The following is a 113,175-nucleotide window of genomic DNA, read 5'->3' as shown; positions in this document are numbered from 1 at the left end:
GATGGCCAGCGACAACCCGAAATCGCCGGCGGCGTCGGTCCACCACCGGGTGCGCCGCAGTCCCGCCGCAGCCAGCTCGCCGGCCACCGCGTCGGCCCGGAACTTGCAGGACACTTCGGTGAGCATCTCTTCGTCGGCGGCGAATTCGACGGTCAACTCCAGCGCGGCGATGCGCACCCGCTGCGCACTCTCGGCCCGCAGCCACATCTCCATCCGCTCTTCTTCGCTGTTCCAGCGAGCCACGTGCCGGTAGGCGTCGACGTCGAAGTCGGCGTCGAGTTCCCGGTTGACGACGGCGAGGACATTGCGGTTGAACTGCGCTGTCACTCCGGCGGCGTCGTCATAGGCCCGGACGAGCCGGCCAGCGTCCTTGACCAGGTCGGTGCCCAGCAGCAGGCTGTCACCCGGCCGCATGACCGCGGCCAACGCCGCCAGGAACTTTGCGCGCGGCCCAGCGGTGAGGTTGCCGATCGTCGAGCCCAAGAACACGAACAGCCGTCGCCCGCCGCCGGGGATTTCCGACAGATGCTCTTCGAAATCACCGCAGACAGCGGCAATTTCGATGTCGGGATACTCGTGCTCGATGGCTCGCGCGGCTGCTGACAACATGCTCGCGTCGACGTCGAACGGCACGAACCTGCGCAGCGCAGCGCCGTCGTGCAGCGCTCGCAACAGCGTCCGGGTCTTCTCGGACGTGCCGCTGCCCAGCTCGACCAGGGTGTCCGCGCCGGTGACCGAGGCGATCTCGGCGGACCGGGCCCGCAGGATCTCCGCCTCGGCGCGGGTCGGGTAATACTCGGGCAGCCGAGTGATCTGGCCAAACAGGTCGCTGCCTACCGCGTCATAAAACCATTTGGGCGGCAATGATTTCGGAGCACTCCGAAGACCGTCGAGCACGTCACGGCGCAGCGCCTGATATGCGGAGTCCGCCGCCAGGTGGTTGCACAGCGATAGCGTCATCGAAGTCCCCTCATGTGTTCCAGTGCGGTCAATGTGACGCCGTCGGCGCCGACCTCGACGAGGTGGCGGTCCGGTACGTCTTCCCAGCCGGGCTGGTCGTCGTACGGCTCGCTGGCCAGCACCACCCCGTCGTCGCGACGCAAAATCGACAGGGTGTCGCCCCAGGTGGTGGCGAGAAGTCGAGAACCGTTGGCAGCTAGGATGTTCAGCCGCGCGTTCGGGTCAGCGGCGCCCACCCCTACGATCGTCTCAGCCAACGCATCGAGGCCGCGGTCGAAGATCAGCGCCGCGAGAATCGCGCTGTCACAGACCGATTCGGCGCCAAGATCGGATGACAGCACAGTGCGATCGACAATACCGTTGTGCGACAACAGCCACTGTCCATCAGTGAACGGCGCGGTCGCGCTGGCTTCGATCGGCATGCCGACCGTGGCTGACCGCACCGCCGCCACCACGCAGTGGCTGCGCAGCGCCGGCGCGATGGAACGAAACGAGACGTCGCCCCACAGCGGTGCCACGCTACGCCAGCGCCGCGGCGTCGCGCCGTCGAAAAAGCCGACGCCCCAACCATCGGCGTTCAACAGGCAGTACTTTTGCCGGCGCGGAGCGTAGGACTGCACCCGCAGGCCGTGCGGCGGGTCGAGCACCAACGAGGAGACCGAGACTTCTCGTCCCAGCCAGCCGAGGTGTCGACACATCAGGCATCCCAGGCCAGCCGGACGCCGGAAAAGATCTGCCGCCGATACGGGTGATCCCAGTTACGGAAGCTGGGCCGCAGGGTGGCCGACGCCACCGCCCATGACCCGCCGCGCAACACCCGGTAGTCGCCGCCGAAGAACGGCTGGGAGTAACGCTGATAAATCATCGGGGTAAAGCCCGGCCACGGTTGCAACGTCGAGCTGGTCCACTCCCAGACGTCGCCGAGCATCTGCTCGACTCCATAGGCCGACGCGCCCGCCGGGTAGGCGCCGACCGGCGCCGGGCGCAGCGCCTCGCCGCCGAGGTTGGCGTAGGTTGCCGACGGCTCCGCGGCGCCCCATGGATAGCGGCGCCGGACAGTGGTTTCCGGATCCCACGCGCACGCCTTCTCCCATTCGGTTTCGGTGGGCAGCCGGGCGCCGGCCCACGCGGCATAGGCCTGGGCCTCGAAATAGCTGACGTGTTGGACCGGCTCGTCGGCGGGAATGTCCTCGACACGGCCGAACCGGGTACGTGTCTGCCCGTCGGGGGCCCAGAACTGTGGAGCGGTCAGGCCGGCACTTTGGCGGTGCCGCCAACCGCGTGCCGACCACCACCGCGGTTGGCCGTAGCCGCCGTCGTCGACGAACTGCCGCCATTCGGCGTTGGTGACCGGAACCCGCCCGATGCGAAATGCCGGGACATCGACGACGTGCGCCGGGCGTTCGTTGTCCAGCGAGAACGGTTCAGCTATTCCGTCGACACCCCGGACGAACGGACCGCCCGGCACCGCCACCGACGTCCCGGCGAGCCTCGGCCGGCCCCGCGGCAGCCGGGAGGTGTCCGGCAGCAGCGGCGGACCGCTGCGCAGATTCAGCGCCTGCAGCATCGTTTCGTCGTGCTGGTTCTCGTGGCTGACCACCATCGCGAACGGGAAGCTGCGGCCCGGCTCGTCGGGCAGCGCATCGAGAGCATCCAGCGCGCCCGATCGCACGGTCCGGCAGTACGTCCGGGCCTGGTCTGGAGACAGCAGCGGCAGGTCGACGCGACTTGCGCGCGAATGCACGAATGCGTCGTAGAGGTTTTCAACGGCGCGGGGCAATATTCCGGGCCGATCCGGGTCACCACCGCGCAACAGCCAAAGCTCTTCCTGCTGACCGATGTGCGCCAGGTCCCACACCAACGGACTCATCAGTGGGTCGTACCGGCGGCAAAGTTCGGCGTCGTCGAAATCGACCAGCCGCAGCGTCCTGTCCCGCGCTCGGCTCAGATCTCGCGCCAGGGCTTCGCTTGACGTCACGACTCCCCCAGCGCCAGCCGGGCGACCGCGACATCGATACCGTTGTCGATCACCTGGTCGGAAAATTCGTCGGCGGGACAGCGGCCCCGTTCGACCGCCGCGACCAGATGCTGCATTGCCTGGGTGAGCCCGGGCGGGACGCGTTCGGCAGCGACGGCCATGAGCCGGTTGGCCGCGTCGTACAGCCGCCGGTCGCCGAGCCCGGTCCGGGCAGCGACATCCCAAGCGGTGGCGACGGGTTCGACGGCGTCAGCAGCGATACGGGCGGCCAGCGGGTCGTCGAGCAGCGTCACCAGCGTGAAGACCACCGCCGGCCAAATGGCGTTGGGGACGCTGTCCAGGTAGCGGATTTCCAGCCACTGGCGTGGACGCACCGGCGGGAACAGCGTGGTGAGGTGGTACTCCAGGTCGTAGGCGGTAGGCCGGCGACCGCCGAGCAGCTCATGGCCGTCAGCCCAATCCGCGAAGGGCAGGTAGTGCAACACCGGCACCGCAGCGTCTCTGGTTGGGCTGTGCACCAGCATCACCGGCGCCTTCAACGCGTAGCGCGCCCAGTCGGTGCCGGGATCGTCGCCGCTGGCGGTCAAAATCGGGCCGCATCGCGCCGCGTCGAGCTGGCTCCACACCCGCTGGCGGGTGGATCGCCAGCCGGAGAAGTTGCCGCTGAGCAGCGGCGAATTGGCGGTGATCGCGACCAGGGTGGGCCCAAGCGCGTGGGCCAGCCGGACCCGGTCGGCCCAGCCGCTCGCGGGCCCGGCATCCAGGTTCACCTGAACCGAGGCCGTCGAAGTCATCATCGCCGAGCCGGCCGCCAAGGTGTGGCTGGCCTTGAAGAACTGTTCCATCGCGTGGTAGCGCGCACCCGGATTGATGCGCTGAGCCGGCCGCAGCGGATCCGCGCCCAGCAACACCAGTGCCAGACCCGCGCCGGCGAACGCTGTTCGCAGCACGGCCTGGTCGGTGATCATCGCCTCGATCGCCGCGCACGCGCCCTGCAGCGGCGGGCCCGACAACTCGACAGCGCCACCGGGTTCGACGGTGACGACGCTGCCGCCCGGCATCGCCGGAAGAGATGCCAGGACGTCGCTGATTTCACTCCAGCTCGGTCTGCGGTGCGGGTTGGCCGGGTCGAAGCAATGCGCCTCAATCTCCAGGCCGACCCGCCCTACCGCACCGTCGGACAGGCAGCAGTCGGTGATGTGCTGCGCGGCGGCCGAAGAATCGGCCAGCCCGCCTGCGGGGCTTGCGGGATCCTGCTCCGACGCGACGGCAAACGCCATATTCCCGATCCCTTCGGCCCAGGGCAACGGTCCGGAGCGATCGAGCCCGTTGGTTGCGCGCGGCTAGCAACGACAGTCACAAGCTTCGATCTTCCAGACGCCGCCGACATACTCCCGTCGTCGCCGGATTCGTCCCGATTTTCGATGCCGCAGGTGCGGCCGAAACGGCCACAGTTATTGACCCAGCGCGTTCTGCATGGCGCCGGCCAGCACATTTACCGCGGGACCGCCGTTGCCGGACTGACAGACCTTCGCTTGCAGGAGCACGTTTTCCCGCAGCCGGGTCTGGGTGAAACATCGACGGTCGGTGCCGACTTCCTGCTTGGTCCAGGCCGCATCCGCGGGGCCGGGCGGTCCGCCGTCAAATGACCACACTTGCGTGTTTCCGTTGTCCAAATGCATCGCTGTGGTCTGTCCGGAGCAGCCGACCGTGCGGTCTACGACGCGGTGGAACGCCCCGGCGGCGGCGTCGCCGGTCGCGAAGACGCCGACCGCTTGTTTGACGAAATGAGTCTGGTCGGTCGGTGACGTTTGCGTGCTGGCGCCGTTGAACGACGCCAGGTTGGGGTCGTTGTAGACCTCCGGCAACCCGATGTCGGCCCAGTTGTTGCAGACCGGGTTGTCGACGTAATACGACTGGACCGGCTGGGTGAACACCGATTCGTCCCGCATCGGCCCGCCGACGATGTTGCCCACCGAACCCTTGCCGAGGACCGCGTAGTTGACGACACCCGGCGCCGAAGGCGCGGCCACCGTGGACGGGGCCAGCAATACCGCCGCAGCACCGCCAACCGTCATCGCCTTCGCGACTTCGAAGGTCATGGACCTCGATCCTGCCAACTGGGCCGCCCAAACAAAAGCCGGAGGTGCTCGCCGCAGCGGTTCTGCTCACGTTTGCGATGACCGCGGCCCTCGAATGTCGATGCGCCGCAAGTGTTTTGGCTGGACTACGGCGTGGGAGCCCCGGGCGGACCGCCGTGACCGCCGCCATGGCCGCCATGGCCGCCGGGGCCACCCGGTCCCATGCCCGGTCCCATGCCCGGTCCCATGCCCGGTCCCATGCCCGGTCCGGGCATCATCGGTCCGCCGGGCGAACCGGGACCCATGCCCGGTAAAAACGGTCCGGGGAAGAACATCCCGCCGGGAGGCGGACCTTCGGGACCGTCGGGACCAAACATGCCGTGGTGATAGCGGAACGGGTGCTCGTGCCAGGCGACTGCGGCACCAGCGAAGAAGATCACCGCCACGACGAAAACAATGCCCGCGACGATCACCACCCACGCCGCAGCCTGGTAGAGCCGCGGCGGTTTCGCTAAGTGCGGCGGAGGTGGTGGTGGTGGCGGGCCCGGGGGCGGCGGCGGGGTCTGGTGCTCGGGTGCTTGGGTCATCCCTCAATAATGCCGACGTGCACGCCGACGATCAAACACCGCGTTCTTGAACGTGGCGTGTCTTCCGGCTGAGTGGTGTCGAGTAGCCCGGGGGAATCTCACCCCCGGGCTCTCACGGAACCGTGCTTAACAGTCTCCCGTTACACGGCTCGTATCGTCTTGATCACCAGCGGATAAGTCACCTGTGCCCAGTGAGCGAAATAGCGGGGCGGAAAAGCTAGCGCTCAACGCAGGCTCGACGCCACCAGCGCAGACTCGGCACCTCAGCGGCGTCTGGTAACAAGCCCCGACGAACCTACGGGCGAGACCACGGCGATAAGCAGGACTCCCGCAATGATCCCCACCCACGCCGCTACCTGATAGAGCCGCTCAGATTGCTCCTGCCGCGGCCCGACGGGCGGCGGCGCGACGGGAGACGGCGGAATCGACGGCTGAGGTGTCTCGCTCACGCTTCGCCTTAATGCCTCAGCTCAGCAATGGCCGCGACTGGACGAAGCCCGGCGCCCCGTGACGGGACGCCGGGCTCGCGGCCAGAGTTGCGGGACTACGGGTGGGCCGGAGCCAGCGACGGAGCGAGGGACTGCGGCGGCACGGACGGCCCCGGGCTGGCAGCACCCCCCGGACTGAGCGCCCCGTTGTGGAAGCCGGTCCCCGGACCGATGCCGTGGTGTTGCCCCATGTGGTGGCGGCAGCCGTGGTGATAGTGGTGGTGTCCGGCGATCTTGAAGCCGGCGAAGAAAATGGTCGTGACGATAAACAGGATGCCGGCGACGATCACAACCCACGACGCGAACCGGTAGAGCCAATACGGTCTGACTGGCTCGGTCGTTGGTGTGGTGGCGACGGTAGTCGGCCTGGTTGGCGTTTCAGGTGTTTCGCTCATGTAAGAAAGGATGCGTTGGCAACGGATAGGGCGAGCTAGGTACCACCTATGAAGAACATATGAGTTGCGACGCCGAAAAACCCGTCAATTGTCGTCTGACCAGGGTTTGAACGGGTTGACCGCGAATTGGATGACCCGGTACGGGGCTCGTGCCCGCGGATCGCTGTTATGCCACTGGCTGACGAACACCCGCAATTCGTCCAGTGTCGAACCCGGTGAGATGTACCCGCCGTATGGCTGGGCCAGCCGGTTGTCTTCCGGCGGCGGCAGGCTTTCCGCGGGATCGGGCCAGTCGTCGTGTTGCACTACGGTGGTCACCGGCGCGGTGCCCAGCAAGGTCGGGCCGTCGGCCACCCGGACCTCCATGTTGCCGGTGCTGGCGTTGAAATACGACAGCACCGCCTTGCCCTCGATCTGCTTAAAACTCATCTCGCCAATCAAGTCCGCCCACAACGGAGTTGGCGCCTTGTTCCAACCGCCGTCGGCGCCGGACGCCCAGCCTTGCCATCGGGATCGGTCGCCGAAGTTCTCTGGTGCGACTCGGTACAGCACCGCTGGTTGACTGCGATCGAAGTTGTCGGCGACGATGTACACCCACCCGGCCGCTGACCCCGCTGTGGGTATCGGGTCGTAGTAGCCGCTGATCTGGGTCTGCTGGCCGCCCTGGTAGGACGCCTCCCGCACCGAACCCGGAAGTGTCCGCCAAAACCCTTGTACGGGTTCGGCTTTCACCAGCCGGGAGTTCTGCGGCACTAGTTCTATGGCGGTGGTGACAAGCAGATAGTTCTGCCGGTTGATCTGCACGACACCGGCCGGCAACTGCGATGCGCCCACCGGCGTCGGGTCGGCCAGCAGCGGCGGCGTGATGCCGGTGACTCCGGTATAGCGGACTCCGGCCGGGTCGTCGACCGACGACGTGTCCACCCTCAAGGCGATCGGCGAGTAGTAGCCGCCGAAGCCGACTCCCTGACCGGCGAAACTGTCGCCGCAGACCTGTAGGACTTCGGTGGGGAATTCCATGAACGCGCACAAGTCGGTGGCGCCGATGCCGTAGTCGCGGGTGGGCGTGCCGGTCCCGGCAGTCGGACCGATCCGCATCACCTGGCCCGCAGCCAGCGGCTGCAGTACCGGCTCAGGCATCGGAGCCGGCGGATCGGCATGTGCAGGCGAAACACTATGGTGGACAAGCAGACACGCAACAGATACGAGCATCAGCGAGCTGCGCGGCACCGGACGGTAGTCGGCAGGGCTCACCTGCGGATCACAGCTCAGGGGCCAGCAGCTCGGCGATCTGAATAGTGTTCAATGCCGCACCCTTGCGCAGATTGTCGCCGCAGACGAACAACGCCAGGCCGCGTCCGTCCGGCACGCCGGGGTCCTGACGGATCCGGCCGACGAGCGATTCGTCGACACCGGCGGCGGCCAGCGGAGTCGGTACGTCAACCACTTTCACCCCCGGCGCGCCGTCAAGGAGTTCACGGGCGCGCTGCGGCGACAGTGGTTGAGCGAACTCGGCATTGATCGACAGCGAGTGGCCGGTGAACACCGGGACGCGCACACAGGTTCCGCTGACCAGCAAGCCCGGAATGCCCAGGATCTTGCGGCTTTCGTGGCGCAGCTTCTGGTCCTCGTCGGTCTCGCCGGAGCCGTCGTCGACCAGTTTCCCGGCCAGCGGGACGACGTTGAATGCGATGGGCGCCACGTAAGCCTTCGGCTCGGGGAACGCCACCGCGCTGCCGGCGTGCACCAGCTGCTCGGCGTCGTCGATGATCGCACGTGCCTGGGTGGCGAGCTCCTCGACGCCGGCCAGCCCGGTTCCTGAGACGGCTTGGTAGCTCGACACCACCAAGCGCACCAACTGCGCCTCGTCGTGCAACACCTTGAGCACCGGCATGGCGACCATCGTCGTGCAGTTCGGGTTGGCGATGATGCCTTTCTTGAGGGACCGGGCGCCGCCGACGACATCCCGCGCGAAGTTGACCTCGGAGACCACCAGCGGCACCTCCGGGTCCTTGCGCCACGCCGACGAGTTGTCGATCACCGTCACGCCGGCCGCCGCGAACCGCGGCGCCTGTACCCGCGACATCGCCCCGCCGGCCGAGAACAGCGCGATGTCAAGGCCCGTCGGATCCGCCGTCTGCGCATCCTCGACTTCGATTTCCTGGCCGCGGAAGGTCAGCCTGCGGCCTGGGGAGCGGCCCGAGGCGAAAAACCGCACGCTGGTTGCCGGGAAGCCACGCTCGTCGAGCAGCGTGCGCATCATCTGGCCCACTTGTCCGGTGGCGCCGACTACCCCGATCGCCAAACCGCTCATCAGCGACCCGTCCCCGCATACACCGTCGCATTTTCCTCGCCGCCCAGGCCGAAGGCTTCGTGGATGGCGAGGACGGCCTTGTCGAGCTCGCTGTCCCGACACAGCACCGAGATCCTGATCTCCGACGTCGAGATCAAGTCGATGTTGACCCCGACACCGGCCAGCGCCTCACAGAACGCGGCGGTGACACCGGGATGGCTGCGCATGCCGGCGCCGATCAGCGACACCTTGCCGATGTGGTCGTCGTACAGCACTTGGCTGAAACCGATTTGGTCTTTGAGCGAGTCCAGTTTCTCCACCGCGAGCGGGCCGTTGTCCCGCGGGCAGGTGAACGTGATGTCGGTCTTGCCGTCCTCGATCTTGGAGACGTTCTGCAACACCATGTCGATGTTGATGTCGGCGTCGGCGACGGCGCGGAACACCTTGGCCGCGTAGCCCGGGATGTTGGGGATCCCGACGACGGTCACCTTGGCCTCGCTACGGTCGTGCGCGACTCCGGTGAGGATGGGATCTTCCATGTGCTTGTCCTTGATCGATCCAGTGACGACGGTGCCCGGCTTGTTCGTATACGACGACCGGACGTGCACCGGAATGTTGTAGCGACGGGCATATTCCACGCAACGCAGCATCAGCACCTTCGCGCCGCACGCGGCCATCTCTAGCATCTCTTCGAAGGTGACCGTGTCAAGCCGGCGGGCATTCGACACGATGCGCGGATCGGCGCTGAAGATGCCGTCGACGTCGGTGTAGATCTCGCAGACGTCGGCGCCCAGCGCCGCGGCCAAGGCGACCGCGGTGGTATCGGAGCCGCCGCGGCCGAGCGTGGTGACGTCGCGGGTGTCCTGGCTGACGCCCTGGAATCCGGCGACCAACACGACCAGTCCCTCGTCGAGCGCCGACCGCAGCCGGGCAGGGGTGACGTCGATGATTTTGGCTTTGCCGTGCGCCCCGGTCGTGATCACACCGGCCTGCGATCCGGTGAACGAGCGGGCGTTGGAGCCCAGCGATTCGATCGCCATGGCCACCAGCGCGTTGGAGATTCGCTCGCCGGCGGTCAGCAGCATGTCCAGTTCCCGCGCAGGCGGCGCCGGGCATACCTGCTGGGCCAGCTCCAGCAGATCATCAGTCGTGTCGCCCATCGCCGAGACGACCACAACGACGTCGTCGCCCCGCTTCTTGGTTTCGACGATGCGCTCGGCGACCCGGCGGATCCGCTCGGCGTCGGCCACCGAAGATCCGCCGTACTTTTGCACGACGAGTGCCACTTAGATCCCTTCTAAGCCCTGTCCGCCTGCTTGCGGCCGGGGAGTTCCTGCGCATCGCGAGGGTTGGGTCGAAAACAGAATACGTGGATCGGACGGGCGACGATGCGGCCCATGCACCGTAGCCGGCCGCCGGAACACACAATGCTCGACCACGCTTCACCAGCATTTGATATCCAACAGCAGCGAGGCTCAGGCTGAGGACGGGGTCGTCGGGGTGGCCAGCGTCTTATGGGATGGCGAACCAGATGAGCGTGACTATCCGGCAAGGATCTGTCACACCGACGAGAACACCCACATCCCGGTCAAGGTCGTCGCGGCCGGGGACCAGCGGCCGCGGGCTTTGGGTAACCGGGCGGGCGCGGTACAGTAGCCAACGTGCAGCGGGCGCTCCTTCTCGGACGCCGCGACGGGGCCTGACCGAGACCGGCTTCCCGTCGCGGGTGTTCGCGATGCGCCGGTCGCCGCCACTCAGGCGCCCCTCCTCATTCTCCGGAGCAACAACCGTGACTAGCTCTTCTCAACCGTCGGGCGACTCCCCTGACGTATTCAAGTCCGTTCGAACGATCATCAAACCCGCCGGCCAACCCAACGCGGGCCAGCCGGCCTGGAACACCCAGCGTGGGTCATCGATGCCGATCAGCCGGTACCGGTCAGTCGCCGAGGAAGTCGAGCCGGTCCAGCTGGTCGACCGTACCTGGCCCGACAACGTACTCACCCGCGCGCCGCTGTGGTGCGCGGTGGACCTGCGCGACGGCAACCAGGCGCTGATCGACCCGATGAGCCCGGCCCGCAAGCGGCGCATGTTCGAGCTGCTGGTCCGCATGGGCTACAAGGAAATCGAAGTCGGCTTCCCGGCCGCCAGCCAGACCGATTTCGACTTCGTCCGCCAGATCATCGCCGAGGGCGCCATCCCCGACGACGTCACCATCCAGGTGCTGACCCAGTGCCGTCCGGAGCTGATCGAACGAACCTTTGCGGCGTGCGAGGGAGCGCGCCGCGTGATCGTGCACTTCTACAACTCGACGTCGATCTTGCAGCGCCGGGTGGTTTTCCGCGCCGGCCGGGCCGCGGTCCGGGCCATCGCGACCGACGGCGCGCACAAGTGCGTCGAGGAGGCCGCGAAGTATCCGGGCACGCAGTGGCGGTTCGAGTACTCGCCGGAGTCCTACACCGGCACTGAGCTGGAATACGCCAAGCAGGTCTGCGACGCCGTCGGCGAGATCATCGCCCCGACGCCGGACAACCCGATCATCTTCAACCTGCCCGCCACAGTGGAGATGGCCACGCCGAACGTCTACGCCGACTCGATCGAGTGGATGAGCCGCAACTTGGCGAACCGGGAATCGGTCATCCTGAGCCTGCACCCGCACAACGACCGCGGAACCGCCGTCGCCGCAGCCGAATTGGGCTACCAAGCCGGTGCGGACCGCATCGAGGGCTGCCTGTTCGGCAACGGCGAGCGGACCGGGAACGTCTGCTTGGTGACGCTGGGCCTGAACTTGTTCTCCCGCGGTGTCGACCCGCAGATCGACTTCTCCAACATCGACGAGATCCGTCGCACAGTCGAGTACTGCAACCAGCTGCCGGTCCCTGAACGTCACCCGTACGGCGGCGACCTGGTTTACACGGCGTTCTCCGGCAGCCACCAAGACGCCATCAACAAGGGCCTGGATGCGATGAAGGTGGCAGCCGATGAGGCGGATTCCGATGTCGACGACATGCTCTGGCAGGTGCCGTATCTGCCGATCGATCCGCGCGACGTCGGGCGCACCTACGAGGCGGTGATCCGAGTCAATTCGCAGTCGGGCAAGGGCGGGGTGGCCTACATCATGAAGGCCGATCACGGCCTGGCGTTGCCGCGACGGCTACAGATCGAATTCTCCGGCGTGATTCAGAAAATCAGCGAAGGGGAAGGCGGCGAGGTCAGCCCCAAGGCGATGTGGGATGCGTTTGCCGAGGAGTACTTGGCGCCGGTGCGACCGCTGGAGCGGATCAAGCAGCGGGTCGAGGCATCCGACGTGGACTACGGCGCGACCCTGATCGCGGCGACGGTCAAGATCGATGGGGTGGAGACGGAGATCAGCGGTTCGGGCAACGGCCCGCTCGCCGCGTTCGTCGATGCGCTGGGCACCGTCGGTTTCGACGTGGCCGTGCTGGATTACTCCGAGCACGCGATGAGCGCCGGCGACGACGCGCAGGCCGCCGCGTACGTGGAGGCGTCGGTGGCCGGCAAGGTCGTGTGGGGCGTGGGCATCGCGCCGTCGATCACCACCGCGTCGCTGCGCGCCGTGGTCTCGGCGGTGAATCGGGCCGCGCGACACTGAATTCTTTAAAAGAGCGCGCACTGCTCGCCCGCGTGGGCGGTGTCGATGAACTCCGCGACACCGGTGCCGCTGGCCACCGTCGCAACGCAATCCATGAAGTTCGCGTCGGAAACGACGGGCACGCCCAACTCGCGAGCCAGATAGCCCTTGCCGTGTGCCGGACGGGAGTCGTTGCAGATCACCAGCGAGGTTTCTCGGTCAACAGCATCGGCGTAGGCCAACCCGGCGTGCAGGATGCGCTCGACCAGCTCCTCGTGCGTCCGTTCCACCTCGGCTGCCAGCGCGACCCGCATGCCCTGCACCAGCGGCCTGCCGCGGACATACGGGCCGGGGTTCAGATAAGGGCACGGCATCCGGGACGCCAGCATCTTCAGGGGTCGCAGCTCCTCGTGGGTGACTCTGCCGCTGGGCCAACGCCGGCGCGTGACCGGGCGTACGGGTAGCCAGACGTCGCGTTCGCGGGCGTGCTCCAGCGCGGCCGCGAGCACGCCGGTCAACACCACGGCGTCATCGAACGCATCATGCGGGCGTCGTCGAGTCACCCCCCAGTGCGCGGCCAAGGTCTCCAATCGCAGGTTGTCGATACCCAGTTCCAACCGCCGCGCCAGCTCAACCGTGCACATCACGGTGTCGATCGGCAGTTCGACGTCGGCCATCTCAGCCTCCGCGGTGAGGAAGGAATAGTCGAACGCAACGTTGTGCGCGACCAGCGTGCGGCCGCGCAATAACTTGACGACATCGCCGACGATGTCGGCGAACTGCGGCTGGTCCTCGAGCATCGCAGTGGTCAGGCCGTGAACGTGGGTGGGCCCTGGATCGACACCCGGATTGAGCAGGCTGACCGCGGATTGCTCCACTTGGCCGTCGGCGTCCAGAGCCAGCAGCGCGAGGCTGATGACCCGCGCGCTGCCCGGTCTGAAGCCCGAGGTTTCGACGTCGATGACGGCCCATCCCGCGTCGGGGTCTGAAGCCGGACGGCCCCAGCCCGTCGTCGTCGGGGTTGCCACCGGGTTGTCGGGCATAAATGGAGGATGGCACGTCGAGCCGACATCGCCGGGTCGGTGCGCGTCGTGTCGTGAACTTCATTCGACGAGGCCGACCCGCTGCGCTCGGGAAAGCACCGAGCTTGCGATCGCCCTAAACTCACCCGGGTGATCACCACCCGAGGGCGCCTGGCTCTCGCCGCCGGAGCCGGCGCGCGATGGGTCTCACGGGTGACCGGCCGAGGGGCAGGCGCGATGATCGGCGGCCTGGTGGCCATGACGCTGGATCGTTCGATTCTGCGCCAGCTCGGCACCGGCCGGCGCAGCGTCGTCGTCACCGGAACCAACGGCAAATCGACGACCACCCGAATGACCGCGGCAGCGCTGGGAACGCTGGGATCGGTGGCCACCAACGGCGAAGGCGCCAATATGGACGCCGGGCTGGTGGCCGCGCTGGCCGCTGACCGCGACGCCGCGTTGGCCGTCCTCGAGGTCGACGAAATGCACGTGCCGCACGTCGCCGACGCGATCGAGCCCGCCGTGATCGTCCTGCTCAACCTGTCTCGTGACCAGCTGGACCGGGTCGGGGAAACCAACGTGATCGAGCGCAGGCTGCGGGCCGGACTGGCCCGACACCCGCAGGCCGTCGTCGTCGCCAACTGCGATGACGTGTTGATGACCTCGGCCGCCTACGACAGCGCCAACGTGGTGTGGGTGGCCGCCGGCGGTGGCTGGGCCGCCGACTCGGTCAGCTGCCCACGCAGCGGCGAGGTGATCGTTCGCGATCAGGGCCACTGGTATTCCACCGGGGCCGACTTCAAACGGCCCAGCCCGCACTGGTGGTTCGACAAAGAGTCTGGGGACATGCTCCACGGGCCCGACGGGCTGGCACTGCCGATGCGGCTGGCGCTGCCCGGCTCGGTGAACCGCGGCAATGCCGCCCAGGCGGTGGCCGCCGCGGTCGCGATGGGCGCCGACCCGGCAGCCGCGGTGACCGCGGTGTCCTCGGTCGACGAGGTCGCCGGGCGCTACCGCACGATGCGCGTCGGCGCGCACACGGTGCGGATGCTGCTGGCCAAGAATCCCGCCGGATGGCAGGAAGCGCTGTCGATGGTGGACAAGGACGCGGCCGGCGTGGTGATCTCGGTCAACGGGCAGGTGCCCGACGGCGAAGATCTGTCGTGGCTTTGGGACGTGCGCTTCGAGCAGTTCGACGGTGTTCCGGTGGTAGCCGCCGGCGAACGCGGAACCGACCTGGCGGTGCGGTTGGGGTACGCCGACGTCAAACACACCCTGGTGCATGACACGCTGGCGGCCATCGCGTCGCGTCCGCCCGGATCCGTCGAGGTCGTCGCCAACTACACCGCGTTCCTGCAGTTGCAGCGCAGACTGGCTCGTGATGGATGACTCGGCGGTGCGAATCGGGCTAGTGCTGCCCGACGTGATGGGCACGTACGGCGACGGCGGAAATGCGGCGGTGCTGCGGCAACGCCTGCGGCTGCGCGGCATCGCCGCCGAGATCGTCGAGGTCACGCTGGCCGACGCGGTGCCCGACAGCCTCGACCTCTACACGCTGGGCGGGGCCGAGGACTATGCGCAGCGGCTGGCGACCAGGCATCTGATCAGCCACCCGGGATTGCAGCGCGCGGTGGCCCGCGGCGCACCGGTGCTGGCGATCTGCGCGGCCATCCAGGTGCTCGGCCAGTGGTATGAGACGTCGGCGGGTGAACGGGTCGACGGCGTGGGTCTGCTCGACGTGACCACCTCGCCGCAGCCGATGCGAACGATCGGGGAGGTGGTCAGCACGCCGTTGCTGGCCGGGTTGACGCAACCGCTGACAGGTTTCGAGAACCATCGCGGCGGCACGGTGCTCGGTGATTCGGCGTCGCCGCTGGGCGCCGTGAAGAAGGGGGCCGGCAACCGCGCCGGCGACGGCTTCGACGGCGCGGTGCAGGGCAGCGTCATCACCACCTATATGCACGGGCCCTGCTTGGCCCGTAATCCGGAGCTAGCCGATCTGCTGCTGAGCAAGGTGGTGGGTGAGCTGGCGCCGCTGGAGCTGCCCGAGGTAGACCTGTTGCGCCGCGAGCGGCTGCGGGCCTAGCGAAGCCCGGCTAGGACTTACGCCGCGAGATTGCACACAGGGTTGTAGTCAGTGCCGCATCAACAGCCCTGGACGCAATCTCGCGGCCTGTCAGACCATCGCGCGGCGGCCGGTCAGCGCGCGGCCCAGCGTCAGCTCGTCGGCGAATTCCAGGTCACCGCCCATCGGCAGCCCGGAAGCGATCCGCGTAACGACCAGGCCGGGAATGTCGCGCAGCATGCGGACTAAGTAGGTGGCGGTCGCCTCGCCTTCGGTGTTGGGGTCGGTCGCGATGATCACCTCGGTGATGTCGACCCCGTCGACCTGCTGACCGATCCGGTTCAACAGCTCGCGGATGCGCAATTGCTCGGGACCGACTCCGGACAGCGGATCGAGTGCCCCACCAAGAACGTGGTAGCGGCCGCGAAATTCGCGGGTGCGCTCGACGGCTTGGATGTCCTTGGGCTCCTCGACGACGCAGACCTGCGTGCCGTCCCGGCGCGGGTCGGCGCAGATCCGGCAACGCTCGTCGTCGGAGACATTTCCGCATACCGCGCAAAACCGCACGCCGTCACGGACTTTGGCCAGCACCGCGGTGAGCCTGTCGATATCAGGCGGTTCGACGGACAGCAAATGAAAGGCGATGCGCTGCGCGCTCTTCGGCCCGATCCCCGGCAGCTTGCCGAGCTCGTCGATCAGATCTTGAACGGGCCCCTCGAACAAGTCAGGACTCCGGCATGCCCAGCGCGCCGCCCATGCCGCCGGCCAGCGGACCCAGCTGCTCCTGCGCCATCGCGGTGACCTGCGCCGACGCGTCGGTGAGCGCGCCGACGATCAAGTCCTGCAGCGTCTCGACATCGTCTGGGTCGACGACTTTGGGATCGATCTTCACCGCCACGACCTCCCCGCTGCCCTTGACGGTCACCTCGACCAGGCCGTTGCCGGCTTTTCCGCGCACCTCGGCGTTGGCGAGGCGCTGCTGGGCAGCCATCAGCTGTTGCTGCATCTGCTGCGCCTGGGCGAGTAAGCCCGACATGTCGGGCGGGCCTCCGGGTTGCATGACGGTCCCCTTGCATCTTGGTCTCGGCTCGGTTTCGCCCAAGGCTCACGGGCGGGTCGGAGCTTCCAGCCTAGACGGCGGCAGGCTACGGTGACGGCGTGCGTGTACGAGATCGCCTGCGTGTCGGCGCCGCGATAGCCGTCGGCACTGTGACCGCCGTGACTGCCACCGCCACTTCGCCGGCAGCCGTCGCGGCCCCCGGCAACGTCGCCGGCATGATCGTGTTCCTCGACCCCGGACACAACGGCGCCAACGACGCATCAATCAGCCGTCAGGTGCCCACCGGTCGCGGCGGCACCAAGGACTGCCAGGCCAGTGGGACCTCAACCAACGACGGCTATCCGGAGCACACCTTCGCCTGGGACACTGCGCTGCGGATCCGCGCCGAACTCAACGCGCTCGGAGCACGCACGGCGATGTCCCGGGGCAACGACGACGCGCTGGGCCCGTGCGTCGACCAGCGCGCCGAGATGGCCAACGCTTTACACCCGAACGCGGTCGTGTCCATCCACGCCGACGGCGGTCCGCCGAACGGTCGCGGATTTCACGTGAACTACTCGGCGCCGCCGCTCAACCAAACGCAGGCAGGCCCGTCGGTGCAGTTCGCCCGGGTCATGCGGGACCAAATGCAGGCGTCAGGCATTCCGCCGGCTAACTACATCGGCCAGGACGGTTTGTACGGGCGTTCGGACCTGGCCGGGCTGAACCTGGCGCAGTATCCGTCGGTCCTGGTCGAGTGCGGCAACATGAAGAACCCGGCCGACTCTGCGCTGATGGAAACGCCGGAGGGCCGGCAGAAATATGCCGACGCCGTGGTCAGGGGCATCGCCGGCTATTTGGGCAGCCAAGGTCAAGCCCGCTAGGCCGATTGCCCGGCTAGCTTTCCAGCTCTTTTTTCAGGTTTGCCAGCACCTCGCCCTGGATCTTTTTCAGCCCCAGCGGCGCGAACGTCTTCTCGAAGAAGCCCTTCACGCCACCGGCTCCCGCCCACGTGGTCGTGACCGTGACGCTGCAACCCGGCCCGGCGGGAGCCACCGTCCAGTTGGTGATCATCGTCGAGTTGGCGTCCTTTTCGATGACGGCGTGGCCGGCGACGTCGACGTTGGCCCGGACATCGCGAACCCGGGACTTAGTCGCCTGCAGCCTCCAGCTGGCGACAGTTCCCTGCCCCTGCCCACCTTCCAGCACCTGGTAGTCGCGGTAGTGCGACGACAAGATTTTGGGGCGGACTCCTCGGTAGTCACTGACGGCAGACAGCACCGTTGCGGGGTCGGCGTTGATCAAGATGGTGCTGGCTGCACTGACGTGTCCCATCAGGCGAAAACTCCTCTGTGCAGGTGTTGTGGCCGGCGCCATGCCTGGCTTCGCTGTTCCTGCGCCGGCCGGTATCGGGGACTAGCGTATATCCGGTGGGAGTCCCTGCAGCCGCGCCGGCGGCTCATGCGGCGGGCGTCGAGCGGTTGCTGGCGAGCTATCGTTCGATTCCCGCGACGGTGGCCGTGCGACTCGCCAAGCCCACCTCCAATTTGTTTCGCGCCCGCGCGAAACGCGACGGGCCCGGACTGGACACCTCGGGCCTGACGAACGTCATCTCGGTCGACCCGGACGCTTGCACCGCCGATGTCGCCGGCATGTGCACCTACGAGCATCTGGTGGCCGCGACCCTGCCTTACGGTCTGGCGCCGCTGGTGGTCCCCCAGTTGAAGACGATCACGCTGGGCGGCGCGGTCACCGGGCTGGGCATCGAATCTTCCTCGTTCCGCAACGGCCTACCCCACGAGTCAGTGGTGAAGATGGATATTCTGACCGGCGCCGGCGAATTGCTCACCGTCTCACCCCGGCAGCATACCGACCTCTACCGGGCATTCCCGAATTCCTATGGCACACTGGGCTACTCGACACGGCTTCGGATCGAACTAGAACCAATCAAGCCGTTCGTGGCGCTGCGGCACGTGCGGTTCAACTCGCTGACCGATCTGGTTGCAGCGATGGACCGCATCATCGACACCGGTGGCTTCGACGGTGTGCCGGTCGACTATCTCGACGGCGTGGTGTTCGGCGCCGAGGAGAGCTACTTGTGCGTCGGCGTGCGCACCGCCACCCCCGGCCCAGTCAGCGACTACACCGGACAAGACATCTACTACCGCTCCATCCAGCACGACGCCGGCGTCAAAGAAGACCGGTTGACGACGTGCGACTATCTCTGGCGATGGGACACCGATTGGTTCTGGTGCTCGCGGTCTTTCGGTGTACAGAACCCCAGAGTGCGGCGGTGGTGGCCTCGGCGCTACCGGCGCAGCAGCGTCTACTCGAAGTTGGCGGCTTTCGACCAGCGCTTCGGCATTGCCGACCGCATCGAGAAGCGCAGTGTTTTTTTGCCAGGCCGACCCCTACGAGAACGGGTGGTGCAGGATATCGAGGTGCCGATCGAGCGCACATCCCAGTTTTTGGAGTGGTTCCTTGACGCCGTGCCGATCACGCCGATTTGGCTGTGCCCGTTACGGTTACGCGACAAGGTCGGCTGGCCGCTGTATCCGATTCCGCCCGGCTCCACCTACGTCAACGTCGGGTTCTGGTCGTCGGTTCCGATGGGCGCTTTTCCGGGCGCGACGAACCGGTTGATCGAAGCGAAGGTCAGTTCGCTGGACGGCCACAAGTCGCTGTATTCCGACTCCTTTTATAGCCGGGACGAGTTTGACGAGCTTTACGGCGGTGAAACCTACGAGACGGTCAAGAAGATCTACGACCCGGATTCACGTCTGCTTGACCTCTACGCAAAGGCGGTGCAACGGCGGTGACGACGATCAAGGAAGCCGCGAGGGCCACGGCAGGCAAGTTGAGCCTCGCCGAGATCTTGGCGCTCGTCACCGGCGGCGCTACAGGGTCACTGCGGTTCACCGCTTACGACGGCAGCTGCGCCGGACCGGAAGACGCCGTGCTGGGAATGGACCTGCTCACGCCCCGCGGCACCACCTACCTGGCCACCGCTCCCGGCGAACTCGGCCTGGCCCGGGCCTATGTTTCCGGTGACCTCGAAGCGCGCGGGGTGCCTGCCGGCGATCCGTACGAGTTGCTCAAATTGCTGGCCGACAAGGTCAAGTTCAGCAGGCCGTCGGCAAGGCTGCTAGCCGGCATCATCCGCTCGGTCGGCATTGAGCATCTGGTACCCGCGCCGCCACCGCCACTCGAAGCGCTGCCTCGCTGGCGGCGGATCGCCGAAGGCCTGCGGCACAGCAAGGCTCGTGATGCCGAGGCCATCCATCACCACTACGACGTCTCCAACAAGTTTTACGAGTGGGTGCTGGGTCCGTCGATGACCTACACCTGCGCGATCTATCCGCGTCCGGAAGCGGCGCTGGAAGAGGCGCAGGACAACAAATACCGGCTGATCTTCGAGAAGCTGCGGCTGCAGCCGGGCGATCGGCTGCTCGACGTCGGCTGCGGTTGGGGCGGGATGGTTCGCTATGCCGCGCGCCGCGGTGTGCGGGCGATCGGGGCGACCCTGTCGGCAGAGCAGGCCTGCTGGGCCCAGCAGGCCATCGAAGCCGAGGGGCTGACCGAGTTAGCCGAGGTGCGCCACTGCGACTATCGCGACGTCCGCGAAACCGGGTTCGACGCGGTGTCGTCGATCGGATTGACCGAACACATCGGGGTCAAGAACTATCCGGCATACTTCGGATTCCTCAAGTCCAAGTTGCGCACCGGCGGCTTGCTGCTCAATCACTGCATCACCCGCAATAACAACACGGCGCACTTCCGGGCGAGCAGCTTCACCGATCGTTACGTTTTCCCCGACGGGGAACTGACCGGATCGGGACGAATCACGTCGGACATCCAAGATGCGGGTTTCGAGGTGCTGCATACGGAGAACTTCCGCACGCACTACGCGATGACGTTGCGGGACTGGTGCCGCAATCTGGATGCGCATTGGGACGAGGCGGTCAACGAGGTCGGCGTGGCCAGGGCAAAGGTATGGGGCTTGTACATGGCGGCATCGCGAGTAGCCTTCGAGCACAACAACATTCAGCTGCATCATGTACTGGCGGCCAACCTCGACGCGCGCGGCGCCGACGGGTTGCCGCTACGCCCGTGGTGGCAGCCCTAGGCCCAAGCTGAATCTCAGTTGTTGTCGATGCGACGCGCGCCAAGTTCGTTCTGCAACAACTCCAGTGCCGCCTCTTCAGGATCGCGGCGCGGCGCCGACGCATCATCCCCACTCGCTTCGGCCAGCATGCTTTCCTCTTCGGCCCGCTGAGCGGAATCCTCGCCGGCGACAAGTTTGCTTGGATTGCCACGTTCGGCGCGGCGCGCCGGCGCCGGCGGCTCCTCTGTTGTCGTCAGGTCCGACGCGCCGGCGTCACATCGCACCCGCCAATTCACCCCCAGTGCATCTTTGAGCGCCTCGGCGATGACGTCGGCATTACGCTGTTCGCACAGCCGCCTGGCCAGCTGCGCCGATTCATGGCTCAACACCAAGGTGTTGTCCTCGACGGCTCGCACGGTGGCGCCGGCCAACATCGCCTCGGTGCTTCGGCTGCGTCGACGTACCTTCTCGCGCACCGTCGGCCACAACGTGCGGACCGCGGCCGCGCCAGGCTCACCCGGGCCCGCAGCGGGCGCACTCTGCCCGGGCGCGGGCTGCGTCGGGGCCGGCGCGGGTTCCGGGTCAGCTGCGACGGCTGGCGGGGACTGCGGCCGTTGACCGCCGAGCGGAACGGACATGTCCAGTCGAGTCTCGATCCGCTCGACTCGTTGCAGCAGTGCCGATTCCGTGTCGCTGGCCGACGGCAACAACAGCCGTGCGCAGACCACCTCGAGGAGTAGACGGGGGGCCGTCGCCCCCCGCATTTCGGCCAGGCCGGCATGCACGACCTCGGCGTAGCGGGTGAGGGTCGCCGCACCGATCCTGGCCGCTTGATCACGCATCCGGTCCAGCACGTCTTCTGGCGCGTCGACCACCCCCCGAGCGATGGCGTCTGGAACAGCTTGCAGCACGAGCAAATCCCGGAATCGCCCCAACAGGTCGGTGGCGAATCGCCGCGGGTCATGGCCGGCGTCGATCACCGATTCGACCGCCCCGAACAACGTCGCCGCGTCGCCGGCGGCAAGCGCGTCGAGGGCCTCGTCGATCAGCGCGACGTCGGTGGCGCCCAGCAGCCCCAGTGCCCGCTGGTAGCTGATCCGGTTGCCGTCCGGACCGGTTTCCGAACCGGCCAGCAACTGGTCGAGTACCGAAAGAGTGTCGCGTGGGGAGCCGCCGCCGGCCCGGATCACCAGCGGGTAGACCGCTTCGTCGACGACGACGCCCTCCTGGGTGCAGATCCGTTCGATCAGCGTCCGCATGGTGCGTGGCGGCAGCAGCCGGAACGGGTAGTGGTGGGTGCGCGACCGAATCGTCGGCAGCACCTTTTCCGGTTCGGTGGTGGCGAACACGAAGATCAGATGCTTGGGGGGTTCCTCGACGATCTTGAGCAGCGCGTTGAACCCCGCCGTCGTCACCATGTGCGCCTCGTCGACGATGAAGACCCGGTAGCGCGACTGGGCCGGCGCGTAGAAAGCGCGGTCGCGCAACTCACGGGTGTCGTCCACGCCGCCGTGGCTGGCGGCGTCGAGTTCGACGACGTCGATGCTGCCGGGCGCGTTGGGCGCCAACGCGACGCAGGACTCGCAGACACCGCACGGCGTAGCCGTGGGCCCCTGGGCACAGTTCAGGGACCGGGCCAGGATGCGCGCCGACGACGTCTTGCCGCAGCCACGGGGGCCGGAGAACAGGTATGCGTGGTTGATTCGGCCCGCCGACAAGGCGGTGCACAGCGGATCGGTGACGTGTTCTTGTCCCACCACCTCGGCGAACGTCGCCGGTCGGTATTTGCGGTAGAGGGCCACGGTCTCCCACGCTACCGATGCCGTCCGACGCCGAAGTGGCTGGGCGCCGAGTGTGAATTCACGGCGTCGAGTGTGTATGCAAGGCGGGATTTTCGGCCGGACACCCGCCCTCAACGCGCACTGGCCGCTCTCACTTCACACTCGTTTGCGCAGCGACTCGGTGGCGGCCAGCAAGGCGCAGGTGGCCAGTCCGTCGATGGCATTCCGCAGATCGGATATCGGCGGAAACGTCGGCGCGATCCGGATGTTCTTGTCGTCGGGGTCTTTCCGGTAGGGGAACGACGCGCCAGCTTCGGTGACGGCGATACCGGCGTCTTTGGCCAACGCAACGGTGCGTCGCGCCGTGCCCGGCAACACGTCGAGGCTGATGAAGTAACCGCCGTGCGGCGCACTCCAGGAAGCGATCTTGGGTACACCGAGGCGCCTGTCCAAGATCTCCAGCGCCAGCGCGAATTTCGGCGCCAGTAGTTGCTGGTGGCGCATCATCTGCAGGCGCACCCCGTCGGCGTCGCCGAAGAACCGCAGATGCCGCAATTGATTGACCTTGTCCGGCCCGATCGACTTCTTTCCGGCGTACTGCAAGTACCAGGCGATATTGCCCAGTGATCCGCCGAAGAAGCTGACGCCGGCACCGGCGAAGGTGATCTTGGACGTCGACGCGAAGACGTAGGGCCGGTTCGGGTTGCCGGCGGCGGCGGCCAGGCCGAGCACGTCGACCTGGCGGACGAAGTCCAGCGTCAAGGTGTGCACCGCGTAGGCGTTGTCCCAGAACAGCCGGAAATCCTCGGCTGCCGTGCGCATCTGGACGAGCCGCCGAACCGTCTCCCACGAGTAGGTGATCCCGGTGGGGTTGGCGAACACCGGAACCGCCCACATGCCCTTGATCGCCGGGTCGACGTCGACCAGTTCTTCGATCAGGTCGACGTCCGGGCCGTCCTCGCGCATCGGGATCGAGATCATCTCGATGCCCATGGTTTCGGTGACGGCGAAATGCCGGTCATACCCGGGTACCGGACACAGGAACTTGACGACGGGCTCGTCCTTCCACGGCCGCGGCGAGTCCACACCGCCGTGCAATATCGAGAAGACCACGACGTCGTGCATCATTTCCAGGCTGGCATTGTTGCCGGCGATCAGGTTGGGCACCGGGATACCGAGCAGCTCGCCGAAGATGGCCCGTAGTTCCGGCAGGCCGTGCTGGCCGCCGTAGTTGCGCGTGTCGGTGCCCTCGCCGTCGCGGTAGTCATCCCCGGGCAGACTCAGCAGGGCGTTGGACAGGTCGAGCTGCTCACTGCATGGTTTGCCGCGGGTGAGGTCCAGGGCCAGCTTCATCGACCGGAGTTCGGCGTAGTCCTGCTGGTGGCGGGCATGTAATGTCTCAAGCTCGGTACGGCCTAGGGAGCGCAGCGAGTCGTACGACACCATCCGCCTTTCACCGACGACACTGGTTAGCCACAGGGGACGATCGCAGCGGGTCGCCACCGGAACCGGCTAGGGGACCCCGCGCACCCGCCAGAGCCCATTGACCCTTGCTGCCTTCCGGCCCTGGGGGAGTTCACAGGATAGACGCCGCGCGGGGTCCACCGAGAGTCTAGTACTCGTGCTGGAATGAACAGCGCCACGCTCAGCTACCATGGCCGACGGAGGATTCGCCTAGTGGCCTATGGCGCTCGCCTGGAACGCGGGTTGGGTTAATAGCCCTCGCGGGTTCAAATCCCGCATCCTCCGCGCTCAGTTCGGGTGCGACCAGGCCTGATCGACATCGACTAGGGTCTGGTCGGAGCGGATACCCGCTCAAGGAGGGGCATGCGACGCAAAGTCGCCACGCTGTGGCACGCGACGTTCTCGATCGCCGCAGGCGTCCTCTATTTCTTCTTCGTGCTGCCGCGCTGGCCCGAGTTGATGGGCGACACCTCACACGCCCTCGGCACGGCGGCACGGATCGTCGCCGGGGTGGTGATCGCCCTGGCCGCATTGCCCGTGGTTTTCACCTTGTTGCGTGCTCGCAAGCCGGAATACGGCACACCGCAACTGGCCTTGTCCCTGCAGACCTCGTCGATCGTGGCCCATGTGCTAGCGGGCGTGCTGATTGTGGGCACCGCGATCAGCGAGATCTGGTTGAACCTCGACAATGTCGGGCAGTGGCTGTTCGCCGTTTACGGAGCGGCCGCCGCGACCGCGCTGCTCGGCATTGTCGGGTTTTACCTGTCGTTTGTCGCCGAGCTTTCGCCGCCTCCGCCGAAACCGATCAAGCCCAAGAAAGAAAAGAAGCAGCGCCGCAGGTCAGCGCGCGGCCGCAAGAAGAACGACCAGGCCGAAGAAACCGAGGCTGCGGACGAGACGCCCGTAGTGGAAGACACCAAAGCGGACGACGAACTGGACGACGCCGAGGTCGTCGAGGCGGCCGCGCGTGGATTGCGCAACCGACGCCCGACCGGCAAACCCTCAGGACCGCACCGGCGCCGTCGCACGCTCCGCGGCGTCGCCGTCGAAGACTGAAGCCCTCTGCGGCGGTGACGCCGTCAAGTCCAGCCACGTGGTTATCAAGCGCGCGGCCGCGCCGATATTGCCCAGCTGACAGTGGTTGCTTGCCTGCTCGGCGGCGGTGAAGATGCGCGTGGTCACCGATCGCGCGTTGGACAGGTTGCCCGCCTGGCGCGACAACTGCTTGAGCGGAACGTAGTGATCGTCGGCACCCGCAAGAAGCAGTACGTCGGCACGAACCCGATTCGAGATCCTGCGGGTGTTAGTCGCGATGGCCGAGCGGAAGAAGTCGTAGGGCTATGCGCCAGCCGCGCCGGTAATGTGCATTCCCTGCTGCAGTGCCCATTGCGTGACCGGCTTGAGCGAAGCAACGTGGTATGCAATGGAATTGATGAGCCGGCGGGCATGCGCAGCGACCAGCATGCGCAGGACCACTCCCGCGCCGCGCCGGATCTGACGAGCGCCGGCCTCGAACTCGTCATCAAGGATGTCGAAAGCCGCCACATGGGTGATCCGCGGCTCGAACGCGGCCGCGCGAATCACCAGACCCCGCCTAGCGAGATGCCGACGGCGGCAACGTCATCGAGGCCGTAGCGGTCGAGGACTGCGGCCACCGGGCGCTCCCACTCGGGAATCATGGTGAGCCCGAAGTCCTCGAGTGCTCTGGCGGTCCGGCCGCAGGTCGTAGGCCGGCATGGAGCCGGAGCCGAATGGGATGAAGTCCGGCTCTGCGTCGTAGATGGTTCGCATCGTGTGCAGGAACCTGGCCCGCGCGGCTGAGCGGCGGGGATCGGACGCCGCCATGAAGAACTCGGCGGCCCGGTCGTAATACGCGGTGTCGATCACCCCGACCTGCAGGTCATGGTCGCCAAGGGCACCGCGGTCTTCGGCGAGGCCCTCCGACTGGTCGGCTACGCGCTCGGAATCGAACTCGACAACGTGCGGTGCGAAGCTGAATTCGCCCAAACCACAGCGGATCTCGAAATGGCGTCGTGAACCACCCCCGCGGGATGCGTGGCCGGGGTCTACGTTAGCTGGCAGGGAATCGTCGCCGGCGAGACCGTCATCGACCTCCACGTTCAGTGGCGCAAAGGACAGGCGCTGCAACCGGACTGGAAGATCGACGGGGACGGCTGGGTCATTCAGATCGACGGACAGCCCACGGTCACCACCAAGGTCGGCTTCCTGGCACCGCCGTATTTCGAGGCCACCACGATCGAAGAATTCATGGACCTCGGGCAGATCATGACGGCGATGCCCGCCATAAACGCGATCCCGGCCGTCGTCGCGGCGGCACCGGGCATTGCGACCTACAACGATTTGCCGCTGACGCCACCGCGCGGCATCGTTGCGTCGTCTTAGCGCGCCGGAATGTTTTGCAGCTTGGGTGCCATGTCGGGGCAGTAAATGCTGATCGCGCTGCCGAGGAACTGATACGCCTGCACCTGAGTGGTACCTCTGGGGAGGTTGTTGGAGAGGAAATGAGCGGACGCCGCAGCGTCGGGATCGACGCCCTGGGCCAGCCGTCGGCAGACGATCTTGCCCAGATACGGGTTGTAGTCATGCGGCCCGTAGATGCCGTACCCAGCGAGCTGGTTGTCGAAGTCGGTGTCGGGGTCTGCGTATGCCGGCGCGGACAAGCCGATCGCCCACACAATTATCGAGGCAATGGCGACGACCGCAAATCCGGTGATCTTCATGAGCTGGATCGTACCGTTCTCAGCTCTTCGCGCAGATCGCCCTCGTGCCCTTGCACCCATCGTCAAACCCTTCCGTGCCCGACTTCTATATTGCCGCCTATTCCGATTAGAGTAGCTAAGGTTGCACACAGGCTAATTAGTTGAGCGCCCTTCGCCCTTGGTTGAGGATGAAAAGAAGCCATGACGACCACCGCGCCGAGGACTGAGTGAGGACTGAGCCGCTGGCAACCCAGGTTGCTGGCGAAGCGACGGTCGCCAGCCGGCGCCCGACCAGGCGGTCGGGGCTCTTCGGCTTTCTTACCCGTTTCTGGGTCGTGCTGGTCATCGCAGCCGTGGTCGCGGTCTCGGGGTTCTGCGTGTACCGACTGCGCGGCATCTTCGGTGTTCACGGCAACGCCTTCGGCGGCGGTGCGGTCGCCGAAGAGATAAAGCCGTTCAACCCGAAAGTCTTAACACTCCAGGTCTGGGGCCCGCCGGGCAGCGTGGCGACCATCGACTATCTGGATAAAGATTCCAAGCCGCAACAGGCCCTCAACGTACCCCTGCCCTGGTCGACAGAGTTGACAACAACGCAGCCTTCCCTCCCCGCCAATCTCGTGGCGCAGGGAAGCGGTGATTGGATCGCCTGCAAGATCACCCTGGACGATAACGACGGGCGCGGGCCGGTCGTCAAGGCCACAAATCAATCCCCCGCCAACGAAACAGTGCATGCCTTCACCTTCTGCCTGAACAAGTCCGCATGAGTGAGACCACCGAGGTTGCACAGCCCGTCTCGCAACCGTTGATCCCGCCCTTCCTGCCCCGGATGATCCATCGGCTTGCGCTGCCGATTGTGCTGCTGTGGCTGGGACTTACCGTATTTGTGAACGTCACCGTGCCGCAGTTGGAGGTCGTCACCAAAGACCACGCGGTGTCGCAGAGCCCGAAAGACGCGCCGGGGATGATCGCGATGAAGAAGGTCGGATCGACCTTCCGCGAATTCAACTCCGACACCTCGGCGATGATCGTCCTGGAGGGCGATAAACCGCTCGGCGCTGCCGCCCATCGGTACTACGGCGAGATCGTCAAGCGACTCGAGCAGGACACCAAGCACGTTCAGCACGTCCAGGATTTCTGGAATGATCCGCTGACTGCTGCGGGCTCACAAAGCCCGGATGGAAAAGCGGCCTATGTCCAGGCCTACCTCGCCGGCAACATGGGTGAGACTTTGTCCACCGAGTCCGTCGAAGCGGTCCGCAAGATCGTCAACTCAGTGCCCGCGCCGCCGGGGGTCAATGCCTACGTCACCGGCGCCGGCCCGCTGATCGCCGATCAGTCTTATGCGGGCGAGAAAGGCGTCAAGACGGTCACAATCATCACCTTTCTGGTGATCATTGTGATGCTGCTTTTCGTCTACCGCTCGGTGAGCACTGTTTTCATCGTGCTGTTCATCGTGATGGTCGAAGTGGCCGCGGCCCGGGGTGTCGTCGCGTTCCTGGGGAATTACGGGATCATCGGGCTGTCCACCTTCGCCAACAACTTGCTGGTGCTATTGGCGATCGCCGCAGGCACGGACTACGCGATTTTCGTGATGGGCCGATACCACGAGGCCCGCGGCGTCGGCGAAGACCGAGAACAGGCCTTCTACACCATGTTTCACGGCACCGCGCATGTCGTGCTGGGCTCGGGCCTGACCGTCGCCGGCGCGATGTATTGCCTGAGCTTCACCCGGTTGCCGTGGTTCCAGACCATGGGTGTGCCTTGCGCGGTCGGCCTGCTGGTCGCGGTGTTCGCGGCGTTGACCCTGGGCCCGGCGGTGGTCGCGGCGGCCAGCTCCTTCAAGCTCCTCGATCCGAAGCGGATATTGCAAACCCGGAATTGGCGGCGCATCGGTACCGCGATTGTCCGTTGGCCCGCACCGATTCTCGCGGTGACCATCGCTATCGCCCTTGTCGGCCTGCTCGCCCTGCCCGGCTACACCACCGACTACGACAACCGCCACTATCTGCCGGCCGACGCCCCGGCCAACGTCGGATATGCGGCCGCCGACCGCCATTTCGCCCAGGCCCGGCTGAACCCCGAGCTGTTGATGATCGACACGGGTCACGACATCCGCAATCCGGCCGACTTCCTGGTGCTGGACAAGGTGGCAAAAGCGATCTTCCGGATCCCCGGCATCGGCCGTGTGCAGACCATCACCCGGCCCCTGGGCACTCCGCTGGACCACAGCACCCTGGGTTTTTTGCTGAGCGCGCAGAGCGCTGGCCGGATCCAGATCCAGCATTATCAGGAGGAACAGGCGCAGAACCTCCTGAAGCAAGCGGACGAGCTCCGGAAAACAATGGCAACGCTGCACCAGCAGATGCAGGTCACCCAGGATCTCAGCAATACGACGCATCAAACTGTGATTCTCACCAAAGAGACTGTGCAGATCACCGCGGCGTTGCGCGACGACATCGCGAATTTCGATGATTTCTTCAGGCCGATTCGTAGCTACTTTTACTGGGAGAAGCACTGTTTCGACATCCCGGCCTGCTGGACGCTGCGGTCGATCTTCAACGCACTCGACGGCATCGACCAGGTGAGTGAGAACATCGAGAAGCTCAGCGCGAACCTGGACAGGTTAGACCAGATTCAGCCGCAGCTGGTGGCGCTGATACCACCACAGATTGCCAGCCAGGAGCGAAATCTCGAGACGATCATGTCGAACTACGCGACGACGAAAGGTCTCAACGACCAACAGGAAGCGTTGTCCGACAATGCCACGGCCATGGGAGAGGCCTTCGACAAAGCGAAGAACGACGACACGTTCTATCTACCGCCGGAGGCCTTCAAAAGCCCTGACTTTCAGCGGGGTCTGAAACAGTTCATCTCACCCGACGGCCACGCTGTTCGTTTGATCATCTCGCACGAAGGCGATCCGGCAACCCCTGAAGGCATCGCTCACATCGACCCGATCAAGCAGGCGGTGCACGAGGCCATCAAGGGCACCCCGTGGGAGGGCGCAAAGGTCTACCTCGGCGGAACCGCGGCGCTGTACAAGGACATGCGTGACGCCTCCAACATCGACCTGATGATCGCCGGAATAGCTGCGGCGACTTTGATTTTCATCATCATGTTGGTCATCACCCGGAGCGTTGTCGCGGCCCTGGTCATCGTGGGCACCGTGCTGCTTTCGCTGGGCGCCTCCTTCGGCCTGTCGGTGCTCGTGTGGCAGTACCTTCTCGGCGTCAGACTGCACTGGATGGTGCTGGCGATGGCGATCATCCTGCTGTTGGCGGTCGGGTCGGACTACAACCTGTTGCTGATATCCCGGTTCAAGGAAGAGATTCACGCCGGGCTGAAGACGGGCACCATCCGCGCCATGGCCGGCTCGGGCTCGGTGGTGACCGCTGCCGGTCTGGTGTTCGCCGCCACCATGGCCTCGTTCGTGTTCGGCCCGCTGCTGGTCATGGCCCAGGTGGGCACCAGCATCGCTCTGGGTCTGTTGTTCGACACCCTCATCGTGCGGTCGTTCATGACACCGTCGCTGGCCACCCTGCTGGGACGTTGGTTCTGGTGGCCACAGCACGTCCGTCCGCGACCGGCCAGCAGGATGCTGCGACCATACGGATCCCGCACGGCTGTTCGTGAGCTGCTGCATTCGGATGCTGAAGAAAGTCCGCCAGGCGGGCTGGTGCAGCAACGGTAATGGCAACTTTGGATGGCCGGGTCGCATTGATCACCGGCGCGGGGCGCGGGCAGGGACGCGCGCACGCGTTGGCACTGGCTGCGCAGGGAGCCGACATCGTCGCGGCGGATGCTCCCGGCCCGATGAAGGACCTCACCTACCCGGCCGGATTGTCGTGACTTCGTCAATGGGAGGGCGAATGGGCATCCCAGAGCTGGCCGCCTACAACGCCACCAACTCCGATGGTTCAACCTGCCGGCGGGGACGACATTCCCGATGACTTGGTGCGCCGCGTGATGAAAGCCAACCCCATACCGCAGCCATGGCTTCAGCCCGAGGACGTCAGCCGTGGAATCGTCTACCTGGTCACCGATCCCGGCGTGATCACCGGCAGTGTGTTGGAGACCGGCCTGGGCGGTAGCGCCCGCATTCACTGAGCTGGGTTAGCCAGACGGGGATTCGGCAACGACGCAGTATTGGCGTCCTGCTCGACGCCCTCACCCAGCAAGAGAGACCGGACCAGCGGACGCGGCCCGGCGGGCCGGAGCATCGTGCTGGCGGGGCGCGGCCGGACCTTGATCGGCCACCAGAACCAGCGTCCCAGCAGCGCCGCGATGGACGGCGTCATGAAGGAACGGACCACCAAGGTGTCAAACAGCAGCCCCAGACCGATCGTCGTGCCCACTTGACCGATGATCCGCAGGTCGCTGACCACCATGGAGCCCATCGTGAACGCGAACACCAGACCGGCCGACGTCACTACCTTGCCGGTGCCGCCCATGGCGCGGATGATGCCCGTCTTCAGCCCCGCGGCGATCTCCTCTTTGAACCGAGACACCAGTAGCAGGTTGTAGTCCGACCCGACCGCCAACAGGACGATGACCGACATCGCCAGCACCATCCAGTGCAGTTTGACCCCAAGAATGTACTGCCAGACCAGCACGGATAGCCCGAAGGACGCACCCAATGAAACCGCAACGGTGCCAACGATAACCAGGGCAGCAACAAGACTTCGGGTGATGATCAGCATGATGATGAAAATCAGGCACATCGAACCGATCCCGGCGATCCACAGATCGTATTTCGAGCCGTCCTTCCAGTCTTTAAAAGTGGCCGCGGTACCGGCCAGATAGATCTTGGCGTCTTCGAGCGGCGTCGCCTTCAGCGACTCTTCGGCCGCCTGTTTGATCGAGTCGGTCCGCGCAAGGCCTTCCGGCGTCGCGGGATCGCCCCGGTGCGAGATGATCAAGCGCACGGCTTTGCCGTCCGGCGAGAAGAAATTATTCAGAGCACGTTTGAAGTCCGGGTTCTTGAAGACTTCCGGTGGCAGGTAGAACGAGTCGTCGTTCTTGGCGCGGTCGAACGCTTTGCCCATCGCCGTCGCGTTGTCGCTCAGTTCGTCCATCTGCCCGAAGATCCCGGACATGGTGCTGTGCATCGTCAGCATCATCGTCCGCATGGACTCCATGCTCGCGATCATCGGTGGGAACTCCGCGATCATCTGGGGCATGAGCGCATCGAGTTGATCGAAGTCCTTGGTGAGGACTTGGAACTTTTCGTCGATTTCGTCGACACCGTCAACGGCATCGAATACCGATCGAAGAGAGAAGCATATCGGGATGTCGTAGCAGTGTTTTTCCCAGTAGAAGTAGCTGCGGATAGGTCGCCAGGTGTCCTCGAAGTTTGCGATGTCGTCTCGTAGTTCTTCGGTGACGGCCTGCATTTCCTTCGTCTCACCGACCATCTTGTGGGTCGTGTTGGTGAGTTGCCGCATGAGGTCGTACATGCGCTGCATTCTCAAGATCGTGTCCTCGAGTTCGTCGGCCTGCTTGAGCATGTCGTCCATACGGGCTTTTTGGAATTTCATCGTCTGTACCTGCCCGGCATTTTGCATGCTGAGCTGAAACGGAATCGACGTATGTTCCATCGCCGTGCCCTCAGGACGCGTGATCGCTTGCACCCGCGATACCCCCGGGACACGCAAGATGCCCTTGGCCAGTTTGTCGAGGACCAAGAAGTCCGCCGGATTGCGCAAATCATGGTCCGCCTCGATCATCATGACTTCGGGCATCATTCGAGCCTGGGAAAAATGCCGCTCGGCGGCGTCATATCCCGTGTTCGCGGCGATGTGGTGAGGTATATACAGCCGATCGTTGTAGCTGGTTTGATATCCCGGCAGCGTCAACAGGCCGACAAGCGCGATCCCGCATGCCCCGGCGAGGATGGGCAGCGGCCAGCGCACGATCGCGGTGCCCACCCGGCGCCAGCCCCGGACCCTCATCTTGCGTCTGGGGTCGAACAAACCGAAGCGTCCACCGACGACGATCACGGCCGGCACCAGCGTGAGCGCCACCGCTACCGCGACGAGCATACCGACTGCGCAAGGTACGCCGAGGGTTTGGAAATACGGCATCCGGCAGAAGCTCAGACAAAACGTCGCGCCGGCGATCGTCAAACCAGAGGCCAAGACGACGTGGGCGACGCTGCGGTAGGTCGTGTAGAACGCGGTCTCGCGATCCTCGCCAACCTGGCGGGCCTCTTGATAGCGGCCGAAAAAGAAGATGCCGTAATCGGTTCCAGCGGCAATCCCGAGGGATACCAGGAGATTTACAGCGAACGTGGAAAGGCGGATGAGTTCGTGATAGCCGAGAAACGCGACAATTCCTCGCGCCGCCGTCAATTCGATCCCGACCATGATCAACAGCATGAACACCGTGATGACTGAGCGGTAGACCAGCAGCAACATGGTTAAAATCACCAAAAAAGTGACGACAGTGATCTTGAAAAGAGTTTTGTCGCCACTGTGGTGCATGTCCTTTACCAGCGCCGCCGGGCCGGTGACGTAGGTCGTCACTCCCGGTGGCGCCGGCGTGCGGTTCACGATCTTTCGAATTTCGTCCACCGATTCGTCGCCCATGGTCGTGCCTTGGTTACCGGCGAGATTGAGCTGAACGTAAACGCATTTACCGTCGGGGCTTTGCGCACCGGGCGCGGTCAGAGGATCGCTCCAAAAATCCTGGACGTGCTGCACGTGCGGATCGTCTTTCAGCTGACGAATCAAGCTGTTGTAGTACCGGCGCGCATCGTCACCGAATTTCTGCTGACTTTCCAAGACGATCATCGCCGAACTGTCGGAACTAGATTCCTTGAATTTCTGGCCCATCACCGTCATCGCCCGCACCGACGGCGCATCCTTGGGGCTCAGCGACACCGAACGTTGCGTCGCGACCTGCTCGAGCGACGGAACGGCCGTGCTCACCAGGAAAACAATCGCCAACCATGCCAGGATGATCGGGACCGCCAGCCGGTGGATCATCCGCGGCGCGAACGGCGGTTTGGGGTGTTCGCTGCTCCTTTGCTGGCTAATCATGCGCCCTTTAGCACGCAGTAAGTGAAGGCATTCACTTCGTGCGAGATCTTTTCGGCTTTGACTACGCCGTCCACCAAGATTCGACAGCCAATGCTGCTGCTATCGCCTTGGGCCACAATGTTTCCCATGACCGCCGGCGAAGTCGTCGTCATGTTCAACGTCCAGGGCAGGTGCGCCGCGTCGACCCGCTTCGGGTCAGCGTCGACATCGAAGTAGCTGATGTCCGCCACGGTGCCCGGGGGACCGAAAACCTCGTAAGTCAAGTGCTTGGGGTTGAATGGCTTGGTATCGCTGTTCGCGCTGTCCGAATACGATGGCCGCTTCTCAGAACCGAATATGCCGTGAATCCGCCACACCGTGAATCCCCCGAGGCAAACGACCATCGCGATCACGAGCGGAATCCACGACCTCTGCAGAACCCTGAAAATCAAAATCCCCTTCACCGTTTGCCGTCTTTCTGCTCGGCGACATCCCACCTGCTAAAGGATCTCCACCTACTGATCGGCCAGCCCACCCGTCGGCACATCGAAACGCGGCGGGGCGTCTCAGGGCGCCTGCATAACAGTCACCTCGACCGAGTCTTGACGAGTAAACCACGCTACCGGCACGGAATGTTGGGCTCCTTTCGACGGCACTCCAGTGCGCAGGAGCAGCGTGCGAATTTAACGCATGTTACGTGCGTAAACGGACGCTACCGGGTTCCACGCCCACCCGCAATCGCCCGACCTGCGTTATTCTCGCGCGGTGCCGCAGCTCACGTTCCAGCGAGCCCGTACCGAGGACAAGAAGCGCCAGCGCGCGACAGCGCTGGTCGAGGCCGCACGCGCGCTGGCGCTGGAGTCGGGTGTCGCGTCGGTGACCTTGACCGATGTCGCCAGGCGGGCTGGCGTGCACTATTCCGCGGTGCGCCGCTACTTCACCTCCCACAAGGAAGTGCTGCTGCATCTTGCCGCCGAAGGCTGGGTGCGGTGGTCGGACACCGTCTGTGACAAATTGCGCGAGCCCGGTCCCATGTCGCCGGCGCTGGTCGCTGGGGCATTAGCCGACAGCCTGGCGGCCGACCCGCTTTTCTGCGACCTACTGGCGAACCTGCATCTTCACCTCGAACACGAGGTGGAAATCGACCGGGTCCTCGAGGTCAAGCAGATCAGCAGTGGGGCGATCAACTCGCTCGCCGATGGGATCGAGCATGCGTTGCCGGGCCTCGGCCGCGCTGGCGCATTCGACGTCATTCTCGCCGCTTACTCCCTGGCAGCGCCGTTGTGGCAGGTGGCGAATCCGCCGCAAAAGCTCGCCGAGGCCTACGCCGAGGCAAAGGCAACGGACCTGCCGCCGGACTGGAACATCGATTTCATATCCGCGCTGACGCGGCTGATCACGGCGACGTGCGTCGGCCTGATGGCCGAGCCGCAAGGGCCAAAACAGGGCTGATCGCCGGGCGACGGGACCTACCAGTTCCACACCGACATGTCGTTGGCTGGGTAGTTCTGGCAGTTCTCGGTTTCCTTGGCGACGACGCCCTTGTTGTTGAAGAAGATCTTCATATGGTTGGGCCACGCCAAGTTCAGCGGATCGATCTGGGGCGCATAGAAGTTTGCCGAATAGGCCCTGCGATCAGCCGGCGACAACGAGTAGAACCAGTGCACCTTGTCTTGGGTGGCCTGCTGAACATTCGGGTGGTTATCGTAGTCAGTCATGTACCGCTGGTAGTACACCGGCGCGAAATCCCTTGCGGCCGCTAATAACTGCTCGGCGGTGCAAGTCGTTGCGATCATTCTCCGCGGGATCGGGAAGTCCTCGGTGGAATCGTTGGATGAGCAGCCGTTGCACGGTTGGAACCCCGGATCAGCCACGGCGACCCGGGGCAAGGCGGTCGCGGCGGCGGTGAGCGCCAGCGCTGCAACGCCGGCGCGGACGGCAAGGCTCAGACGAGGAAGACGCATGCGGCTACCATAACGCTTCGGTAAAGGCTATGCTTAGCCTCCCTAGACACCTGGCTCGTCGTTAGCCGGGCGGGCTTGGTTTCCAGCCCGACATGCACCTTGTCGAGCCCAAAAGACAGCGATCCGTCGGCTAAAACACAGCCAGTCGGCAGCCAAAACACAGACAGCCGTGAGTTTGCAGGACCATCCTTTAAATTTTCCGGCCATCCTTTTAAATCGGGCTGAGCGAAAAGGGCGCATTGGAGGGATCAGTGAAACGGCGACCTCAAAGTTCGGTGGTGCTCACGCCGGGGTTTGACCAAGGCGCCCAGGTCGGTAGCCGCTCCGACGCGGTGGATGACGAACCGTGAGCGAGGAATTCCGCAAGCCGGTGACCCCGTTCGGCGGCTGGGTCCGCGACGAGCGTAGCGGCCGTCTCTGTTCGCTGGAGACTGGCCCTCACATCGGTGGTTTCGCCCCGCCCGACACCGGCATAACACGCAAGTGGTTGTCTCAGAGTGCGGTGCTGTGGCCGGGCCCGGCGCTGGTGTCCTCCAGCAAAGACGACGTGATGCAGATGGTCGCTTCGCGCCGCTACGGCCAGGCGGCTCTGCTGGATCTGCGCCCGATTGACGCGCCGTACTATCCGGCCGAGTTCACCCGCTACCGGTTTGACCCCACGCAGCTGATCAGCACGCTCGAGGACGCCCAAGCGGTGGCCGAAACGCTGCTGAGCATGTCGGCGGTCGCGCCAGCGGGTGGCTCGTTTCGCACCGCCGCTGATCCGGGGCCGTGGGATCAGCTGGCGTTCGCCCCGTTGACCTGCCTGTTGTTCGGCGCCAGCCCCGCCTGCACTGGCTTGGGGATGGAGTGGACCTTGGAGGCCGCCGAGGACGTGACGCACCCCCGCGGCCGGCTGGGCGACCACGTCAATACGATACCGTCGTGGGCGTCGGCGGCGGCGTTGTGCGGCAGCCGCCTATTTGAGGCGAGGGTACGCGGGGTTTTGGATATGGAACCGCGCCAGCGTGATTCGGTGAAGGTCACGGTCACCAAGGTGCTCACCGCGTGGCTGCGCACGTCGTTGCGGGACCGCGAGCTGCCGAGTTTGGATTTGTCGCTTCTTGATGAGCGTCACGCGACCGTGTACTTGCTAACACCCGATGACGGCACGATAGCCCCGCAGGCGATCACGTTGATGGACCAACTGATCAACCGCCAGCGCGTCAAAACTGCTCAGTGCGAGGAATTTCCGCGGGTAGGCATGTTTCTTGACGAGATCGCCAACACGCCGCTGCCGCGGCTGCCGCGGTACCTGGCAGAAGGCCGCAGCCCGGGTGTGTCGATATGTTTTGCGGCTCAGTCGAGTTCGCAGCTCGACGCGGTCTATGGGCCGCTGCAGGGCCGCGCGATCCGCGAAGCTGTGCCGGCGTCGTTGATCATGTACGGCACCCATGATAACGACCTGCTGCAGGCAGCGTCGTTTTGGGCGGGCAAAACCACCCCCAGCCATCAGTCCAATAACCACAACGGCAACGGCAAGGCCGCGCATCGGGCGTTGAGCAACGCACCTGAGTCCGAGGGACTGATTCCGCGCGACGAGAAGCGGGCGCGGCTGATCGTGCGCGGGACAGCCGGCCGGATGGTGCACCTGTTGGAATGGACCGAGTTTGTCGCCTACCTCGATGAGCTGCGCCGGGTGCCGCCAGCGTCACGCGCTCGAATTGGCAGCAGCGCGGTTGTACAGCGAATTCGCTGACACCTTCGATGCGAGGACCATTGAACGGTTTCTGCGCTCTTCTTACGAGCAGCTTGCCGTCCGCGCAACCGTTCACGATTTCTTGGCGCTGTTGGCGGAGCGCTTCGCGCGGCAGCGAATCCGCGCCCTGGCGAAACTGACAGGCAAGTCAACCGAAGGCAAGCCGGTGGTGTTGTTCCTGCGTCAGCACAATGCGGGCCGATCCCAAATGGCCATGGGATTTTTCAGCGACCTCACCCGCGGCGCGGCCGTGGCGTGGTCTGGCGGGTCGGAGCCCATCAAGGCATCGCCTCGGCCCACGCGATGTGCCCTTCGAAGCCAAGCGATGTCGCCATGTTGCGGTAGCGATTCACGAAGTCCAGGTATCGCACACCTTCGCCGCGCGCCCGCGCCAGCAGGGCGCGCAACCGCAGCAGCCAGATGTCGCGCAGAGCGGAATGGTCGTCGGTCGGCGCGGCCGCTAAGCGCTCGATGGCGGCCTCGGCTTCCGCGACGTCACTCTCGGTTCCGCCGTCGAGCAGCGTCTCCACCAACACACCTGTCGCCGGAATGCCCCATTCCCGCGATCGTCTGGCGCGCAGCAGATCGTCGACGCCGGCGCGCATCAGGAGAATCGCGCCATCGCGGTCACCCCGCCGAGCCCGCTCCCGCGCCGAGTAGACGTCGTCGAACACCACCGTCACCTGCTGGTCCAAGGCCTCAGCGTCGGCCGCGGCAACCGGCCAGCCGCATCCATGACAGAACCGCGCGTTCTCACGGCGTTGCGTCCCGCACGCGCGGCACGCCGTTATGGCCGCCATCCGACCTCCGCCGCTTAGCCCCGAATTCCCCGACCTCTCAGGATAGGGCCCGCGACGGCTGACCATGGGCGGTTCGCAGAGTTAGGCTGTGGTCATTGCGGAGTAAGGACCGAGGGCAACCGAGGGCAGATGAACGTTGATGACCAGTCCGTCACAACTCTGGAAGACCTCCGAGGCGATTTGGCGCTTCGCTACAAGCGGGCACCGACCGGCGGGGCCACAGTCGATCCTGCGATCGTAGAGGCCGACATGGCGGCCCTCGACCGCGACGGCTACGTCATTTGGGAGAACCTGCTCAGTGCCGAGGACTGCCGGCGGACCCGTGACGTTGTCCGTCCCTGGTTGGGCCACACCGGCCGCAACTCGTTCGAGGGCCATCGCACCCAACGCATCTACAGCGTGTTGAGCAGAACGCGGGCGTGCGACCGGCTTGTCGACCATCCGCGGGTGTTGGCCGCGCTCGATCAGTTGCTGATGCCCAACTACCTGCTTTCGGCATTGCAGGCCATCAACATTCAGCCCGGTGAGACCGCTCAGCTGGCTCACCACGACGACGGGTTCTACCCGGTTCCGCGTCCGCGGGCGCCGTTGGCGGCCGCGACGATATGGGCGATCGACGATTTCACCGCCGACAACGGCTCGACCGTGCTGTTCCCCGGCAGCCACCGCTGGGGCAAGCGTCGGCCGGGTCCGGGCGATCGGTCGCTTCCGGTCGTGATGCCCGTGGGTTCGTGCGTGTTCTTCGTCGGCACCCTGTGGCATGGCGGAGGCGCCAACACCACCACCCGCGACCGGCTTGCGGTGACGGCCCAATACTGCCAACCGTGGCTGCGGCCGATGGAGGCGTTCACGTTGTCGATCTCCCGTGAGATCGCTCGGGAGGTCTCTGCCGACATTCGCCGCATGCTCGGTTACAGCATCCACCCGCCGTTCGTCGGCGCGGTCGACGGTTTGCATCCGCTGCGGCTGCTGGACGAGCCCTAGCGCCGCGATGCGATCATGCCGGGATGCTATTACCCGCAGTCCGGATTACCCGCAGTCCGGCGAGATGGCAGCATTGCAGAGATGAGTCGCCGCAGCTTTGCTCGCATCGTTAGTTCCGCGCTGGTGACGGTGTGGGCCGTCCCAACCGCGACGGAGGTCATGCCGGTTGCCTTTGCCGAACCATGTCCGGACGTCGAGGTGGTGTTCGCCCGCGGCACCGGCGAGCCCTCGGGCGTCGGCGGGGCCGGCCAAGCCTTCATCGACTCTCTCACCGCGCAGGTGTCGGGGAAGTCCGTGGGCGTCTACCCGGTCAACTATCCGGCGACCCCGAACTACGTCGATAGCGCGCGGGCCGGCGCCGCCGATGCGGATGCCCACATCCAGAACATGGCCGGAAGCTGCCCGAGCACGAAGCTGGTTCTTGGGGGATATTCCCAGGGTGCTGCCGTCATGGACCTGACCAGCAATGAGTTGCCTGCTCGCGTTGGTGATCACGTCGCTGCGGTGGCGCTCTTCGGCAATCCGTCGAGTTCGTACTCGAAGCAGTTGTCGGACAACCAGTTCCCTCCGGTCAGCTCGGCCTATCGGCCCAAGACGATCGACTTATGCGTTCCCGACGACATGATCTGCGGTGAAGGCGGAAACATCCTCGCTCATCTTTCCTATGTTCCCGATGTGACCAACCAGGCCGCGGCATCCGTCGCGGGTCGGCTTTAGCGCTGCATCTTCCGATCCGTATCCCGGCTCGGCTGAACGCGTTTGGGCTCGCCGGGCATCTTCGGATAGTTGGGTGGATACGGCATGTCACCGAGTCCCCGCTCTTCGTCGGCCTCGGCCATTTCAAGAAGCGGCGCGATCGATTGAGCAACCGCATCTATGTCGGCCCAAGGATCTTCGCGTCGGCCTACCAGGCCGGGCACGGTCGCCATCGTGTAGTCGTCGGGGTCCGCGCTTGCCAGCTCGTCCCACGTCAGCGGCGTCGACACCGTGCCGATCGCCGTGCGCCGCACCGAGTAAGCCGATGCGAACGTACGGTCGCGAGCGTTCTGGTTGAAGTCCACAAAGACCCGTGCCCCCCTGTTTTCCTTCCACCACTCGGTCGTCACCGCATCGGGGGCACGGCGTTCCACCTCGCGCGCCAGCGCGATGCCGGCGCGGCGCACAGCGGTGAAATCCCAGTGCGTTTTGATGCGGAGGAACACGTGGATGCCACGGCCCCCTGACGTCTTCGGGTAGCCAACCAGGCCGAGTTCGTCGAGCAGCGGCCGCAGTACGTCGACTGCAACAGTCCGGGCCTCGGCAAAAGCGGTGCCCGGCTGGGGATCCAGGTCGACACGCAACTCGTCGGGGTGGTCGGTATCCGGGCAACGCACCTGCCACGGATGCAGGGTGACGGTGCCCATCTGCGCCGCCCATACGATGGACGCGGGATGGGTCACCTTCAGCGCGTCGGCCGTCCGACCGGACGGAAACGTCACCCGGCACGTCTGCAGATAGTCGGGATGGTGCGCCGGAATACGCTTCTGGTAAATCTCCTCACCCTCGATCCCATCGGGGAAGCGCTGCAGATGGGTAGGGCGGTCGCGCAGCGCAGTGAGCATCGGCCCGCGAGCGACGGCAAGGTAGTACTCGACGAGCCTGCGTTTGGTTCCGTTGGCTCCCAGCTTGGGGAAATAGATCTTGTCCGGATTGGTCAGGCGGATCGGAATGCCGTCGACGTCGACCTCTTCTGCAGCAGCCATACCCGAGATTCCAGCACAATCGGACTATGGACCTCCCTGTGATGCCGCCGATCTCACCGATGCTGGCCAAGTCGGTTCGATCGATCCCATCCGATTCGTCCTACGAGCCCAAGTGGGACGGTTTCAGGTCCATCGTCTTTCGCGACGCCGACCAGGTCGAGCTGGGCAGCCGCAACGAGCGGCCGATGACCCGCTATTTTCCCGAACTGGTCGCGGCGGCCAAGGCCGAGTTGCCGCAACGCTGCGTGATCGACGGGGAGATCGTCATCGCCACCGACCACGGCCTGGACTTCGAGGCGCTGCAACAGCGCATCCATCCGGCCGATTCGCGGGTACGAATGCTCGCCGAGAAGACGCCGGCATCCTTTATCGCGTTTTGTGTACGGGCGGTCATTGACCGGCCGCTGAAACGGTCCGTTGGGTTAGTGAGCGAGCGGGCCGGTGGGCGACGCTGGGGTATGACGAAGCCTCCGCAGAATTTAACTGGGGCTGTATCGGGTTCCGCGACAAACGACGGCAGACACCCGTTCGCCGGCCGGAGACAACAATGAGGTTTTCTCACTTGGGGCTTGTGAGTTTGTTGTGACTGGAGTTTTCGGCGTGTCGTAGTGGCTGGGCGTGGGGTCCTTGCTCAAGGATTCGGTTTCGACGAGGAAACCCGCTCCGCTGCAAAGGACCCCACGTGTTCACCTACTCTGCCATCTGCGACGTGCCGGAGGAAACCCTGCTGCATGTGACCGCGCTGCTGCACGTTCACCGGCGCGAGATCAGAACGCGGGCCGGGCGGCGGTCGGGTACGGTGCGCACGCAGGCCAAGCTGGTGCTGCGGTGGTTCCGCGACGACGCCCCGATCCGGTTGTTGGCGATGGAGGCCGGGCTGCCGATCTCCACCAGCTACCGCTATCTGCACGAGGCGATCGACGTGATCGCCGAACAAGCTCCTGACCTGCACGAAGTGCTCGACCGGGCCAAGGCCGAACAGTGGTCGCACGTGACGCTGGACGGGACGCTGATCGCCATCGACCGGGTGGACGAGCGCAACGAGGCCGGCCATCACCGGTGGTATTCGGGCAAGCACAAAACCCAGGGCGGCAATGTGCAGATACTGGCCGACCCGGGCGGGTTCCCGGTGTGGTCGAGCGAGGTCGAGCCGGGCAGCGTGCACGACATCACCGCCGCCCGCGCGCACTGCCTGGGCGCGCTGTACAAGTCCGCGGCCGACGGGGTGCCGACGCTGGCCGACAAGGGCTACGAAGGAGCGGGGATCGGGGTGCACACTCCGGTCAAGGGCCGCGGCCTGGCCGTGGAGAATCAGAGCTACAACATGCTGCTCACCGCGGCGCGTGCCATCGGTGAACGCGCCAACGCCGAACTCAAACAGCGTTGGCGCTGCCTCCGTCGAATCCGCCTGTGCCCAACCAGGATTGGCGCAGTTGTTGCCGCCGCGATCGTACTATCGACTCTCCAACGCGGAAATTACTGAGAAAACGTCAATGAGGCGATGAAGCTCCCCGTCATGCCGCCGGTCCCGCCGATGCTGGCTAAATCGGTCCCGACAATCCCTCCTGACGCCTCCTATGAACCGAAGTGGGATGGCTTTAGACGGTATGGGGTGGGCTGGGGCCTCGCTCACGGGACTGTCCGATATTCGGTGTAAGTGGCATTTCTCGGATTTTCTCGGTCAGCGTTCTTCTGCAGCTGGCATGCGATCGGCGAACGTGATCGCCAGGGCGTTGAGCGCTGGTTTCCAGCGTACGGCCCACTTCGTCTGCCCGGTACCCTTGGGATCCAGTGACCGGGTCACCAGGTAGAGCGCCTTGAGTGCCGCCTGCTCGTTTGGGAAGTGTCCACGTGCTCGCACCGCCCGTCGGTAGCGCGCGTTGAGGCTCTCAATTGCGTTGGTAGAGCACAACACTCGACGGATCTCGACGTCGTAGTCCAGGAAAGGGATGAACTCGTCCCACGCGTTGTCCCACAGCCGCTTGATCGCCGGGTAGGGCTTGCCCCACTTCTCGGCGAACTCCTCGTAACGCATCCGGGCCTCGGTCGCGTTGGCCGCGGTGTAGATCGGCTTGAGGTCGACGCTGATCTTGTCCCAGTACTTGCGCGAGGCGTACCGGAAGGTGTTGCGGATCAGGTGAATGATGCAGGTCTGCACCGTGGCCAGCGGGAACGCCGCAGACACGCTGTCGGGCAACCCTTTTAGCCCGTCGCAGACCAAAAAGAAGATGTCCTTGACACCGCGATTCTTCAGGTCGGTCAGCACCGCCAGCCAAAACTTGGCTGACTCCCCGTCGCCGTCGCCGGCCCACATCCCCAGGATGTCCTTGTTGCCGTCGAGGTCCACACCGATCGCGGCGTAGACCGGCCGGTTGCGGACCTGGCCGTCGCGGATCTTGACCATGATCGCATCGATGAACACCGCGGCGTACACCTTCTCCAGCGGCCGTGACCACCACGTCTGCATCTCCTCGATCACCCGGTCGGTGATCCGTGAGACGGTGTCCTTGGACACCGAGGCCCCGTAAACGTCGGCGAAGTGAGCCGAAATCTCGCCTGTGGTAAGGCCTTTGGCGTACAGCGACAGCACCACCCGATCCACGTCGGAGACCCGACGTTTACCCTTGCCGACCACTACCGGCTCGAAGGTCCCGTTGCGGTCGCGGGGCACCTCGATCTCGACTTGCCCGCACGCATCGGTGATCACCTTCTTGGTGCGAGAGCCGTTGCGCGAGTTGCCACTTCCGCGGCCGGCCGCGGCGTGCTTGTCGTAACCGAGATGCTCGGTCATCTCCTCTTCGAGTGCCGCTTCCAGCACCGTCTTGGTCAGCGCTTTGAGCAGCCCCGCCGGACCGGTCAGCGCGACCCCCTCGGCGCGCGCCTGGCGTACCAGATCGCCCACCAGCACCCGCTCGGCCCCGGACAGCTCACGGGCCGCAACGGCCGCCTCATCCACGTTCTCGCCAGCCTGGGCCGGCAACTCCTTCACCTGGGCATCCACGCCCTTGAGTGTGTTCGTCATCACAGCGATTCCTTCTGCCCCACGCCGGGGCGGTCAGAACCACTTACACCAAATCAGCGATAGACTCGGCACGCGACGAATATGTCAGTGACAGCATTTAAGGATCTGCCGTTGGCCGACCGCGACCGCAAGTGGGACGGCGACGCCGCCGAGAAGCGTGTACGCAAGTGGGCGGGCGCAGAAGATGGACCCAATCAGAAGTACCGGGATGCCCACATCTGGTACGACAGCGACAAGAAGGACAACTTCACCGCCTACAAACTGTTGTTTGCCGACGTGATCGGCGGCAAGCTCGAAGCGGTGCCGCGCGGGGTGATGATCGCCGGCGCGATCATGGACGGCGCGCGGGGCGGTATCGATTTACCCGAGGCCGACGTCGACCGGGTCAAGAGCCACCTGGCGAAGTACTACAAGAAGATGGACGAAGCGCCGCCTTGGGACCGCGGCTGATTTTTGTCGCGTCGAGCGGGCAGCTATGACACGCGAACTCGCGAAAAGCGTGCAATAACTGCCCATTCGGCGAGGATTTACACGGTCACGGCCAGTGCCGACAATCCGCGCAGCGTGACATTCGGCCGGTAGGCCGGTTGACCGTCCAGGCGTGCTTGCGGGAAGCGTGCCGTGACTGCCGACAACGCGACCGCAGCCTCCAACCGAGCCAGCGGAGCGCCCAGGCAGTAATGCAGACCCCGCCCGAATGCCAAGTGCCGACACGTCGGCGCCAAGCGCGGCCCATTGCGCGGGGCGGCGCAACATCGCCAACATCGCGTTGGCGATCAGGTTCACGGTGGTCTCGTGTCCGGCGACCAGCAGCAAACTGCAGATCGAGACGATCTCGTCTTCGGCCAGTTGATCGCCGGATTCCTCCACCGCGATCAACCGCGACATCAAATCGTCACCCGGGCGCGAGCGGCGCTGTCCGATCAGGTCGTGCAGGTAGTCTCGCAACCACTGGCTGGCCCGCAGACGCTCTTGCATGCCCTGCGACGGCTCGCCGGTAATCGCCAAGAACGGGTCCAGCGCCTGCGCCATCAGCTCCGATGCGCGGCCAAATTCCGGCTCGTCGCGCAGCGGAACCCCCAGCAGCCAGCAGATGACCGCCACCGGCAGCGGGTAGGCGAGATCGCTGACGGCATCGAACCGACCCCGTTGGGCAATAGCGTCGAGCAATCCGTCGACCAGGCCGGCGATCTCCGGTTGCAACTCGCTGACCACCTTGGGCACAAACGCCTTGCTGACAAGTTTGCGCAGCCGGGTGTGATCGGGCGGATCGAGAAACAAGAACATGGGAGGCCACGGCGGGCGCGCATTTGCGGCGTCCGCGAACAGGCGTTGGACCACCGTCGACTTGCTCCGGTCGACGGACGACGACGGATGCCGCAGCGCCTCGTCGCAGTCGCGATAGCCCGAAAACACGGTGAGGTTGGACTCCGGCAACCGCACCGGGCCGTCGGCCCGAAACCTGCTGTACACCGCGTACGGGTCGGCCCGGTTTGCCGGGTCCATTAGTTGCAGCAGAAGTGCTTGGGGTTCGGCGACACTCGACGCACTCGTCATGCAGACATTGTGCAGGCCGATTAGCCACGCAGGAATTCGACGATATGGCCGGCGAGGTCTTCGCCGGCGTCCTCTTGCGGGAAGTGCCCGGCGTTGTGCACCACCGGGTGCTCTATGCCCTGTGCACCGGACATTTCGCGCTGAAAGATCGGCGCCATTCCGCCGGTGATCGGATCCCCGTCGCTGAAAGCGACCAACATCGGCATCGGACTGCCGCACAGCGTCGCCCATGCCGAGCGGTTGGCCGCAGCGGCCGGGTCATCGGGTGACGTCGGCACCAGGCCGGGCATGGCCCGCGGTGCAGCGCAATACGTGTCGTCGGGGAATGGCGCGTCGTAGGCCGCTCGCACCTCGTCGCTCATCGGCCGGCGACAGCCGCCCTGCACGAACCGGCCGACATCGATCGACGGTGCCCCCTGGATCGCCTCGCGGAACCGCCACCAGATCTCCGGCATCGGGATGTCGCCGCTCGGCAGCCCGGTGTTGGCGACGACGAGCCTGCTGAAGCGTTCGGGATGTTCTGCGGCCAACGTAACCCGATCAAACCGCCCCAGTCCTGGCCGGCCAGGGTGACCCGGTGCAGGTCCAAGACGTCGAATGCCAAGGCCCGCACCCATTCGACGTGGCGGGCGTAGCTGTGGTCCTCGATGCGGGCCGGCTTGTCGGAACGACCGAACCCGACCAAGTCCGGGCAGACAACGCGATGGGCGGCCGCGGTCAGCACCGGAATCATCTTGCGGTACAGGAATGACCACGACGGCTCGCCGTGCAGCATCAGCACCGGGTCGGCGTCGTCTGGGCCGTCTTGCACCCAGGCCATCCGCAATGACCCGCCGTCGTCGTCTGATACGTCGCAATAGTTTGGGGCATAAGGGAATTCGGGTAGATCGTCGAACCGGTCGTCCGGCGTCCGCAGTGTCTGCACGGGTGTGAACATACGCTAGGTTCATTCGCCTTCTCGCAAGCCGGCCACGCTCGGGTGGGCCAGCAACTGATCGAGAATGGGCAGTTGGCCTTTCAACAGCTTGGCCCTGGCCCGCGCCGCCGGGAACCAGCCGGCCCGGTCGACCTCGGGGAAGCTCTGAATGCGCCCGGAGCCTCTGGGCCATTCGAGTTCGAAGGTGTTGCTGTGCGCATCGGCGAGGTCAAGATCGCCTTGCACCGCGAACGCGGTGACGACCTTGCCGCTGGGCTGCTTGAGCGGTGGAAATGCGATCCGCGGGCCGGCCGGCGCCGGCAGACCGATCTCCTCTTCGAATTCGCGTTGCGCAGTAGCCCAAGGGTCTTGGCCGTCGGTGTACTCGCCCTTGGGAATCGACCAGGCCCCGTCGTCCTTGCGAGCCCAAAACGGCCCGCCAGGATGGGCGATGAGGACTTCTACGACCTCGGCGGCGATCGCAAGCGCGGCGGAGCCGGGCGCAGCGGGTCGCCGCGCAAGCCCGTCCTCGCGCACCCGATACAGCAGCAGCCCCGCGCTCAGCTTTGGCGTCGTCGTCGGTCAGACCCCAACCGCGCGTTCTAAATCCTTCAGGGAGTTTTCCAGGTGGCCGAGCAAACGCTGCAGGTGCGGCACGCTTCGCCGGCATCCGACCAAGCCGAAGTCGAGGTTGTCGGCGTTGTTGACCACGGTGACGCTCAACGCCTGACCATCCAGCGCGATCGACAGCGGATAGTTGCCGTCGAGACGCGCGCCTCCCCAATACAGCGGGTCGGTCGGCCCCGGGACATTAGAGATCACGATATTGAACGGCGGCGGCGCCGACGAGCCCAATCCGGGGAGCACGGCGAGGGCCATCGGTGCCATCAGGAACGCCGACAGCGCCATGGCCTGCAGCCGGGGCAGTTGAGAGAACACCTGCTTGTTGCCGCGCATCGACTCGCTGATGGTTTCGAGCCGAATGGCCGGATCGTCGACGTCGGTGGCGAGGCTGCACAAGATGGTGCCGACCATGTTGCCGCCGCTGTCGGCTTCCTCTTTAGTGCGCAGACTTATCGGGACCATCGCGACCAACGGCGTGTCCGGCAGCGCATGCTGATCCGCCAGGTAATAGCGCAGCGCACCGGCGCACATCGCCAGGACGACGTCATTGACGGAGACCCCGGCGGCCCGCCTGATGTTTTTAACTCGGTCCAACGAATAGGACTGAGCCGCGCATCGGCGCGCGCCGCCGATCGGTACGTTGAGCATGGTGCGCGGTGCGGCGAACGGCAGGGTCAGTTGTTGTTCGACCAGCGCGGCCCGGACCAATGATAGCGTCGAAGGCCCAAGTGCGGCAACCGATCCCGCTATCTGAGTTAGCGTCTGCCACCGGGACCGGCTGGTCGAATGTCGCCGCCGAGGCAGGCTCCAGATCGCCTGCAGCTCTCGATCGCCGGGGTCGGTCGACATTGTGCGCCGCATCAGCTTGAGCGCCGAGACCCCGTCGATCAGAGAGTGGTGGAACTTGGTGTACAGGGCGAATCGGCCGTCGTGCAGCCCCTCCACGAAATGGCCTTCCCATAGCGGGCGGTGGCGGTCGAGCAGGGTGCTGTGCAGCCGCGAGGTCAGCTCCAACAGTTCACGGACCCGACCGGGCGACGGCAGCGCCGAACGCCGCAGGTGATAGTCGACGTCGATGTCGTCCTGGTCGTCATAGGCCCACGAGATGTTGCCGATTGCGCCGAGAAGCCGTGCCGGACGCTTCCGAAAAGTCGGCTGGAAGTCTGTGTTTTCGGCCAGAGCCTGGTAGGCCTTGCGGGGGAAATCCGGTCCGGCGTCCTCCGGTGGTACGAACAGCTGCAAGCCACCGACGTGCATGGGGTGCTCGCGGGATTCGCCCAGCAGGAATATCGAGTCCGTCGGCCTGATCAGCTCCATGCCCCATTAAAGCGCGACAAGTGACGGCTTCGGCCGAATCGGCGCATACCGAATGTTGACCGAGGACGCCAATCACTCGGTAGGCCAAGGCATCAGAAGTGCGGAATACCTGGGATACCACCACCGATGCCTGGCAGGCCCGGGCCGCCGCCGTGGAAACCCGGACCGCCTCCGATGCCCGGGAGGCCCGGAATTCCCGGCCCGGGCAGTGGCGGTCCCGGAGCAAATGGGCCAGGGATCCCCGGGATGGGCATCGGCGGCGGTAACACAGGCGGAGCAGCGGGTGCGGGTAACGCGGGCAGTGCCGGCGGCGGCGGAGCCGCGGGGGCAGGTGCCGGAGCCGCAGGCGCGGGCGCAGGAGCCGCGGGCGGTGGGGCTTTTGGCGGTGGTGGCGCCGGCTCGGCCGGCGCGACGACGCGTTGGCCGAGGCTGGGCCGGTCATTCACGTGCGGGCGGATGTCCAGCGCCAGCGCTATCGCCAGCGTCGCCACACCGACCACGAAGATCGTCAACACGCCCAAAGCGACCAGGAACGGTTTGCGGTCATGCCCGGTCTGCTCTGCGGCAGCCACGCCGAACATCGTCGCGTCATCGGCAGCCGGCTCATCGGTTGCGACGGCGGTGTATGCGGCGGCTTCTACGTCCGGGTCGGCACTGTAGGCGAGCCCTTGGTTTTCCGTGGCGTCGTGGTCGACCGCCTCACCGGCGACGGCGACACCGTTAACCAGCTCGATGATCGGGTCGACAGCGCCGGTGCCGGGATCCTGCGCGTAGGCCAAGGCGGCGGTGGACGAGTCGAACAACGGCGCATGCGCCGACGCCAGCGCCGCCCCGCGGGCCAGCGCGGTTTCCGGCTCGCCCGGCACGCTGATCGCAAGTGAGGTAGCCGCCTCCAGCTGCGGCTTGATCACCCCGACGTCAACACCAGGGCCGCCCACCACGAATAGGCCCTGCGGGCGTGTCTGGAGCGCATCGGCGCCGGAGGCCATCGCGGTTAGCCCAGCCACGGCGTCAGCGTCATCGTCGGGCAGGAGTTCTCGGCTCACATCGACGATAGAGCCGTCAGCGGTATCGACGACAGCCAACGTCGCGCTATCCGGCTCGACATACAGTAACCCGATGTGGTCGTACCCAAGTGCAGCGCCGACCGATTGCGCCAGCGCCGCCGCAGCGAGGAAGGACGAGACCAGCATGACGTTCTCGACCTTGCGCGCGGCCAACCGGTCTCGCAACGCCCCGGCTTCGACCGGATCGGTCCAGGTCACGCCCGTCGATGCGACGCGGTGACCACCCTGGCTGGCGCTTTCTCGGGTGCCCAGGATCGCCGCGATCACCTGATCGGCTCCAGCCGGGCTCGTCGGGTTCTCGTCATTGGCACGGGTACCGTCGAAGCCGTCCTCGTCGACGATTGCACCATCGGCGTTTTCGCCTTCGACCAGCACCATGCGGACTGTCGATGGTGCCACCGACATTCCGAGTACGAGCTCCACAACTCCTCCCACGCAGTTGTGCGGTCGTCCGCACCCGGCGACCCTGATGGTTCGACCTTACCCGCTGGGTAACCGGTGGATAAGGTTGCGCGGCGGCAAGCTTTGGCGGTGGCGAAACGTTGGCTCCATCCGCCCTCGTTCCAATTTCGCTTGGTTGTCGACGTCGAGGGGGCTGCCCGGGCCGTAGTCTTGCGGCATGGCGGCCAGCCAAGCAGCAACGGCGCACCTTGCGGTAGAGGAATGTGCAGCGCGGTGAGCGTTGGCGGCGAACTGAATATTTTCAGTCAGGAAATTGTGGCGGATTGCTGAATGAGGCGCGCGCCGAAGCGTGGCCGAGCCTGGCCGAGATAAGGTACAACGTCGAGATCGTTCGGTCAGGCCGACGTGGGTGAAATATCTTCTGCGACTGGCTGGTATGGGCTGGCTCGAAAGTGCGCATCCCATCGCGACCTAGGACGACGGTGAGGACGACGGTGAGGACGACGGTGAGGACGATGTCACAACGCAATTCAACGGTTGAGATGGTTGGCCAGGGGTCGCCGCACCATCACGTCGCGTACGTCTACTCCGACCACGATCATCTGGTCGCCGAGCTGGCGGACTTTGTCGAACAAGGGTTGTCGCGTCACGAAAGCGTCGTGATTGTGGCCACCGCCGAGCACCGCGCGGCGCTTATGGCTGCGCTCGGCGGTGGCGGGCAGCTGGACACGCAGGCATTGGTCATCCTCGACTCGGCTGACACTTTGCAGAAGTTCATGGTAGGCGGCGCTCCGGATTCCGCGCTGTTCGCCGCCACCATCGGCGGGCTCGTCGACGCAGCTGTGCGCGGTGGCCGGCCGGTGCGGGTATATGGCGAAATGGTTGCTGTGCTCTGGGACAACGGCAATGTGACCGGAGCGTTGGCCCTCGAATCGTTGTGGAACGACTTGGCGGCGGCCCGCCAATTCTTCTTAATGTGTGCCTATCCGAGCGCGTCATTCGACCGTGGGTCGCTGCCCGCGGTGAATTCGGTGTGCGAACTGCATTCCGAGGTTGCGTTGCTCGGACTCGCTCACCTGCCAGATCAGCTGATCCGCTCGGATGCTGTCGCGTCGAGCGTATTCGTCCCGGTGGCCGCGTCCGTTCCGGCGGCACGTCACTTCACGTTGGACACGTTGACGAGCTGGCGGTTATCGCGCATCGGCGATGATGCGGCGCTGATTGTGACCGAGCTGGCCGCCAACGCCGTCGTGCATGCCAAGAGCGCCTTTCGCGTGGCTATGTCGCGGTCACCGTCTGGCCTGCGGCTGGCGGTCGAGGACGCCGACCTCTCCCGCCCGCAGCCGCGTCGCGCTGATCCGAAGGATCTCTCGGGGCGGGGTATGGCTTTGGTCGCGGGCCTCGCCGAGGAGTGGGGTTGCGACGTGTACGCAGGCGGCAAAACGGTCTGGGTCGACATCCCGGCGTGATCCTGTGCCGCGCCAACCGGCCCTGTCGATGCGGCAACACGAGCGCCGTCAGCGCGTCGGGAAAAACAGCGCGACAAATTTGGCGGTGGCGGAGGGATTTGAACCCTCGGACGGGGGTTACCCGTCACACGCTTTCGAGGCGTGCTCCTTAGGCCGCTCGGACACGCCACCGCCGCACAGCCTACCCAACACCGGCGTGCTCACCCCAATCGCTGGCGGGCGAAGAAACTCTCCAGCAGCGCGGCGCATTCGTCGGCCAGCACCCCGCCGCGCACGGCCGGACGGTGGTTGAGCCGCCGGTCGCGGACCACGTCCCACAGCGAGCCGACCGCCCCGGTCTTGGGCTCCCAGGCGCCGAACACCACACGGTCGACCCGCGCCATCACCAGCGCGCCCGCGCACATCGTGCACGGCTCGACGGTGACCGCCAGTGTCGCTCCGGTCAGCCGCCACCCGTCGCCGAGTACCCCGGCGGCAGCCCGGATGGCCAGGATCTCGGCGTGTGCGGTCGGATCGCCGAGTGCCTCGCGCGCATTGACCGCGCGGGCGAGCTCGGTTCCGTCGGGGCCGACGACCACCGCGCCCACCGGGACGTCACGTGGGCCCGCGGTAGCGGCAACCGCCAGGGCGGCACGGATCAGGTCTTGATCCGAACGCGCCGACCCAGGCTCACGGCGGCGACCCGCTGCGCCCGGCTCCGCCGCGCTTGCGATCACCGACCCAGACGTTCGAGCACCGCCGCCAGTTCCTCAGCGAAGCCCATCTCCCGCGCGATGCGGCCCAACTGCTCGTCCGCATACAGGTCGCTCTCGTCGAGAATGACGCCCAGCACCGCCTCCGGCAGCCCGACATCGGAGAGCAATCCCAGATCGCCCTCCTCAAACGGATCGGCGTCCTCGAGATCCTCCGGACCGATGTCGGCGTCCAGGTTGTCCAGCACCTCGGCGGCGATGTCGTAATCCAGTGCGGCGGTCGCGTCCGAGAGCAACAGCCGGGTGCCCGAGGGCGCCGGCCGCACAATCACGAAAAACTCGTCGTCGATGTCGAGCAGCCCGAACACCGCGCCGGCGCTGCGCAACTCCCGCAGTTCGGTTTCCGCGGCAGACAGGCTGGTCAGCACGTTTGACTGCATGGCAGAACAGTGCCATTTACCGTCTTCGCGCACCACGGCCACGCCGAACCCGTCCGGCCTATCAGCCTGTGCGGAAGCCCGCTGTGCTCCCATGGGCGCCTACGCTAGTCCCGCTGGAGCGCGTTGACCAGCAGATCGACATCGCGTCGGCTCCTATCGGGCGTCAGGTCTCCTCGGCGAATGTGCCAACCTAATGGGGTGGCGAAAACACCGGTGTGCGTGCTGGGTCTGGGGCTGATCGGGGGTTCGCTACTGCGTGCGGCGACGGCCACCGGCCGCGAGGCGTTCGGATACAACCGCTCGGTCGAAGGGGTCCAGGCGGCCCGGTTCGACGGCTTCGACGCCACGACCGACATCACCGAGGCGCTGACCCGCGCCGCCGACGTCGGCGCTCTGATCGTTGTCGCGGTGCCGATGCCGGCGTTGCCTTTCATGCTGACCCATATCAGCGAGTCGGCCCCCGACTGTCCGCTAACCGACGTGACCAGCGTCAAAAGCGCGGTGCTCGACGAGGTGACCGGCGCGGGTCTGCGGGAGCGCTTCGTCGGCGGGCATCCGATGACCGGCACCGCCCACTCGGGCTGGGCCGCCGGCCACGCTCGGCTGTTCACCGGCGCCCCGTGGGTGCTCAGCGTGGACGACCACGTCGACCCCGCGATCTGGTCAATGGTGTTGGAGCTGGCGCTGGACTGCGGATCGGTGGTGGTGCCCGCCAGATCCGACGAACACGACGCTGCCGCGGCCGCTATCTCGCATCTGCCGCATCTGCTCGCCGAAGTGCTGGCGGTCACTGCTTCGGAAATTTCGCTGGCCTTTGCACTAGCAGCGGGGTCGTTCCGGGACGGTACGCGGGTGGCGGCCAGCCCGCCGGATCTGGTACGGGCGATGTGCGAAGCCAACGCGGGACAACTGCTGCCGATGGTGGACCGGGCCATCGAAGTGCTTTGCGGTGCGCGAGAGTCGCTGGCGCACGACAATTCCGTTGCCGAGCTTGTCGACGCCGGGCACGCCGCCCGCACCCGCTACGACAGTTTTTCGCGGCCGGAGATCGTCACCGTGTTCGTCGGCGCCAGCCAGTGGCGTGAAGAGCTGGCAGCTGCGGGTCGCGCCGGCGGTGTGATCAGATCCGTTCTGCCAAGCCTGGATAATCCACGATGAATCCGTCCTGGTCGACGGTCAGCGTCACCTCGGACACCGGCGAGTGCACCTTGATCCCGTCGGCGGTTTCCGGCCCGGAACTGCTGTAGCTGACCATCGCCGAGGTGATCGACATTTCGGGCAGCCTCACGTAAATCGTCGGCACCGTGATCGAGTCGGCTCGGCCCATCAAACCGCAGCGCCGAATCGGCAGCGAGTTGAAGAACGGGCTGAAGACCACATCGACGTCAACAGCGCCGTCAAAAGCCGCTCGAGACTCGCCCTGATGGTCGGTGACCAGCCACATGTTTTCCTCATCGCGGGCGACCGCGAGCTGCCGTTCCCGCTCGGTCAGCGTGACCGTCATCCCGAGCCGCTTGGTCGCGCCCGTCCCGTCGGTCTGCAAATCGTAGTAGGCGGCGAACGCGGGATTGGTCTCTGCGGCGGCGGCCACGATGCGCCCATTGGCCTTTAATCGCTTGCCGGACAACTGCACCCGTACCGACTCCATCCGCCTGGCGTCGTGCGCGCGCCAGGTCAAAATCGTCGACCATGAGTTCGACGTCGCTTCCGTTGGGTCTGGGCTCACGGGTCTACGTTAAGCGACCGCCCCGGTGATTTCGAGGCGGGCCCCGTCACGCCTGCGCCGTCCGGTGGCTTCCGTCGCAGGCGACCGGCGCCGGGCACCGAGACCCAGATCGCAAACGCCAGCGCGGCGTCAAGGAGCAGCGCCAGCGCGGCCACCATCAGCGCACCGACCAGCGCGATGTGGAACTGGCGCGCATTGATCCCGTCGATCAAATATCGACCCAGACCGCCCAAGCTGGCGTAGGCGGCCACCGTCGCGGTGGCGACCACCTGCAGCGTCGCGGTGCGCAGCCCGCCCAACATCAGCGGCAGCGCGTTGGGCACCTCGACCCGCAATAACACTCGCAGTTCCCCCATACCCATCGACCGGGCGGCGTCGACGACAGTGCGGTCCACGGCGGCAATACCGGCATACGTGCCGGCCAGCAGCGGCGGGATGCCTAGCAGCATCAAGGCCACAACCGGTGGCACCAGGCCCAGCCCCCATAGGAGTACGGCCAACAGCAGCACACCTAAGGTCGGCAGCGCGCGCAACGCGTTGACCAGACTCACCACCACCAGGGCGCCGCGGCCGGTATGGCCGACGATCATGCCGACCGGGACGGCGATCAGTGCTGAAACCGCTACCGCGGCTACGGTGTACTGCAGGTGCTCGAAGGTGCGCGCCGCCAGACCCACCGGACCCGACCAGTTGCTCGCGGTAAGCAGGTAGGAAACTGCCTGTTCGATGAAGCTCATCGCGACCCCCCCACCACCGGAGCAGTAAGTAGTCGGCGGCCCGGCCGCGAGGCGCGGTTCCACGGCGTCGCCGCCCATCCGGCCAGCATGATCAGCACGTCGACGACAAACGCGAGCACCAGGATCGCGATGATCCCCGCGACGATCTGGTCGCTCTTGTTCGCCTGGTAGCCCTCGGTGAACCAGGTGCCCAGGCCGCCGATGCCGATCACCGCGCCCACCGAAACCATCGAGATGTTGGTCACCACCACCACTCGCAGTCCGGCGACTAGCAACGGAATCGACAGTGGCAGTTCGACTTTGAGCAGTCGCATGATCGGCCTGTACCCGACCGCGCTGGCAGCGTCAAGCACCTGCGCCGGAACCGCGTCCAGCGCCTCGAAAACCGCCCGCACCATCAGCGCCGTGGTGTATAGCGTCAGCGCGACAATGACATTGGCCTCGTCGACGACCCGGGTCGGAATGATCAGCGGCAACATCACGAACAGGGCCAGCGACGGGATGGTGAACACCACACTGGCGGTCACCGTGGTCAGTCGTCGCAGTACGGCTGCCCGCCGCACCAGCACGCCCCACGGCAGCGCGATCGCCAGCCCGGCCAGCACCGGCAGCAGCGACAGCCGTAGGTGGGTCACGGTCAACGTCCACGCCGCCGGGAGGTGAGTGACCAGGTAGTGCACGCCTAGCCCTGCCGTTGGGATTCCACCATCGCCAGCACGTCGCCGGCGTGCACTCCCCCGATGACCTTGCCCGCCGTGTCGACGGCCACGCCGATCGTTGCCGGCGACGACAACGCGGCGTCCAGTGCCTGGCTGAGGTTGGCGCCCGGGCGGAACAGCGAACCGACCGACGTGACGCTGTCGCGCAACGACGCCCCGCTGCGGTGCTTGGCCACGCCGCTGGCGTCGATCCAACCCAGTGGCGCGCCATCGGCTTTAACCACCAATGTCCAGGTGTCGCGAAGTTGGGCGTCTGCAATGGCCGACTCGGCAACCTGGTCGATGCCGCGCACCGGCAGTTGTGTCGCGTCCAAGAACTGCAAGCATCGATAGCCGCGACCGGCGCCGATCATCCTCGACACGAAATCGTTGGCCGGCCGCGACAGCAGCCGCCCCGGCTCCTCATACTGCTGCAGCGAACCGCCCGGACCGAATACCGCGACCCGGTCGGCGAGCCGGACGGCCTCGTCGATGTCATGCGTGACGAACACGATGGTTTTATGCAATTCGGCCTGCAGGCGCAATATTTCGCCCTGCAGCTCATGGCGCACTATCGAGTCCACAGCCGAAAATGGTTCGTCCATCAGCAGAATCGGCGGATCGGCGGCCAGCGCCCTGGCCACCCCAACCCGCTGCTGCTCGCCGCCGGAGAGCTGCGCGGGATAGCGGCCGGCCAGCTTGGCATCCAGCCCGACCCGCTCCAATACCCCGTAGGCGGCCGTGCGGGCGGCCCGGCGCGATTGGCCTTTGAGTACCGGGACCGTCGCCACGTTGTCGATCACCCGTTGGTGGGGCATCAGACCGGCGCCTTGGATCACGTAGCCGATGCCGAGGCGCAATTGCACCGGATCGACGCCCGCGACGTCGGCGCCGGCGACTTTCACGGTGCCCGATGTCGGCTCGACCATCCGGTTGATCATCCGCATCGACGTGGTTTTGCCGCAGCCGGAGGGCCCGACGAAAACGGTCAGCGTGCCTTCGGGGACTTCCAGGTTCAGGTTATCGACCGCGACGGTGCCGTCCGCGTAGACCTGGTAGACGTCCTCGAAGCTGATCAAGTGTCAGCTTGTGATCGGATGGTCGAAGCCATTATCCCGCGACCAGTTCCGAGCCACCTGGTCGGGGTCCATGCCGGAGTTGCCCGACACCGAGGCGTTGAGCTCGGCCAAGCCGCGGCTCGTCATTTTGGCTGACACCGCGTCCAGCACGTTTTTGAGCCGATCGGATTTCTTCTGCGAATTCACCAGCGGGACAATGTTACCGGCCAGGAAATTGCATTTCGGATCGTCGAGCACGACCAGATGGTTCTGCATGATCGCCGGCGAGGTGCTGAAGATGTCGGCGGCGTTGACCGTAGCGTCAACGAGTGCGCGAACGGTGACCGCGCCGCCGCCGTCGCTGATCGCGACGAAGTTACCGGGCGCGATGTCGAGTCCGTATCTCTGCCGCAGCCCGACCAGACCCGACGAGCGAGCTTGAAAGTCCGACGGCGCCGCGAACTTCACCTCTGGTGAATGCGCCGCCAGATCAGCGATTGTCTTGAGGTTCCACTTGGCCGCGGTGTCGGCGGTGACGGTGACCGTGTCGGTGTCCGCCGCTGGCGAGGGCGTCAAAATCGACAAGTCGCCGGGCAGCCGTTTGTAAAGTTCCAACTCGACGGCGTCCAGCGCGGTCACTGTCGCATTCCGCTCGAAGTACAGCAGCAGGTTGCCGATGTACTCGGGCACCAAGTCGATCGAACGGTCTTTCAGCGCAGGGACATAGGTTTCACGGCTGCCGATCCCCAACCGCCGCCCGACGTTGAAACCGTTGGTCTGCAACGCTTGTGCATAGATCTCGGCGACTATCTCGGATTCCGGAAAGCCAGCGGATCCGACCACGATCGAGTTCAAATTTCCTGACGCCCCGCCGAGCGGATTCGAGCTGCCGCACCCTGCGAGAACAACACCTAAGACCGCAAGCCACGCAACCGCGCAGTACCCACGCCGTCGCAGCATGCCCATAGCAATCGACATTATCTTTCCCCCGCGGCATCGGTTGGCCCCGCGGCGAGTTTCCGGCGCGGTTTCGTTTCATTGCGTGCGACAAAGGGCAAGATAGAAAACCATGAGCAGCGATTCGCCTGTATCGCCCGATCAACCCGTACCCGCACCGGCCCAAGACAGGGCGTCGCCGCCGGAATCGGCGGTGAAGTTCACCCGGACGGCCAGCGTATGGACGTCGCTGACCGCCGGCTTTTTGATCCTGATCGTGCTGTTGATCTTCATCGCCCAGAACACCGCGTCGGCGCAGTTCGCCTTCCTCGGCTGGCGTTGGAGCCTGCCGCTTGGGGTGGCGATTCTGCTGGCAGCCGTGTGCGGCGGGCTGATCACCGTGCTGGCCGGGACGGCACGGATTTACCAGTTGCGGCGGGCAGCCAAGAAGAATCTCGCGGTCGGCCGCTGAGCACGGGCGCCTTTCTCGGCGAGCGTGCACAGAATGCCGTTCGCATCGGCGTGTCGGTGGACAAACACGCACGCTCGCGAGCGGGAGCTGCCCCCAGCTCGCGCAGGTGCGGCAGATATCTTCAGTTCTGCAGCTCCGTCAGGCCACGAGCGATCAGCGGCGCGACGGTTTCCCCGACCCGATAGGATGCGTCGACGTCGTCGGCGCCGCCCGACATGCGCCTGCGGAAATCGATGCCCGCGGCGATGATGGCCAACTTGAAGTAGGCCAACGCCATATAGAAGTTCCAGTGCACCAACGGCTGTCCGGAAATCACCGAGTACCGGTGTGCGAGCTCGTCGGCGACCGGCAATTGCGGCGACGTCCAGGCGGCGTGCGCGCCCAAGATCAGGTCCAGCGACGGATCGCGGTAGACGCACATCAGCGCCGCGTCGCTGAGCGGGTCGCCGAGTGTGGAGAGCTCCCAGTCCACGACGGCCCGCACCTGCCGGGGATCCTCGGCGTCCAGGATGGTGTTGTCGATGCGGTAGTCGCCGTGCACGATCGATGTGCGGCTCTGCGGTGGAACCGCCTCTTGCAGCGCGGAGTACAGCCGCTGCACGTCGGGGTCGCGGTCGTCATCGGAGCGGCGCACGAGTTGCCATTGCGAACCCCAGCGGCGGACCTGGCGTTCCAGATACCCGCTCGGTTTGCCGAAGTCGGCGAGCCCGACGGCAGCCGGCTCGACGGCATGCAGGTCGGCCAGCACTCGGATCAGCGCGTCGACGCAGCCTTCGATGACCTGTTCATCGCCCATGGCCTCGAGTTCGGCGCGGCTGCGGACCACCTGCCCGGCAACGTATTCGACCATCTGGAACGGCGCCCCGAGCACCGAGTCGTCGTCGCACAGTGCCACCGCCCGAGCCACCGGTACCGCGGTCTCGGCCAGCGCCGCGACGACTTTGTACTCGCGCGCCATGTCGTGCGCCGACGGCGTCAACCCGTGTAGCGGCGGGCGTCGCAGCACCCACTTCGACGAGTCGTCGGTGACCAGGAACGTCAGGTTTGAGCGACCGCCGGAGATCAGCTGCGCGCGCAGCTTCCCCTCACGGCCGATGCCGGCCGAGCGCAGGTAGCCATCCAGCGCTCCCAGGTCAAGCCCGTCAGGCGAGGACGTCACCGGACCTGTTTATCACCCCGGGCACGCTGGTTGCGCGGTAGCAGGTCCCACACGTGCTCGGTGCCGTTGACGCTCGCCACGCTCGCTCGACCGGACCGGGAGAACAGCAGCCGGGTCACCGAGGCGTAGTCGATCGGAAACGCCCCGCCGCCATCCGGGCCCACTCTTGCGGGTTCTCGTCGCGGATGTGCCCGATCGGGATGTAGCGCGCCAGGTCGCGGTCGTATTCGGCGAAGCGATCGTCGGTCTCGACTGCCAGACCGCGCGCGGCGGCCACCGGTTCTGCGGTCTGCACCGCCCTTGTCATCTGAGCGGAGAATACTATTCTGCGTGCAGAGATTGGAGCGTGCAGATTGTGGGTGCAGGCGCGCTGGGCCGCTGGCTGGATGCGAACGGGGCCCGCTTGATTCGACGAGGTTGCCGTCATGGTCGTGCTACTCCCGAAAACCACAGCCCTGGACGCGATCTCACGGCGAAGTCCGTCGTCACGGCGTGAGGATGTGAACGCTGAAGCAAATTTTTAGCGGACCCGATGCCCGTCGTTCGGCCAGGCTGCGCACTGCCAAAACGGCCTATGAAGTTCCTGTGGACCGCCACGACGGCGAAAGGGCCCGAGTGAAGCGTTCAGTTACGGTCGCTGCAGCAGCGACGGCGATTGTGGCCGTAGGTTTATCCGGATGTTCGAGTTCGAGCAACAAATCATCGACCAGCGGTAGCGGCTCGTCGCCGAGTCAAACCAGCGCCGCGGCGGCCGGTTCGAGCGGCTCATCCGCGGCGAAAGTCAGCATCGACGGCAAAGACCAGAACGTCCAGGGCAGCGTCGCCTGCACCGCGGCGGCCGGCAATGTCAACATCACCATCGGTCGGGTGTCCACCGGCATTGGCGCCGTACTTACTGATGCCAGCCCGCCCGCGGTTGAGTCGGTCGGAGTCGGCACCGTCAATGGGGTCACGCTGGGCTACACGCCGGGCACTGGTCAAGGTAACGCCAGCGCGACCAAGGACGGCAGTAAGTACAAGATCTCCGGGACAGCGACCGGGGTGGATATGTCTGACTCGATGCAGCCGGTGAACAAGTCCTTCGAGATGGATGTCACCTGTCCCGAGGGCCATTCGATAACACACAGATGACGGCGACGCCCCCCTGGCGTCGCAGTCGTTGCGTTAATCCGCAGCCAGCGGCAATCGCACCGTGAAGTCGGTGTGGCCCGGCGCGCTGTCCAACGTGAGCGCGCCGTGATGGGCTTTGACCACCGCCGTGACGATCGCCAACCCCAGGCCGGCGCCGCCGCCCTTACGGGATCGGGACGTGTCACCGCGGGCGAACCGCTCGAAGACCTCCGACTGCAACTGCTCCGGGATTCCCGGCCCGTCGTCGATCACGCTCAGCACGGCATGTGTCGCGTCGGAGGCCAATCGGGTGGTCACCACGGTCCCCGCGCCGGTGTGGACGCGGGCGTTGGCCAGCAGGTTGGCCACTACCTGATGCAGCCGGGCGGCATCACCGCAGACCATCACCGGCTCCTTGGGTAAGTCCAGCTCCCACTGGTGATCCGGCCCGGCGACGTGCGCGTCACTGACCGCGTCGACGGCCACCCGGGACAGATCCACCGATTCGCGTTCCAGCGGTCGCCCGGAGTCCAAGCGGGCAAGCAGCAGCAGGTCCTCGACGAGGTGGGTCATCCGCTCGGTTTCGGATTCCACGCGTTTCATCGCATGCGCCACCGCGTCGCTGTCCTCGCGCATCCGCTGCGCCAACTCGGTGTAACCGCGGATCGCCGCCAGCGGCGTGCGTAGTTCGTGGCTGGCGTCGGCGACGAATTGGCGCACCCGCGTCTCGCTGGCCTGCCGCGTCGACAATGCGGCCGCGATGTGGTCGAGCATCCGGTTCACCGCCGAACCCAGCTGCCCTACCTCGGTGCGCGGGTTGGCGTCGTCGGCGAGCACCCGCACCGGCAGCGCAACTTCGCCGCGGTCCAACGGCAAATCGACGACCTCCCCGGCGGTCTGCGCGACGCGGCGCAGCGGCGCCAGCGCTCGCCGGATGATCACGATGCCCGCCGCCGTGGCGGCCGCCACGGCGATCACGATGACCACCGCGAAGACCAGCAGGACCCGGATCATCGTGGCGTCGACGGTGGACAGCGACAGGCCGGTGATGACGATGTCGCCGCTGCGGCGGACCGGCGCGGCAATGACGCGATACCGCCCCAGCCCTTTGATATCTCGGGTGACCGGCGTGCGGTTGACTGGGACCGCGGCCAGCTGGGCCTTGGCGTCGTCGGTCAACGCGGCCCGGGCGCCTGCGGTGGTCAGGTATCCGGCCTCGATCGACCCGCCGTTGCCGATCGCGGCCGCGAGCATGCCCACCGGCTGGCCCGGAGCATCCAGGAAGACCGGCCCCGGGCCCGGTCGCGGGAATGGCCGTAGGTGATGCCGCCACGGCGCAGAGGGCGGCTCACCGAATATCCGCACCGAGCGCTGCGAGGCGTCAAGCAGCTGAGTGTCGAGCTGGCCCACCAGATATCGGTACAACGCCAACTCGGTCACCCCACCGATCCCAACGCACACGATGGCGAGCACCACGACTTGCCCGATCAACAACCGTAGCCGCAGCGACCACGTCCGTCCCATGGCTAGCGGGCGGGCTTGAGCACGTAACCTGCGCCACGAAGCGTGTGGATCATGGGCTCGCGCCCGTTGTCGATTTTCTTGCGCAGATACGAGATGTACAGCTCGACGATGTTCGACCGGCCGCCGAAGTCGTAACTCCATACCCGGTCCAAGATCTGCGCCTTGCTCAGTACCCGCCTGGAATTGCGCATCATGAAGCGCAGCAACTCGAACTCGGTGGACGTCAATGAGATTGGGTCACCGGCACGGGTCACTTCGTGGCTGTCCTCGTTGAGCACCAGGTCACCGACGACGAGCTGGGCACCGCTATCCTCGGTTGTCACCCCGGTGCGCCGCAGCAACGCGCGCAACCGTAACACCACCTCTTCGAGGCTGAACGGTTTGGTGACGTAGTCGTCGCCGCCGGCGGTGAGGCCGGCGATGCGGTCTTCCACCGCATCCTTTGCCGTCAACAGCAGCACGGGCAGCTGTGGATTTCCTGCCCGCAGCTTCCTCAAGACGTCGAGCCCGCTCATGTCGGGCAACATTACGTCCAGGACGACCACGTCGGGCCGCTGTGTCCGGGCCGATTCCAACGCCGAGGCTCCGTCGCCGGCGGTAGCAATGTTCCAGCCTTCGTAGCGCAGCGCCATCGACACCATCTCGGCGAGCACGGCTTCGTCGTCGACCACCAGCACGTTGATCGGATTCCCGTCCGCGCGGCGCATAACGACGCGTTCGACCGGCGCGTGCGGTTGGCTCACAGCTTCAAAGTATGCCCGGCGCGATGAGGCGCTGCTGTGCCGATCCTATGTGCCGGCCGTGAGCAGCCCAGGCTGGTGCGTTGGACGTCAGAACCAGTATCGTCGGCCGGCCACCGGCCGGCCACGGCGCCAAGGATCCACAGGACCGCACCGACGACCACCAGAATCCACCCGACGGTGATCAGGACCGGCAGTGGCAGCACATAACCGACGACGAGCAAGACGATTCCGAGGATGACCATGACGACTCCCTTTTAGTTGTTTCGGTAGGGGTTTTCCGCTGACCGCGTCAGTACCAATAGCGACGGCCGGCGACCGGCCGGCCCACTCTGCCCAGTAGCCAGAACACTGCACCGATAACCAGCAAAATGACACCGAGCGTGAATAACCAATGAACAGTTTTTAATACCAACGCCAAGATGATCAAAATGACGCCGAGCGCAATCATTACGCCTCCATTCCGAGCAGGCGTTCGAGGTCGACCGCGGGCATCGAACTGGGCTGGGGCAAATCGCAGTGCACTCGCGGGTTGACGCCGGCGTAATTCAGCGGCCCGGCAATCACCGTCAGCGCAATGGTTCCCGCTGTCGCGCAACTGGTGTCGCCCGATTGGAAGTAGTCGCGCTGCCAGGCCGCCAAGACCCCGATCAGCAGCCAGACCAGCACAATCGCGCTTACCGCGCCACCATATCGCACCGTGACCTCCGTCGGTTCACACGATTCTGTGCGAGTTACATACCCCAGCCGGTCGAATTCCAAACGTGACCAATAACCGCCGCTAAACCTGCGCGACAGCTATCTCACGTTCGCGAATGGGCCAAGATAGTTGCATGGCGCTGTTGCACCTGATCGCAACCGTTTGCAGCCGCATCCAATCGGGATGCCCACTCGCCTGCCCGTCCCTGGGGCGGGACGGATCAGGTTGGCCGACGTTGCGCCCTAATCCGGCGGCTCCTGCGGCCTAATCCGGCGGCTCCTGCGGCGCCGGCATGACCCGTTCCGGTTCCTCGGCGGGTGTCAACCGTTCCGGCGGCTCGGCCGGCGTCGCCGGTTCGGGAGTCTGCGGCGCGGGCGGTTCATGCTCTAACCCAGAGTGCGCGTGGTATCTCCTCCGCTGGTCCTGAAAAGGCTGCCTACCCGTCGCTTGGCGGATCGAGACCAGTACTTACTCTGCAGAGCATCCAAATCCGTTGCGCGCCAGGGGCCTCGTTATCGCCGTTGCGCAGATACGAACACGGTTGGCGGCAGGATGTCGTCGGCGGGAACATTGCGGCCATATCGGGCCAGCATCTCGCCCATCGTGATCGCCGACGCGTCCCAACCGCGATCGCGCAGCCATTCCGTCACGTCGGTACGTTCCTCGGGGTACCACAGGTCTTCAAGCTCGGGCACCTCGGTGTCGAGCGCCTGGGCTGCGGCGGCGCGCAAGCGCTGCGATTGTTCACGCTGGCGGGCCAACCGTTCGGGTTCCAGTGCGCTCTCCGCCGGTGCGTTGGTGGCCAGCCAACTACCGGACGGACTCAACGTCAGGATGCGCTCGAACAGCAGGTCCTGGGCCTGGGCAGGCAGATACCGCAGCAGACCCTCCGCCGACCATGCGGTCGGCTGAGATCGGTCAAATCCCGCCTGCCGCAAGGCCGTTGGCCAGTCCTGCCGCAGGTCGACCGCGACGCTCACCAGCCTCGCCGTCGGCTGTGCGCCGCGGCGCCCCAAGGTGGTCGATTTGAAATCCAGGACTCTGGCCTGATCGAGCTCGTAGACAGTGGTTCCGTCGGGCCAAGGCAGCCGCCACGCGCGCGCATCCAAGCCGGCTGCCAGGATCACCACCTGTCGAACACCGGATGCGGCCGCATTGAGGAAGTACTCGTCGAAAAACGCTGTGCGCACGGCCATGAAGTCGATCATCACCTGCAGCTGGGCCAGCAGATCGGCGTCATCCGTCAGCTTGGCCGACTTGTCGGGATCGGCCATCAGAGTCCACATGCCCTCGCCGGCCGCCTCCAGAAATGCCCGCGCGAAAGGATCACGGATGAGCGGGTTCTCGCTGTCGGTTTCGGCGGCGCGTGCCGCGGCAACTCCAAGCGCCGTCGACCCCACACTTTCGGTGATGTCCCAGTAATCGTTATCGGTCCGCGGCATCGTCATTCCTCCCATCGCCAGCGGTTGCGCGGCATTTCACCCTAGGCTACCGACGGTTCGCCGCGATCCACTGTGCCGCACGACGCTTCGATGCGCGTGAGCGCCAGCCATCTTGAATCAGCTCGGCCAGTTCCGTTCTGCTGACCTCGGCTAACCTGCTGGCCCGTATCAGCACCGACGGATAGTCCTCGAATCGAGCGGTGGTGAAAAACGGCGAATCCGGGTCCTGCACCAGCGCCAATTTCTCGCTCTCGGATTCGACCCAGATCATGATCACGTCGTCGAGGCGTTCCCCGGTATCGGGGTCGACGGCATCGGGTTGCGGGGTGCGAAAGAACACGAACGACTTGCCACCCACCTGGTAGATCGCATTGCCCTTCGGTCCTTCGATTCGCCGCGCATACGGCATGGCGGCGGCGATCTCGTGGACGTCGCCCAGCTGGGCGGGCTGGTCTGTCATCAGCGTCGCGACGGGCCGTAAAAATCGGTATCGCCGAACACTTTTGCGGCTGCCCTCGGGTATCTCGCAGTTTGAGTCATGATCGGGGGCCAACCCGCAATCACCCGTGGCGCCATTGCGCGATCTTTGCAGACGGTAGCTTCTGCATCGTGGAGGACCTAGCAGCCCTGAACGCCGTGGCCGAGTGGATGTCGCGGCAAGGCTTGGGCGACGGCCCGCTGGAAGATGTTTGCAAAATCAGCGGCGGGACGCAGAGCATCATGTTGGGGTTCACTCGATCGGGTCGGCCGGATGTAGTGCGACGCGGGCGAGGAGTTGCCTGCGCTGCATGCCGGCGACCCGGCGGTGTGGTTCCAGATGGGGCTGTCGATGGCTGATGCCCTGGCCAAGCTGGGGGCCGTCGACTACCGCGCGGTCGGGCCCGGCGATTTCGGCAAGCCGGAGGGTTTCCTGCAACGCCAGGTGCCACGCTGGCTTTCGGAATTGGAATCGTATCGAGCATTGGAAAACTACCCGGGCCCGACATTCCCGGGGTTGACGATGTTGCCAATTGGCTCGAACAACGCCGGCCGTCGGTGTGGGCGCCGGGCGTCATACACGGCGATTACCACGCCGCCAATGCGACGTTCTCCCGGACCGGTCCGCAGGTCGTCGCAATCGTCGACTGGGAGATGTGCATGATCGGCGACCTACTGCATGCGGCCACGGTGAGTCTGTTCGAGCAGACGTGTGAGCTGATGGAAACCGCTTGATCGAGGCGCGAGTTTCATGCCCGCGGACGAAATCGCTCTCCGGCAATGTCGACGCGCGATGCGGTCGGCATGTTGGAACGTGGGCAAGGCTGACGCCCGCCGGGCGCTGCGCTCGGTCTAGTCCGTAGGCCCGGCACCCATCGCGGTCAACGCGTCGTCCAGCGTCGGATACACGCAGAGGACTTTGTCGAGGCCGGTCAACTCCATCGGTCTGCTCGTCGCCGGATTGTTGGCCACTATCGCGACCTGAACAGATTTGCTGGCCTTTTCCTGAGTGGCCACCAGGATGCGCAGGCCGATCGATGCCATGAAGCTCACTTCGGACAGCTCGATAACCAGAACCGGCGGATCGTCGTCAAGCGCTCCGGCAATCGCCGCTTCAAACGCCGGCGCGGTGCTCAAATCGATTTCACCGCCGATGCTGACCACGGCCACCCCTTCGCGGTGAACGAGGGAACTGGTGATCGGATCCGCAGCTGGCAACGGCCATCCTTAATCGACAGTCCGATTGCGCCTGGCGGATCTGGTGCCGACCCGGTGCCGCCGCCGCAAACTGGCAGAAATACTACTTCAACTCCTCGTCCGGCGAGGCTCGGCTAATCTTGGCACGGGAATTCTGCGCACCTGCGGCACGCCGGGAGGTCTGATGTCGGACCAGACGATTGATTTGTCGGGAACGAGCGTCGTCAATCCGACGCCGTCGATCTCGGGTGAGGGTTTGCTGCTCCCACAGCTAGTGCAGCACTTACGCCACAACCGAACTGCCTTGCGCGAGGAATGGGCCCGCCGAATCACCGAAGCCGAATTGCTCACCGCGATGTCGCCGGAGGAGATCTTCTCCGAGGCAACCACGGTGTACGACAGCTACGTCGAGGTGCTCGAGACCGGTAGCGTCGAGGCGCTGCAGGATTACGCACGAGACTTGTCCGAGCGCATCATTCCGCGTGGCGTCGAGACCAACGAGGTCGTCGGCATCGTGTTGCTGCTCCGCGACGTGTTAGCGCGTTCGCTGTTCGAGAAGTACCAGACGGACTTCGACTTACTCAACCGAGTGCTCGACGCTTATGAGCCGGCCGCCAACCGGATCGCCAACACCGTCGCCGTCGGCTTCGTGCAGGAACGCGAGCGCATCATCCGGCAGCAGCAAGAGGCCATCCGCGAGCTGTCCACGCCGGTGCTGCAGGTGCGCGAGCAGTTGCTGATCTTGCCGATCATCGGCGTCCTCGATAATCAGCGGGCCCGGCAGCTCACCGAGCAACTGTTGCGAGCTATTCGCGCCAACCGGGCCAAGGTCGTCGTCATCGACATCACCGGTGTGCCCACCATCGACTCCACGGTGGCCAACCACCTGGTGCAGACCGTCGACGCGTCTGGCCTGATGGGCGCCAGCGTCATCATCACCGGCCTGTCGTCGGAGATCGCGCTCACCCTGGTGACGATCGGCCTGGATCTTTCCAAGATGAACGCCGTCGGCGACCTGCAGGGCGGAATCGAGGAAGCCGAACGTCTGCTGGGCTACGAGGTCACCCGCACCGGCGAGACGGTCGGATAACCGGTACTTCGCCGAGAACTGACCCGAGCGCGCCATGCCGGTACCGATCCTGAAGCAGGGCCCGATCCTCATTGCCACCGTGCAGGCGGCGTTGACCGACTCCGACACCGAGCGGCTGCGCTATGACCTCATGGAGCGGGTCAGCCGCTTTCGCGCACAGGGCATCATCGTCGACGTCACCGCTATCGACGTGATGGACTCATTCGCCGCCCGGTCGCTGCGCACGATTGCGCATATGACCCGGCTACGCGGCGCGGACACCGTGATCGTGGGACTGCAGCCTGAGGTGGCATTCGCGATGGTCCAACTGGGGCTGATGTTCGACGATATGTATACGGCGCTGGATCTCGAAGAGGGGCTGGCGCTGCTGAATAGACAACTGGGACTGGGTAAATCGATCGGAGTCGACGGTGGCGGATGATGTCATTGTCGATGTCGGCAACCCGGACGACATCGTCGCGGCACGTCAAGCGGGCCATCAGTTGGCCCGCAAGCTCGGTTTCTCGCTGACCGATGTCACGATGATCGCCACGGCGATCTCGGAAGTCGCCCGCAATATCACCAGCTATGCTGGCTACGGATCGATTCGGGTTGGGGTGCAAGATCGCGAGGGCAAGCAGGCGCTGGTAGTGCGTGCCGAGGACGACGGTCCGGGCATCGCCAACGTCGAACGCGCCATGGAGGACGGCTTTTCGACCGGGCGCGGCCTAGGCCTCGGCCTACCCGGGGCGCGTCGGTTGATGGACCGCTTGACCATAGAATCCGCCCCGGGCCAGGGGACGGTTATCGAGATGTGGAAGTGGATTCCGCACAATGGCTGAGCACGGTTGGTTGGGTCCGATCGAATGGGCGGCCAAGGCGCGGGCGCGGCCGGGTGAAAACATATGCGGCGACCGATTGATCGCGGTCGACGTGAACCAAGCCGGCGCGCTCCTCGGTGTGCTGGACGGTCTCGGCCACGGCGCGGACGCCGCCGAGGCGTCGCAGCGCGGCGTGGAGGTGCTCCGGGCTGCTCGTGCCGAGCCGCTCGACGTCCTGGTAAAGCGCTGTCACCATGCCCTCTCGGGCACCAGGGGTGTAGCGATGACGTTGGCGCACCTCGATTTTCAGGCCGGTACGCTCAGTTGGATCGGCGTCGGCAATGTCACAGCCGACCTCGTCGCCAAACACCCTGCCGGCGTCGAGGTGCGGTCTTCCGCGCGCCTTATCGGCGGCATCGTCGGCTACCGCATACCCGAAACGCTGACACCACAGCACGTCTCGGTCCGGCCCGGCGATCTGTTGGTGATCGCCAGCGACGGCATCGTCGACGGCCATCTGGACGACATCGATTTCGCCGCATCGCCTTTGGCGATCGTCGATCATATTCTGCACAACTACGCCAAAGAAAACGATGACGCGCTGGTGCTCGCTGCACGACACCGAGGCGCTTCAGCAACGGGCGCTTATGACCGCGCCGACGACGATGCAGAGCACAGCGATGAGGAGGAGCGGCGCTTATGACCGCGCCGACGACGATGCAGAGCACAGCGATGAGGAGGAGCGGCGCTTATGACCGCGCCGACGACGATGCAGAGCACAGCGATGAGGAGGAGCGGCGCTTATGACTGAGCCGGGCGACTTCCATGCCAGGTACGCCGCAGCCCTGCGCACCTACCTGCAGGAGCGTGGCGAGGAAGAGCTCGCCTTCGGCCACGAACTCGGACGCCTGGCCTTGCAGATGCGCATCAGCACGCTGGGCATCATCGAGAACCATTTCCAACTGGTCGACGAGCTCGCGCAGGATCCGTACTTCGACCGACCGGCAGCTCTGGCCTTCCTACTGCAGACGCTGGCCCCACTCGACGTCGCGACCCGCGGATTCCTCGACGGGACAAAGCGTTACGAGCAACAGCGGGCCCGAGCCGAAGACCTTGCCGATCGCGACGAGTTCCGCGACGCATTGGTGAATTCGCTGCAGGAGGGATTCTTCGTTGCCAACCACGAAGGAGCCGTCACGGAGGTCAACGACGCTTTCGCCAAGATCACCGGCTACCCGGCCCACGGCGTCCCGTACCGGTGGCCGCATCCGTGGTTGGTGGACAAGAAGGCGGCGCTGTTACAACAATCGCGTCTCAATCAGGAGAACCAAGTCCACTACGAGACGGCGATCCGCCATCGAGACAGTCGCCTGGAGTGGGTGGCGGTCACTATCAACCGGGTGACGACACACGTCGCCGATCACGACGTGTACGTCGGGACGATGCGCGACATCACCGCCGAACGCGCCTTCGCGGCACGGGAAAACGCGGTGCTACGCCTGGCCACCGCGGTTGGCGTCGCCAAAAGCATGGCCGAAGTGCTGGCAATCACCCTCGATGAGTGTCGCAACGCGCTCGATGTACATCGGGTGGTGGCCGCCGTGTGGCCGACGAACGACGGCGGCGACCCGACGATTCAGGTGGCCGGAGAAAGCGCCACGCTGCCGTGGCGCCAACTGGATCCCGCGCTGCGGCAGATATTTCAGCAGGCCCGTCATCAGTTACCACTCACCGTCCAGCCGATCGAATCCCCGGACAACTCGGGCATGGCACACGGAATCGTCGCGGTGCTCACCGGCGGTGGGGATGTCGGATTGTGGCTGGAACTGCGGGCGCCACGCCGGGTGAGCGCCGAGGATCGGCTGCTGGCCACCGTGCTCGCCGGTCATCTGGGGTTGGCAATCCAGCACGTGCGCCAGTTTGAGTCCGCACGCGAAACATCGCTGACGTTGCAGCACGCGATGCTGGCGCCGACCGAGCTTCCGCCGGGCTTCGCGGTTCGCTACGAACCCGCGGTCCCGCCCCTGGAGATCGGCGGCGACTGGTACGACGTATTGCGGGTCGATGATCATCGGATCGGCATCATCGTCGGAGACTGTGTGGGAAGCGGCCTTTCAGCCGCCGCGGTGATGGGTCAGCTTCGCAGCTCCGCGCGGGCGCTGCTGCTCACCGGCGCTGAGCCCGCGAAGCTGCTCGAAGACCTTGACGCCGTAGCCGAGCTGATCCCGGACGCCTTCTGCACCACGGTCTTTCTCGCGATCCTGAACACCGAATCCGCTGAATTCCGTTATAGCTGCGCCGGCCACCTACCGGCTCTGCTGGCTGCACCTCAGTCCGAGCCGGTCCTGCTCTCTGACGCTCGCTCGGTACCGCTGGCCGTGCGCCGCAAGGACCTTCGCCCACAATCGTCGGTGGTTCTCCCGTCGGGCTCGACTTTGATGCTCTACACCGACGGATTGGTTGAGCGGCGCGACGCGACAATCGACGACGGGCTTGCGCGGGTCAGTGCTACTGTGGCCGGCGGGATGCATCTGCCCGTCGACCGCGTCGCGGACGCGGTCCTGCGCGAGCTGGCACCGCCAACCGGATACGACGATGACATCGCGCTCGTCGTCTACCGGCACCCTTACGCCCCGCTGAAGATTGTGAAACCCGCAGCGGCCGAGCAATTAAGTGGCGCCCGACATCAGCTGGCTGCATGGCTGCAAGCCGCCGCGATTCCCGACGGGATGGCCGCCGACATCGTTTTGGCGGTCAACGAGGCGGCCGCTAACAGCGTCGAGCACGCCTACCGCGGCCATAGGCCGGGCAAGGTTGAGATCGAAGGTGAAAACGACGGTGCCCGAGTGCACGTGCGGGTCATCGACAAAGGTTCGTGGAAAGCAGCGCCGGCCGACCCCGGCCTCCGCGGACGCGGACTGGTGCTGATCCGGACGGTCAGCGACTGGCTCGAGATGGACTGCACCCCTTCGGGAACCACGGTGAGCATGAGTTTCAATGTGCCTGAGGCGGCCTCCTGACGTCGTCGCCTACGGCAACACGGTGTGCATCAGCATCACGTCATATGCCGACCACAGCGACAGGTTGAAGTACAGGTCTCGTCCTGACGACCAGGGATGGATCATCGGCGCGTAAATACCGCCCGGCATCGAAAATGACGACACCAGCGGTTGCTCCGGACTCCAGGGTCCTTCCGGCGACGGCGCCGTCCGGGCCACCACATCATTGCTGCCGCCGTTGGTGTAGAGCGCCAGGTATTGCTTGAGATAGTCGTTGTACTGCGCTGACATTTCACCGACCGGCCCCGGAAAAATCGGCGTGGCCGCACTCGGGTCCCGCGCAACCCAGCCCTTTCCTTCGCCGTTCCAGTACTGGTACTTGGTCAGGTCGGGCAGAAAATTCGGCTGAACCCGCGACAGAAACGCCGGACCATTGCGACCGGACGGAGTTCCGATCGAATAGAGATAACCGTCCTGTCCCTTCATGAATGCCCCCATCTGGAAGTTCTCATTGCCGGGGAAGTACCGGCCGCCCGGGACAGTGTCCGCGGCGGCCAGCCGGATGGTGCCGGGGAAGACGCCCCAAGTCTGGCCGTTGTCAACGGATCTCGCGATTCCCGAATAGTTCGTCGACCATTCGCCGTCGCGGCCCCAGTTCCTGATGGACATGAAGTTCATGTACTGCGTTCTGCCCAGGGAGATGGCTGAGGTCGGGATGATTCCCGTCTCGTGCGACGCCTTATGGATGCTGTTGAGGACCTGTTTCGACAGGCCCGGCGCCCAGACCGGTGAACCGGAGTACGGGTTGTGGGGCACCCCGTCCGCGACGTGGATACCCTGGCTCAGATCGTGATCCTGGCTGCGGAACAGCACGTTGTACCGCCATTGCTGGCCGTGCACGCTGCAATAGCCGAAGGTGTCGCCGAACGCCATCAAAACCTGATGAGTGCCGGGATCGCCGTTGTCCCAGGGTATCCCGAGGTCAGTTCCCGAGATACCGAACCTGTCGAGGGTCTTGTTCGGGCTGTTCGGCCCGGTCACGAAGTCGACGAGTGAAGTCGGAGCCCCGGCGATGCCGGCGGCGGCTGGAGGCGGCATCGGCGCTGCGTTCGGAACGGCCTGGTTAGCGTCCGGGGATTGTGGGATGGCCGCGCCCGGCGGTGTGGGCCCCGGTGTCACCGCCGCCTGAAGCTGCGCAGGGTTTTGAGTAAGCGGTTTCAGCAGGGAGCCGAAGGACTGGATCAGCGGGCCCAATTTCGGTAGCGGCGCATGGTCATTGGTACCTCGGGGCCGACGTCCCGTCGGCGGCGCGACCACCGGCGCCGGCGAGGGCATGTCCGGAAGCGCGGCAGGGGCTGGGCCGTTCGCTTCGGGGGCGCTGCACGGTGTGGCGAACGCGGGCGGTGCGACGCCGATCGGAACGACCAGTCCGACTGCAGCCGCCGACGCCACCGATATTGAAACGATTCGCCGCATCGCCGACATATCCCACCTCCCAGGGGCGGGCCGTCGCACTGGCGCCCGCCGTTGGCTTATGTGACGATAGTGGCGAATGTGGTTGATGCGTCTGCTGAGCCTCGATTAGGTATGCATCCGTTACCGTGTCGCAACCCGACCATGTCGCGCAAAGCGCCGTGCAGACACGCGCCCTGGAGTTCACCGGAACCAGTCCCCACGATGCCCAGCCGCTCGGCGTCGAGCGCATCGGTCACCTGGGCCATGTCGGCGCCCCAGTCGGTCACCGCGGCGTAGCGGTGGGAATCGGAGAGCCCGGTGCCCGGGCGCTCCACGATGATGACCCGCAGGCCGAGCTTCTCGGTGGCCCGCCGGCCGAGCATCGGGAATTGGCGGCGCGCGCCCAGGGTGCTGTGGAACCACAGCACCACCGGGCCGGCGGGGTCGCCGAACTCCGCGTAGCCGAGTCGGCGCCCGCCGGCAAGGTGGAATTGGCCTTCGGCGCGGGGCTTTTCGACGCGCGGAACCAGCGGGGGGTGCCGCAGCGCGTTGGTGAGTTTCATCGGATTCCACAGTGCAGGCGAGCAAGCTGCGCGCATCGCCGCGGCAACCAGCAGCTTTTGCGGGTGTTGGCCCGGCGTTTGCGTGTGGTTCAGCTCGGCTTGGTCGCGGTGACCAGGGACCGATGCGGGAACGACGACGTCGCGCCGCTGCCGGATGCTGCATTGAACCTGATGCGGTTGCCGCCGAAGTCGGTAGGCTGTTGTGGTCGCCGTTGCCCGTCGGGCGGTGCATCGGGAGGTTCTTCACATGATCACGCTGTCGTTGAGCCGATTGTCCGCCGCGGCGGGCATGCTGGCAGTCGGCTTGACCGCTCAGACCGGCATAGCGTCCGCCGATCCCGACCTGAGCCCGGCCATCAACACCACGTGCAGTTACGCCCAGGTGGTGTCGGCGCTGAATGCTCAATCGCCGGCCGCGGGCGCACAATTGAACGGGTCGCCGACGGCGCAGGCCGCGTTGCGCGGATTCCTCGACTCGTCGCCGGATCAGCGCCGACAGATCGCCGAGGAGCTGGAAAGCAAGCCCCAATCGCAGCCGTACGTTCAGCAGTTCGCCGGACTTGTCGACCAGGTCGCCAACACCTGCAACAACTACTGATCGGCTGGCGCGGGGCGAAGGCTACGTCGACACGGGTTTCGCCGCGGTGATCAGATGCGTGGACATCCACGGCCCGCCGTACCACATGCGCCATCCGACGCTGCGCCGCTGCACGTGCTGCCAGCCGCGCTCTTGAAGATGTTCGGCGTGTTGGCGGGTTTCCCACAGGTCGGCGATAGCCAAGCGACCGCTGGGCTTTAAGACGCGCATCGCCTCGTTCAGGGCCCGCCGCCGTCCGTCGTGGCCCGGAATATTGTGAATGGCAAGGCTACTGACGATAGCGTCAAAGCTGTTGTCCTCGAACGGTAGTGCGGTCATGTCGGCGGTGTGCAATTCGATGCGGTCGGCGACGTTTTCCAGCTTCGCATTGGTCAGGGTGGCTGAGGGCGAGTTGTCGGTCTGGTCGGCCTGCCAGAGGTCGACGCCGATCGCGTGTCCACGCGGCAGCCGTTTGGCCGCCGCCAGCAACACCGCGCCTCGACCGCAACCCATGCCGAGCAGGGTTTCGTCACCATGCAGTTGCAGGTCGTCGAGGATGCGGTTCCAGACTTCGAACTTGCCGGCTTTGGTGGCATAGATGTAGAGGGCGGCGCTTGCCGCGATGCCGACGGACGCGGCGCCGGTCAGCGCAGCGGTCAAACCCCTGCCACGCGCAAGGCTGATACCGGCCGTTAACGCCAGGCCGGCCGACGCCGCACTGACGCCGATCGCCTGGCCGCGCGCGGACACCGTGTGAAACGACCCGTCGATTCCGTAGTCGCCATTGTGATCGCCGGTCATGCGCTTCACCAGTGTCCGTGATGGACGACTTCGTCGAAGGGTCGCCGGTTCGGTTGGCGGATGGGCTTGAGCGGGCGGTCAGCGGGATAGCCGACGCCGAGCAGATAAGCCACCTCGTAACCGTCGGGGACACCGAGGATCTCACGTGCCTTGTCCTGATCGCCCACCGACGAATGGCCGGTGCCGATGCCCAAGTCGGTGGCCGCGATCATCATCGCCATGGTGGCCTGCCCGACGTCATATTGGTCGGTCACCTTCCGGCGGTCGCTGGGCGGCACCGGCAGGACCAAGGCGATCGCCGCCGCGGCCCCCGCGATATGGCCGGCGCCCTGCCACACCGTTGAGAGTTCCTGCAGCTGAGCCTTATCGGTGACGACGACGAAGTCCCACTGCCTGCGCCCCGCCTATGCTCTCGTTGGCCAGGGCGATGCACGCCAGATTCGCGATGTCTCGGCGGAGTTGCGCAGCGCCACGCTCGGTGCGGATCAGGCGCGCTGCCGTCGCGTCGAAGGTGACGGTGGCATGCTTCGATCCGGGTGTCGAGGTCGTCGACCTGGGCCGGTTGTCGCTCAGTCATCCGCGCCTTTTTCGTCATCGCACTCCTGGTCCGCCGGCTCGTCAAGAATCAGACGATGCGGTAGGTCTGCACCGCGTGTGCGACGACGTTGCCGTCGATGTCGGTGGCGGTGATCTCGGTGAAGGTCAGTTCCTTGCGCCGCCGCACGGTGCGCCCGTGGCACAGCAGGTCCGACTGCTTGGCGGCGTCGGGCTCGTAGCGTTCGAAGACGATGCCGAGGCCGGCCAGAAACGGGGTGGTCGGCATGAGTTCTCGCACCGCTTGGCGGTGCATGTGCTGCTGTTCGTCGGTCAACGGATCGGCCATGACCGGCACACTACCGTACTCGATTGACACGTCAATCGATAATCCGTAGCGTCGCCGAAATGCGAACCAGGGTCGCCGAGATGCTCGGCGTGGAGTTCCCGATCTGCGCGTTCAGTCACTGCCGCGACGTGGTGGCGGCCGTGTCGAAAGCGGGCGGGTTGGGGATCCTTGGCGCGGTGGCGCACAGCCCGGCCCGGCTGGAAGCGGAGCTGACGTGGATCGACGAGCAGACCGGCGGTCTTCCCTACGGGGTGGACCTGCTGTTGCCGCCCAAGTATGTGGGCGCAGAAGACGGCGGGATCGACGCCGAACAAATCCGAGAGCTGCTGCCCGAGCAGCATCGTGCGTTCCTCGACGACCTGCTGGCCCGCTATGGCATTCCGGCGCCGGACGACGAACACCGGCTGCCGGTCGGCGCCGGGCTCAACGTGTCGCCGAAGGGCTACCAGCCGCTGCTTGATGTGGCCTTCGGCCACGACATGAAGCTGATCGCCAGCGCACTGGGGCCGCCGCCGGCCGACCTGGTCGCGCGCGCCCACGCCAACGACGTCGTCGTCGCGGCGCTGGCCGGCACCACGCAGCATGCGGTGCGCCACGCCGCCGCGGGCGTCGACCTGATCGTCGCCCAGGGCACCGAGGCCGGTGGGCACACCGGGGAGGTGGCGACGATGGTGCTGGTCCCCGAGGTGGTGGACGCCGTGTCGCCGACGCCGGTTTTGGCCGCGGGCGGCATCGCCCGCGGCCGGCAGGTCGCCGCGGCGTTGGCGTTGGGCGCCGAGGGCGTGTGGTGCGGGTCGGTGTGGCTGACCACCGAGGAAGCCGAGACGCCGCCGGTGGTCAAGGACAAGTTCTTGGCGGCCACGTCCTCAGACACGGTGCGGTCACGGTCGATGACCGGCAAGCCGGCCCGGATGCTGCGCACCGCCTGGACCGACGAGTGGGACCGGTCCGATACCCCGGAGCCGTTGGGCATGCCGTTGCAAAGCGCGCTGATCGGCGACCCACAGCTGCGTATCCACCAGGCAGCCGGCAATCCGGATTCGCGGGCCCGCGAGCTGGCGACCTACTTTGTCGGGCAGGTGGTCGGCTCGCTGAACAAGGTGCGGCCGGCCCGCTCGGTGGTGCTCGAGATGGTCGACGAGTTCATCGACGCGGTGCAGCGCCTTGACGAGTTGGTGCAGCGATGAGCACCACGACCCGGCGGCGGCGTGCGGTCAGTGACGAGGACAAGTCGGCCCGCCGCGACGAGATCATGGCCGCCGCCAAAAAGGTGTTTGCCGACAAGGGTTTTCACGCCACCAAGATCGCCGATATCGCCAAAGAGTCGGGGCTGGCCTACGGGTCTATCTACTGGTATTTCAATTCCAAGGACGAGCTGTTCCACGCGTTGATGGCCGTCGAGGAGCAGGCCCTGCGCGCTCACGTCACCGCCGCTGTGGGGGCGGGCCCGCAAAGCGACGGCGAGGCGTCGTTTCGCACCGCCGTACAGGCGACATTGGAGTTTTTCGAAGCTGACAAGGCATGCGTCAAGCTGCTGTTCCGCGACGCCTATGCGTTAGGTGACCGGTTCGAAAGGCACCTCGGCGGCATCTACGAGCGGTTCATCGACGACATCGAAACCTTCATCGTCATCGGCCAGGAGCGCGGCGAGGTGGTGGCCGGCCCGCCCCGGATGGTCGCCTATACGCTGGCGGCGCTGATCGGCCAGCTGGCGCACCGGCGACTGTCCACCGACGACGGCGTCACCGCATCACAAGTCGCCGATTTCGTTGTCTCGCTGGTGCTTCACGGGCTGCGACCCCGAGATGTCGGCCCGACTCCTTTTCTGGCCGCTGCCCGGCCCGCACCGTCGTCGGGCGGGCAGAGCTGACGTGCGATTCGTCATCGTCGGCGCCGGGATGGCCGGGGTGCTGGCCGCCATCAAGCTGCGCGAGGCTGGGTTCAGCGATGTCACGGTGTATGAGAAGGCCGACCGGCTCGGCGGAACCTGGCGGGAGAACACCTATCCCGGGATCGCGTGCGACGTGCCGGCCCACCTGTACAGCTACACGGTCGCCCCCAACCCGGAGTGGAGTCACATGTTTGCGCCGGGCGCTGAGATTCTCGCCTACTTCGAGAACGTGGCGCGCGGCCGCGACGCCGACGCCCTGATCCGTTACGGCGCCGAGGTGCGCCGCCTCCAATACGACCGACATCGTTGGCGCATCGAGACGTCGACCGGCGAGAGCGACGAAGCCGACGTCGTCATCGCCGCCACCGGCGTGCTGCACCACCCCCGCTACCCGGACATCGCGATAGGCTCGAGGAGTTCGCCGGCCGGGTGTCCCACAACTCCCGTTGGGATCACGACGTGCGGCTGGCGGGCGCCCGCCTCGGGGTGGTGGGCACCGGATCGTCGGCGGTGCAGATCGTCGGCGCCATCGCCGACACGGTCGCCGAGATGCACGTGTTCAGCGCACCCCGCAGTGGATCCTGCCGGTGGACAACCCGCCCATCGCCGAAGAGGACCGGGCCCGCTACCGGCAAAACCGCTCGGCGCTAACCGCATTGCGGGACGAGCTGAACACCAACTTTGTGCAGAACTTCGCCGACGCCGTGGTCGACGCGGACTCGCCGCAACTGAAAATGCTGCAGGCGATCTGCGACGCCGACCTCGAGGACAACGTGAAAGACCCGTTGCTGCGCGAGGTGGTCGGCCGCGGCGGCGTGCGCCTCGACGACGTGTGGGCGCGGCGACGCAGCTGATCGAGCTGCTGAGCGGCGGCGCGACCCGCCGGATCAGCGCCAGCCGGCAGGCCACGGCCCGCTTCGAGGCTGAGCGGGTGGCTGCCGCCAGAAAGACTGTGTGGGTGACCGGCTGCCACGGCTGGTATCTCGACGACCAGGGCGTGCCCGCCGCCTGGCCATGGAGCTTCGGCCGGTTCCGCGAAGTCATGCAGCGGCCCGACCTCACCGACTACGAACGCGTCTAAACGGGCCGCACGTCGTTTCGATGTGATGGAAACCTCGGGCGCGGTGGGGACCGCGAGCCAAACCGCATCACGCTGTGCCCTCGCTGTCGGAGTCACACCCGAACGCGTACCGGACGATCTGAACCCGCTCATCGCGCCGCATCAGACGGGACGGTGATGATCGATTCGGTCAAGTTGTTGGGTGAGCCGATCATGGCACTAGACGCGCGGGGATTCGTACCGTCGAACCATGCCAGTCAATGGGCGCGCCCGAAGGGATTCGAACCCCCAACCTTCTGATCCGTAGTCAGATGCTCTATCCGTTGAGCTACGGGCGCATGTGTTCAGTTATCTCAGACCTGGTGGCGACCCGCTTCGCCCGGCTTACGCCGCGCTCGCGATCGCCACACTGGCGGAGGCGAGAGGATTTGAACCTCCGGTCCCCGGTAAGAGGACAACTCATTAGCAGTGAGTCCCATTCGGCCGCTCTGGCACGCCTCCTTGGATTTTTGAGGGTACCGGACGCTGACCCGCCATCAAGCTCAACCGGTCTTCCGGAACCGCCGCGGAGCACAGCGTACACAGGCCGGACATATGCTGTCGAAATGACTGTTCGCCTGCGACCCCAATTGGCTGCGCTGCCAGCCTACGTCGAGGGCAAGACGGTTGCCGGATCAATCAAGCTGGCCAGCAACGAGACGTTCGACGGGCCGCTGCCCAGCGTGCGGGCGGCGATCGAGGACGCCATCGGCACGATCAACCGCTATCCGGACAACCACAACGCGGAGTTGAAGTCGCGGCTGGCGCGACACCTGAACGCCGACGTCGGCGCGAGCTTCGCCGCCGAGCACATCGCCGTCGGCGCTGGCTCGGTGAATCTGTGCCAACGCCTCATTCAGGCCACCGCCTCAGTGGGCGACGAGGTGCTCTACGGCTGGCGCAGCTTTGAGATGTACCCGTTGCAGGTGCGGGTCGCCGGCGCCGTCCCGGTCGAGGTCCCGCTGTGCGACCACACCTTCGACCTCGACGCCATGCTCGCGGCGGTCACCGACCGCACCCGTCTCATCTTCGTGTGCAACCCGAACAACCCGACGTCCACCGTCGTCGACCCCGCGGCGCTGCTCTCGTTCGTCGAAGCGGTGCCCTCGGATATCCTCATCGCGATCGACGAGGCCTATGTCGAATACATTCGCGACGGCATGGCGCCCGACAGCCTCGGGGTGGTTCGCTCGTGCAGCAATGTCGTCGTGCTGCGGACGTTTTCGAAGGCCTATGGACTCGCCGGTCTGCGGGTCGGCTACGCGGTCGGCGACCCGCAGGTGATCACCGCGTTGAACAAGGTCTCGGTTCCGTTCACCACCACCAACGTTTCGCAGGCCGCCGCGATCGCCTCGTTGGAGGCCGCCGACGAGCTGCTCGCCCGCACCGACGCGGTGGTCGCAGAACGCACTCGGGTCAGCGAAACGCTGCGCGGCGCCGGGTTCATCGTGCCGGCGTCGCAGGCGAATTTCATCTGGCTGCCATTGGCGCAGCGCACATTGGACTTCGTCGAGCAGGCGGCCGACGCGCGCATTGTGGTCCGCCGGTACGGCGACGACGGTGTTCGGGTCACCGTCGGCGCCCCGGAGGAAAACGACGCCCTGCTGCACTTCGCGCAGGGCTGGATATGAGGGGGCTGGGATGAACGAGGAGCTGGCCCGCAAGAAGTTCATCGAGTTCAAGCAGCGCGGCGGCGACACTCACCGACGCCGAGCTCGACGACTAGTGGGCCAGTCTGCAGCCGGCCACCATCGACGGCATGCTCGGCGAGTGGAAGGGCGGCGAGTTCGTCACCGGCCACCGCATGAACGGTCGACTCGAGAAGTCCCGCTGGTTCGGCCAAGACCTCCAACTCGCCCACTGACGTGCAGCCGCCCGTCTGTCTCGACGACGACGGGAACCGGTTCTCCAACGTCGAGATGGGCAACGGCGTGGCCGGCCTGTGGCTGGAGGGGCCGGCAGCAGGCGCTCGAGCACCCGAACCCGTCCGGAAACCATCGGTGGCGCTGCTGGGACGGCGCCAACCGGGTGAGGCACGTGGGTTAACGCTCACAGTGATTGGCCAAGGGCTTGAATAATCCCGCCGGGACTCGGCCCAGCCGGGCGCAAGGTAAGCGGGCGCAAGGTAAGTTTGCCCAATTGACCGTCCGGCCGCGAGCCTGGTTGACGTCTTCGCTGGTCAAACCGGTGTGGGCTGAGACATGGCAGGCTCGGGGGCATGTACGCCATCGCCTCACTGCTCGGCGTGCTGGCCGTCTCGCTGCTGATCACCAGAGTCGCGACCGCGGTGCTGGTCGCCACGGGGATGTCCAGGCAGTCCGCGCGGTTCCAAGCCCGGTCGGCATTGACCGGTGCCGGCTTCACCACCACCGAGTCCGAGACCGTGCTGGCGCATCCGCTGCGCCGCCGAGTGGTGATGCTGCTGATGCTCGTCGGCAACGTCGGCTTGGTCGCGGCCGCGAGCACGCTGATCATCGGCTTTAGAGACAACGCCGCGGGGCCCTCATGGATGCGGACCGTCGTGCTTGCCACAGGATTGATTTTGTTCGTGTTTGTTTCCCGTAGTCCGTGGGTGAACCGCCGGTTGACCGCGCTGATCGCCCGGGCACTGCACCGCTGGACCGACTTGGTAGGCCGCGACTTCGTGGCGCTGGCCGAGCTCGGGCACGGTTATGTGGTCAGCCACTTGGCGATCGCCGTGAACGACTGGGTGACCGGACGAACGATCGGGGAGCTCGGGTTGGCGGAGGAGGGCTTGCTGCTGCTCGGGATCAACCCGAACCACGGCGACTACATGGCGTATCCGGATCCAGGCAGCCGGATTTCGTGCGGCGACGTGCTGGTGCTCTATGGCCACACCGACGCGATCGCCGACCTCGACCGCCGCGCCGCCGGCGACGACGGCGACGCCGCCCACGCCCGTGCGGTTGAGCGACATGCGGCCCGTGGCGGCGGTCCCAGATGATGCTGGCGGGACGGGCAGTTGGCTCAAAGCGCCCCGGCCAGCCGTGACATGTCGGTCGGCGGTCAACGGCGCGGGTCGCGGCCAGTGAAGGCGATCAGCCGGTCCAGCGGCGACGACTCTGGCGGGCAGCTCGTTGCTGCCAACCGTCACCGCGCCGTCACGTCGTATTCCGCGCATGGTGTGGATTTGGACAGCTCGTCGCGTGAGATCGGATGCAGCACACGCCGCAGGGCGCCCGGCGTGGCTTCTGCGCTGGCCAACTCGTCGGTCGGTGGCGCATCGGGCCCGCCCAGGTCAGAAGACATGGCGTCCACGGTACGGTCTCGGCATGGGCCAGTCGTACGAATCCGTGACCGTCGATACCAAGGAGCGCGTCGCGCAGGTCACGTTGATCGGACCGGGCAAGGGCAACGCGATGGGGCCGGCGTTTTGGTCCGAGCTGCCGGAGCTGTTCGCTGCGTTGGACGCCGACCCCGAGGTGCGGGCCATCGTCATCACCGGGTCCGGGCGCAACTTCAGCTATGGCCTTGACCTGCCAGCGATGGGCGGGTTGCTGGCCCCGGTGTTGGCTGACGGCGCGTTGGCGGGACCCCGCAGCGATTTTCACGCCGAGGTGCTGCGGATGCAGAACACCATCAGCGCCGTCGCCGACTGCCGCACGCCGACCATCGCGTCGGTGCACGGCTGGTGCATCGGCGGTGGTGTCGACTTGATCTCCGCGGTGGACGTCCGCTACGCCAGCGCCGACGCGAAGTTTTCGGTGCGCGAGGTCAAGCTGGCGATCGTCGCCGACGTCGGCAGCCTCGCGCGGCTGCCGTTGATCCTTTCCGATGGCCACCTGCGCGAATTGGCGCTGACCGGTACGGACATCGACGCGGCCCGCGCCGAGAAGATCGGCTTGGTCAACGATGTATTCGCCGACGCCGACGCCACGCTGCAGGCCGCACACGCCACCGCCGCCGAGATCGCCGCCAACCCGCCGCTAACTGTCCGCGGTATCAAGGATGTCCTTGACCAGCAACGGATTTCGGCGGTGTCAGCGAGTCTGCGCTACGTGGCCGCATGGAATGCCGCGTTCCTGCCGTCCAAGGATCTGTCCGAAGGCATCTCAGCGACCTTCGCCAAACGCCCGCCGCAGTTCACCGGGGAATAGCAGATTGCGGATGGCCGCAGCGGGTAACTCTCGGGTGTGGCTACCTACCGAGTACTCAACCCCCACGGTGACATCGTCGACACCAAGGACATCGAAAGCGCCGACGACGCCCACGCGTGGTTCGTCGACACCAAGGCCGACAACTCTGAACTCGGCTGGCGGATGGAAGTCGAGGTCGACGGCGACTGGCGATTCTTCGACGACACCGAGGGCGACCGAGCCTAACGTTTGCCTCTAGGGCCCGCGGGCAACCCGAACGGTTATGGATTCCCAACGCCTTCGCCCGCTACTGACCGCCCGCGGACCGTTCGCGTCGATCTACTTCGAGGACTCGCATGACACGCAAGACGCCGCCGCCCAGGTCGATTTGAAATGGCGCGCCCTGCGCGAACAGCTAGAAAAACTGGGTGCCAGCAAGTCGGTGACGGCAGATATTGAACGTGCCGTGATGGACTTGCGGCCACCGATCGGCCGCAGTGGCCGTGCGGTGGTGGCCGGTGCGGACGGCGTCGTGCTCAACGAGCACCTGCTGCGGCCCACCGCCGCGCCGATCGTGCGAGTCTCCGAGCTGCCTTACGTCGTGCCGATCGTCGAGCATGGGTTTACCGACCTCAACTACTTGCTGGTCGCTGTCGACCACACCGGCGCCGACATCACCGTCCACGTCGACGGCACGCTGCGCACTGAGACCGTCGACGGCAGTGGCTATCCGGTGCATAAGGCGTCGGGCCCTGAGACCGCCGGCTACGGCGATCCGCAGTTGCGCACCGAGGAGGCGGCACGCAAGAACATGCGTGCGGTGGCAGATCGTGTTGCACAGCTACTCGGCGATGCCGGGGCCGAAGCGGTATTCGTGATCGGCGAGGTGCGGTCGCGCTCGGACTTCCGTGCCACGGTGCCGCATCAAGTCCGGGCGCTGATCGTGGAGTTGCCGGTCGGAGCCCGGCACAGCGGCCACGACTTCGACGAGGTGCAAGACGCCATCGAGGCGGAGTTGCTAAAGCGCCGGCTGGCCATGATTGACGGTGCGGCACAACGGTTTACCGCCGAAGTGGGCCGGCGATCCGGCTTGGCCGCCGAAGGGCTCGGGCCGGTGTGCTCGGGTCTTCGCCAAGGTGCGGTGGAAACGCTGATCATCGGCGACCTCGGAGAGGAAACGGTGGTCGCCGACGACGAGCTCACGACCGTCGCGCCGAACGCCGACGTGCTGTCCGAGCAGGGCGCGGCACCGGCTCGAACGCTGCGAGCCGACGAGGCGCTGCCGATGTTCGCGGTGTCGGTCGGCGCATCGCTGGTCCGCACCGACGAGCGGATCGCCCCGGCCGACGGTGTTGGCGCGGTGTTGCGATACGCACCGACGCTGCACTGAGCGGCCCGGGCTACGGTTCGTCGTCGTCGTTGTTTTCGTCGTCGCGGAGGAGTTTTTCGGGGTGGTGGTAGGTGTTGGTTCGAGGTTGGCCGTGGTCGAGGTGTGCTGGCGGGATCCATTCGCCGCGCCACCGCCGACAAACGATCTGCCATCTATAGCGGTTCTTTCCTCCAATCCGAAGTTACTGCGGCCCGTCCAAGCGCGTAGCGCGCTGGCTCGCCTGGCCGCACTCGCTCAGCAGGCCAAAGATCGCGGACTTCGCCGGATTCCGCCCAGCCAGGCCGCCGAACCGTTGCAGCTGTTGGGCGACGCGGTACGCGTCGGGCTGGCCGAGCACCGGCGCGCGCCCGGTCGCAAGCAATCCAAGGCCCGCAACCTGCTGCAACGCCTGCGCGACCGCGAACCTGAAATCCTGCGCTTTGCCACCGATCTGGCGGTGCCGTTCACCAACAACAGGCAGCGAACGCGACCTGCGGCCAGTCAAAAACCCAGTTGAAGATCTCGGACTGCCACCGCGCCACCACCGGCGCCACCGCGTGGCTGCGCATCCGCGGATACATCTCCACCGCCCGAAAACACGGTGACGACGTCCTCACCGCATTACGCCACGCGATCAACGGAAATCCGTGGCAGCCACCACAACCCGATCCGACCTGAATAGTACCCACAGGAAGAGCGCGTCGAGTATATTTGGTCGACGAGCGACGAGAGAAAAGGATAAAACGGACGTGATCCAGACTTATGGAATCCTCACACTGTTAGAGGCCAAGCCCGGTAAGGGCGACGATCTCAACGCATTTCTAAAGACCTGCCACGCAGTCGTGGCTGGCGAAGCGGAAACGATATCCTGGTACGCATTTAAGTTGAGCGACACCACGTATGGGATCTTCGGAACATTCATCACCGAGGACGGTCGGCAAGCGTACATGAACGGTAAAGTTCCGGCAGAGCTCGGTAAAATAGCTGACGTGGTGCTGACGAAAGAACCTGATATCCGGCAAGTTAACATTGTCGCGGTCAAATAGCGGCCCGGCCGTGCGGGCACACGTTGTGCAATAGGGCTCTTCGTAATTCAGACCGCGTTTGATAACGCACGGATCTTATAATTGGGTGCCATAGTTAGGTGCCATCGTCGTACGACAAGATGCCGCTTACCCACGGTAGCTATTCAGCTGGTGCTGATGTGATTGATGGGTCTGATGTGGCTCTTGTCGGCGTGTCGGGTTGATCTCGGGCCGGTAGTCGGCGCAGCTCGGTTTCCAGACGCTCCAGCAAGCCCAGGCATTCCGGGGTGCTCAGCACGTCGGCGGGCACGTCGAGCACGTCAGAGACCGCATCGTGCAGCGCGTCATAGCGCGGCACGACGTCCTCACCGCACAGTCCTCACCGCACAGTCCTCACCGCACAGTCCTCACCGCACAGTCCTCACCGCACAGTCCTCACCGCACAGTCCTCACCGCACAGTCCTCACCGCACACCGAATGCATGTTCGAACACTATCGCCGACAGACGACGAACACAGCCCCGCGGTCACCTATCTGTGGACAAAACCACAACCGTGGACAACTCGCTGATCGCAACGGCACGTACCCTCGCATCCATGACCAGCCAGGTTGACTTGCAAGGCAGGATTCGCGTCCCGGCCGACCTGGACGCCGTCACGGCAATCGGCAACGAAGACCATTCCGAGGTCGACCCGGCAGCTGTCGAACGGATCTGGCAGGCCGCTCGCCACTGGTACGCGGCAGGGATGCACCCGGCCATTCAGCTGTGTCTGCGGCACAACGGCAAGGTCGTGCTCAACCGCGCCATCGGCCACGGCTGGGGCAACGCTCCCGCAGACCCGCCGGACGTCGAGAAAATCCCGGTGCAGACGCACACGCCGTTCTGCGCATACTCGTCGGCCAAAGCCATCACCGCGACCGTCGTGCACATGCTCGTCGAACGCGGTCAGTTCTCGCTCGACGACCGGGTCTGCGAGTACTTGCCGACCTACACCAGCCACGGCAAAGACCGCACCACCATCCGGCACGTGATGACGCACAGCGCCGGAGTTCCGTTCGCCACCGGACCGAGGCCGGACCTGAAACGGGCCGACGACCACGAATACGCACAGCAACAGCTCGCCAAGCTGCGGACGCTATACCGGCCGGGCCGGATACACATCTACCACGCGCTGACCTGGGGCCCGCTGCTGCGCGAGATCATTTACGCCGCCACCGGCAAGGACATTCGCGAGATACTGGCCACCGAGATCCTCGACCCGCTTGGCTTCCGATGGACCAACTTCGGTGTCGCAGAACAGGATGTCCCTCTCGTAGCGCCCAGCCATGCCACCGGAAGGCAACTACCCGCGCCGATAGCAGCGGCTTTTCGCAAGGCGATCGGCGGAACGATGCACCAGATCATCCCGCTTACCAACACACCGATGTTCCTCACCACCGTTGTCCCGTCGTCCAACACCATCTCCAACGCCGACGAGATGTCGCGGTTTGCCGAAATATGGCTCCGCGGCGGCGAACTCGACGGCGTTCGGGTGATGCGCCCAGAAACGCTGCGCGCAGCTGTGCGTGAATGTCGCCGTCTGCGACCGGATTTCGCGACCGGCCTGGCCCCAGCACGCTGGGGCACTGGCTTCATGCTGGGCACCAACAGGTTCGGCCCATTCGGGCGCAACGCGCCGGCGGCGTTTGGTCACCTGGGGCTGGTCAACATCGCGATCTGGGCCGACCCGCAGCGCCAGCTGGCGGCCGGTCTGGTGAGCAGCGGCAAACCGGGCAGGGACCCAGAAGCCCGGCGCTACACCGCGCTGATGGACCGCATCGCAGCCGAGATACCGCGCGAGCACCACAACGGCGGTGGCGGAGGGATTTGAACCCCCGGACGGTGTTAGCCGTCGCCCGCTTTCAAGGCGAGTGCATTAGGCCGCTCTGCCACGCCACCGCCGACAAGGGTAACGGTGTCAGCCTCCACTGGCCCGCCCGCCGGCCTTGGAAGGTCGGTCGTACCGTTTCAGCGCGGCGCTGATTCGCCGGCAGTTCTCCCCCATCGCGGCGATCTGCGAAGGCGACAACTGGCCGAGGAAATGGGTCCGCACACCTTGTAGCGTGGCGGCCATGCATGCCATCGTCGCTGAATCCGCCGATCAATTCCTGTGGCAGCAAGTCCCCGACGTCACGCCGGGCCGCGGCGAGGTGCTGGTCAAAGTCAGCGCGGCAGGCGTCAACCGGGCCGACCTGTTGCAGGCCGCCGGCCATTATCCGCCGCCACCGGGTGCCAGCGAGCTGCTCGGCATGGAGGTCTCCGGCGTCATCGACGCGCTAGGTGACGGGGTCCGCGGATGGACGGTCGGGCAAGAAGTCTGTGCTTTGTTGGCGGGCGGCGGATACGCCGAATATGTCGCGGTGCCCGCCGGTCAGCTGCTGCCCATTCCGCGCGGTGTCGGCCTGCAAGACGCCGCCGGCCTGCCGGAAGTGGCGTGCACCGTGTGGTCGAATCTGGCGTTGACGGCTCATCTGAGCCAGGGTCAGCTGCTCCTGATCCACGGCGGCGCCAGCGGGGTGGGGACTCATGCCATCCAGGTCGCCCGGGCATTGGGCGCCCGGGTGGCGGTGACCGCGGGGTCCGCGCCCAAGCTCGAGCTGTGCCGCGAACTGGGGGCCGACATCGCGATCGCCTACCGCGATGAGGACTTCGTCGCGCGAATTCACGAGGCAACCGACGGCGCGGGCGCCGACGTGATCCTGGACATCATCGGCGCCGCGTATTTGGACCGCAACCTCGACGCGCTGGCCAGCGATGGCCAGCTGATCGTGATCGGGATGCAGGGTGGCATCAAGGGCGAGCTCAACCTCGGCAAGCTTGTCGGCAAACGGGCGCGGGTGATCGGGACCGCGCTGCGGGGCCGACCGGTGACCGGTCCCAGCGGCAAGAGCGCCGTCGTCGAAGCGGTGACCGCCTCGGTCTGGCCGATGATTGCTGACGGGCGGGTGCGGCCAGTCATCGGCGCGCACCTACCGATCCAGCAGGCCGCGCAGGCCCATCAGCTGCTGTCGTCGGGCGCAGTGGCGGGCAAGATCGTGCTGACGGTCTGCTCGCCCAGGTAACTAGCCCAGCGACGCCAGCGCGCGCACCAACTGGTCGACCTCGGCCGTCGTCGAGTAATGCGACAGCCCGACGGTGACGGCGCCGCCGACGTCGTTGACCCCGATCGCGTCAAGAACTCGCGACCTGGCGTTGGAGATCGCCAGAATTCCGTTGTCCGCCAACCGTTGCGCCACCCGTTCGGCCGGCACCTCGTTGACGGCGAAACTGACCACCGGTATCCGCGCCTCGGGCCGGGCGATCACCACCACCAACGGCAGCGATCGCAGCGAGCCCATCAGGTAGTCGAAGATCCTGTCCAGGTACGACGCGGCCGATTGCATTGAGATAGCGAGTCTTTCGCGTCGTGTTCCGCGCGCTGACTCATCCAGTGAAGCAAGGTATTCGATGCTGGCGACAAAGCCGGCCAGCAGACCGAACTGGTGCACACCGACTTCCAGACGCCCCGGGCCGGTGGCGTACGGGTTTGTCGACACCGAAGCAAACGTGTTGATCATCGCCGGGTCGCGAAACACCAACGCCCCGATCGGCGGACCGCCCCACCCGACGGCGTTGACGGCCACCACGTCGGCGTCGATCTCGTCGATGGCGACCAGACGGTACGGGGCGGCCGCGGAATGGTCGACGACCACAAACCCGCCGACGTCATGCATCAGCTTGGTCACCGGGCGCAGATCGGTGAGGGTGCCCAGCGTCCCCGACGCCGACGTCACTGCGGCCAGCCGCGTCGGCTGCCCGATAAGGCCCTCCCACTGCCACCGCGGCAGCTCACCGGTCTCGATATCGACCTCGGCCCATTTCACCTTGGCGCCGAACCGGCTTGCTGCGCGCAGCCACGGCGCGATGTTCGCTTCGTCGTCGAGGCGGGTGACCACCATCTCGTAGCCGAGGCCGGCACGGGTCGACGACGCGTCGGCTAACGACGACAGCAACACCGCGCGATCGGAACCCAGCACTACTCCGCGCGGGTCGGCGTCGAGCAGGTCGGCGGCGGCCTGCCGCGCCGCTTCCAGCACGGCGGCGCTGCGCCTGGCCGCCGGATGCGGACCGGCGCTGCTCGGGGACGATCCGCGGAACGCAGTCGAAACCGTGGTCGCCACCGAGTCGGGAATCAGCATCCCCGACGGCGCATCGAAATGCACCCAACCGTCCCCGAGGGAAGGATGTAATCCCCGCACCCGGGCGACGTCGTATGCCATGCCAGCCACCTTAAAGTTCCGCAGAACCAGCCAAACCGTGACGGTAGCGGGCGCCTAGGTGCGTACCCGCCGTCCCGAGCCGGGTCACCCGGCCAGCCATACTAGTCCAGTGGGCCTGTGCACCGGAACGCTGATCGCGGTGTTTTTGCTGATCGCGCCGGGCGCAATCGTCGCACGCGTCACCCAGCTAACGTGGCCGGTCGCCGTCGCAGTTGGCCCGGCGCTGACTTACGGCGTGGTGGCTCTGGCGATTATCCCGTTCGGTGCGCTGGCAATCCCATGGAACGGTTGGACGGCGCTGGCCGCGCTGGCCGCGGTGTGCCTGCTGATCGCGGGTTTGCAGCCGCTGCTCGCCCGCTACCGCGACACCGAGGCCGAAACCCGGGGGATCGCCGGCAGGCCCGCGCTGACGGTAGCTGCGGGCGTGCTGCTGGGTGCCCTGCTGATCATGTGGGCGGCCTATCGCGGCATCACACATTGGCAGTCCATCCCGAGTACCTGGGACGCGGTCTGGCATGCGAACGAGGTGCGCTTCGTCCTCGACACCGGGCAGGCGTCGTCCACCCACATGGGCGAGCTGCGCAACGTCGAAACCCGCCAGCCGCTGTATTACCCGTCGGTGTTTCACGCGCTGACAGCGGTGTTCTGTCAGCTCACCGGGTCGGCGCCGACGACCGGCTACACGCTGAGCTCGGTGGCAGCGTCGGTGTGGTTGTTTCCCTCCAGCGCGGCGACGCTCACCTGGTTTCTGCTCAGGCCGGTTACGACCATGTGGCGCGCAGCGGGCGTGTCGGCCACGTCAGCTGCGCTGGCGGCGTCGTTCACTTCGGTGCCCTACGTCGAGTTCGGTGTGGCGGCGATGCCCAACCTGGCGGCCTACGGGGTCGCGATCCCGACGTTTGTCTTGATCACCTCGACGCTGCGACATCGCGATCGCATCCCGGTGGCCGTGCTGGCGCTTGTGGGCGCGTTGTCGGCCCACCTCACCGGTGGTTTCATTGTGATCTTGTTCCTGTTGGCCTGGTGGCTCTTCGACGCGCGGCGGCATCCGGCGCGTGGACGGCTCGCCGACGTGGCAACCCTGGCGATGGTGGCAGTGCCGACGGGGCTGATCCTGGCGCCGCAGTTCATCGGGGTGCTCCGCCAGGCCGACATCATCGCCGGGCACGCGTTCCCCAGCTTCAAGAGCGTCAAGCAGGGCGTCATCGATGCGCTGCTCTTGCACACCCGTCACCTCAACGATTTCCCCACGCAGTACGGCCTGATCGTGTTGAGCGCGATCGGCATGGTGATCCTGCTGTACAAGAGAATCTGGTGGCCGCCGGTGGTCTGGCTCGTGTTGACCGTCGCGACCATCTTCTCGGGGGCGCCGTTTCGCAACGCCCTGGGCGCCGCGATCGAAGAGTTCAGTCAGTTCTTCTACAACGATCCGCGACGGCTTTCGGGCGTGGTCACGATGCTGGCGACGCCGATGGCAGGGATCGCGGTCTTCGCGATCGTCGCAGCAGTGGTGGCCGGCGCCAAGCGGTTCATCGAGCGGCGCGCCCGACTGCCCCCGCCGGTGTGGGCGTCGGCCACGGTGGTCTTGCTGCTGGCCACGACGGTGCTCACCGCCCGCCACTACTTGCACCGACACCTGGTGCTGTTCGGCGACAAATACGACTCGGTGATCGTCGACCAGAAAGACCTCGACGCTTTTGCTTATCTAGCAACGCTGCCGGGCGCGCGGGCCACCGTGATCGGCAACTCGAACGTCGACGGCACCGGCTGGATGTACGCCGTGGCCGACCTGCACCCGCTGTGGACTCACTACGACTTCCCACGGCAAACCGGCCCGGGCTACTACCGGTTCATTTTTTGGGCCTATGCCGATCGCGATCACGATCCGCGGGTATCCGAGGCAATGCGGGCGCTCAATATTCGCTACATCTTGACCAGCGTCCCGACGGTCAGGGGGTTCGCGGTGCCCGACGGGTTAGGGTCAATAGATAAATCGAGGTCGTGGGCGAAGCTCTACGACAATGGCGAGGCCCGGATCTACCAATGGCTGGGCCCACAACGACCCCACGGCGCCACCACAGCTCCCACACGTGAGCCGCAAGGAGAGTGACTGGATTGAGTAACGGCAACGACGACGACAACATCGAAATTATCGGTGGCCTCGACCCCCGGATGATGGCTGGCGGGAAAGACGCTGATTCCGAAGACTCCGACGACGCTTCGCTGACCGACCTGGTCGAGCAGCCGGCCAAGGTGATGCGGATCGGCACCATGGTCAAACAGTTGCTCGAGGAGGTACGGGCGGCGCCGCTCGACGACGCCAGCCGCAACCGGTTGCGTGAGATCCACGCCATCAGCATCCGAGAACTCGAAGACGGGCTGGCACCCGAACTGCGTGAGGAACTCGACCGGCTCACGCTGCCGTTCACCGAGGGCACCATCCCATCGGACGCCGAGCTGCGTATCGCCCACGCCCAGCTGGTCGGCTGGCTGGAAGGGCTGTTCCACGGAATCCAGACCGCGCTGTTTGCCCAGCAGATGGCCGCTCGCGCGCAGCTTGAGCAGATGCGCCAGGGTGCGCTTCCCCCGGGGGTCGGCAGGCCCGGGCACGGCGGCCACGGTTCGGGCACCGGGCAATACCTCTAAGCGACAATCTGTGACCAGTCCGCGCCCTTTCATCGAGACGCGCAACGCCTGGGTGGAGTTCCCCATCTTCGACGCCAAGTCGCGGTCGCTGAAAAAGACGTTCCTGGGCGGCGCGATCGGGCGCAATGCCTCCAACGTGGTGGTCATCGAGGCGCTGCGGGACATCACGATGTCGTTGAACCTGGGCGACCGCGTCGGGCTGGTCGGCCACAACGGCGCCGGCAAATCGACGCTGCTGCGGCTACTTTCGGGCATCTACGAGCCGACGCGCGGCTCCGCCACGGTCAGCGGTCGGGTGGCGCCGGTCTTCGATCTGGGTGTCGGCATGGACCCCGAGATCTCCGGCTACGAGAACATCGTGATCCGCGGCCTGTTTCTCGGGCAGACGCGGCGGCAGATGCTGGCCAAGGTCGACGAGATCGCCGAGTTCACCGAGCTGGGCGACTACCTGTCGATGCCGCTGCGCACCTATTCGACCGGTATGCGGGTGCGCTTGGCGATGGGTGTGGTCACCAGCATCGACCCGGAAATCCTGCTGCTCGACGAGGGGATCGGCGCCGTCGACGCCGACTTCCTCAAGAAGGCGCAGGCCCGGCTGCAGCGGCTGGTCGAGCGCTCCGGCATCCTGGTGTTCGCCAGCCACTCCAACGAATTCCTGGCCCGGCTGTGCAAGACCGCGATGTGGATCGACCGCGGCGTCATCCGCATGTCCGGCGGGATCGAAGAAGTCGTGCGCGCCTACGAAGGTGACGACGCCGCGCGCCATGTGCGTGAGGTGCTTGCCGAGACCGCGGCCGACGAGGTGCCGGGATGACGCCTGGGGTGTGCGCGGTCGTCGTCACCCACCGGCGCCACGACGAACTGGCCAAGTCGCTCGACGTGCTGACCACCCAGAGTCGACTGCCCGACCAGCTGATCGTCGTCGACAACGACGACGACGACCGCGTTCGGGAACTCGTTGGCGCACAACCTATCCCGACGACGTATCTTCCGTCGCGCCGAAACCTCGGCGGCGCAGGCGGTTTCGCGCTCGGGATACTTCATGCCCTGGCGTTGGGCGCCGATTGGGTGTGGCTGGCCGACGACGACGGCCACCCGCAAGACAGCCAAGTGCTGGCGACGTTGCTGGCGTGCGCCGAAAAGCACCGGTTGGCCGCGGTGTCGCCGGTGGTGTGCAACCTCGACGACCCGCGGCGCCTGGCGTTTCCGCTGCGCCGCGGCCTGGTGTGGCGCAGGTTGGTCGGCGAGTTGCGTACCGCCGAGGGCCAGGACCTGCTGCCGGGTATCGCGTCGCTGTTCAACGGGGCGTTGTTCGCCGCGTCGACGTTCGAGTCGATCGGCGTGCCGGACCTGCGGCTGTTCGTCCGCGGCGACGAGGTCGAGCTGCATCGTCGACTGGTTCGGTCCGGCATGGCGTTCGGAACCTGCTTGACTGCCGTCTATCTGCACCCGTGTGGGTCGGCCGAATTCAAGCCGATCCTTGCCGGGCGCATGCACACCCAATATCCCGACGATCCGACCAAGCGGTACTTCACCTATCGCAATCGCGGCTACCTGCTGTCGCAGCCGGGTCTGCGCAAGCTGCTGGTTCAGGAGTGGGTGCGGTTCGGCTGGTTCTTCCTGGTATCCCGTCGCGACCCGCAGGGTCTGCTGGAGTGGCTGCGGCTACGCCGGATGGGACGTCGGGAAAGGTTCGGACGACCCGAGAATCGGTCATGACCCTCATCGACGCCGCGGCGCAGTCCAAGACGCTGACCCGCGCCTGGGGCGATCTGGTCGACGGGTATCGCCGCCGGGAGTTGTGGCTGCACCTGGGTTGGCAAGACATCAAGCAGCGCTACCGCCGCTCGGTGCTGGGACCGTTTTGGATCACGATCGCGACCGGCACCACCGCCGTCGCGATGGGCGGGCTGTATTCCAAGCTGTTCCATCTCGAGCTGTCGGTGCACCTGCCCTACGTCACGCTCGGGCTGATCATCTGGAATCTGATCAACGCCTCGATCCTGGAGGGCGCCGAGGTGTTCGTCGCCAACGAGGGCTTGATCAAACAGTTGCCGACGCCGCTTTCCGTGCACGTCTATCGGCTGGTGTGGCGGCAGATGCTGTTGTTTGCGCACAACATCGTCATCTACGTCGTCATCGCGATCATCTTTCCTAAACCGTGGTCGTGGGCCGACCTTTCGGTGATTCCGGCGCTGGGGCTGATTGTGCTCAACTGCGTGTGGGTGTCGCTGTGCTTCGGCATCCTGGCGACCCGCTTCCGCGACATCGGCCCGCTGCTGTTCTCGGTCGTGCAGTTGCTGTTCTTCATGACGCCGATCATCTGGAACGACGACACGCTGCGGCAGCAGGGCGCCGGACGGTGGGCGAAGATCGTCGAGCTGAACCCGCTGCTGCATTACCTCGATATCGTGCGCGCCCCCCTGCTGGGCTCGCACCAGGAGCTTCGGCACTGGGCGGTGGTACTCGGCCTGACGGTGGTGGGCTGGCTAACGGCAGCCTTCGTGATGCGCCAATACCGCGCCCGGGTGGCGTACTGGGTGTAGGCGGCTACCGCTGTCACGTCTGTCACGTCTGTCACGTCGAGATTGCGTTCACGGCTGTGGTTTTCGCGTGCGGCACGACTATGACGGCAATCTGAATGACTCAGCTGCGCTGCTGCAGCTTCCTAACGAATGCAGCACCCAACGCCTTCGCGGAGTAAGGGTCCTGCCCGGTGATCAGCTCGCGGTCTTCGACCACCTTGCTGCCCATCGGCAGCAGCGTCTGCTCCACTTTGGCGCCACGTGAGGTTAGCAGCTGAGTCGGGTCCTCGATGAGCTGCCCGTGGAAGCGACGCGCCAACGGGACAGTCGACAGCATGGTGTCCACTGAGGCCTTAAAGCATGTCATCCGGTAGCCGTCGTAGAGCCAGCGCCCGGCGACGCTGGGCGCGGCGGCGAGCGCGGCCGGGGCATGACAAATCAAGCAGGTAGGTCGTTGGGCCTCATGGAAATACTGCATGAGCGCACCGAAGTCGTCGTTGAGCGTGTTGTCGGCGAACGCGTCGCGGTGCAGCAAGTCGACTAGCGGCGCGTGACCGCCGGGCACGAAGACCGCGTCGAAATCAGCCAACCGCTGCTGGTCACGGGCAATGTCTTCGAGCTTGGCCGGACTCGCCAGGCCGAGTTCCAGCAGCCGGGTGTAGCTGGCCAGTGCCGCATCTCGTCTGCTTCGCGACAGGCCGAAGTACATCAAACTGCAGGACGTGCCGTCGATCGTCGGGATACGCGCTCCGGGCGTCGCGAACGACAACTCGAAGCCCGCGTCCAACATCGCATCGGTCGGCTCAACCAGCTCGCCGAGATATGTGCCCGTGGGCTCGCTGCAGCCGTTGCGCAGCGGAATGCGGGCCGCTGCAGAAACCATCACCAGCACCCGCGGGTTAGTTATTTCCATGTGCCGGCAATACCCCCGGCGTCGGTTACGCAATCAACAGTCTTGCGGCCGGGGATGCCGCCGATCGCTGTGGTTGTCGCAAACCATTACGCGACAACCGCTACGAAACGGGGACCACTGTCTGGGTGGCGCCGCGCGCTGCGGCACCGCCCAGCCGTGCAGCATGAGCTGTCCGGCAGCTACGGCTTACAGTCCGGAGGATCCCCAAGCGTGATCTGGGCCGTCAAGCTGTCGCGCGAAATGTCGCACAACCCGCCACGAACGCATGGATAATTGGGTTACGTTCAATACGGTCTTGACCCTGCATGACTGGCAACCACCGCCGTTCCGGCGGAAGACAGGTCGGCAATGGTGAGCGAACAAGTTGAGCCCACGAGGCTTTCTGATGGAGCGCGTGAGCGCATCAGCACCGAGTTGGATCGCGTCCGGGAACGGCGCGATCGACTGGAGGCCGAGGTCAGAGGCGACCGCGGTGCGGTCAGCGATCATGCTGACGCGGCCGATGCCATCCAGCGCGCCGATGAACTGGCCAGCCTGGACGAGCGGATCATTGAGCTCGACCGGCTGCTGCGAACCGGACCGTTGCCCTCGAACGGGGGCGACACGCTGCCCTTCGGCACCGAGGTGACCCTAAAGTTTCCTGACGGCGCGGTGATCAAGATGCAGGTGATCACCGTCATCGAAGAGGCCCCTGTCGGCGGCGACGCCGAGGCGTTGACTGCGGGCAGCCCGTTGGGGCGGGCGCTTGTCGGCCGGAAAATAGGCGACACGGTCACCTACACCACGCCGCAAGGGCAAAACCGCGTTGAGCTGCTGGATCTGAAATACCCGAAGTAGTCCCCCGTAGACTTCCGCCGATGGCCGAGATCGCGGCGACTACGCAGCTATCCCTCAAGACGCAGGTGTGGCGGTTCGTCGTCACCGGCGGATTGTCGGCGGTCGTCGACTTCGGGCTCTATGTCGCGTTGCTGCGGCTGGGTCTACAAGTCAACGTCGCGAAATCGATCAGCTTTGTCGCCGGCACGACGACCGCGTACCTGGTCAACCGGCGGTGGACGTTCCAGGCGCCGCCGAGCAGGGCCCGCTTCGTCGCCGTTTGTGCGCTCTACGGGCTCACCTACACCGCGCAGGTCGGCATCAACTACCTCTTCTACCTCCAGTTCGCGAGCGAGCCGTGGCGGGTACCCGCCGCCTTCGTGATCGCGCAGGGCACTGCCACGGTGATCAACTTCGTCGTGCAGCGGTCGGTGATCTTCCGGCTGCGCTGACCAGCGCGTCGGCAACCTCGACTCCGACGAGCACAGCCCTGGCGGGCCGTTGTCCGAGGACTACGGCTGCTTCCACTTGGCGTCGAACTGACACGGGTGGACCTGCGGGTTCACTGAGTACAGCGCGCCAGGCGGTACCCTCTTTGACGATGTTCAGCAGTGAAATTCCGACCACCGCTACCCGGCTGACGGGGTTCGGCCGCACCGCGCCATCGGTGGCGCGGGTGCTCTCCACGCCGGACCCTGAGCTGATCGCGAAAGCCGTCGGCCAGGCGGCGGATGCCGGCGGTCGGGGTGTCATCGCCCGCGGACTGGGCCGCTCCTACGGCGACAACGCCCAGAACGGCGGCGGCCTGGTGATCGACATGACGCCGCTGAACCGGATCCATGCGATCGACGCCGACACCCACCTCGCCGATGTCGACGCCGGCGTCAGCCTCGACCAGCTGATGAAAGCCGCGCTGCCGTTCGGGCTGTGGGTACCGGTGTTGCCCGGCACCCGGCAGGTCACCGTCGGGGGCGCGATCGCCTGCGACATCCACGGCAAGAACCACCACAGCGCGGGCAGCTTCGGCGACCACGTCGCGTCGATGGAGCTACTGACGGCCGACGGGCAGATCCGCCACCTCACCCCCGACGGCGAGGAGGCCGAGCTGTTCTGGGCCACCGTCGGGGGCAACGGGCTGACCGGGATCATCCTGCGCGCCACCATCGCGATGACGCCGACCGAAACGGCGTACTTCATCGCCGACGGCGTCGCCACCAAGGACCTTGACGAGACGGTCGCCCTTCACCTCGACGGTAGCGAAGCCAACTACACCTACTCCGCTGCCTGGTTCGACTTGATCAGCCCGCCACCAAACCTCGGCCGGGCCGCGGTCAGCCGCGGCAGCTTGGCGAAGCTCGATCAACTGCCTAAAAAACTCGCCAAGAATCCGCTGAAATTTGATGCGCCGCAATTGTTGACGGTGCCGGACATCTTTCCGGTCAGCGTGATGAACAAGTTGTCGTTCATGGCGATCGGCGAGGTGTACTACCGGCTGGGCGGAACCTACACCGACAAGATCATGAACTTGTCGCAGTTCTACCACATACTCGACCTGGTCAGCGGTTGGAATAATGCCTACGGCCCAACGGGTTTCGCTCAACACCAGTTTTTGGTTCCGCCGGATGCGATGGACGAGTTCAAGGCCATCATCCGCTGGATCCAAACGTGCGGGCACTACTCGGCGTTCAACGTGTTCAAGCTTTTCGGGCCAGGTAACCGCGCACCGCTGAGCTTCCCGATGGCCGGTTGGAACGTTGCGATGGACTTTCCGAATAAACCGGGGGTCAACGAGTTCCTCAATGACCTTGACGCCCGCGTGATGGAGTTCGGCGGCAGGGTCTACACCGCGAAGGACTCGCGAGTCAGTGCCGATAATTTTCACGTCATGTATCCGCGCATCGACGAGTGGATTGCGGTGCGCCGCAAGGTCGATCCCACCGGCGTCTTCGTCTCGGACATGGCCCGACGTTTGGAGCTGCGGTAATATGGTGCGCCAATGGTTTTAGACGCGGTGGGCAACCCACAGACCATCCTGCTGCTCGGCGGCACGTCGGAGATCGGGCTGGCGATCTGCGAACGCTACCTGCAGAACGCGCACGCGCGGATTGTGTTGGCCGCCATGCCCGATGACCCGGGCCGTGATGACGCGAAAGCGCAGATGAAGGCCGCCGGCGCGCGCTCGGTGGAGCTGATCGACTTCGAAGCCACCGACACCGAAAGCCATCCGAAGATGATCGACGCCGCCTTCGCCGCCGGCGATGTCGACGTCGCGATCGTGGCGTTCGGGTTACTCGGTGACGCCGAGGAACTCTGGCAGAACCAGCATAAGGCAGTCCAGATCGCCGAAATCAACTACACCGCAGCGGTTTCCGTCGGCGTGCTGCTAGCTGAGAAGATGCGTGCGCAGGGCTTCGGCCAGATCATCGCGATGAGCTCGGTCGCCGGTGAGCGGGTCCGGCGATCCAACTTCGTCTACGGCTCCACCAAGGCCGGCCTCGACGGCTTCTACCTCGGGCTCGGCGAAGCGCTGAAGCCCAGCGGCGTCCGCGTCCTGGTCATTCGGCCGGGCCAGGTGCGCACCCGGATGAGCGCGCACATCAAGGAAGCCCCGCTGACCGTCGACAAGGAGTACGTCGCTAACCTGGCGGTGACCGCGGCGGCCAAGGGCAAGGAGCTCGTCTGGGCGCCAGGGGCTTTCCGCTACGTGATGATGGTGCTGCGACACATCCCGCGGCCGATCTTCCGCAAGTTGCCCATCTAGATGCGGAGCGCGCTGGCCACCGTCGGCCACATGGCGTTCGCGGTTGCGATTGCCGCGGTGGTGTCGGTGATCTCCCTGATGGCCATCGAACGGGTCGAATGGCCGGCCTACCCGTCGTCGAATCAGCTGCACGCGCTGACGACGGTCGGCCAGGTCGGCTGCATCGTCGGATTGCTGGTCGTCGGCTGGCTGTGGCGGCGAAACCGACCGTTGGCCAGGCTGTTCGCGCTGGTGTTCCTGTCCGCGTTCGCGGTGGTGACGCTCGCGATGCCGCTGGGCGCCACCAAGCTCTACCTGTTCGGCATCTCCGTCGACCAGCAGTTCCGCACCGAATACCTGACCCGATTCGCTGACAGCGCGTCGCTGCACGACATGACCTACCTCGGTCTGCCCCCGTTCTATCCGCCGGGCTGGTTCTGGATCGGCGGACGCATCGCGGCACTGACCGGGACCCCGGCCTGGGAGATATACAAGCCGTGGGCGATCGCCTCGATCACGGTCGCGGTCGCGGTCGCATTGGTGTTGTGGTGGCGGATGATCCGCTTCGAGTACGCGCTGATCGTCGCTACCGCGACCGCCGCTGTCGCGCTGGCCTACAGCTCCCCAGAGCCGTACTCCGCGATGATCACGGTGCTGCTGCCGCCGGTGCTGATCCTGACCTGGTCGGGCTTGCGCGCGGCCGAACGTGCGGCTGGCCGCACACTCGCACAGGGCGGGTGGGCCGCGGTGATTGGGGCCGGGATATTTCTCGGGTTTGCGGCGACCTTGTATAACCTGCTATTGGCCTACAGCGCGTTCACCGTGGTGCTGATGGCGCTGGTGCTGACGGCATCCCGCTGGCGTTACGGCGTGAAGGCGGCCCTTGACCCGCTGGTTCGGCTGGCCGCCATTGCCGTCGTCGCGGCGGCGATCGCCGCGACGACCTGGCTGCCGTTCCTGCTGCGCGTGACCCACGACCCGATCAGCAACACTGGCAGCGCCTTTCACTACCTGCCCGCCGATGGCGCCGAGCTGACCTTCCCGATGCTCCAGTTCACCTTGCTCGGCGCACTCTGCATGCTCGGCACGCTGTGGCTGGTGGTGCGAGCCCGCGCGTCAGTGCGGGCGGCCGGCCTGGCGATCGGCGTGGTGGCGGTCTACCTGTGGTCGCTGCTGTCGATGCTGGCGACGCTGGCGCGCACGACCCTGCTGTCGTTTCGGCTGCAGCCGACGCTGACGGTGTTGCTGGCCAGCGCCGGCGTCTTCGGCTTCATCGAGCTCACCCTCGCACTGGCCGCCCTGGCGCAGGAAAGGAGCCGCGACCATGCCTGGGGCCGCAGCGCGCTCCCGGTGGCGACCGCGATCGGACTCGCCGGGGCGATTGCGTTCAGCCAGGACATCCCCGAGGTGCTGCGCCCCGATCTCACCATCGCCTACACCGACACCGACGGCCACGGCCAGCGCGGCGACCGCCGCCCGCCGGGCTCCGAGAAGTTCTACCCGTCGATCGACGCCGCAATCACCCGGGCCACTGGACGGCCCCGAGACCAAACCGTGGTGCTGACGGCCGACTACAGCTTCCTGTCCTACTACCCTTATTGGGGCTTTCAGGGGCTGACGTCGCATTACGCCAACCCGCTCGCGCAGTTCGACAAGCGCGCGGCCGCGATCAACACCCTCGCCAAGCTCAAAACCCCGGATCAGTTGATCCGCGCACTCGACGCGCTGCCCTGGGCGCCGCCGACGGTGTTCCTGCTGCGCCATGGCGGCTCGGCGGGCGCTGAATCTGGTCCTAACAGCAGCTACACCCTGCGGCTGGCCGAAGACGTCTACCCCAACCAGCCGAACGTCCGCCGCTACACGGTCGAGCTGGGCGCCGCCCTGTTCGCTGACCCCCGGTTCACCGTCACCAGCATCGGCCCGTTCGTGTTGGCCGTCCGCAAGCCCAACTAACATCAACGTCCGTGAGCCGCGCCGTCGACGATGCAGAGCGAAGCGATGCTGAGGAGCGGCGCCCATGAGCAGAGCCGTCGACGATGCAGAGCGAAGCGCTGAGCAGGCGCCGCCCTCATCGACCGACGCCGGAGCGAAGTACCGCGCCGCCCGTGCCGTCGCCGTCGTCGCCGGTTTGCTCGGGGCCCTGCTGGCGATCGCAACTCCGCTGCTGCCGGTCAAACAGACCACGGCGCAGCTGAACTGGCCGCAAAACGGCGTGCTGGGCAGCGTGGAAGCGCCGCTGATCGGCTACGTCGCCACCGACTTATCCATCAGCGTTCCGTGCCAGGCCGCCGCCGGGGTGGCCGGGCCGGGCAACACCGGCAAGACAGTGGTGTTGTCCACGGCGCCCAAGCAGGCGCCCAAGGCCGTCGACCGCGGTTTGTTGATCGAGCGCGCGAAAGACGACCTGCTGGTCATCGTGCGCAACACCCCGGTCGTCGTCGCACCGCTGAACCAAGTGCTCAGCGGCGCCTGCCAGAAGTTGGTTTTCACCGCCCATGCTCAGAAGGTCGCCGGCGAATTCGTCGGCCTGAAACAGGGGCCCAATGCCGAGCATCCCGGCGCTGCGTTGCGCGGCGAGCGCAGCGGATACGACTTCCGCCCGCAGATCGTCGGAGTGTTCACCGATCTGAGCGGACCGGCCCCGCCGGGCCTGACCTTCTCGGCCACCGTCGACACCCGCTACAGCAGCTCGCCGACGCGGGTGAAGATGGCCGCAATGCTCCTCGGGGTGGCGTCGACGATCGCCGCGCTCATCGCGCTGCACATCCTGGACACCTCCGACGGCACCCGGCACCGCCGCTTCCTGCCGCCGCGCTGGTGGTCGATCAGCGGGCTGGACGTGTTGGTCACGCTGGTGCTGGTCTGGTGGCATTTCGTCGGGGCCAACACCGCCGACGACGGCTACATCCTGACCATGGCCCGGGTATCCGAGCATGCCGGATACATGGCGAACTACTACCGCTGGTTCGGCACCCCGGAGGCGCCGTTCGGCTGGTACTACGACCTGTTGGCGCTGTGGGCTCATGTCGGCACCGCCAGCATCTGGATGCGGTTGCCCACCCTGCTGATGGCGCTGGCCTGTTGGTGGGTGATCAGCCGGGAAGTCATCCCGCGGCTCGGGCATGCGGTCAAGACCAGCAGAGCAGCCGCATGGACGGCGGCAGGCATGTTCCTGGCGTTCTGGCTGCCGCTGAACAACGGTCTACGGCCCGAGCCGATCATCGCGCTCGGGATCCTGCTGACCTGGTGTTCGGTCGAGCGCGCCGTCGCGACCAGTCGGCTGCTGCCGGTGGCGATCGCCTGCATCGTGGGGGCGCTGACGCTGTTCTCCGGCCCGACCGGTATCGCCTCGATCGGCGCGCTGCTGGTGGCGATCGGGCCGCTGCGCATCATCTTGCACCGCCGCACCAGGCGGTTCGGTCTGCTGCCGCTGCTCGCGCCGATTCTGGCGGCGGCGACGGTGACGATCATCCTGATCTTCCGGGACCAGACCCTCGCCGGTGAATTCCAGGCCAGCATGCTCAAGTCCGCGGTTGGGCCTTCGCTGAGCTGGTTCGATGAGCACCTTCGCTACGAGCGGCTGTTCATGGCCAGCCCCGACGGGTCCATCGGCCGCCGTTTCGGGCTGCTGGCGTTGCTGGTCGCGCTGGCGGTGTCGGTGGCAATGTCGTTGCGCAAGGGCCGAATTCCGGGCACCGCGGTGGGTCCAAGCCGTCGCATCATCGGCATCACGATCATCTCGTTCATCGCGATGATGTTCACGCCCACCAAGTGGACCCACCACTTCGGCGTGTTCGCCGGGCTGGCCGGTTCGCTGGGCGCGTTGGCAGCGGTGGCGGTGACCGCGGCGGCGATGCGCTCGCGGCGCAACCGCACGCTGTTCGCCGCCGTGGTGTTATTTGTCGTCGCGTTGTCGTTCGCCAGCGTCAACGGCTGGTGGTACGTCTCCAGTTTCGGCGTGCCGTGGTCAAATGCGTTCCCGGAGTGGCATTTCGGGTTCACCACCGGCCTGCTGGGGCTGACGGTGCTGGTGCTGCTGCTGGCCGCCTGGTTCCACTTCATCAACACCGGGAACGACGCCGGGCCCGCCAGCCAGTCGCGGCTCGCCCGAATCGTCGGTTCTCCGTTGGGTATTGCCGCATGGGCACTGGTCTTTTTCGAGGTTCTCTCGCTCACTCTGGGGATGACCGACCAGTATCCGGCGTGGTCGGTCGGTCGCTCCAACCTGCAGGCGCTAACCGGCAAAACCTGCGGGCTGGCCAACGACGTGCTCGTCGAGCAGGATCCCAATGCCGGTATGTTGTCCCCGGTCAACGCACCGGTGAAAGATGCGCTGGGCGCTGGTTTTTCGGACGGATTCGATCCCAATGGCATTCCCGCCGACGTTAGCGCCGACCCGGTGATGGAACGCCCCGGCGACCGCAGTTTCGTCAGCGACGACGGAATGGTCACCAGCAGCGAGGCCGGCACCGAGGGCGGCACCACGCCAGCGCCCGGCATCAACGGCTCGCGTGCCCACTTGCCTTACAACCTCGACGCGGCGCGCACACCGGTGCTGGGAAGTTGGCGGTCCGGCGTGCAGGTTCCGGCGCTACTGCGGTCGGCCTGGTATCGGCTACCGCCGCGTAGCGAGGCGGGGCCGCTGTTGGTCGTGTCAGCCGCGGGCCGCTTCGATTACGGCGAGGTGGAAATCCAGTGGGCCACCGACGAGCAGGCCGCCGCCAACCGCCCCGGCGGGTCGATGGGATTCTTCGATGTCGGCGCGGCGCCCGCGTGGCGCAACCTACGGGCCCCGTTGTCGGCGGTGCCGCGCGACGCCACCCAGGTGCGACTGGTCGCCACCGACGACGACTTGGCGCCGCAGCACTGGATCGCGGTCACCCCGCCGCGAATTCCGCTGCTGCGCACGCTGCAGGACGTCGTCGGCTCGACCGATCCGGTGCTGCTGGATTGGCTAGTCGGCCTGGCCTTCCCCTGCCAGCGACCGTTCGGCCATCAAAACGGTGTGGATGAGGTGCCCAAATGGCGCATCCTGCCCGACCGGTTCGGCGCCGAAGCCAACTCGCCGGTGATGGATAACAACGGCGGCGGCCCACTGGGCATCACTGAATTGCTCGTGCGCCCGAACACGGTTTCGACGTACTTGAAAGACGACTGGGCCCGCGACTGGGGTGCGCTGCAGCAGTTGACGCCGTACGACGCGAATGCCCGGCCGGCCAGGCTTGACCTCGGTTCGGCGACCCGCAGCGGGCTGTGGGGCCCCGCTCCGCTGCGGCAATAAGCAGGGAGCCGAGCTTCGGTGGCCACACGGGTATCTCCAACACCAGCAACCGGGCAATACGCAATGCTGGAATTTGATACGCCGGTGATATCACCGCACCACCAAAGCCTGTCGTGATATCGCATGTGGCCCCAAAAGTGAAAGCGGCATCGTCCCCTGACTCAGTGACAATTGGGACTGATGTGACCAAGTAGGAACCATGGGTGTGAGAAGTTACAAGGCCGCCTGCCGTCGGCCGGCTCGATAAGCGGTGGCGCACGCGGTAAGGGCCAGCAAGGCGAACACGGTAAACGCCGCGCGGGCCGCTGCCACTCCGCCGCCGTCGGCGACGTTCACCACAACACCGGCCAGCCCGGCGCCGAATGCGCCGAAGATCAACTGCACCGAGTTGATTGCGGTCGCGGCGGCGGTGCCCTCGGCGGGGTCGTCGACATCGCCCATTGCCCACGCCGACAGGTGCGGCCAGGCGGCGCCGATACCGACCCCGGTGGCCATCAGTGCCGTCCCACACAAGACGATGACGCCGATCGTCGCGCCCTGGACGTGGGTGGCTCCGGCCAACGCGAGGCCGAGCGCCATCACGACCGGCGCCGTTATCACCACGCCGACGATCGCGCGGGTCTTGTTCAGTGAGCCGCTGCCCAGCCCGCTGATCGTCCAGCCGATCGATAACGCCGCACCCATCAAACCGGCCATGATCGGCCCCAGATGCGCGAGCCGCTGACTGAACAGCGGCACATAAAGGTCGACCTTGGTCGCGGCGACTAGTAATCCCAGGGTCAGATAGACCCACTTCAGCGGACCGAACCCGAAGACGCTGGCGGGCAATACCGCGGTCGGCATCCGCCGATCAACCACCAAGAACGCGCCGACTAGCGCGGCACCGACAATCAGCAGGGCTGCAGTCGCGGCGGTGTTGTGCGGTATCGACGCCACGCTGACGCTCAGCGCCGCGGCGCCCAACAGGATGATCGACGGCAGCGGAATCCGTGTCGCCGCGCGGTCGCAGTTCTGCTCGCAGCTGTCCACGGACAGGATGCCTGGCGCCAGCACGGACATCGCCACACTCGCCATGGCCAGCAGGCCGAAAGCCCACCGCCACGCGCCGAACTGCGCGAAAACACCGCCCAGCGCAGGGCCGAGCAGCGCACCCACGCCCCACATCGCTGACGCCATGGCCGCGCCGCGGCTCCACAACGATCGCGGCAGCACGGCGTTGATCACCGCGAAGCTCAGTCCGCACAGCAAGCCGCCCGCCAGCCCTTGCAGAAAGCGGCCCCCCAACAAGATCTCCATGGTCGGAGCCGCTGCGCATACCAGGCTGCCAACTCCCAGCACCGCGAAACCCAGCAGGTATGACAGGCATGAGCCCACGCGGTGCAGGACTGAATTCACGGTCGCGGCCGCGACCACCGACCCGACGAGGTATAGAGCCGTCACCCACGAATACATCCGCTCGCCGCCGATTTCGCTGACCGTGCTCGGCAGCATGCTGATCGTCAGGAACTCGTTGGTCGAATAGAGCACCACACCCCCGGCGACCACAGCTGACGTTCGCAGATACCGGGTGCTCCACAACTCACGCCAGTGGCCGGTGGCGAATCTCTGTTGATCGATTAAATACACCACCGTCTGCCCACTGAACCATGTTTGGGCTTAGGAGTCGAACCCCTGGGAAGTTGGGCGCGCCATCCCGCTCCTCGGCAGCCCGCCGCGCGGGCTGCGTCGTCGCCGGACGGGGTGCAGTCGCCTACCATCGTCCCTCGTGCCCCACGACGAAAGTGAGCGATCGGCGCGTCAGCTCGCGCGGTTGATCGCCGTCGTCGCGGGGATCGCCGGTGTGTTGCTGTGCGCCGTGGTTCCACTGCTTCCGGTGAAGCAGACCACTGCGACGATCCTGTGGCCGCAGGGCGCCAAAGACGGGCACGTCACCGATATCACTGCGCCGCTGGTGGCCGGGGCGCCGCGCGCACTGGACATTTCCATTCCCTGCCCGGCGATCGCCACCCTGCCCGCCGCCGGCGGCCTGGTGCTTTCGACGCTGCCGGTCAACGGGTTCGAGACGGGCAAAAGCGGGCTGTTCGTTCGGGCCAACAAGGACGCCGTCGTCGTCGCGTTCCGCGACTCGGTTGCGGCCGTTGCGGCACGCTCGGCGGTGAGCTCTCCCGCCTGCCGCGTGCTGCACATCTGGGCCGACGCCGGCGTTGCGGGTGCAGACTTCGTCGGGATACCCGGCGCCGCAGGAACTCTGGCACCGGAGAAGAAGCCGCAGGTCGGCGGGATCTTCACCGACCTGAAAGTGGCTGCGCAGCCGGGGTTGTCGGCTCGCATCGACGTCGACACCCGGTTCATCGTCGCGCCCACCGCACTCAAGAAAGCCGTGCTGGCCCTGGGCGGGCTCGCGGTATTGACCTCGCTGGTCGCGCTGGCTGTCCTGGACCGGCGCTCGGGGCGGCGGATGCCGCGCACCTGGCGGCGGTGGCTGCACGTCGGCGTCGCCGCCTGGCTCGCCGACGTCGCCGTGATCGCGACGTTGCTGCTCTGGCACGTCATCGGCGCGATTTCGTCGGACGACGGCTACAACCTGACCATCGCCCGAGTGTCGGGCCAGGCCGGATACCTGGCCAACTACTACCGGTTCTTCGGGACGCCCGAGGCGCCGTTCGACTGGTATCCCGCGGTGCTTGCGCAGATGGCTTCGGTGAGCACCGCCGGGGTATGGATGCGGCTACCGGCCACGCTGGCCGGAATAGGCTGCTGGTTGGTCATCAGCCGCTACATGTTGCGCCGGCTGGGCCCGGCAAGGGGCGGGCTGGCCGCCAACCCGGTGGCGGTGCTGACCGCCGGCGCGGTGTTCCTCGCCGCCTGGCTGGCGTTCAACAACGGCTTGCGGCCCGAGCCGCTGATCGCCTTGGGGGTGGTGGTCACCTGGGCGCTGGTCGAGACCGCGATCGCCACCCGCCGGCTGGTGCCCGCGGCGGTGGCGATCGTGGTGGCGACGCTCACCGCGACGTTGGCGCCGCAGGGGTTGATCGCCGTCGCCGCACTGCTCACCGGCGCGCGTGCGATCGCCCGGATGATCGCGCGGCGCCGGGCGGCTGACGGCGTGCTGGCGCCGCTGGCGGTGTTGGCGGCCTCGTTGTCGCTGATCACCCTCGTGGTGTTTCGCGCACAGACGCTGGCCACGGTCGCCGAGTCGGCCCGCATCAAGTACAAGGTCGGGCCGACCATCGCGTGGTACCAAGACTTCCTGCGCTACTACTTCCTGACGGTCGAGAGCAACTCCGACGGCTCGATGACCCGGCGCTTCGCCGTGCTGGTGCTGCTGCTGTGCCTGTTCGCTGTGCTGGTGGTGCTGCTGCGGCGCGGCCGGATGCAAGGGCTGGCCAGCGGCCCGGCCTGGCGGCTGATCGGCACCACCGCGATCGGTTTGTTGCTGTTGACGTTCACGCCGACGAAGTGGGCCATCCAGTTCGGCGCGTTCGCCGGACTGGCCGGCGCGCTCGGCGCGGTCACCGCGTTCGTCTTCGCCCGCATCGGCCTGCACAGCCGCCGCAACCTGACGCTCTACGTCACCGCGCTGCTGTTCCTGCTGGCGTGGGCCACCTCCGGCGTCAACGGCTGGTTCTACGTCGGCAACTACGGGGTGCCGTGGTTCGACATCCAGCCCGTCATCGCCAGCCACCCGGTGACGTCGATGTTTTTGACGCTGTCGATCCTGACCGGCCTGCTGGCCGGCTGGTACCACTTCCGGATGGACTACGCCGGGCACACCGAGGTCACCGACAACCGACGCAACCGCGTCCTGGCCTCCACCCCGCTGCTGGTGGTCGCGACGATCATGGTGCTCGGCATGGTGAGTTCGCTGGCCAAGGGCGCGGTGTTCCGCTACCCGCACTACACCATCGCCAAGGCCAACCTGGCCGCGCTGCGTTCGGGGCTTTCGCCGACCAGCTGCGCGATGGCCGACGATGTCCTCGCCGAGCCCGACCCCAATGCCGGCCTGCTGCAACCAGTTCCGGGTCAGCGTTTCGGGCCCGCGGGACCGCTCGGCGGAATCAACCCCGTCGGTTTCAAGCCCGACGGTGTCGGCGAGGACCTGCAGTCCGACCCGGTGGTCACCAAACCCGGGCTGGTCAACTCCGACGCCTCACCCAACAAACCCAATGTCGCCTACAGCGACTCGGCGGGCACCGCCGGCGGCAAGGGCCCGGTCGGGGTCAACGGCTCACACGCCGCGCTGCCGTTCGGGCTGGATCCCGCCCGCACCCCGGTGATGGGCAGCTACGGCGAAAACTCGCAGGCCGCGACCGCGACCTCGGCCTGGTATCGGCTGCCGCCCCGCACGCCGGCGCGCCCGCTGGTGGTGGTCTCGGCGGCTGGCGCGATCTGGTCGTACAAGGAGGACGGCAACTTCACCTACGGGCAGTCGCTGAAACTCGAATGGGGTGTGGCCCGGCCCGACGGCGGCATCGCGCCTCTCGGGCAGGTGCAGCCGATCGACATCGGGCCGCAGCCGGCGTGGCGCAACCTGCGGTTCCCGCTGACCTGGGCGCCGCCGGAGGCCAACGTGGCGCGCATCGTCGCCTACGACCCGAACTTGAGCTCGGAGCAGTGGTTCGCGTTCACGCCGCCGCGGGCGCCGGTGCTGCAGAGCCTGCAGCAGCTGATCGGGTCGGCGGCCCCGGTGCTGATGGACATCGCGACCGCCGCGAACTTCCCCTGCCAGCGGCCGTTCTCCGAACACCTCGGCATCGCCGAGCTTCCGCAGTACCGGATCATGCCCGACCGCAAGCAGACGGCGTCGTCGTCGAACCTCTGGGAAGCGTCCAAGTCCGGCGGGCCCTTCCTGTTCACCCAGGCGATGCTGTGGACCGCCACCATCCCCACCTACCTGGGCGGCGACTGGTACCGCGACTGGGGATCGGTGGAGCGCTACAACCGGCTGGTGCCGGCTGACCAGGCGCCGAACGCGACCGTCGACCAGGGCGTCGTCACGGTGTACGGCTGGACCCGCCAAGGACCGATTCGAGCACTCCCGTGAGCCACGACGTGCGGGTGACCCGCTGGGTGGCGACGATCGCCGGGCTGATCGGGTTCGTGCTGTCGGTGGCCACGCCGCTGTTGCCGGTCGTGCAGACCACCGCGACGCTGAATTGGCCGCAGCACGGCCAACTGACCAACGTGACCGCGCCGCTGATTTCGCAGACACCCGGCACGATGACGGTCACCGTGCCGTGCGCGGCGGTCCGCGCGATGCCCGCGGGCGGCGGCATGCTCCTGGGCACCGCGCCGAAGAAGGGCAAGGACGCCACCCTCGACGGTCTGTTCGTCAACGTCACCCGAACCCGGGTCGACGTCACCGACCGCAACGTGGTGATCGAAAGCGTGCCGCGCAGCCAGGTGAGCAGTCCGCAGTGCCAGCACATCGACATCACCTCCACGCGGGCCGGCACGTTCGCCACCTTCGTCGGATTGACCGACGCCGCAGGCAAACCCGTCAGCAGCGGCTTCGCCGATCCGAACCTGCGCCCACAGATCGTCGGCGTGTTCACCGACATGACCGGTCCCGCGCCGCCCGGACTGCGGCTTTCGGCCAGCATCGACACCCGGTTTTCCACCACACCGACGACGCTGAAGCTCACCGCGATGGTGCTGGCGATCGTGGCCACCGTCGTCGCACTGGTCGCGCTGTGGCGCCTCGACCAGCTCGACGGCCACCGGATGCGCCGCCTCATCCCGGCCAACTGGAGGTTCTTCGGCTGGACCGACGCCACGGTGATCGTCGCTTTCCTGCTGTGGCATGTGATGGGCGCCAACTCGTCAGACGATGGCTACATCCTGGGCATGGCCCGCGTCGCCGACCACGCCGGCTACATGTCCAACTACTTCCGCTGGTTCGGCAGCCCCGAGGACCCGTTCGGCTGGTACTACAACCTGCTGGCGTTGATGACCCATGTCAGCGACGCCAGCATCTGGATTCGCTTGCCGGACTTGGTCGCCGGGTTGGTGTGCTGGCTGCTGCTGTCCCGCGAAGTGCTGCCCCGGTTGGGGCCGGCGGTGGCGGCCAGCAAGCCGGCGATGTGGGCGGCGGGCATGGTGTTGCTGGCGGCCTGGATGCCGTTCAACAACGGTCTGCGACCCGAGGCGATCATCGCGGTGGGCTCGCTGATCACCTACGTGCTGATCGAGCGGTCGATGCGGTACAGCCGGCTGACCCCGGCGGCACTGGCCGTCGTGACCGCGGCGTTCACCCTCGGTGTGCAGCCCACCGGGTTGATCGCCGTGGCCGCCCTGGTTGCCGGTGGCCGCCCGATCCTACGCATCCTGGTCCGCCGTCATCGCCTGGTCGGCACCTGGCCACTGGTGGCCCCGTTCCTGGCGGCCGGAACGGTCATCCTCACCGTCGTCTTCGCCGACCAGACACTGTCAACGTTTCTGGAGGCCACCAGGATTCGCAATGCGATCGGGCCCAGTCAGGCGTGGTACACCGAAAACCTACGATATTACTACCTCTTCCTGCCGACGGTCGATGGTTCGCTGTCGCGGCGGTTCGGCTTTTTCATCACGGCGCTGTGCCTGTTTACCGCGGTGTTCATCATGTTGCGGCGCAAGCGAATTCGGGGCGTGGCCCGCGGGCCGGCCTGGCGGCTGATGGGTGTCATCTTCGGCACGATGTTCTTCCTGATGTTCACCCCCACCAAGTGGGTGCATCACTTCGGGCTGTTCGCCGCGGTGGGCGCGGCGATGGCCGCGCTGGCCACGGTGCTGGTGTCGCCGTCGGTGCTGCGCTGGTCGCGAAACCGGATGGCGTTCCTGGCGGCGCTGATGTTCGTGCTCGCGTTGTGCTTCGCGACCACCAACGGTTGGTGGTACGTGTCCAGCTACGGCGTGCCGTTCAACACCACGATGCCGAAGATCGGCGGGGTTTCAATCAGCACACTATTTTTCATATTGTTCGCGATCACGGCCATCTATGCGGCGTGGCTGCACTTCGCCCCCCGCGGCCGCGGCGAAGGCCGGCTGGCCGTCGCGCTGACGAGCGCACCGGTGCCGATCGCAGCCGGCTTCATGGTGGGGGTGTTCGTCGCCTCGATGGCGATCGGCGTCGTCCACCAGTACCCGACCTACTCCAACGGCTGGGCGAACCTGCGGGCGTTCACCGGAGGCTGCGGCCTAGCCGACGACGTGCTCGTCGAGCCGGACACCAACGCCGGCTTCATGGCAGCGTCGCCCGGTAATTACGGTCCGCTGGGCCCGCTGGGCGGCGTTGATCCGGTTGGGTTCACGCCCAATGGCGTGCCGGAACACGTTGTGGCCGAGGCGCTTCGGATGACACCGGAACAGCCTGGCACGGACTACGACTGGGACGCCCCGACAAGGGAGAAGACGCCGGGCGTCAACGGCTCGACGGTGCCGCTGCCCTATGGTCTTGACCCCGCGCGGGTTCCGCTGGCGGGCAGCTACACGACCGGCCCGCAGCAGCAGAGCGCCCTCAAATCGGCCTGGTACCAGCTGCCCCGAGCAGATGACGGGCATCCACTTGTCGTGGTGACCGCCGCAGGCAAGATCGCCGGCAACAGCGTGCTGCACGGCCACACCGACGGGCAGACCGTCGTGCTGGAATACGGCAAGGCGGGGCCCGGCGGCGAGCTGATACCAAGCGGGCGGCTGGTGCCCGACGATCTGTACGGCGAGCAGCCAAAAGCGTGGCGCAACCTGCGTTTCCCGCGCGCCAAGATCCCGGCCGACGCGTCCGCGGTCAGAGTGGTCGCCGAAGATTTGTCACTCACGCCGGAAGACTGGGTCGCGGTCACTCCCCCGCGGGTGCCCGATCTCCGCTCGCTCCAAGAGTACGTCGGCTCGTCGCAGCCGGTGCTGATGGACTGGGCGGTGGGGCTGGCCTTCCCGTGCCAGCGGCCGATGCTGCACGCCGACGGCGTCACCGAAATCCCCAAGTTCCGCATCACCCCGGATTACAACGCCAAGAAGATGGACACCGACACCTGGGAGGACGGCACCAACGGCGGGCTGCTGGGCATCACCGACGTGCTGCTGCGAGCCCACGTGATGGCCACCTACCTGTCCCGCGACTGGGGCCGGGACTGGGGCTCACTGCGAAAGTTCGACACGATCGTGACGGCTCAACCGGCTGAGTTGGAGCTGGGCACCGCCACCCACAGCGGGTGGTGGTCGCCGGGCAAGATGCGGATCAAGCCCTAGCCGCGTCGTCGGGTCGGCGTGATTCAGCGCGGCCGAACGACGGCGATAACAGCGTCGGGCCCGATTGGCCGAATCATTCGGTGGGTACCTGGACGGGGCGCGGCTTGTAACCCCTCACGTGAGCTTCGGTCGGCCGGTGCCCGAAGGCGCCGGTTCGGCTGGGTAAAAGCTGATTGGACGACCGATGAACCCAACCGACGACGGCATCAATATCCGGTTTGCATCCGAGGACGACTTACCGGCGGTGTACGAGAATCAGGCTGATATCTACGGGGTCGACGTCGAACCTCGCGACGTCGCGGCGTGGAAGCGACGAGTCGAGCTTGATGACATTCTGGTCGCGGAGGATATCTCCGATCCGCAGCACCCATATGTGGTCGGCACCTCCCTCTACTACAGACTGTGGCTCACCGTGCCAGGTGGTGCAACGCTGGAAGCTGCGTGGCTGGCGATGATCGCCGTCGCCGCAACACATCAGGGACGCGGCATTTGGCAACAGCTAAGCAGCCGGGGTTTTAGCATACTCATGGAACGCGGTTGCCCCATCCTTTGCGGCGTTCCGACCCAACCGACGGTTTATGAGATCCTGGGCGCCGGTGTCGCCAGCTATTCGCGCACATACAACATCGAGCCACGTTTCACCGAGCTGCGAGCCAAACCCAGCAGGAACCGGGCACGCAAGGTCGCGCGCTCGCAGGCAAAATCCGAATTGCCGACGATCTACGATCGATGGTGTGCTGTGACGCCCGGTGCGCTGAGCCGCAGCAGCGCCTGGTGGGCCGACTTC

106 protein-coding genes, 5 tRNA genes, 1 other RNA gene and 15 pseudogenes (2 of these 127 only partly in view) are annotated in these 113,175 nt (G+C 65.9%); 63 read left to right on the top strand and 64 right to left on the bottom strand.

The window, feature by feature from the left end:
• From egtD to M5I08_RS01130, 10 genes are all read right to left on the bottom strand, one after another.
• Positions 1-960 carry the 5' portion of an L-histidine N(alpha)-methyltransferase gene (gene egtD / locus M5I08_RS01175; RefSeq protein ID WP_219066956.1) on the bottom strand. It extends 6 nt beyond the left edge of the window, so 960 of the gene's 966 nt are visible here — the first part of the coding sequence; the start codon lies at positions 958-960; its stop codon lies beyond the left edge, outside the window.
• Complete coding sequence (gene egtC / locus M5I08_RS01170; RefSeq protein ID WP_219066955.1) at positions 957-1,658, bottom strand: ergothioneine biosynthesis protein EgtC; 702 nt, start codon at positions 1,656-1,658, stop codon at positions 957-959. Before egtC ends, egtD begins: the two co-directional genes overlap by 4 nt.
• Positions 1,658-2,938 (bottom strand): ergothioneine biosynthesis protein EgtB, encoded by a 1,281-nt coding sequence (egtB, locus tag M5I08_RS01165; RefSeq protein WP_219066954.1) that lies wholly within the window; start codon positions 2,936-2,938, stop codon positions 1,658-1,660. Before egtB ends, egtC begins: the two co-directional genes overlap by 1 nt.
• Positions 2,935-4,218 carry an ergothioneine biosynthesis glutamate--cysteine ligase EgtA gene (gene egtA / locus M5I08_RS01160; protein ID WP_219066953.1) on the bottom strand — a complete coding sequence of 428 codons (1,284 nt, stop codon included), beginning with the start codon at positions 4,216-4,218 and terminating at the stop codon, positions 2,935-2,937. Before egtA ends, egtB begins: the two co-directional genes overlap by 4 nt.
• A 174-nt stretch (positions 4,219-4,392) precedes the next feature.
• On the bottom strand, positions 4,393-5,016 hold the full coding sequence (locus M5I08_RS01155) for a sensor domain-containing protein (protein WP_370328612.1): 624 nt from the start codon (positions 5,014-5,016) through the stop codon (positions 4,393-4,395).
• 149 nt (positions 5,017-5,165) lie between these two features.
• Entirely contained in the window at positions 5,166-5,606 is a 441-nt protein-coding gene (locus M5I08_RS01150; protein WP_219066951.1) for a hypothetical protein, read from the bottom strand.
• A 544-nt stretch (positions 5,607-6,150) separates the two neighbouring features.
• Complete coding sequence (locus M5I08_RS01145; protein WP_219066950.1) at positions 6,151-6,489, bottom strand: hypothetical protein; 339 nt, start codon at positions 6,487-6,489, stop codon at positions 6,151-6,153.
• 84 nt (positions 6,490-6,573) lie between these two features.
• Entirely contained in the window at positions 6,574-7,701 is a 1,128-nt protein-coding gene (locus tag M5I08_RS01140; RefSeq protein WP_219067007.1) for a DUF4185 domain-containing protein, read from the bottom strand.
• Positions 7,702-7,750: 49 nt separating this feature from the next.
• A complete protein-coding gene (locus M5I08_RS01135; RefSeq protein WP_219066949.1) occupies positions 7,751-8,803 on the bottom strand; it encodes an aspartate-semialdehyde dehydrogenase in 1,053 nt (350 codons plus the stop codon).
• On the bottom strand, positions 8,803-10,068 hold the full coding sequence (locus M5I08_RS01130) for an aspartate kinase (protein WP_219066948.1): 1,266 nt from the start codon (positions 10,066-10,068) through the stop codon (positions 8,803-8,805). The genes M5I08_RS01135 and M5I08_RS01130 overlap by 1 nt, the downstream gene beginning before the upstream one ends.
• A 166-nt stretch (positions 10,069-10,234) precedes the next feature.
• On the opposite strand from M5I08_RS01130, the gene M5I08_RS01125 reads away from it, so the two are divergent.
• Together M5I08_RS01125 and leuA are read left to right on the top strand one after the other, a co-directional pair.
• Positions 10,235-10,438: a hypothetical protein gene (locus M5I08_RS01125; protein ID WP_249763022.1), complete on the top strand. Its 204-nt coding sequence runs from the start codon at positions 10,235-10,237 to the stop codon at positions 10,436-10,438.
• A gap of 133 nt (positions 10,439-10,571) precedes the next feature.
• Positions 10,572-12,392, top strand: coding sequence for a 2-isopropylmalate synthase (gene leuA, locus M5I08_RS01120; protein ID WP_370328550.1), 1,821 nt, complete (start codon positions 10,572-10,574; stop codon positions 12,390-12,392).
• Positions 12,393-12,397: 5 nt separating this feature from the next.
• Here leuA and M5I08_RS01115 read toward each other — a convergent pair whose 3' ends face one another.
• Complete coding sequence (locus M5I08_RS01115) at positions 12,398-13,414, bottom strand: DEDDh family exonuclease (protein ID WP_219066945.1); 1,017 nt, start codon at positions 13,412-13,414, stop codon at positions 12,398-12,400.
• A 129-nt stretch (positions 13,415-13,543) separates the two neighbouring features.
• Here M5I08_RS01115 and M5I08_RS01110 point away from each other — a divergent pair, with 129 nt between their 5' ends.
• Positions 13,544-14,782, top strand: a complete 1,239-nt coding sequence (locus M5I08_RS01110) for a Mur ligase family protein (RefSeq protein WP_219066944.1) — start codon at positions 13,544-13,546, stop codon at positions 14,780-14,782.
• The gene (locus M5I08_RS01105) at positions 14,775-15,479 is read left to right on the top strand and encodes a type 1 glutamine amidotransferase (RefSeq protein ID WP_219066943.1); all 705 of its coding nucleotides are present in this window, start codon (positions 14,775-14,777) and stop codon (positions 15,477-15,479) included. The genes M5I08_RS01110 and M5I08_RS01105 overlap by 8 nt, the downstream gene beginning before the upstream one ends.
• 90 nt (positions 15,480-15,569) lie before the next feature.
• Here the strand turns inward: M5I08_RS01105 and recR are convergent, their stop codons facing one another.
• Positions 15,570-16,181, bottom strand: coding sequence for a recombination mediator RecR (recR, locus tag M5I08_RS01100; RefSeq protein ID WP_219066942.1), 612 nt, complete (start codon positions 16,179-16,181; stop codon positions 15,570-15,572).
• 1 nt (position 16,182) lies between these two features.
• The gene (locus tag M5I08_RS01095) at positions 16,183-16,518 is read right to left on the bottom strand and encodes a YbaB/EbfC family nucleoid-associated protein (protein ID WP_219066941.1); all 336 of its coding nucleotides are present in this window, start codon (positions 16,516-16,518) and stop codon (positions 16,183-16,185) included.
• A gap of 98 nt (positions 16,519-16,616) precedes the next feature.
• Between M5I08_RS01095 and M5I08_RS01090 the strand changes: the two genes are divergently transcribed.
• Positions 16,617-17,381, top strand: a complete 765-nt coding sequence (locus M5I08_RS01090; RefSeq protein WP_219066940.1) for an Rv3717 family N-acetylmuramoyl-L-alanine amidase — start codon at positions 16,617-16,619, stop codon at positions 17,379-17,381.
• Positions 17,382-17,394: 13 nt separating this feature from the next.
• On the opposite strand, the gene M5I08_RS01085 is transcribed toward M5I08_RS01090, so the two are convergent.
• Complete coding sequence (locus M5I08_RS01085; protein ID WP_219066939.1) at positions 17,395-17,832, bottom strand: SRPBCC family protein; 438 nt, start codon at positions 17,830-17,832, stop codon at positions 17,395-17,397.
• 95 nt (positions 17,833-17,927) lie between these two features.
• Here M5I08_RS01085 and M5I08_RS01080 point away from each other — a divergent pair, with 95 nt between their 5' ends.
• Both M5I08_RS01080 and M5I08_RS01075 read left to right on the top strand, forming a co-directional pair.
• The gene (locus M5I08_RS01080; RefSeq protein WP_219066938.1) at positions 17,928-19,316 is read left to right on the top strand and encodes an FAD-binding oxidoreductase; all 1,389 of its coding nucleotides are present in this window, start codon (positions 17,928-17,930) and stop codon (positions 19,314-19,316) included.
• Positions 19,313-20,623: a class I SAM-dependent methyltransferase gene (locus M5I08_RS01075; protein WP_219066937.1), complete on the top strand. Its 1,311-nt coding sequence runs from the start codon at positions 19,313-19,315 to the stop codon at positions 20,621-20,623. The genes M5I08_RS01080 and M5I08_RS01075 overlap by 4 nt, the downstream gene beginning before the upstream one ends.
• A gap of 14 nt (positions 20,624-20,637) precedes the next feature.
• On the opposite strand, the gene M5I08_RS01070 is transcribed toward M5I08_RS01075, so the two are convergent.
• From M5I08_RS01070 to ffs, 3 genes are all read right to left on the bottom strand, one after another.
• Entirely contained in the window at positions 20,638-22,404 is a 1,767-nt protein-coding gene (locus M5I08_RS01070; protein ID WP_219066936.1) for a DNA polymerase III subunits gamma/tau, read from the bottom strand.
• Positions 22,405-22,539: 135 nt separating this feature from the next.
• Entirely contained in the window at positions 22,540-23,829 is a 1,290-nt protein-coding gene (locus M5I08_RS01065) for an aspartate aminotransferase type Ic (RefSeq protein ID WP_370328549.1), read from the bottom strand.
• Between the two features lie 65 nt (positions 23,830-23,894).
• Positions 23,895-23,989, bottom strand: an RNA gene (gene ffs / locus M5I08_RS01060) — signal recognition particle sRNA small type.
• Positions 23,990-24,046: 57 nt separating this feature from the next.
• Between ffs and M5I08_RS01055 the strand changes: the two genes are divergently transcribed.
• Positions 24,047-24,132: transfer RNA gene (locus tag M5I08_RS01055), tRNA-Ser, on the top strand.
• A gap of 78 nt (positions 24,133-24,210) precedes the next feature.
• Positions 24,211-24,903 (top strand): lipid uptake coordinator LucA, encoded by a 693-nt coding sequence (gene lucA, locus M5I08_RS01050; protein ID WP_219066935.1) that lies wholly within the window; start codon positions 24,211-24,213, stop codon positions 24,901-24,903.
• A gap of 282 nt (positions 24,904-25,185) precedes the next feature.
• Here the strand turns inward: lucA and M5I08_RS01045 are convergent, their stop codons facing one another.
• Positions 25,186-25,431 carry a hypothetical protein gene (locus M5I08_RS01045; protein ID WP_219066934.1) on the bottom strand — a complete coding sequence of 82 codons (246 nt, stop codon included), beginning with the start codon at positions 25,429-25,431 and terminating at the stop codon, positions 25,186-25,188.
• Between the two features lie 294 nt (positions 25,432-25,725).
• Between M5I08_RS01045 and M5I08_RS01040 the strand changes: the two are divergent.
• Positions 25,726-26,250: pseudogene (locus M5I08_RS01040) on the top strand (dihydrodipicolinate reductase); the annotation flags it as partial.
• On the opposite strand, the gene M5I08_RS01035 reads toward M5I08_RS01040, so the two are convergent.
• Positions 26,247-26,582, bottom strand: coding sequence for a DUF732 domain-containing protein (locus M5I08_RS01035; RefSeq protein WP_370328673.1), 336 nt, complete (start codon positions 26,580-26,582; stop codon positions 26,247-26,249). The pseudogene M5I08_RS01040 and the gene M5I08_RS01035 sit on opposite strands and share 4 nt — an antisense overlap.
• A gap of 186 nt (positions 26,583-26,768) precedes the next feature.
• On the opposite strand from M5I08_RS01035, the pseudogene M5I08_RS01030 reads away from it, so the two are divergent.
• From M5I08_RS01030 to M5I08_RS01015, 4 genes and pseudogenes are all read left to right on the top strand, one after another.
• Positions 26,769-27,331 (top strand): annotated as a pseudogene (locus tag M5I08_RS01030) (MmpS family transport accessory protein).
• Complete coding sequence (locus tag M5I08_RS01025) at positions 27,328-30,258, top strand: MMPL/RND family transporter (protein WP_219066932.1); 2,931 nt, start codon at positions 27,328-27,330, stop codon at positions 30,256-30,258. Before M5I08_RS01030 ends, M5I08_RS01025 begins: the two are co-directional and overlap by 4 nt.
• Positions 30,258-30,398: pseudogene (locus tag M5I08_RS01020) on the top strand (SDR family mycofactocin-dependent oxidoreductase); the annotation flags it as partial. The gene M5I08_RS01025 and the pseudogene M5I08_RS01020, both read left to right, overlap by 1 nt.
• Positions 30,399-30,479: 81 nt before the next feature.
• On the top strand, positions 30,480-30,674 hold the full coding sequence (locus M5I08_RS01015) for a hypothetical protein (protein ID WP_249763020.1): 195 nt from the start codon (positions 30,480-30,482) through the stop codon (positions 30,672-30,674).
• Here the strand turns inward: M5I08_RS01015 and M5I08_RS01010 are convergent.
• Positions 30,668-33,607 (bottom strand): MMPL/RND family transporter, encoded by a 2,940-nt coding sequence (locus M5I08_RS01010; RefSeq protein ID WP_219066931.1) that lies wholly within the window; start codon positions 33,605-33,607, stop codon positions 30,668-30,670. The genes M5I08_RS01015 and M5I08_RS01010 overlap by 7 nt on opposite strands.
• Positions 33,604-33,990, bottom strand: coding sequence for an MmpS family transport accessory protein (locus M5I08_RS01005; protein WP_249763453.1), 387 nt, complete (start codon positions 33,988-33,990; stop codon positions 33,604-33,606). The genes M5I08_RS01010 and M5I08_RS01005 overlap by 4 nt, the downstream gene beginning before the upstream one ends.
• Positions 33,991-34,333: 343 nt before the next feature.
• Between M5I08_RS01005 and M5I08_RS01000 the strand changes: the two genes are divergently transcribed.
• Positions 34,334-35,038, top strand: a complete 705-nt coding sequence (locus M5I08_RS01000) for a TetR/AcrR family transcriptional regulator (protein WP_219067003.1) — start codon at positions 34,334-34,336, stop codon at positions 35,036-35,038.
• Between the two features lie 17 nt (positions 35,039-35,055).
• Here M5I08_RS01000 and M5I08_RS00995 read toward each other — a convergent pair whose 3' ends face one another.
• Entirely contained in the window at positions 35,056-35,550 is a 495-nt protein-coding gene (locus tag M5I08_RS00995) for a DUF5078 domain-containing protein (RefSeq protein ID WP_219066930.1), read from the bottom strand.
• Positions 35,551-35,896: 346 nt separating this feature from the next.
• Between M5I08_RS00995 and M5I08_RS00990 the strand changes: the two genes are divergently transcribed.
• Together M5I08_RS00990 and M5I08_RS00985 are read left to right on the top strand one after the other, a co-directional pair.
• Positions 35,897-37,288, top strand: coding sequence for a TraM recognition domain-containing protein (locus tag M5I08_RS00990; RefSeq protein WP_249763019.1), 1,392 nt, complete (start codon positions 35,897-35,899; stop codon positions 37,286-37,288).
• Positions 37,215-37,565 (top strand): annotated as a pseudogene (locus M5I08_RS00985) (three-helix bundle dimerization domain-containing protein); the annotation flags it as partial. The gene M5I08_RS00990 and the pseudogene M5I08_RS00985, both read left to right, overlap by 74 nt.
• 1 nt (position 37,566) lies before the next feature.
• Here the strand turns inward: M5I08_RS00985 and M5I08_RS00980 are convergent.
• The gene (locus M5I08_RS00980; RefSeq protein WP_249763467.1) at positions 37,567-38,088 is read right to left on the bottom strand and encodes a zinc ribbon domain-containing protein; all 522 of its coding nucleotides are present in this window, start codon (positions 38,086-38,088) and stop codon (positions 37,567-37,569) included.
• A 129-nt stretch (positions 38,089-38,217) separates the two neighbouring features.
• Here M5I08_RS00980 and M5I08_RS00975 point away from each other — a divergent pair, with 129 nt between their 5' ends.
• Entirely contained in the window at positions 38,218-39,072 is an 855-nt protein-coding gene (locus tag M5I08_RS00975) for a phytanoyl-CoA dioxygenase family protein (protein WP_219066928.1), read from the top strand.
• 81 nt (positions 39,073-39,153) lie between these two features.
• Positions 39,154-39,789, top strand: coding sequence for a cutinase family protein (locus M5I08_RS00970; RefSeq protein ID WP_219066927.1), 636 nt, complete (start codon positions 39,154-39,156; stop codon positions 39,787-39,789).
• Here M5I08_RS00970 and ligD read toward each other — a convergent pair.
• Positions 39,786-40,814 (bottom strand): non-homologous end-joining DNA ligase, encoded by a 1,029-nt coding sequence (gene ligD, locus M5I08_RS00965; RefSeq protein WP_219066926.1) that lies wholly within the window; start codon positions 40,812-40,814, stop codon positions 39,786-39,788. The genes M5I08_RS00970 and ligD overlap by 4 nt on opposite strands.
• A 26-nt stretch (positions 40,815-40,840) precedes the next feature.
• Between ligD and M5I08_RS00960 the strand changes: the two are divergent.
• The 3 genes and pseudogenes from M5I08_RS00960 to M5I08_RS00950 all read left to right on the top strand — a co-directional run.
• Positions 40,841-41,212: pseudogene (locus M5I08_RS00960) on the top strand (ATP-dependent DNA ligase); the annotation flags it as partial.
• Positions 41,213-41,496: 284 nt separating this feature from the next.
• Positions 41,497-42,297, top strand: coding sequence for a transposase family protein (locus tag M5I08_RS00955; RefSeq protein ID WP_249762759.1), 801 nt, complete (start codon positions 41,497-41,499; stop codon positions 42,295-42,297).
• A gap of 18 nt (positions 42,298-42,315) precedes the next feature.
• Positions 42,316-42,417 (top strand): annotated as a pseudogene (locus tag M5I08_RS00950) (hypothetical protein); the annotation flags it as partial.
• Positions 42,418-42,495: 78 nt separating this feature from the next.
• Here M5I08_RS00950 and M5I08_RS00945 read toward each other — a convergent pair.
• Positions 42,496-43,836: an IS256 family transposase gene (locus tag M5I08_RS00945; RefSeq protein ID WP_249763018.1), complete on the bottom strand. Its 1,341-nt coding sequence runs from the start codon at positions 43,834-43,836 to the stop codon at positions 42,496-42,498.
• Positions 43,837-43,917: 81 nt separating this feature from the next.
• Between M5I08_RS00945 and M5I08_RS00940 the strand changes: the two genes are divergently transcribed.
• Positions 43,918-44,286 (top strand): hypothetical protein, encoded by a 369-nt coding sequence (locus M5I08_RS00940; protein WP_219069825.1) that lies wholly within the window; start codon positions 43,918-43,920, stop codon positions 44,284-44,286.
• Positions 44,287-44,363: 77 nt separating this feature from the next.
• On the opposite strand, the pseudogene M5I08_RS00935 reads toward M5I08_RS00940, so the two are convergent.
• The 5 genes and pseudogenes from M5I08_RS00935 to M5I08_RS00915 form a co-directional block, all read right to left on the bottom strand.
• Positions 44,364-45,393 (bottom strand): annotated as a pseudogene (locus M5I08_RS00935) (cytochrome P450).
• 20 nt (positions 45,394-45,413) lie between these two features.
• Positions 45,414-46,318: pseudogene (locus M5I08_RS00930) on the bottom strand (haloalkane dehalogenase).
• A 21-nt stretch (positions 46,319-46,339) separates the two neighbouring features.
• On the bottom strand, positions 46,340-46,855 hold the full coding sequence (locus tag M5I08_RS00925) for an NUDIX hydrolase (protein WP_370328672.1): 516 nt from the start codon (positions 46,853-46,855) through the stop codon (positions 46,340-46,342).
• Positions 46,856-46,891: 36 nt separating this feature from the next.
• The gene (locus tag M5I08_RS00920) at positions 46,892-48,250 is read right to left on the bottom strand and encodes a WS/DGAT/MGAT family O-acyltransferase (protein ID WP_219069827.1); all 1,359 of its coding nucleotides are present in this window, start codon (positions 48,248-48,250) and stop codon (positions 46,892-46,894) included.
• A gap of 92 nt (positions 48,251-48,342) precedes the next feature.
• The gene (locus M5I08_RS00915) at positions 48,343-49,740 is read right to left on the bottom strand and encodes a DUF7159 family protein (RefSeq protein WP_370328548.1); all 1,398 of its coding nucleotides are present in this window, start codon (positions 49,738-49,740) and stop codon (positions 48,343-48,345) included.
• Positions 49,741-50,234: 494 nt separating this feature from the next.
• Here M5I08_RS00915 and M5I08_RS00910 point away from each other — a divergent pair, with 494 nt between their 5' ends.
• Positions 50,235-51,188, top strand: a complete 954-nt coding sequence (locus M5I08_RS00910) for an MEDS domain-containing protein (RefSeq protein WP_219069829.1) — start codon at positions 50,235-50,237, stop codon at positions 51,186-51,188.
• Between the two features lie 80 nt (positions 51,189-51,268).
• Here M5I08_RS00910 and M5I08_RS00905 read toward each other — a convergent pair.
• From M5I08_RS00905 to M5I08_RS00895, 3 genes are all read right to left on the bottom strand, one after another.
• Positions 51,269-51,359 (bottom strand) — tRNA-Ser (locus tag M5I08_RS00905).
• Between the two features lie 29 nt (positions 51,360-51,388).
• The gene (locus M5I08_RS00900) at positions 51,389-51,901 is read right to left on the bottom strand and encodes a nucleoside deaminase (protein WP_219069849.1); all 513 of its coding nucleotides are present in this window, start codon (positions 51,899-51,901) and stop codon (positions 51,389-51,391) included.
• Positions 51,901-52,413, bottom strand: a complete 513-nt coding sequence (locus tag M5I08_RS00895) for a tRNA adenosine deaminase-associated protein (RefSeq protein WP_219069831.1) — start codon at positions 52,411-52,413, stop codon at positions 51,901-51,903. The genes M5I08_RS00900 and M5I08_RS00895 overlap by 1 nt, the downstream gene beginning before the upstream one ends.
• A gap of 120 nt (positions 52,414-52,533) precedes the next feature.
• Here M5I08_RS00895 and M5I08_RS00890 point away from each other — a divergent pair, with 120 nt between their 5' ends.
• The gene (locus M5I08_RS00890; protein ID WP_219069851.1) at positions 52,534-53,478 is read left to right on the top strand and encodes a prephenate dehydrogenase; all 945 of its coding nucleotides are present in this window, start codon (positions 52,534-52,536) and stop codon (positions 53,476-53,478) included.
• Here M5I08_RS00890 and M5I08_RS00885 read toward each other — a convergent pair.
• The 5 genes from M5I08_RS00885 to M5I08_RS00865 all read right to left on the bottom strand — a co-directional run bounded on the left by M5I08_RS00885 (position 53,441) and on the right by M5I08_RS00865 (position 57,505).
• Positions 53,441-53,968: a putative glycolipid-binding domain-containing protein gene (locus M5I08_RS00885; RefSeq protein ID WP_249763452.1), complete on the bottom strand. Its 528-nt coding sequence runs from the start codon at positions 53,966-53,968 to the stop codon at positions 53,441-53,443. The genes M5I08_RS00890 and M5I08_RS00885 overlap by 38 nt on opposite strands.
• A gap of 74 nt (positions 53,969-54,042) precedes the next feature.
• Positions 54,043-54,783 carry an ABC transporter permease gene (locus M5I08_RS00880; protein ID WP_219069833.1) on the bottom strand — a complete coding sequence of 247 codons (741 nt, stop codon included), beginning with the start codon at positions 54,781-54,783 and terminating at the stop codon, positions 54,043-54,045.
• Positions 54,780-55,463, bottom strand: a complete 684-nt coding sequence (locus M5I08_RS00875; protein WP_219069835.1) for an ABC transporter permease — start codon at positions 55,461-55,463, stop codon at positions 54,780-54,782. Before M5I08_RS00875 ends, M5I08_RS00880 begins: the two co-directional genes overlap by 4 nt.
• Before the next feature lie 2 nt (positions 55,464-55,465).
• Entirely contained in the window at positions 55,466-56,560 is a 1,095-nt protein-coding gene (locus M5I08_RS00870; protein ID WP_219069837.1) for an ABC transporter ATP-binding protein, read from the bottom strand.
• 3 nt (positions 56,561-56,563) lie between these two features.
• A complete protein-coding gene (locus tag M5I08_RS00865) occupies positions 56,564-57,505 on the bottom strand; it encodes an ABC transporter substrate-binding protein (protein ID WP_219069854.1) in 942 nt (313 codons plus the stop codon).
• Positions 57,506-57,608: 103 nt separating this feature from the next.
• Between M5I08_RS00865 and M5I08_RS00860 the strand changes: the two genes are divergently transcribed.
• Positions 57,609-57,947, top strand: coding sequence for a LapA family protein (locus tag M5I08_RS00860; protein ID WP_219069839.1), 339 nt, complete (start codon positions 57,609-57,611; stop codon positions 57,945-57,947).
• Positions 57,948-58,068: 121 nt separating this feature from the next.
• Here M5I08_RS00860 and M5I08_RS00855 read toward each other — a convergent pair whose 3' ends face one another.
• Both M5I08_RS00855 and M5I08_RS00850 read right to left on the bottom strand, forming a co-directional pair.
• Entirely contained in the window at positions 58,069-59,106 is a 1,038-nt protein-coding gene (locus M5I08_RS00855) for a phosphotransferase family protein (protein WP_219069841.1), read from the bottom strand.
• A pseudogene (locus M5I08_RS00850) lies at positions 59,103-59,533 on the bottom strand (histidine phosphatase family protein). Before M5I08_RS00850 ends, M5I08_RS00855 begins: the two are co-directional and overlap by 4 nt.
• A gap of 188 nt (positions 59,534-59,721) precedes the next feature.
• Between M5I08_RS00850 and M5I08_RS00845 the strand changes: the two are divergent.
• Complete coding sequence (locus M5I08_RS00845) at positions 59,722-60,237, top strand: lipoprotein LpqH (protein ID WP_219069856.1); 516 nt, start codon at positions 59,722-59,724, stop codon at positions 60,235-60,237.
• Positions 60,238-60,270: 33 nt separating this feature from the next.
• On the opposite strand, the gene M5I08_RS00840 is transcribed toward M5I08_RS00845, so the two are convergent.
• From M5I08_RS00840 to M5I08_RS00810, 7 genes are all read right to left on the bottom strand, one after another.
• Positions 60,271-61,740: a sensor histidine kinase gene (locus M5I08_RS00840; RefSeq protein ID WP_219069843.1), complete on the bottom strand. Its 1,470-nt coding sequence runs from the start codon at positions 61,738-61,740 to the stop codon at positions 60,271-60,273.
• A 2-nt stretch (positions 61,741-61,742) separates the two neighbouring features.
• The gene (locus M5I08_RS00835; RefSeq protein WP_219069858.1) at positions 61,743-62,447 is read right to left on the bottom strand and encodes a response regulator transcription factor; all 705 of its coding nucleotides are present in this window, start codon (positions 62,445-62,447) and stop codon (positions 61,743-61,745) included.
• A gap of 32 nt (positions 62,448-62,479) precedes the next feature.
• Positions 62,480-62,725: a hypothetical protein gene (locus M5I08_RS00830; protein WP_249763466.1), complete on the bottom strand. Its 246-nt coding sequence runs from the start codon at positions 62,723-62,725 to the stop codon at positions 62,480-62,482.
• Positions 62,726-62,772: 47 nt separating this feature from the next.
• Positions 62,773-62,931, bottom strand: a complete 159-nt coding sequence (locus M5I08_RS00825; protein ID WP_219066488.1) for a DUF6131 family protein — start codon at positions 62,929-62,931, stop codon at positions 62,773-62,775.
• Complete coding sequence (locus M5I08_RS00820) at positions 62,931-63,179, bottom strand: hypothetical protein (RefSeq protein ID WP_219066489.1); 249 nt, start codon at positions 63,177-63,179, stop codon at positions 62,931-62,933. Before M5I08_RS00820 ends, M5I08_RS00825 begins: the two co-directional genes overlap by 1 nt.
• A 513-nt stretch (positions 63,180-63,692) precedes the next feature.
• A complete protein-coding gene (locus tag M5I08_RS00815) occupies positions 63,693-64,622 on the bottom strand; it encodes a class I SAM-dependent methyltransferase (protein ID WP_219066490.1) in 930 nt (309 codons plus the stop codon).
• A 46-nt stretch (positions 64,623-64,668) separates the two neighbouring features.
• A complete protein-coding gene (locus M5I08_RS00810; protein ID WP_219066491.1) occupies positions 64,669-65,082 on the bottom strand; it encodes an MmcQ/YjbR family DNA-binding protein in 414 nt (137 codons plus the stop codon).
• A gap of 188 nt (positions 65,083-65,270) precedes the next feature.
• On the opposite strand from M5I08_RS00810, the pseudogene M5I08_RS00805 reads away from it, so the two are divergent.
• Positions 65,271-65,777, top strand: a pseudogene (locus M5I08_RS00805) (phosphotransferase family protein); the annotation flags it as partial.
• Between the two features lie 174 nt (positions 65,778-65,951).
• Here M5I08_RS00805 and M5I08_RS00800 read toward each other — a convergent pair.
• Positions 65,952-66,317: an STAS domain-containing protein gene (locus M5I08_RS00800; RefSeq protein ID WP_219066492.1), complete on the bottom strand. Its 366-nt coding sequence runs from the start codon at positions 66,315-66,317 to the stop codon at positions 65,952-65,954.
• A gap of 163 nt (positions 66,318-66,480) precedes the next feature.
• On the opposite strand from M5I08_RS00800, the gene M5I08_RS00795 reads away from it, so the two are divergent.
• The 5 genes from M5I08_RS00795 to M5I08_RS00775 all read left to right on the top strand — a co-directional run bounded on the left by M5I08_RS00795 (position 66,481) and on the right by M5I08_RS00775 (position 71,206).
• Complete coding sequence (locus M5I08_RS00795) at positions 66,481-67,386, top strand: STAS domain-containing protein (protein ID WP_219066493.1); 906 nt, start codon at positions 66,481-66,483, stop codon at positions 67,384-67,386.
• 34 nt (positions 67,387-67,420) lie between these two features.
• A complete protein-coding gene (locus M5I08_RS00790) occupies positions 67,421-67,807 on the top strand; it encodes an STAS domain-containing protein (protein WP_219066494.1) in 387 nt (128 codons plus the stop codon).
• The gene (locus M5I08_RS00785; RefSeq protein ID WP_219066495.1) at positions 67,797-68,207 is read left to right on the top strand and encodes an anti-sigma regulatory factor; all 411 of its coding nucleotides are present in this window, start codon (positions 67,797-67,799) and stop codon (positions 68,205-68,207) included. Before M5I08_RS00790 ends, M5I08_RS00785 begins: the two co-directional genes overlap by 11 nt.
• Positions 68,200-68,889, top strand: a complete 690-nt coding sequence (locus M5I08_RS00780) for a SpoIIE family protein phosphatase (protein ID WP_219066496.1) — start codon at positions 68,200-68,202, stop codon at positions 68,887-68,889. The genes M5I08_RS00785 and M5I08_RS00780 overlap by 8 nt, the downstream gene beginning before the upstream one ends.
• 100 nt (positions 68,890-68,989) lie before the next feature.
• Positions 68,990-71,206 carry a SpoIIE family protein phosphatase gene (locus M5I08_RS00775; protein WP_219066497.1) on the top strand — a complete coding sequence of 739 codons (2,217 nt, stop codon included), beginning with the start codon at positions 68,990-68,992 and terminating at the stop codon, positions 71,204-71,206.
• Positions 71,207-71,215: 9 nt separating this feature from the next.
• On the opposite strand, the gene M5I08_RS00770 is transcribed toward M5I08_RS00775, so the two are convergent.
• Positions 71,216-72,670, bottom strand: coding sequence for a glycoside hydrolase family 183 protein (locus M5I08_RS00770; protein ID WP_219066498.1), 1,455 nt, complete (start codon positions 72,668-72,670; stop codon positions 71,216-71,218).
• Positions 72,671-72,825: 155 nt separating this feature from the next.
• Positions 72,826-73,203 (bottom strand): annotated as a pseudogene (locus tag M5I08_RS00765) (alpha/beta fold hydrolase); the annotation flags it as partial.
• A gap of 247 nt (positions 73,204-73,450) precedes the next feature.
• On the opposite strand from M5I08_RS00765, the gene M5I08_RS00760 reads away from it, so the two are divergent.
• Positions 73,451-73,801, top strand: a complete 351-nt coding sequence (locus tag M5I08_RS00760) for a hemophore-related protein (protein ID WP_219066500.1) — start codon at positions 73,451-73,453, stop codon at positions 73,799-73,801.
• Between the two features lie 21 nt (positions 73,802-73,822).
• Here M5I08_RS00760 and M5I08_RS00755 read toward each other — a convergent pair whose 3' ends face one another.
• From M5I08_RS00755 to M5I08_RS00745, 3 genes and pseudogenes are all read right to left on the bottom strand, one after another.
• The gene (locus tag M5I08_RS00755) at positions 73,823-74,581 is read right to left on the bottom strand and encodes a class I SAM-dependent methyltransferase (protein ID WP_219066501.1); all 759 of its coding nucleotides are present in this window, start codon (positions 74,579-74,581) and stop codon (positions 73,823-73,825) included.
• Between the two features lie 5 nt (positions 74,582-74,586).
• Positions 74,587-74,979, bottom strand: a pseudogene (locus tag M5I08_RS00750) (nitroreductase family protein); the annotation flags it as partial.
• Positions 74,980-75,206: 227 nt separating this feature from the next.
• Entirely contained in the window at positions 75,207-75,464 is a 258-nt protein-coding gene (locus M5I08_RS00745) for a hotdog family protein (protein WP_219066502.1), read from the bottom strand.
• A gap of 59 nt (positions 75,465-75,523) precedes the next feature.
• On the opposite strand from M5I08_RS00745, the gene M5I08_RS00740 reads away from it, so the two are divergent.
• The 3 genes and pseudogenes from M5I08_RS00740 to M5I08_RS26435 all read left to right on the top strand — a co-directional run.
• Positions 75,524-76,651 (top strand): NAD(P)H-dependent flavin oxidoreductase, encoded by a 1,128-nt coding sequence (locus tag M5I08_RS00740; RefSeq protein WP_219066503.1) that lies wholly within the window; start codon positions 75,524-75,526, stop codon positions 76,649-76,651.
• Positions 76,648-77,334 carry a TetR/AcrR family transcriptional regulator gene (locus M5I08_RS00735; protein ID WP_219066504.1) on the top strand — a complete coding sequence of 229 codons (687 nt, stop codon included), beginning with the start codon at positions 76,648-76,650 and terminating at the stop codon, positions 77,332-77,334. The genes M5I08_RS00740 and M5I08_RS00735 overlap by 4 nt, the downstream gene beginning before the upstream one ends.
• Positions 77,270-77,701 (top strand): annotated as a pseudogene (locus M5I08_RS26435) (FAD-dependent oxidoreductase); the annotation flags it as partial. The gene M5I08_RS00735 and the pseudogene M5I08_RS26435, both read left to right, overlap by 65 nt.
• A 41-nt stretch (positions 77,702-77,742) precedes the next feature.
• Here M5I08_RS26435 and M5I08_RS00730 read toward each other — a convergent pair.
• Positions 77,743-77,910 carry a hypothetical protein gene (locus M5I08_RS00730; protein ID WP_249763017.1) on the bottom strand — a complete coding sequence of 56 codons (168 nt, stop codon included), beginning with the start codon at positions 77,908-77,910 and terminating at the stop codon, positions 77,743-77,745.
• 32 nt (positions 77,911-77,942) lie between these two features.
• Here M5I08_RS00730 and M5I08_RS00725 point away from each other — a divergent pair, with 32 nt between their 5' ends.
• Positions 77,943-78,209: a hypothetical protein gene (locus M5I08_RS00725; RefSeq protein WP_249763016.1), complete on the top strand. Its 267-nt coding sequence runs from the start codon at positions 77,943-77,945 to the stop codon at positions 78,207-78,209.
• Positions 78,188-78,436, top strand: a complete 249-nt coding sequence (locus M5I08_RS00720; protein ID WP_249763015.1) for a hypothetical protein — start codon at positions 78,188-78,190, stop codon at positions 78,434-78,436. Before M5I08_RS00725 ends, M5I08_RS00720 begins: the two co-directional genes overlap by 22 nt.
• A gap of 244 nt (positions 78,437-78,680) precedes the next feature.
• Here M5I08_RS00720 and M5I08_RS00715 read toward each other — a convergent pair.
• Together M5I08_RS00715 and M5I08_RS00710 are read right to left on the bottom strand one after the other, a co-directional pair.
• Positions 78,681-78,753 (bottom strand) — tRNA-Arg (locus M5I08_RS00715).
• A gap of 72 nt (positions 78,754-78,825) precedes the next feature.
• Positions 78,826-78,916 (bottom strand) — tRNA-Ser (locus M5I08_RS00710).
• Between the two features lie 104 nt (positions 78,917-79,020).
• Here M5I08_RS00710 and M5I08_RS00705 point away from each other — a divergent pair.
• From M5I08_RS00705 to M5I08_RS00695, 3 genes and pseudogenes are all read left to right on the top strand, one after another.
• Complete coding sequence (locus M5I08_RS00705) at positions 79,021-80,085, top strand: pyridoxal phosphate-dependent aminotransferase (RefSeq protein ID WP_219066506.1); 1,065 nt, start codon at positions 79,021-79,023, stop codon at positions 80,083-80,085.
• Positions 80,086-80,095: 10 nt separating this feature from the next.
• Positions 80,096-80,406 (top strand): annotated as a pseudogene (locus M5I08_RS00700) (GXWXG domain-containing protein); the annotation flags it as partial.
• Between the two features lie 266 nt (positions 80,407-80,672).
• Positions 80,673-81,419, top strand: a complete 747-nt coding sequence (locus M5I08_RS00695) for a TrkA C-terminal domain-containing protein (protein WP_219066507.1) — start codon at positions 80,673-80,675, stop codon at positions 81,417-81,419.
• A gap of 146 nt (positions 81,420-81,565) precedes the next feature.
• Here the strand turns inward: M5I08_RS00695 and M5I08_RS00690 are convergent, their stop codons facing one another.
• On the bottom strand, positions 81,566-81,724 hold the full coding sequence (locus M5I08_RS00690) for a hypothetical protein (protein ID WP_219066508.1): 159 nt from the start codon (positions 81,722-81,724) through the stop codon (positions 81,566-81,568).
• Between the two features lie 23 nt (positions 81,725-81,747).
• Here M5I08_RS00690 and M5I08_RS00685 point away from each other — a divergent pair, with 23 nt between their 5' ends.
• From M5I08_RS00685 to M5I08_RS00675, 3 genes are read left to right on the top strand one after another with little or no spacing between them, the layout of a single operon-like run.
• Positions 81,748-82,572, top strand: coding sequence for a crotonase/enoyl-CoA hydratase family protein (locus M5I08_RS00685; RefSeq protein WP_219066509.1), 825 nt, complete (start codon positions 81,748-81,750; stop codon positions 82,570-82,572).
• A gap of 36 nt (positions 82,573-82,608) precedes the next feature.
• The gene (locus M5I08_RS00680) at positions 82,609-82,797 is read left to right on the top strand and encodes a hypothetical protein (RefSeq protein ID WP_219066510.1); all 189 of its coding nucleotides are present in this window, start codon (positions 82,609-82,611) and stop codon (positions 82,795-82,797) included.
• 37 nt (positions 82,798-82,834) lie between these two features.
• The gene (locus M5I08_RS00675) at positions 82,835-83,941 is read left to right on the top strand and encodes an Rv2629 family ribosome hibernation factor (RefSeq protein WP_219066511.1); all 1,107 of its coding nucleotides are present in this window, start codon (positions 82,835-82,837) and stop codon (positions 83,939-83,941) included.
• A gap of 10 nt (positions 83,942-83,951) precedes the next feature.
• Here M5I08_RS00675 and M5I08_RS00670 read toward each other — a convergent pair.
• A pseudogene (locus M5I08_RS00670) lies at positions 83,952-84,062 on the bottom strand (hypothetical protein); the annotation flags it as partial.
• A 371-nt stretch (positions 84,063-84,433) separates the two neighbouring features.
• On the opposite strand from M5I08_RS00670, the gene M5I08_RS00660 reads away from it, so the two are divergent.
• Together M5I08_RS00660 and M5I08_RS00655 are read left to right on the top strand one after the other, a co-directional pair.
• Positions 84,434-84,598, top strand: coding sequence for a hypothetical protein (locus M5I08_RS00660; RefSeq protein ID WP_219066513.1), 165 nt, complete (start codon positions 84,434-84,436; stop codon positions 84,596-84,598).
• A gap of 71 nt (positions 84,599-84,669) precedes the next feature.
• Positions 84,670-84,966: a putative quinol monooxygenase gene (locus M5I08_RS00655; RefSeq protein ID WP_219066514.1), complete on the top strand. Its 297-nt coding sequence runs from the start codon at positions 84,670-84,672 to the stop codon at positions 84,964-84,966.
• A 139-nt stretch (positions 84,967-85,105) separates the two neighbouring features.
• Here M5I08_RS00655 and M5I08_RS00650 read toward each other — a convergent pair whose 3' ends face one another.
• Positions 85,106-85,303, bottom strand: a complete 198-nt coding sequence (locus M5I08_RS00650) for a hypothetical protein (RefSeq protein WP_219066515.1) — start codon at positions 85,301-85,303, stop codon at positions 85,106-85,108.
• A 238-nt stretch (positions 85,304-85,541) separates the two neighbouring features.
• Here M5I08_RS00650 and lipE point away from each other — a divergent pair, with 238 nt between their 5' ends.
• Positions 85,542-86,816 (top strand): lipase LipE, encoded by a 1,275-nt coding sequence (lipE, locus tag M5I08_RS00645; RefSeq protein ID WP_219066516.1) that lies wholly within the window; start codon positions 85,542-85,544, stop codon positions 86,814-86,816.
• On the opposite strand, the gene M5I08_RS00640 is transcribed toward lipE, so the two are convergent.
• Positions 86,798-86,884: transfer RNA gene (locus M5I08_RS00640), tRNA-Ser, on the bottom strand. The genes lipE and M5I08_RS00640 overlap by 19 nt on opposite strands.
• Positions 86,885-86,903: 19 nt before the next feature.
• Positions 86,904-87,059, bottom strand: coding sequence for a hypothetical protein (locus M5I08_RS00635; RefSeq protein WP_219066591.1), 156 nt, complete (start codon positions 87,057-87,059; stop codon positions 86,904-86,906).
• Between M5I08_RS00635 and M5I08_RS00630 the strand changes: the two genes are divergently transcribed.
• Positions 87,058-88,047, top strand: coding sequence for an NAD(P)H-quinone oxidoreductase (locus tag M5I08_RS00630; RefSeq protein WP_219066517.1), 990 nt, complete (start codon positions 87,058-87,060; stop codon positions 88,045-88,047). The two genes, M5I08_RS00635 and M5I08_RS00630, sit on opposite strands and share 2 nt — an antisense overlap.
• Here the strand turns inward: M5I08_RS00630 and M5I08_RS00625 are convergent, their stop codons facing one another.
• Positions 88,048-89,244, bottom strand: coding sequence for a cysteine desulfurase-like protein (locus M5I08_RS00625; protein ID WP_219066518.1), 1,197 nt, complete (start codon positions 89,242-89,244; stop codon positions 88,048-88,050).
• A gap of 109 nt (positions 89,245-89,353) precedes the next feature.
• Between M5I08_RS00625 and M5I08_RS00620 the strand changes: the two genes are divergently transcribed.
• The 5 genes from M5I08_RS00620 (at position 89,354) to wzm (ending at position 94,436) form a co-directional block, all read left to right on the top strand.
• Positions 89,354-91,354, top strand: a complete 2,001-nt coding sequence (locus tag M5I08_RS00620; protein WP_219066519.1) for a DUF6541 family protein — start codon at positions 89,354-89,356, stop codon at positions 91,352-91,354.
• A 62-nt stretch (positions 91,355-91,416) separates the two neighbouring features.
• Positions 91,417-91,890: a bacterial proteasome activator family protein gene (locus tag M5I08_RS00615; protein ID WP_249763450.1), complete on the top strand. Its 474-nt coding sequence runs from the start codon at positions 91,417-91,419 to the stop codon at positions 91,888-91,890.
• Between the two features lie 10 nt (positions 91,891-91,900).
• Positions 91,901-92,704: a galactan export ABC transporter ATP-binding subunit Wzt/RfbE gene (gene wzt / locus M5I08_RS00610; RefSeq protein ID WP_219066520.1), complete on the top strand. Its 804-nt coding sequence runs from the start codon at positions 91,901-91,903 to the stop codon at positions 92,702-92,704.
• The gene (gene glfT1, locus M5I08_RS00605; protein ID WP_219066521.1) at positions 92,701-93,609 is read left to right on the top strand and encodes a galactofuranosyltransferase GlfT1; all 909 of its coding nucleotides are present in this window, start codon (positions 92,701-92,703) and stop codon (positions 93,607-93,609) included. The genes wzt and glfT1 overlap by 4 nt, the downstream gene beginning before the upstream one ends.
• Positions 93,606-94,436 carry a galactan export ABC transporter permease subunit Wzm/RfbD gene (gene wzm / locus M5I08_RS00600; RefSeq protein WP_219066522.1) on the top strand — a complete coding sequence of 277 codons (831 nt, stop codon included), beginning with the start codon at positions 93,606-93,608 and terminating at the stop codon, positions 94,434-94,436. The genes glfT1 and wzm overlap by 4 nt, the downstream gene beginning before the upstream one ends.
• A 100-nt stretch (positions 94,437-94,536) precedes the next feature.
• On the opposite strand, the gene M5I08_RS00595 is transcribed toward wzm, so the two are convergent.
• Positions 94,537-95,328: a DJ-1/PfpI family protein gene (locus tag M5I08_RS00595; protein WP_219066523.1), complete on the bottom strand. Its 792-nt coding sequence runs from the start codon at positions 95,326-95,328 to the stop codon at positions 94,537-94,539.
• A 351-nt stretch (positions 95,329-95,679) separates the two neighbouring features.
• On the opposite strand from M5I08_RS00595, the gene M5I08_RS00590 reads away from it, so the two are divergent.
• From M5I08_RS00590 to M5I08_RS00565, 6 genes are all read left to right on the top strand, one after another.
• On the top strand, positions 95,680-96,165 hold the full coding sequence (locus M5I08_RS00590) for a GreA/GreB family elongation factor (protein WP_219066524.1): 486 nt from the start codon (positions 95,680-95,682) through the stop codon (positions 96,163-96,165).
• 20 nt (positions 96,166-96,185) lie between these two features.
• Positions 96,186-96,596 (top strand): GtrA family protein, encoded by a 411-nt coding sequence (locus M5I08_RS00585; protein ID WP_219066525.1) that lies wholly within the window; start codon positions 96,186-96,188, stop codon positions 96,594-96,596.
• A gap of 149 nt (positions 96,597-96,745) precedes the next feature.
• A complete protein-coding gene (dprE1, locus tag M5I08_RS00580) occupies positions 96,746-98,128 on the top strand; it encodes a decaprenylphosphoryl-beta-D-ribose oxidase (RefSeq protein ID WP_219066526.1) in 1,383 nt (460 codons plus the stop codon).
• A 12-nt stretch (positions 98,129-98,140) separates the two neighbouring features.
• Positions 98,141-98,905: a decaprenylphospho-beta-D-erythro-pentofuranosid-2-ulose 2-reductase gene (dprE2, locus tag M5I08_RS00575; RefSeq protein WP_219066527.1), complete on the top strand. Its 765-nt coding sequence runs from the start codon at positions 98,141-98,143 to the stop codon at positions 98,903-98,905.
• Entirely contained in the window at positions 98,906-100,837 is a 1,932-nt protein-coding gene (locus M5I08_RS00570) for a galactan 5-O-arabinofuranosyltransferase (RefSeq protein WP_219066528.1), read from the top strand. It begins immediately after the preceding gene.
• 64 nt (positions 100,838-100,901) lie between these two features.
• Positions 100,902-104,165, top strand: coding sequence for an arabinosyltransferase domain-containing protein (locus M5I08_RS00565; protein ID WP_219066529.1), 3,264 nt, complete (start codon positions 100,902-100,904; stop codon positions 104,163-104,165).
• A gap of 213 nt (positions 104,166-104,378) precedes the next feature.
• Here the strand turns inward: M5I08_RS00565 and M5I08_RS00560 are convergent, their stop codons facing one another.
• Positions 104,379-105,791 carry an MFS transporter gene (locus tag M5I08_RS00560; RefSeq protein ID WP_249763014.1) on the bottom strand — a complete coding sequence of 471 codons (1,413 nt, stop codon included), beginning with the start codon at positions 105,789-105,791 and terminating at the stop codon, positions 104,379-104,381.
• A 139-nt stretch (positions 105,792-105,930) separates the two neighbouring features.
• On the opposite strand from M5I08_RS00560, the gene M5I08_RS00555 reads away from it, so the two are divergent.
• From M5I08_RS00555 to M5I08_RS00545, 3 genes are all read left to right on the top strand, one after another.
• A complete protein-coding gene (locus M5I08_RS00555) occupies positions 105,931-109,209 on the top strand; it encodes an arabinosyltransferase domain-containing protein (RefSeq protein ID WP_219066530.1) in 3,279 nt (1,092 codons plus the stop codon).
• Positions 109,173-112,388, top strand: a complete 3,216-nt coding sequence (locus M5I08_RS00550) for an arabinosyltransferase domain-containing protein (RefSeq protein WP_219066583.1) — start codon at positions 109,173-109,175, stop codon at positions 112,386-112,388. Before M5I08_RS00555 ends, M5I08_RS00550 begins: the two co-directional genes overlap by 37 nt.
• A gap of 184 nt (positions 112,389-112,572) precedes the next feature.
• Positions 112,573-113,175, top strand: partial view of a GNAT family N-acetyltransferase gene (locus tag M5I08_RS00545; RefSeq protein WP_219066531.1) — the beginning only. The gene runs 636 nt beyond the window's last position; the window shows 603 of its 1,239 coding nt (coding positions 1-603); the start codon lies at positions 112,573-112,575; its stop codon lies beyond the right edge, outside the window.

This window comes from Candidatus Mycobacterium methanotrophicum (assembly GCF_023515995.1).
In the GTDB taxonomy this organism is placed as follows: domain Bacteria; phylum Actinomycetota; class Actinomycetes; order Mycobacteriales; family Mycobacteriaceae; genus Mycobacterium; species Mycobacterium methanotrophicum.
Note: the sequence above shows the minus strand (reverse complement) of the source record. Positions and strands in the feature narration are given on the sequence as shown.

Coding starts and splice junctions, on each gene's coding strand:
- egtC (WP_219066955.1), bottom strand. CDS start 1,658: ATGTGTCGACACCTCGGCTGGCTGGGACGAGAAGTCTCGGTCTCCTCG.
- egtA (WP_219066953.1), bottom strand. CDS start 4,218: ATGGCGTTTGCCGTCGCGTCGGAGCAGGATCCCGCAAGCCCCGCAGGC.
- M5I08_RS01155 (WP_370328612.1), bottom strand. CDS start 5,016: ATGACGGTTGGCGGTGCTGCGGCGGTATTGCTGGCCCCGTCCACGGTG.
- M5I08_RS01150 (WP_219066951.1), bottom strand. CDS start 5,606: ATGACCCAAGCACCCGAGCACCAGACCCCGCCGCCGCCCCCGGGCCCG.
- M5I08_RS01145 (WP_219066950.1), bottom strand. CDS start 6,489: ATGAGCGAAACACCTGAAACGCCAACCAGGCCGACTACCGTCGCCACC.
- M5I08_RS01140 (WP_219067007.1), bottom strand. CDS start 7,701: ATGCTCGTATCTGTTGCGTGTCTGCTTGTCCACCATAGTGTTTCGCCT.
- M5I08_RS01135 (WP_219066949.1), bottom strand. CDS start 8,803: ATGAGCGGTTTGGCGATCGGGGTAGTCGGCGCCACCGGACAAGTGGGC.
- M5I08_RS01115 (WP_219066945.1), bottom strand. CDS start 13,414: ATGCCCGACAACCCGGTGGCAACCCCGACGACGACGGGCTGGGGCCGT.
- M5I08_RS01105 (WP_219066943.1), top strand. CDS start 14,775: ATGGATGACTCGGCGGTGCGAATCGGGCTAGTGCTGCCCGACGTGATG.
- M5I08_RS01095 (WP_219066941.1), bottom strand. CDS start 16,518: ATGCAACCCGGAGGCCCGCCCGACATGTCGGGCTTACTCGCCCAGGCG.
- M5I08_RS01085 (WP_219066939.1), bottom strand. CDS start 17,832: ATGGGACACGTCAGTGCAGCCAGCACCATCTTGATCAACGCCGACCCC.
- M5I08_RS01065 (WP_370328549.1), bottom strand. CDS start 23,829: ATGGTGTCGTACGACTCGCTGCGCTCCCTAGGCCGTACCGAGCTTGAG.
- lucA (WP_219066935.1), top strand. CDS start 24,211: ATGCGACGCAAAGTCGCCACGCTGTGGCACGCGACGTTCTCGATCGCC.
- M5I08_RS01025 (WP_219066932.1), top strand. CDS start 27,328: ATGAGTGAGACCACCGAGGTTGCACAGCCCGTCTCGCAACCGTTGATC.
- M5I08_RS01015 (WP_249763020.1), top strand. CDS start 30,480: ATGGTTCAACCTGCCGGCGGGGACGACATTCCCGATGACTTGGTGCGC.
- M5I08_RS01010 (WP_219066931.1), bottom strand. CDS start 33,607: ATGATTAGCCAGCAAAGGAGCAGCGAACACCCCAAACCGCCGTTCGCG.
- M5I08_RS01005 (WP_249763453.1), bottom strand. CDS start 33,990: ATGGTCGTTTGCCTCGGGGGATTCACGGTGTGGCGGATTCACGGCATA.
- M5I08_RS00995 (WP_219066930.1), bottom strand. CDS start 35,550: ATGCGTCTTCCTCGTCTGAGCCTTGCCGTCCGCGCCGGCGTTGCAGCG.
- M5I08_RS00980 (WP_249763467.1), bottom strand. CDS start 38,088: ATGGCGGCCATAACGGCGTGCCGCGCGTGCGGGACGCAACGCCGTGAG.
- M5I08_RS00975 (WP_219066928.1), top strand. CDS start 38,218: ATGAACGTTGATGACCAGTCCGTCACAACTCTGGAAGACCTCCGAGGC.
- M5I08_RS00970 (WP_219066927.1), top strand. CDS start 39,154: ATGAGTCGCCGCAGCTTTGCTCGCATCGTTAGTTCCGCGCTGGTGACG.
- ligD (WP_219066926.1), bottom strand. CDS start 40,814: ATGGCTGCTGCAGAAGAGGTCGACGTCGACGGCATTCCGATCCGCCTG.
- M5I08_RS00945 (WP_249763018.1), bottom strand. CDS start 43,836: ATGACGAACACACTCAAGGGCGTGGATGCCCAGGTGAAGGAGTTGCCG.
- M5I08_RS00940 (WP_219069825.1), top strand. CDS start 43,918: ATGTCAGTGACAGCATTTAAGGATCTGCCGTTGGCCGACCGCGACCGC.
- M5I08_RS00920 (WP_219069827.1), bottom strand. CDS start 48,250: ATGGAGCTGATCAGGCCGACGGACTCGATATTCCTGCTGGGCGAATCC.
- M5I08_RS00910 (WP_219069829.1), top strand. CDS start 50,235: ATGTCACAACGCAATTCAACGGTTGAGATGGTTGGCCAGGGGTCGCCG.
- M5I08_RS00895 (WP_219069831.1), bottom strand. CDS start 52,413: ATGGGAGCACAGCGGGCTTCCGCACAGGCTGATAGGCCGGACGGGTTC.
- M5I08_RS00885 (WP_249763452.1), bottom strand. CDS start 53,968: ATGGAGTCGGTACGGGTGCAGTTGTCCGGCAAGCGATTAAAGGCCAAT.
- M5I08_RS00880 (WP_219069833.1), bottom strand. CDS start 54,783: ATGAGCTTCATCGAACAGGCAGTTTCCTACCTGCTTACCGCGAGCAAC.
- M5I08_RS00865 (WP_219069854.1), bottom strand. CDS start 57,505: ATGGGCATGCTGCGACGGCGTGGGTACTGCGCGGTTGCGTGGCTTGCG.
- M5I08_RS00860 (WP_219069839.1), top strand. CDS start 57,609: ATGAGCAGCGATTCGCCTGTATCGCCCGATCAACCCGTACCCGCACCG.
- M5I08_RS00840 (WP_219069843.1), bottom strand. CDS start 61,740: ATGGGACGGACGTGGTCGCTGCGGCTACGGTTGTTGATCGGGCAAGTC.
- M5I08_RS00835 (WP_219069858.1), bottom strand. CDS start 62,447: ATGCGCCGCGCGGACGGGAATCCGATCAACGTGCTGGTGGTCGACGAC.
- M5I08_RS00830 (WP_249763466.1), bottom strand. CDS start 62,725: ATGGTCATCCTCGGAATCGTCTTGCTCGTCGTCGGTTATGTGCTGCCA.
- M5I08_RS00825 (WP_219066488.1), bottom strand. CDS start 62,931: ATGATTGCGCTCGGCGTCATTTTGATCATCTTGGCGTTGGTATTAAAA.
- M5I08_RS00815 (WP_219066490.1), bottom strand. CDS start 64,622: ATGCCGCGGACCGATAACGATTACTGGGACATCACCGAAAGTGTGGGG.
- M5I08_RS00810 (WP_219066491.1), bottom strand. CDS start 65,082: ATGACAGACCAGCCCGCCCAGCTGGGCGACGTCCACGAGATCGCCGCC.
- M5I08_RS00795 (WP_219066493.1), top strand. CDS start 66,481: ATGTCGGACCAGACGATTGATTTGTCGGGAACGAGCGTCGTCAATCCG.
- M5I08_RS00790 (WP_219066494.1), top strand. CDS start 67,421: ATGCCGGTACCGATCCTGAAGCAGGGCCCGATCCTCATTGCCACCGTG.
- M5I08_RS00780 (WP_219066496.1), top strand. CDS start 68,200: ATGGCTGAGCACGGTTGGTTGGGTCCGATCGAATGGGCGGCCAAGGCG.
- M5I08_RS00775 (WP_219066497.1), top strand. CDS start 68,990: ATGACTGAGCCGGGCGACTTCCATGCCAGGTACGCCGCAGCCCTGCGC.
- M5I08_RS00770 (WP_219066498.1), bottom strand. CDS start 72,670: ATGTCGGCGATGCGGCGAATCGTTTCAATATCGGTGGCGTCGGCGGCT.
- M5I08_RS00760 (WP_219066500.1), top strand. CDS start 73,451: ATGATCACGCTGTCGTTGAGCCGATTGTCCGCCGCGGCGGGCATGCTG.
- M5I08_RS00755 (WP_219066501.1), bottom strand. CDS start 74,581: ATGACCGGCGATCACAATGGCGACTACGGAATCGACGGGTCGTTTCAC.
- M5I08_RS00745 (WP_219066502.1), bottom strand. CDS start 75,464: ATGGCCGATCCGTTGACCGACGAACAGCAGCACATGCACCGCCAAGCG.
- M5I08_RS00740 (WP_219066503.1), top strand. CDS start 75,524: ATGCGAACCAGGGTCGCCGAGATGCTCGGCGTGGAGTTCCCGATCTGC.
- M5I08_RS00735 (WP_219066504.1), top strand. CDS start 76,648: ATGAGCACCACGACCCGGCGGCGGCGTGCGGTCAGTGACGAGGACAAG.
- M5I08_RS00705 (WP_219066506.1), top strand. CDS start 79,021: ATGACTGTTCGCCTGCGACCCCAATTGGCTGCGCTGCCAGCCTACGTC.
- M5I08_RS00695 (WP_219066507.1), top strand. CDS start 80,673: ATGTACGCCATCGCCTCACTGCTCGGCGTGCTGGCCGTCTCGCTGCTG.
- M5I08_RS00690 (WP_219066508.1), bottom strand. CDS start 81,724: ATGTCTTCTGACCTGGGCGGGCCCGATGCGCCACCGACCGACGAGTTG.
- M5I08_RS00685 (WP_219066509.1), top strand. CDS start 81,748: ATGGGCCAGTCGTACGAATCCGTGACCGTCGATACCAAGGAGCGCGTC.
- M5I08_RS00675 (WP_219066511.1), top strand. CDS start 82,835: ATGGATTCCCAACGCCTTCGCCCGCTACTGACCGCCCGCGGACCGTTC.
- lipE (WP_219066516.1), top strand. CDS start 85,542: ATGACCAGCCAGGTTGACTTGCAAGGCAGGATTCGCGTCCCGGCCGAC.
- M5I08_RS00630 (WP_219066517.1), top strand. CDS start 87,058: ATGCATGCCATCGTCGCTGAATCCGCCGATCAATTCCTGTGGCAGCAA.
- M5I08_RS00635 (WP_219066591.1), bottom strand. CDS start 87,059: ATGGCCGCCACGCTACAAGGTGTGCGGACCCATTTCCTCGGCCAGTTG.
- M5I08_RS00625 (WP_219066518.1), bottom strand. CDS start 89,244: ATGGCATACGACGTCGCCCGGGTGCGGGGATTACATCCTTCCCTCGGG.
- M5I08_RS00615 (WP_249763450.1), top strand. CDS start 91,417: ATGATGGCTGGCGGGAAAGACGCTGATTCCGAAGACTCCGACGACGCT.
- glfT1 (WP_219066521.1), top strand. CDS start 92,701: ATGACGCCTGGGGTGTGCGCGGTCGTCGTCACCCACCGGCGCCACGAC.
- wzm (WP_219066522.1), top strand. CDS start 93,606: ATGACCCTCATCGACGCCGCGGCGCAGTCCAAGACGCTGACCCGCGCC.
- M5I08_RS00595 (WP_219066523.1), bottom strand. CDS start 95,328: ATGGAAATAACTAACCCGCGGGTGCTGGTGATGGTTTCTGCAGCGGCC.
- M5I08_RS00585 (WP_219066525.1), top strand. CDS start 96,186: ATGGCCGAGATCGCGGCGACTACGCAGCTATCCCTCAAGACGCAGGTG.
- dprE1 (WP_219066526.1), top strand. CDS start 96,746: ATGTTCAGCAGTGAAATTCCGACCACCGCTACCCGGCTGACGGGGTTC.
- dprE2 (WP_219066527.1), top strand. CDS start 98,141: ATGGTTTTAGACGCGGTGGGCAACCCACAGACCATCCTGCTGCTCGGC.
- M5I08_RS00570 (WP_219066528.1), top strand. CDS start 98,906: ATGCGGAGCGCGCTGGCCACCGTCGGCCACATGGCGTTCGCGGTTGCG.
- M5I08_RS00565 (WP_219066529.1), top strand. CDS start 100,902: ATGAGCAGAGCCGTCGACGATGCAGAGCGAAGCGCTGAGCAGGCGCCG.